The 112397-nt window shown below is 62.2% G+C and carries 108 protein-coding genes (1 of these 108 cut by a window edge); 63 read left to right on the top strand and 45 right to left on the bottom strand.

From position 1 onward, the window contains the following. Positions 1-69: 69 nt before the first annotated feature. Positions 70-2016, top strand: coding sequence for a potassium transporter Kup (locus JO965_RS03275; RefSeq protein ID WP_203442284.1), 1947 nt, complete (start codon positions 70-72; stop codon positions 2014-2016). Positions 2017-2059: 43 nt separating this feature from the next. Beyond that, positions 2060-2605 carry a GNAT family N-acetyltransferase gene (locus tag JO965_RS03270; RefSeq protein ID WP_203442283.1) on the top strand — a complete coding sequence of 182 codons (546 nt, stop codon included), beginning with the start codon at positions 2060-2062 and terminating at the stop codon, positions 2603-2605. 65 nt (positions 2606-2670) lie between these two features. Here the strand turns inward: JO965_RS03270 and JO965_RS03265 are convergent, their stop codons facing one another. Both JO965_RS03265 and JO965_RS03260 read right to left on the bottom strand, forming a co-directional pair. Beyond that, positions 2671-3795 carry a calcium-binding protein gene (locus JO965_RS03265; protein WP_203442282.1) on the bottom strand — a complete coding sequence of 375 codons (1125 nt, stop codon included), beginning with the start codon at positions 3793-3795 and terminating at the stop codon, positions 2671-2673. 626 nt (positions 3796-4421) lie between these two features. Beyond that, positions 4422-5348 (bottom strand): polyprenyl synthetase family protein, encoded by a 927-nt coding sequence (locus tag JO965_RS03260; RefSeq protein WP_203444046.1) that lies wholly within the window; start codon positions 5346-5348, stop codon positions 4422-4424. Between the two features lie 103 nt (positions 5349-5451). Between JO965_RS03260 and mtgA the strand changes: the two genes are divergently transcribed. The 3 genes from mtgA (at position 5452) to JO965_RS03245 (ending at position 8319) form a co-directional block, all read left to right on the top strand. After that, positions 5452-6138, top strand: a complete 687-nt coding sequence (mtgA, locus tag JO965_RS03255) for a monofunctional biosynthetic peptidoglycan transglycosylase (RefSeq protein WP_203442281.1) — start codon at positions 5452-5454, stop codon at positions 6136-6138. Between the two features lie 152 nt (positions 6139-6290). Further along, positions 6291-6476: a 50S ribosomal protein L32 gene (rpmF, locus tag JO965_RS03250; protein ID WP_152712060.1), complete on the top strand. Its 186-nt coding sequence runs from the start codon at positions 6291-6293 to the stop codon at positions 6474-6476. A gap of 211 nt (positions 6477-6687) precedes the next feature. Next, positions 6688-8319, top strand: coding sequence for an EAL domain-containing protein (locus JO965_RS03245; RefSeq protein WP_203442280.1), 1632 nt, complete (start codon positions 6688-6690; stop codon positions 8317-8319). Between the two features lie 9 nt (positions 8320-8328). On the opposite strand, the gene phaR is transcribed toward JO965_RS03245, so the two are convergent. Further along, positions 8329-8904, bottom strand: a complete 576-nt coding sequence (gene phaR, locus JO965_RS03240) for a polyhydroxyalkanoate synthesis repressor PhaR (protein WP_203442279.1) — start codon at positions 8902-8904, stop codon at positions 8329-8331. A gap of 235 nt (positions 8905-9139) precedes the next feature. On the opposite strand from phaR, the gene JO965_RS03235 reads away from it, so the two are divergent. From JO965_RS03235 to JO965_RS03220, 4 genes are all read left to right on the top strand, one after another. After that, a complete protein-coding gene (locus JO965_RS03235) occupies positions 9140-10318 on the top strand; it encodes an acetyl-CoA C-acetyltransferase (protein ID WP_203442278.1) in 1179 nt (392 codons plus the stop codon). A gap of 173 nt (positions 10319-10491) precedes the next feature. Continuing rightward, complete coding sequence (gene phbB / locus JO965_RS03230; RefSeq protein ID WP_203442277.1) at positions 10492-11217, top strand: acetoacetyl-CoA reductase; 726 nt, start codon at positions 10492-10494, stop codon at positions 11215-11217. A gap of 87 nt (positions 11218-11304) precedes the next feature. Continuing rightward, complete coding sequence (locus JO965_RS03225) at positions 11305-12051, top strand: SDR family NAD(P)-dependent oxidoreductase (RefSeq protein WP_203442276.1); 747 nt, start codon at positions 11305-11307, stop codon at positions 12049-12051. 62 nt (positions 12052-12113) lie between these two features. Continuing rightward, positions 12114-12992, top strand: coding sequence for a DMT family transporter (locus JO965_RS03220; protein ID WP_203442275.1), 879 nt, complete (start codon positions 12114-12116; stop codon positions 12990-12992). Between the two features lie 69 nt (positions 12993-13061). On the opposite strand, the gene JO965_RS03215 is transcribed toward JO965_RS03220, so the two are convergent. Both JO965_RS03215 and gloB read right to left on the bottom strand, forming a co-directional pair. Then, a complete protein-coding gene (locus tag JO965_RS03215; RefSeq protein ID WP_203442274.1) occupies positions 13062-13862 on the bottom strand; it encodes a GNAT family N-acetyltransferase in 801 nt (266 codons plus the stop codon). After that, complete coding sequence (gene gloB / locus JO965_RS03210) at positions 13862-14629, bottom strand: hydroxyacylglutathione hydrolase (protein WP_203442273.1); 768 nt, start codon at positions 14627-14629, stop codon at positions 13862-13864. The genes JO965_RS03215 and gloB overlap by 1 nt, the downstream gene beginning before the upstream one ends. A 117-nt stretch (positions 14630-14746) precedes the next feature. Here gloB and JO965_RS03205 point away from each other — a divergent pair, with 117 nt between their 5' ends. The 5 genes from JO965_RS03205 to JO965_RS03185 all read left to right on the top strand — a co-directional run bounded on the left by JO965_RS03205 (position 14747) and on the right by JO965_RS03185 (position 19976). Next, a complete protein-coding gene (locus tag JO965_RS03205; protein ID WP_203442272.1) occupies positions 14747-15523 on the top strand; it encodes a class I SAM-dependent methyltransferase in 777 nt (258 codons plus the stop codon). 213 nt (positions 15524-15736) lie between these two features. Further along, positions 15737-16690, top strand: a complete 954-nt coding sequence (locus JO965_RS03200; RefSeq protein ID WP_203442271.1) for an acetyl-CoA carboxylase carboxyltransferase subunit alpha — start codon at positions 15737-15739, stop codon at positions 16688-16690. 263 nt (positions 16691-16953) lie between these two features. Further along, positions 16954-18234, top strand: a complete 1281-nt coding sequence (locus JO965_RS03195) for a murein L,D-transpeptidase family protein (RefSeq protein ID WP_203442270.1) — start codon at positions 16954-16956, stop codon at positions 18232-18234. Between the two features lie 120 nt (positions 18235-18354). Beyond that, positions 18355-19269 carry an oxygenase MpaB family protein gene (locus JO965_RS03190; RefSeq protein WP_203442269.1) on the top strand — a complete coding sequence of 305 codons (915 nt, stop codon included), beginning with the start codon at positions 18355-18357 and terminating at the stop codon, positions 19267-19269. Positions 19270-19454: 185 nt separating this feature from the next. Further along, a complete protein-coding gene (locus tag JO965_RS03185; protein ID WP_203442268.1) occupies positions 19455-19976 on the top strand; it encodes a hypothetical protein in 522 nt (173 codons plus the stop codon). 60 nt (positions 19977-20036) lie between these two features. On the opposite strand, the gene JO965_RS03180 is transcribed toward JO965_RS03185, so the two are convergent. From JO965_RS03180 to JO965_RS03170, 3 genes are all read right to left on the bottom strand, one after another. Further along, the gene (locus tag JO965_RS03180; RefSeq protein ID WP_203442267.1) at positions 20037-20744 is read right to left on the bottom strand and encodes a protein phosphatase CheZ; all 708 of its coding nucleotides are present in this window, start codon (positions 20742-20744) and stop codon (positions 20037-20039) included. Positions 20745-20749: 5 nt separating this feature from the next. After that, on the bottom strand, positions 20750-21133 hold the full coding sequence (locus JO965_RS03175) for a response regulator (protein ID WP_036355449.1): 384 nt from the start codon (positions 21131-21133) through the stop codon (positions 20750-20752). 436 nt (positions 21134-21569) lie between these two features. Beyond that, a complete protein-coding gene (locus JO965_RS03170; RefSeq protein ID WP_203442266.1) occupies positions 21570-23192 on the bottom strand; it encodes an ABC-F family ATP-binding cassette domain-containing protein in 1623 nt (540 codons plus the stop codon). A 243-nt stretch (positions 23193-23435) separates the two neighbouring features. Here JO965_RS03170 and JO965_RS03165 point away from each other — a divergent pair, with 243 nt between their 5' ends. The 3 genes from JO965_RS03165 to JO965_RS03155 all read left to right on the top strand — a co-directional run bounded on the left by JO965_RS03165 (position 23436) and on the right by JO965_RS03155 (position 26028). Further along, a complete protein-coding gene (locus tag JO965_RS03165; protein WP_203442265.1) occupies positions 23436-24476 on the top strand; it encodes a sodium:calcium antiporter in 1041 nt (346 codons plus the stop codon). 107 nt (positions 24477-24583) lie between these two features. Then, the gene (locus JO965_RS03160; protein ID WP_203442264.1) at positions 24584-25027 is read left to right on the top strand and encodes a cytochrome c; all 444 of its coding nucleotides are present in this window, start codon (positions 24584-24586) and stop codon (positions 25025-25027) included. 158 nt (positions 25028-25185) lie between these two features. After that, positions 25186-26028 carry a DUF1194 domain-containing protein gene (locus tag JO965_RS03155; RefSeq protein ID WP_203442263.1) on the top strand — a complete coding sequence of 281 codons (843 nt, stop codon included), beginning with the start codon at positions 25186-25188 and terminating at the stop codon, positions 26026-26028. A 41-nt stretch (positions 26029-26069) separates the two neighbouring features. On the opposite strand, the gene JO965_RS03150 is transcribed toward JO965_RS03155, so the two are convergent. The 3 genes from JO965_RS03150 to secA all read right to left on the bottom strand — a co-directional run bounded on the left by JO965_RS03150 (position 26070) and on the right by secA (position 30529). Then, complete coding sequence (locus JO965_RS03150) at positions 26070-26939, bottom strand: alpha/beta fold hydrolase (protein ID WP_203442262.1); 870 nt, start codon at positions 26937-26939, stop codon at positions 26070-26072. Positions 26940-27082: 143 nt separating this feature from the next. Beyond that, entirely contained in the window at positions 27083-27505 is a 423-nt protein-coding gene (locus tag JO965_RS03145) for a GFA family protein (protein WP_203442261.1), read from the bottom strand. 210 nt (positions 27506-27715) lie between these two features. Continuing rightward, positions 27716-30529, bottom strand: a complete 2814-nt coding sequence (gene secA / locus JO965_RS03140; RefSeq protein WP_203442260.1) for a preprotein translocase subunit SecA — start codon at positions 30527-30529, stop codon at positions 27716-27718. A 254-nt stretch (positions 30530-30783) separates the two neighbouring features. Between secA and JO965_RS03135 the strand changes: the two genes are divergently transcribed. Beyond that, positions 30784-31677 (top strand): peptidylprolyl isomerase, encoded by an 894-nt coding sequence (locus tag JO965_RS03135; RefSeq protein WP_203442259.1) that lies wholly within the window; start codon positions 30784-30786, stop codon positions 31675-31677. A 203-nt stretch (positions 31678-31880) separates the two neighbouring features. Here JO965_RS03135 and JO965_RS03130 read toward each other — a convergent pair whose 3' ends face one another. Next, positions 31881-32093 carry a hypothetical protein gene (locus tag JO965_RS03130; protein ID WP_203442258.1) on the bottom strand — a complete coding sequence of 71 codons (213 nt, stop codon included), beginning with the start codon at positions 32091-32093 and terminating at the stop codon, positions 31881-31883. A 163-nt stretch (positions 32094-32256) separates the two neighbouring features. On the opposite strand from JO965_RS03130, the gene argJ reads away from it, so the two are divergent. Beyond that, a complete protein-coding gene (gene argJ, locus JO965_RS03125; protein ID WP_203442257.1) occupies positions 32257-33498 on the top strand; it encodes a bifunctional glutamate N-acetyltransferase/amino-acid acetyltransferase ArgJ in 1242 nt (413 codons plus the stop codon). Between the two features lie 12 nt (positions 33499-33510). Here the strand turns inward: argJ and JO965_RS03120 are convergent, their stop codons facing one another. Continuing rightward, positions 33511-33885 carry a hypothetical protein gene (locus tag JO965_RS03120; protein ID WP_203442256.1) on the bottom strand — a complete coding sequence of 125 codons (375 nt, stop codon included), beginning with the start codon at positions 33883-33885 and terminating at the stop codon, positions 33511-33513. Positions 33886-34108: 223 nt separating this feature from the next. Here JO965_RS03120 and mutT point away from each other — a divergent pair, with 223 nt between their 5' ends. Both mutT and JO965_RS03110 read left to right on the top strand, forming a co-directional pair. After that, a complete protein-coding gene (mutT, locus tag JO965_RS03115; protein WP_203442255.1) occupies positions 34109-34522 on the top strand; it encodes an 8-oxo-dGTP diphosphatase MutT in 414 nt (137 codons plus the stop codon). A gap of 9 nt (positions 34523-34531) precedes the next feature. Further along, positions 34532-35458 (top strand): DMT family transporter, encoded by a 927-nt coding sequence (locus JO965_RS03110; RefSeq protein ID WP_203442254.1) that lies wholly within the window; start codon positions 34532-34534, stop codon positions 35456-35458. On the opposite strand, the gene JO965_RS03105 is transcribed toward JO965_RS03110, so the two are convergent. From JO965_RS03105 to JO965_RS03090, 4 genes are all read right to left on the bottom strand, one after another. After that, entirely contained in the window at positions 35442-35876 is a 435-nt protein-coding gene (locus JO965_RS03105; RefSeq protein WP_203442253.1) for a thioesterase family protein, read from the bottom strand. The two genes, JO965_RS03110 and JO965_RS03105, sit on opposite strands and share 17 nt — an antisense overlap. An 8-nt stretch (positions 35877-35884) precedes the next feature. Further along, positions 35885-37033 (bottom strand): iron-containing alcohol dehydrogenase, encoded by a 1149-nt coding sequence (locus tag JO965_RS03100; protein WP_203442252.1) that lies wholly within the window; start codon positions 37031-37033, stop codon positions 35885-35887. An 81-nt stretch (positions 37034-37114) separates the two neighbouring features. Then, entirely contained in the window at positions 37115-37480 is a 366-nt protein-coding gene (locus JO965_RS03095) for a DUF427 domain-containing protein (RefSeq protein ID WP_203442251.1), read from the bottom strand. 76 nt (positions 37481-37556) lie between these two features. Further along, positions 37557-38435 carry a methyltransferase domain-containing protein gene (locus tag JO965_RS03090; RefSeq protein WP_203442250.1) on the bottom strand — a complete coding sequence of 293 codons (879 nt, stop codon included), beginning with the start codon at positions 38433-38435 and terminating at the stop codon, positions 37557-37559. 222 nt (positions 38436-38657) lie between these two features. Between JO965_RS03090 and JO965_RS03085 the strand changes: the two genes are divergently transcribed. From JO965_RS03085 to JO965_RS03070, 4 genes are read left to right on the top strand one after another with little or no spacing between them, the layout of a single operon-like run. Beyond that, a complete protein-coding gene (locus JO965_RS03085) occupies positions 38658-39440 on the top strand; it encodes a ComF family protein (RefSeq protein ID WP_203442249.1) in 783 nt (260 codons plus the stop codon). 51 nt (positions 39441-39491) lie between these two features. Further along, positions 39492-39749, top strand: coding sequence for a glutaredoxin 3 (grxC, locus tag JO965_RS03080; protein WP_203442248.1), 258 nt, complete (start codon positions 39492-39494; stop codon positions 39747-39749). A gap of 15 nt (positions 39750-39764) precedes the next feature. Beyond that, positions 39765-40628 carry a carbon-nitrogen hydrolase family protein gene (locus tag JO965_RS03075; RefSeq protein ID WP_203442247.1) on the top strand — a complete coding sequence of 288 codons (864 nt, stop codon included), beginning with the start codon at positions 39765-39767 and terminating at the stop codon, positions 40626-40628. A 43-nt stretch (positions 40629-40671) separates the two neighbouring features. Next, entirely contained in the window at positions 40672-41118 is a 447-nt protein-coding gene (locus JO965_RS03070) for a DUF1178 family protein (RefSeq protein ID WP_203442246.1), read from the top strand. On the opposite strand, the gene JO965_RS03065 is transcribed toward JO965_RS03070, so the two are convergent. Continuing rightward, positions 41096-41440 carry a helix-turn-helix transcriptional regulator gene (locus JO965_RS03065; protein ID WP_203442245.1) on the bottom strand — a complete coding sequence of 115 codons (345 nt, stop codon included), beginning with the start codon at positions 41438-41440 and terminating at the stop codon, positions 41096-41098. The two genes, JO965_RS03070 and JO965_RS03065, sit on opposite strands and share 23 nt — an antisense overlap. 46 nt (positions 41441-41486) lie before the next feature. Between JO965_RS03065 and JO965_RS03060 the strand changes: the two genes are divergently transcribed. Together JO965_RS03060 and JO965_RS03055 are read left to right on the top strand one after the other, a co-directional pair. Then, a complete protein-coding gene (locus JO965_RS03060) occupies positions 41487-41954 on the top strand; it encodes an SRPBCC domain-containing protein (RefSeq protein ID WP_203442244.1) in 468 nt (155 codons plus the stop codon). 78 nt (positions 41955-42032) lie between these two features. After that, positions 42033-42569, top strand: a complete 537-nt coding sequence (locus JO965_RS03055; RefSeq protein ID WP_203442243.1) for a metallophosphoesterase family protein — start codon at positions 42033-42035, stop codon at positions 42567-42569. Between the two features lie 9 nt (positions 42570-42578). Here the strand turns inward: JO965_RS03055 and JO965_RS03050 are convergent, their stop codons facing one another. Continuing rightward, positions 42579-43769 carry an MFS transporter gene (locus tag JO965_RS03050; protein ID WP_203442242.1) on the bottom strand — a complete coding sequence of 397 codons (1191 nt, stop codon included), beginning with the start codon at positions 43767-43769 and terminating at the stop codon, positions 42579-42581. Positions 43770-43989: 220 nt separating this feature from the next. On the opposite strand from JO965_RS03050, the gene JO965_RS03045 reads away from it, so the two are divergent. Together JO965_RS03045 and nhaA are read left to right on the top strand one after the other, a co-directional pair. Continuing rightward, positions 43990-44895: a LysR family transcriptional regulator gene (locus JO965_RS03045; protein WP_203442241.1), complete on the top strand. Its 906-nt coding sequence runs from the start codon at positions 43990-43992 to the stop codon at positions 44893-44895. Positions 44896-44992: 97 nt separating this feature from the next. Beyond that, on the top strand, positions 44993-46207 hold the full coding sequence (nhaA, locus tag JO965_RS03040) for a Na+/H+ antiporter NhaA (RefSeq protein WP_203442240.1): 1215 nt from the start codon (positions 44993-44995) through the stop codon (positions 46205-46207). On the opposite strand, the gene ubiG is transcribed toward nhaA, so the two are convergent. Continuing rightward, positions 46180-46923 (bottom strand): bifunctional 2-polyprenyl-6-hydroxyphenol methylase/3-demethylubiquinol 3-O-methyltransferase UbiG, encoded by a 744-nt coding sequence (ubiG, locus tag JO965_RS03035; protein ID WP_203442239.1) that lies wholly within the window; start codon positions 46921-46923, stop codon positions 46180-46182. The two genes, nhaA and ubiG, sit on opposite strands and share 28 nt — an antisense overlap. Before the next feature lie 132 nt (positions 46924-47055). Between ubiG and JO965_RS03030 the strand changes: the two genes are divergently transcribed. The 7 genes from JO965_RS03030 (at position 47056) to JO965_RS03000 (ending at position 57346) form a co-directional block, all read left to right on the top strand. Next, a complete protein-coding gene (locus JO965_RS03030; protein WP_203442238.1) occupies positions 47056-48294 on the top strand; it encodes an aspartate kinase in 1239 nt (412 codons plus the stop codon). Positions 48295-48383: 89 nt separating this feature from the next. After that, positions 48384-50651, top strand: coding sequence for a phosphoenolpyruvate--protein phosphotransferase (ptsP, locus tag JO965_RS03025; RefSeq protein ID WP_203442237.1), 2268 nt, complete (start codon positions 48384-48386; stop codon positions 50649-50651). Continuing rightward, the gene (prfA, locus tag JO965_RS03020; protein WP_203442236.1) at positions 50651-51739 is read left to right on the top strand and encodes a peptide chain release factor 1; all 1089 of its coding nucleotides are present in this window, start codon (positions 50651-50653) and stop codon (positions 51737-51739) included. Before ptsP ends, prfA begins: the two co-directional genes overlap by 1 nt. Continuing rightward, entirely contained in the window at positions 51736-52161 is a 426-nt protein-coding gene (gene fosX / locus JO965_RS03015; protein WP_203442235.1) for a FosX/FosE/FosI family fosfomycin resistance hydrolase, read from the top strand. Before prfA ends, fosX begins: the two co-directional genes overlap by 4 nt. Continuing rightward, positions 52158-53006 carry a peptide chain release factor N(5)-glutamine methyltransferase gene (gene prmC, locus JO965_RS03010; RefSeq protein ID WP_203442234.1) on the top strand — a complete coding sequence of 283 codons (849 nt, stop codon included), beginning with the start codon at positions 52158-52160 and terminating at the stop codon, positions 53004-53006. Before fosX ends, prmC begins: the two co-directional genes overlap by 4 nt. Before the next feature lie 360 nt (positions 53007-53366). Beyond that, entirely contained in the window at positions 53367-54410 is a 1044-nt protein-coding gene (locus JO965_RS03005) for a DUF4167 domain-containing protein (RefSeq protein ID WP_246776732.1), read from the top strand. 140 nt (positions 54411-54550) lie between these two features. Next, positions 54551-57346: a calcium-binding protein gene (locus JO965_RS03000; protein ID WP_203442233.1), complete on the top strand. Its 2796-nt coding sequence runs from the start codon at positions 54551-54553 to the stop codon at positions 57344-57346. Positions 57347-57404: 58 nt separating this feature from the next. On the opposite strand, the gene JO965_RS02995 is transcribed toward JO965_RS03000, so the two are convergent. Then, positions 57405-57599 (bottom strand): hypothetical protein, encoded by a 195-nt coding sequence (locus JO965_RS02995; RefSeq protein WP_203442232.1) that lies wholly within the window; start codon positions 57597-57599, stop codon positions 57405-57407. Between the two features lie 111 nt (positions 57600-57710). On the opposite strand from JO965_RS02995, the gene JO965_RS02990 reads away from it, so the two are divergent. From JO965_RS02990 to JO965_RS02960, 7 genes are all read left to right on the top strand, one after another. Beyond that, a complete protein-coding gene (locus JO965_RS02990) occupies positions 57711-58034 on the top strand; it encodes a helix-turn-helix transcriptional regulator (protein ID WP_203442231.1) in 324 nt (107 codons plus the stop codon). Continuing rightward, a complete protein-coding gene (locus JO965_RS02985; protein ID WP_246776731.1) occupies positions 58031-58462 on the top strand; it encodes an SRPBCC domain-containing protein in 432 nt (143 codons plus the stop codon). The genes JO965_RS02990 and JO965_RS02985 overlap by 4 nt, the downstream gene beginning before the upstream one ends. Before the next feature lie 57 nt (positions 58463-58519). Next, positions 58520-58735 (top strand): hypothetical protein, encoded by a 216-nt coding sequence (locus tag JO965_RS02980; RefSeq protein WP_203442230.1) that lies wholly within the window; start codon positions 58520-58522, stop codon positions 58733-58735. 133 nt (positions 58736-58868) lie between these two features. After that, positions 58869-59603: a Crp/Fnr family transcriptional regulator gene (locus JO965_RS02975; protein ID WP_203442229.1), complete on the top strand. Its 735-nt coding sequence runs from the start codon at positions 58869-58871 to the stop codon at positions 59601-59603. Between the two features lie 202 nt (positions 59604-59805). Continuing rightward, entirely contained in the window at positions 59806-61266 is a 1461-nt protein-coding gene (locus JO965_RS02970) for an adenylate/guanylate cyclase domain-containing protein (protein ID WP_203442228.1), read from the top strand. A gap of 125 nt (positions 61267-61391) precedes the next feature. Beyond that, entirely contained in the window at positions 61392-62192 is an 801-nt protein-coding gene (locus tag JO965_RS02965) for a Crp/Fnr family transcriptional regulator (RefSeq protein ID WP_246776730.1), read from the top strand. Between the two features lie 271 nt (positions 62193-62463). Continuing rightward, positions 62464-62775 carry an antibiotic biosynthesis monooxygenase gene (locus JO965_RS02960; protein ID WP_203442226.1) on the top strand — a complete coding sequence of 104 codons (312 nt, stop codon included), beginning with the start codon at positions 62464-62466 and terminating at the stop codon, positions 62773-62775. 193 nt (positions 62776-62968) lie between these two features. Here the strand turns inward: JO965_RS02960 and JO965_RS02955 are convergent, their stop codons facing one another. Then, complete coding sequence (locus JO965_RS02955) at positions 62969-63967, bottom strand: LacI family DNA-binding transcriptional regulator (RefSeq protein ID WP_203442225.1); 999 nt, start codon at positions 63965-63967, stop codon at positions 62969-62971. A gap of 196 nt (positions 63968-64163) precedes the next feature. On the opposite strand from JO965_RS02955, the gene JO965_RS02950 reads away from it, so the two are divergent. The 9 genes from JO965_RS02950 to JO965_RS02910 all read left to right on the top strand — a co-directional run bounded on the left by JO965_RS02950 (position 64164) and on the right by JO965_RS02910 (position 73362). Further along, positions 64164-64958, top strand: a complete 795-nt coding sequence (locus tag JO965_RS02950) for a 6-phosphogluconolactonase (RefSeq protein ID WP_371826827.1) — start codon at positions 64164-64166, stop codon at positions 64956-64958. Further along, positions 64945-65724, top strand: a complete 780-nt coding sequence (locus JO965_RS02945) for a sugar isomerase domain-containing protein (protein ID WP_203442224.1) — start codon at positions 64945-64947, stop codon at positions 65722-65724. The genes JO965_RS02950 and JO965_RS02945 overlap by 14 nt, the downstream gene beginning before the upstream one ends. After that, entirely contained in the window at positions 65721-66872 is a 1152-nt protein-coding gene (locus JO965_RS02940; RefSeq protein ID WP_203442223.1) for an N-acetylglucosamine-6-phosphate deacetylase, read from the top strand. Before JO965_RS02945 ends, JO965_RS02940 begins: the two co-directional genes overlap by 4 nt. Beyond that, on the top strand, positions 66815-68122 hold the full coding sequence (locus JO965_RS02935; protein ID WP_246776729.1) for a neutral/alkaline non-lysosomal ceramidase N-terminal domain-containing protein: 1308 nt from the start codon (positions 66815-66817) through the stop codon (positions 68120-68122). The genes JO965_RS02940 and JO965_RS02935 overlap by 58 nt, the downstream gene beginning before the upstream one ends. A 113-nt stretch (positions 68123-68235) precedes the next feature. Next, on the top strand, positions 68236-69561 hold the full coding sequence (locus JO965_RS02930) for an ABC transporter substrate-binding protein (RefSeq protein WP_203442222.1): 1326 nt from the start codon (positions 68236-68238) through the stop codon (positions 69559-69561). A 70-nt stretch (positions 69562-69631) separates the two neighbouring features. Next, positions 69632-70519 carry a carbohydrate ABC transporter permease gene (locus tag JO965_RS02925; protein WP_203444041.1) on the top strand — a complete coding sequence of 296 codons (888 nt, stop codon included), beginning with the start codon at positions 69632-69634 and terminating at the stop codon, positions 70517-70519. Positions 70520-70575: 56 nt separating this feature from the next. Continuing rightward, complete coding sequence (locus JO965_RS02920; RefSeq protein ID WP_246776728.1) at positions 70576-71388, top strand: carbohydrate ABC transporter permease; 813 nt, start codon at positions 70576-70578, stop codon at positions 71386-71388. Then, positions 71385-72635, top strand: a complete 1251-nt coding sequence (locus JO965_RS02915) for a hypothetical protein (protein ID WP_203442221.1) — start codon at positions 71385-71387, stop codon at positions 72633-72635. The genes JO965_RS02920 and JO965_RS02915 overlap by 4 nt, the downstream gene beginning before the upstream one ends. Before the next feature lie 355 nt (positions 72636-72990). Next, positions 72991-73362: a hypothetical protein gene (locus JO965_RS02910; RefSeq protein ID WP_203442220.1), complete on the top strand. Its 372-nt coding sequence runs from the start codon at positions 72991-72993 to the stop codon at positions 73360-73362. A gap of 77 nt (positions 73363-73439) precedes the next feature. On the opposite strand, the gene groL is transcribed toward JO965_RS02910, so the two are convergent. Together groL and JO965_RS48890 are read right to left on the bottom strand one after the other, a co-directional pair. Next, positions 73440-75083: a chaperonin GroEL gene (gene groL, locus JO965_RS02905; protein WP_203442219.1), complete on the bottom strand. Its 1644-nt coding sequence runs from the start codon at positions 75081-75083 to the stop codon at positions 73440-73442. A gap of 103 nt (positions 75084-75186) precedes the next feature. Next, entirely contained in the window at positions 75187-75321 is a 135-nt protein-coding gene (locus tag JO965_RS48890; RefSeq protein WP_256451906.1) for a hypothetical protein, read from the bottom strand. A 369-nt stretch (positions 75322-75690) separates the two neighbouring features. On the opposite strand from JO965_RS48890, the gene JO965_RS02895 reads away from it, so the two are divergent. After that, complete coding sequence (locus tag JO965_RS02895) at positions 75691-76176, top strand: cupin domain-containing protein (protein ID WP_203442218.1); 486 nt, start codon at positions 75691-75693, stop codon at positions 76174-76176. A 157-nt stretch (positions 76177-76333) separates the two neighbouring features. On the opposite strand, the gene JO965_RS02890 is transcribed toward JO965_RS02895, so the two are convergent. The 7 genes from JO965_RS02890 to JO965_RS02860 all read right to left on the bottom strand — a co-directional run bounded on the left by JO965_RS02890 (position 76334) and on the right by JO965_RS02860 (position 83501). Further along, the gene (locus tag JO965_RS02890; protein WP_203442217.1) at positions 76334-77302 is read right to left on the bottom strand and encodes an ABC transporter ATP-binding protein; all 969 of its coding nucleotides are present in this window, start codon (positions 77300-77302) and stop codon (positions 76334-76336) included. 1 nt (position 77303) lies between these two features. After that, positions 77304-78314 (bottom strand): ABC transporter ATP-binding protein, encoded by a 1011-nt coding sequence (locus JO965_RS02885; RefSeq protein ID WP_203442216.1) that lies wholly within the window; start codon positions 78312-78314, stop codon positions 77304-77306. 4 nt (positions 78315-78318) lie between these two features. Continuing rightward, entirely contained in the window at positions 78319-79236 is a 918-nt protein-coding gene (locus JO965_RS02880) for a dihydrodipicolinate synthase family protein (RefSeq protein WP_203442215.1), read from the bottom strand. Between the two features lie 20 nt (positions 79237-79256). Then, positions 79257-80138 (bottom strand): ABC transporter permease, encoded by an 882-nt coding sequence (locus JO965_RS02875; protein ID WP_203442214.1) that lies wholly within the window; start codon positions 80136-80138, stop codon positions 79257-79259. Between the two features lie 2 nt (positions 80139-80140). After that, the gene (locus tag JO965_RS02870) at positions 80141-81100 is read right to left on the bottom strand and encodes an ABC transporter permease (RefSeq protein ID WP_203442213.1); all 960 of its coding nucleotides are present in this window, start codon (positions 81098-81100) and stop codon (positions 80141-80143) included. An 82-nt stretch (positions 81101-81182) separates the two neighbouring features. Beyond that, positions 81183-82766 carry an ABC transporter substrate-binding protein gene (locus JO965_RS02865; RefSeq protein ID WP_203442212.1) on the bottom strand — a complete coding sequence of 528 codons (1584 nt, stop codon included), beginning with the start codon at positions 82764-82766 and terminating at the stop codon, positions 81183-81185. Positions 82767-82778: 12 nt separating this feature from the next. Beyond that, positions 82779-83501, bottom strand: a complete 723-nt coding sequence (locus JO965_RS02860) for a FadR/GntR family transcriptional regulator (RefSeq protein ID WP_203442211.1) — start codon at positions 83499-83501, stop codon at positions 82779-82781. Between the two features lie 157 nt (positions 83502-83658). Between JO965_RS02860 and JO965_RS02855 the strand changes: the two genes are divergently transcribed. The 3 genes from JO965_RS02855 to JO965_RS02845 are packed head-to-tail and all read left to right on the top strand — an operon-like array spanning position 83659 to position 87244. Then, the gene (locus JO965_RS02855; RefSeq protein ID WP_203442210.1) at positions 83659-84630 is read left to right on the top strand and encodes a Gfo/Idh/MocA family protein; all 972 of its coding nucleotides are present in this window, start codon (positions 83659-83661) and stop codon (positions 84628-84630) included. After that, complete coding sequence (locus JO965_RS02850) at positions 84627-85679, top strand: Gfo/Idh/MocA family protein (RefSeq protein WP_203442209.1); 1053 nt, start codon at positions 84627-84629, stop codon at positions 85677-85679. The genes JO965_RS02855 and JO965_RS02850 overlap by 4 nt, the downstream gene beginning before the upstream one ends. Continuing rightward, the gene (locus JO965_RS02845) at positions 85676-87244 is read left to right on the top strand and encodes a putative N-acetylmannosamine-6-phosphate 2-epimerase (protein WP_203442208.1); all 1569 of its coding nucleotides are present in this window, start codon (positions 85676-85678) and stop codon (positions 87242-87244) included. The genes JO965_RS02850 and JO965_RS02845 overlap by 4 nt, the downstream gene beginning before the upstream one ends. A 317-nt stretch (positions 87245-87561) precedes the next feature. Here JO965_RS02845 and JO965_RS02840 read toward each other — a convergent pair whose 3' ends face one another. Continuing rightward, on the bottom strand, positions 87562-87849 hold the full coding sequence (locus JO965_RS02840) for a CopG family transcriptional regulator (protein WP_203442207.1): 288 nt from the start codon (positions 87847-87849) through the stop codon (positions 87562-87564). A gap of 768 nt (positions 87850-88617) precedes the next feature. On the opposite strand from JO965_RS02840, the gene JO965_RS02835 reads away from it, so the two are divergent. After that, a complete protein-coding gene (locus JO965_RS02835; RefSeq protein WP_203442206.1) occupies positions 88618-89007 on the top strand; it encodes a cupin domain-containing protein in 390 nt (129 codons plus the stop codon). Between the two features lie 275 nt (positions 89008-89282). Here the strand turns inward: JO965_RS02835 and JO965_RS02830 are convergent, their stop codons facing one another. Then, positions 89283-90080: a dienelactone hydrolase family protein gene (locus JO965_RS02830; protein WP_246776727.1), complete on the bottom strand. Its 798-nt coding sequence runs from the start codon at positions 90078-90080 to the stop codon at positions 89283-89285. A gap of 632 nt (positions 90081-90712) precedes the next feature. On the opposite strand from JO965_RS02830, the gene JO965_RS02825 reads away from it, so the two are divergent. Beyond that, complete coding sequence (locus JO965_RS02825; protein WP_203442205.1) at positions 90713-91144, top strand: hypothetical protein; 432 nt, start codon at positions 90713-90715, stop codon at positions 91142-91144. Positions 91145-91330: 186 nt separating this feature from the next. On the opposite strand, the gene JO965_RS02820 is transcribed toward JO965_RS02825, so the two are convergent. The 9 genes from JO965_RS02820 to JO965_RS02780 all read right to left on the bottom strand — a co-directional run bounded on the left by JO965_RS02820 (position 91331) and on the right by JO965_RS02780 (position 103945). Next, positions 91331-91873 (bottom strand): hypothetical protein, encoded by a 543-nt coding sequence (locus tag JO965_RS02820; RefSeq protein ID WP_203442204.1) that lies wholly within the window; start codon positions 91871-91873, stop codon positions 91331-91333. A gap of 33 nt (positions 91874-91906) precedes the next feature. After that, positions 91907-93055 carry a hypothetical protein gene (locus JO965_RS02815; RefSeq protein WP_246776726.1) on the bottom strand — a complete coding sequence of 383 codons (1149 nt, stop codon included), beginning with the start codon at positions 93053-93055 and terminating at the stop codon, positions 91907-91909. A gap of 114 nt (positions 93056-93169) precedes the next feature. Then, positions 93170-93946 (bottom strand): TfuA-like protein, encoded by a 777-nt coding sequence (locus JO965_RS02810; RefSeq protein WP_203442202.1) that lies wholly within the window; start codon positions 93944-93946, stop codon positions 93170-93172. Further along, the gene (locus JO965_RS02805) at positions 93939-95159 is read right to left on the bottom strand and encodes a YcaO-like family protein (RefSeq protein ID WP_203442201.1); all 1221 of its coding nucleotides are present in this window, start codon (positions 95157-95159) and stop codon (positions 93939-93941) included. Before JO965_RS02805 ends, JO965_RS02810 begins: the two co-directional genes overlap by 8 nt. After that, on the bottom strand, positions 95159-98137 hold the full coding sequence (locus JO965_RS02800; protein ID WP_203442200.1) for an adenylate/guanylate cyclase domain-containing protein: 2979 nt from the start codon (positions 98135-98137) through the stop codon (positions 95159-95161). The genes JO965_RS02805 and JO965_RS02800 overlap by 1 nt, the downstream gene beginning before the upstream one ends. Positions 98138-98614: 477 nt before the next feature. After that, the gene (locus JO965_RS02795; protein ID WP_203442199.1) at positions 98615-100768 is read right to left on the bottom strand and encodes a carboxypeptidase-like regulatory domain-containing protein; all 2154 of its coding nucleotides are present in this window, start codon (positions 100766-100768) and stop codon (positions 98615-98617) included. A gap of 246 nt (positions 100769-101014) precedes the next feature. Continuing rightward, positions 101015-101713 (bottom strand): DUF6064 family protein, encoded by a 699-nt coding sequence (locus JO965_RS02790; protein WP_203442198.1) that lies wholly within the window; start codon positions 101711-101713, stop codon positions 101015-101017. Further along, positions 101713-102576 carry an aldo/keto reductase gene (locus JO965_RS02785; protein WP_203444038.1) on the bottom strand — a complete coding sequence of 288 codons (864 nt, stop codon included), beginning with the start codon at positions 102574-102576 and terminating at the stop codon, positions 101713-101715. The genes JO965_RS02790 and JO965_RS02785 overlap by 1 nt, the downstream gene beginning before the upstream one ends. Positions 102577-102718: 142 nt before the next feature. Continuing rightward, positions 102719-103945: a multidrug effflux MFS transporter gene (locus JO965_RS02780; RefSeq protein ID WP_203442197.1), complete on the bottom strand. Its 1227-nt coding sequence runs from the start codon at positions 103943-103945 to the stop codon at positions 102719-102721. 1427 nt (positions 103946-105372) lie between these two features. Here JO965_RS02780 and JO965_RS02775 point away from each other — a divergent pair. Further along, positions 105373-105606 carry a hypothetical protein gene (locus JO965_RS02775; RefSeq protein WP_203442196.1) on the top strand — a complete coding sequence of 78 codons (234 nt, stop codon included), beginning with the start codon at positions 105373-105375 and terminating at the stop codon, positions 105604-105606. A 67-nt stretch (positions 105607-105673) separates the two neighbouring features. Here JO965_RS02775 and JO965_RS02770 read toward each other — a convergent pair whose 3' ends face one another. The 3 genes from JO965_RS02770 to JO965_RS02760 all read right to left on the bottom strand — a co-directional run bounded on the left by JO965_RS02770 (position 105674) and on the right by JO965_RS02760 (position 108223). Continuing rightward, on the bottom strand, positions 105674-105901 hold the full coding sequence (locus JO965_RS02770; RefSeq protein ID WP_203442195.1) for a hypothetical protein: 228 nt from the start codon (positions 105899-105901) through the stop codon (positions 105674-105676). 954 nt (positions 105902-106855) lie between these two features. Next, positions 106856-107059 (bottom strand): CsbD family protein, encoded by a 204-nt coding sequence (locus JO965_RS02765; RefSeq protein ID WP_203442194.1) that lies wholly within the window; start codon positions 107057-107059, stop codon positions 106856-106858. Between the two features lie 498 nt (positions 107060-107557). Beyond that, positions 107558-108223 (bottom strand): ankyrin repeat domain-containing protein, encoded by a 666-nt coding sequence (locus JO965_RS02760; protein WP_203442193.1) that lies wholly within the window; start codon positions 108221-108223, stop codon positions 107558-107560. 588 nt (positions 108224-108811) lie between these two features. Here JO965_RS02760 and JO965_RS02755 point away from each other — a divergent pair. The 4 genes from JO965_RS02755 to JO965_RS02740 all read left to right on the top strand — a co-directional run. Beyond that, on the top strand, positions 108812-109660 hold the full coding sequence (locus tag JO965_RS02755; RefSeq protein ID WP_203442192.1) for a calcium-binding protein: 849 nt from the start codon (positions 108812-108814) through the stop codon (positions 109658-109660). 251 nt (positions 109661-109911) lie between these two features. Then, a complete protein-coding gene (locus JO965_RS49260) occupies positions 109912-110082 on the top strand; it encodes a DDE-type integrase/transposase/recombinase (RefSeq protein WP_203444037.1) in 171 nt (56 codons plus the stop codon). A gap of 448 nt (positions 110083-110530) precedes the next feature. After that, a complete protein-coding gene (locus JO965_RS02745) occupies positions 110531-111607 on the top strand; it encodes an efflux RND transporter periplasmic adaptor subunit (protein ID WP_246776725.1) in 1077 nt (358 codons plus the stop codon). A gap of 16 nt (positions 111608-111623) precedes the next feature. Then, positions 111624-112397: the 5' end (the start) of an efflux RND transporter permease subunit gene (locus tag JO965_RS02740; RefSeq protein ID WP_203442190.1), read on the top strand. 2370 nt of this gene lie beyond the right edge of the window; the window shows 774 of its 3144 coding nt (coding positions 1-774); the start codon lies at positions 111624-111626; the stop codon falls past the right edge of the window.

Raw genomic sequence — 112397 nt, 5'->3', positions numbered from 1 at the left:
CGCCCTTTGTCGTTTATAGAGAGTTTCAACCAGGGCCGTCCGCGGGCACATCCGCAAAGAAAAGCACACATGGCAGAACAGCACGCCGTCGCGCCGGGACATGCAGATTCCGCAGCCCCCGAGGCCACCTTACCGGACAGCCATTTCAAGGCGAGCTTCTGGACTCTCACCCTTGGAGCCATCGGCGTCGTCTACGGCGATATCGGCACCAGCCCGCTTTACGCGATGCGTGAGACGGTCGCCGCCGCCACCGGCGGTCACCACGGAACCCCCGTCCCGCTCACGCGCGAACTGGTGATCAGCATTCTGTCGCTCCTCATCTGGGCGTTGATCCTGACGGTCTCCGTCAAATACGTGGTCCTGCTGCTGCGCGCGGACAATAAGGGCGAAGGCGGCTCGCTGACCCTAGTGGCGCTCGCCCAGCGTGCGCTCGGACGGCGGAGCCTCCCGGTGCTCATGATGGGCATGGCGGGAGCGGCCCTGTTCTATGGCGACGCCGCCATCACGCCCGCCATCTCCGTTCTCTCGGCCCTCGAAGGCCTGAAGCTCGTCGCCCCCTCCTTCGAGGCTTATGTTCTCCCCGGCGCCCTGGCGATCCTGATTGCCCTTTTCGCTGCGCAGAGCCACGGCACAGGCAGGGTCGCGGCCTTTTTCGGACCCCTCACGCTCCTCTGGTTCATCACCATGGCGGGCCTCGGCCTCCTCCATATCGCTGACGATTGGGAGGTTCTGTTCGCGTTCAACCCTTATTATGGCGTGTCCTTCCTGGTCACCCATCCGGGCACGGCCTTTGCAATCCTCGGTAGCGTCTGCCTTGCCGTCACAGGCGCTGAAGCGCTTTACGCGGATCTCGGCCATTTTGGCCGCAAGCCCATCCGCATGGCCTGGGGCACCGTCGTGTTCCCGGCTCTCGCGTTGAACTATCTCGGTCAGGGCGCCCTCGTCCTGTCGAACCCGGATGCCATCGCCAATCCGTTCTTCCTGCTGGCCCCGCCCTGGCTGCTCCTGCCGCTCGTGATCCTCGCCACGCTCGCGACCATCGTGGCGAGCCAGGCCGTCATCACCGGCGCCTATTCCCTCACTCGGCAGGCGGTGCAGCTCGGCCTCCTGCCCCGCCTGGAAGTCCGCTTCACCTCGGAGACGCATCAGGGGCAGATCTATCTGCCGCGCGTGAACTGGCTGCTGCTCGCCGCCGTGGTCGGCCTCGTGCTGCTCTTCGGTTCTTCCAGCAGCTTGGCCAGCGCCTACGGCATCGCCGTCTTCGGCACGATGGTCGTCACCACCCTGCTCGCCTGCTTGGTGATCAGCCGGAGCTGGGGCTGGGGTCCGGTGAAGACCGGTTTGGTCATGGTGCCCCTGCTGCTGATCGATCTCACTTTCCTGTCCTCGAACCTCGTCAAGCTTCTCGACGGCGGCTACGTCCCGCTGGTCATCGCAGGCGTCTTCTTCGTGCTCATGTGGACCTGGGTGAAGGGAACCCGGATCCTGTTCGAGAAGACCCGCAAGATCGACGTGCCCTTCCTCGAACTGGTGCAGATGCTCGAGAAGAGCCCGCCGCACCGGGTCAAGGGCACCGCCGTCTTCCTGACGAGCGATCCGGATACCGCGCCGGCAGCGCTTCTGCACAACCTCAAGCACAACAAGGTGCTGCACGAGAAGAACGTGATTCTCACCGTCAACAGCGCGGATGTTCCCCGCGTAGAGGACGATGACCGCGTCGCCATCGAGCATGTGGGCGATTCGTTCTGGCGCATCCGCCTGAGCTATGGCTACATGGAAACGCCCAACATCCCGCGCGGCCTCGCGATCCTGCGCAAGCAGGGCTTCAAGTTCGACATCATGGCGACGTCGTTCTTCCTCTCCCGCCGCTCGATCCGCCCCGCCAGCCAGTCGGGCATGCCGCTCTGGCAGGACAAACTCTTCATCGGCCTGGCGAAATCGGCGAGCGACGCCACGGACTTCTTCCAGATCCCGACCGGACGTGTGGTCGAGGTGGGCACGCAGGTGACGGTGTAAGCCTGTTGCCCTCCGTTTCACTCGATGTCAGTTTTGGCGGTCCATGACTGACATCACCCTCATCCGCCCGAGCCTCGATTGGCTTCCTTCCTATGCTCATGCCCTCGAGCAGGGCTGGTCCCCCAACACTGACCAGGATGTGAGCCGCGAGCAGCTTCTGCAGTTCCGGCGCAATCCCGAGCGCTTTCTCCATGATCTCTACAACAGCCCGATGGTCCGGCTGCCGGACGGACGCGAGGTGGCGCGCCTGCCCGCTCATGATTTCTGGATTAGCGATGGCGAGTTTTGCGGCCGCATCGGCTTTCGCTTCCAACGGGGAACGGAAGACCTACCCACGGTGATCTACGGCCATATCGGCTACACAATCGTGCCCTGGAAGCAGCGGCGCGGCTACGCCACGCAGGCCCTGCGCCTGATCCTCCCCGTTTGCCGCTCGGAAGGCTTCTCACGAGTCATGATCACCTGCGACGATGACAACGAAGCGTCGCGAAAGGTTATTCTCGCCAATGGCGGCGAGTTCGCAGGCTCCCTCCCACACAACCATCGTCCTGGCCACGTGAAGCTCATGTTCTGGGTACCGACGGATTGACGACCGGTATCAGCAAAGGTTAGCCGCGAGGCCGGTATAGCCCCGCGGCGAAGGCTGGCATCTCTTCAGATGACAAGAAAGTCGAACCTAGTCAGTGTCGGGCTTCCCTGGATCGTGGCGAATTGTATCTGAGCCGACGCGGTGCCATTGCCATCGGCATCGAAAAAGACGGCTCCCGTCGCATCATCATAAATGATGCGGTCGGTAGCATCGATGGCCGTTGTCCCGATCTGGAAAGCATCGGCCGACAAAACTCCCGTTGGGAGTCCCGTGAAGACGGAATTGTCCAGTTGGATCGTATCGGCGGCAGAGTTGTAGCCTCGGACCGTGTCGATGTTGCTGCTGCCCAAGGTGCTGTTGAACGTGAAAGCATCCGCGCCGCTGCCACCGATCAGGATATCATCTCCAAGACCACCGTTCAGAGTATCGCGGCCTGCACCGGCATTCAGCCGATCATCGCCGCTGCGGCCTTGCAGTTGATCGTTGCCGTTGCCGCTGGACAGGTTGTCATCGCCGATCCCGCCATCGAGCCTGTCATTCCCAGCACCACCGATCAAAGTATCGTTACCGCTTTCGCCGAACAGACGGTCGTTGCCCGTTGCCCCGTCCAGCCGATCATCGCCCTGCCTGCCGAAGATACGGTCACTGCCGCCGAGCCCTGGCAGGAAATCGGCACTGGCCGTTCCCCTGACTGTATTGCTGTTATCGTTGGAGATGACGGTCCACTGGCCACGGATTTCGCCTGAGGGAAATTCCGAAGTGTGGGCGTTGAAATAGAAAGGTGCATCCAACCCTGGAGGATGCAAATTGAGGATGCTGCCGAATACCACGATCCAGACGTTGGCCGGATCAGCTGAATCCCATCGTCCACTCAAAGTCCAAGAATCGTCGCTGTTGAGACTGATCTGCAGATCGGGATCCTGGTCCGGGTTGATCTGACCGAAGATGACATCGCCGGTCTCACCCCTTACGCCAAAATGGACGTGAAAGCTGGTGACATCGTCGCCAGTATCCGCCGTCTGTGGCCCAAGGCCCGTGATGGGCCCGAAGTCCAGTCCGGTTATATTGATCGAATAGGGCGCCGTGATTGTATTGCTGTCATAGATCACCGTGCCAACGCCTCTTGCCGCTGAACCCGTCGGCGGCACTTCTTGGTTTCCGGTCATGATTACGCGGAACGCTGTGGCCATCTGTTCCTCCCGTTGATCCATGCCCCCGGGTAAGAAGCCCAGCCCATTGCCCCCGAATACGCGTCTAGTTGGCGTTCGGACGCACCTCACCACCGCGTCTTATGTGTTGGTGCTGAGCCGAAAAGAGTGTGAAACAACTCGTGTGATTTTCACAGAGGAAAGCTTTCGAGTTACGCCTTCGTCGTGAGTGATTGAGTATCGTGATTTCCCTGTATCAAAGAACAAAATGGCGATTACTGTTACTTAATGAAATTATCTTTCCGCAAACAATGGATCGTTGCAGTCAGTGAGAAGAAGTCGCTTATTACACAATGAATCTTTGTGGATCTGATCTTTTCATACACGTGACAACACATCCGAATCGATTGCCGTCACCGTTCCGAAGGGGGTCAAGAAATTGCGGCGATGAAGATCCTTCCGCACACATCTCTCCAACACTTGCTTACGTGATCATCCATAATAGTCCAACTGCCTGGCTTCCCACCAAAAGGACAAATGCGTCATTGCACGCAAATGGTCTTCGGATGAGAGACTGCGAAATCCGAGCCACATCTACTTTCGCTTCTGCATGATCTGGCAAAACGGCGATCCTGCCCGCTGTGAGATGCTGGAAATCAGAGCGTTGCTTAAACCTGCCGTTCCACGACGAAGTGCACGGCCTCGCGCAGGGTCCGCGCCTGCGGCCCGAAATCATCGAGAGCGCTTTCCGCCTTCTCGACGAGTTGCCGGCATTCGCGGCGGGCACCGTCCATGCCGAGCAGTTCCACGAGGGTGGCCTTGCCCTTCTCCTGGTCCTTGCCCGTGCGTTTGCCAAGCGCCTCTGCGGACGCTTCCCGGTCGAGGATGTCGTCGGCGACCTGGAAGGCTGCGCCGAGAGCGCGTCCGTATTGGACCAGTTTCCTGCGCGTCGCCGGATCGGCCTGTCCCAGAATCGCGCCTGCCTCGACCGAGAAGGTGAGGATCGCACCGGTCTTCATCATCTGCAGGAGGCGCACATCGGTCTCGTCCATCTCGGCGGTTCCGTAGCGCCCCTCCGCCGTCAGGTCGAGCAGTTGGCCGCCGACCATGCCGCCGAGGCCGGATGCGCGGGCGAGGCCGAGGACGAGATCGGAGCGGATGGCAGGATCCCCGGTCGTCGCCGGATTGGCGAGAACCTCGAAGGCGAAGGTCTGGAGGGCATCGCCCACGAGGATGGCAGTGGCCTCGTCATAGGCCTTGTGAACGGTGGGCTGCCCCCGGCGCAGATCGTCGTCGTCCATGGATGGCAGGTCGTCATGCACCAGGGAATAGCAATGGAGAAGCTCGACAGCGCAGCCTGCCCGCAGGGGCCCCTGTCCTTCCACCCCGAAGAGGCGCGCCGCCTCAATGGTCAGGAATGGGCGCAGGCGCTTGCCGCCTCCCAGGACCGCATGACGCATGGCCGCCATAAGGCGAGCCGGCCGGGCAAGCTCGCCGGGAGCGGCTTTGTCTGATAGCAAGGCTTCAAGACTTGCTTCGACAATCCTCGCGGCGTCAGAGAGCCGCGTCGTGAAAGTGCTGGTGGATGGCGCCATGACGAGCCTGAATACGGAAGGGGCTACCGCCCCGTCCGAGGGGAATGCCGGTGAACGATGGAAGCCGAAATGGACGCTGCGGTCGGGACGGTCGCGGGAGCCGATGACGGTCACCCGCATTTTCCGCCGCCTCGTTCAGATCGGTCTTGGTCTCATCCTCTTATGGGTCGGCGCGGTCTTTTGGCTAGGCCTTTTGTACTGGGCCGTGCCACCGGTCTCAACCCTGATGCTCGGCCGCTGGCTCACGCTGCAGCCGGTCGAGCGGGATTTCGTCCGCCTCGACGAGATCTCGCCCAGCCTGCCGCTCGCCGTCATGACCGCCGAGGACAGTCGCTTCTGCGACCATAACGGCGTCGACTGGGATGCCCTTTGGGACGTGGTGGAAGCGGCTGATGAGGATGGGCCGTCCCGAGGAGCCTCGACCATCCCCATGCAGGTGGCGAAAAACCTCTTTCTGTGGCCGAGCCGCTCCTATGTCCGCAAGGGCCTTGAGATCCCGGTCGCGCTCTACCTCGATCTGATCTGGTCGAAGCGGAAGATGATGGAGGTGTATCTTAACATCGCCGAATGGGGTGACGGGGTTTTCGGAGCCGAGGCGGCCGCCCAAAAGTATTTCCGCAAGTCGGCCAAGAACCTGACCCGCCAGGAAGCGGCCCTGATGGCGCGGGCTCTGCCCAATCCCCTGGTCCGCAATCCGGCTCGCCCAAGGCCCGGCCATCGAGCCCTGGCGGGGCAGTTGCAGGCGCGCATGGAGAGAGCTGCGCCCTTCAGTGACTGCCTGAAACCTTAAAAGACTCCCTGCGGCAACGAAAAACCTTCGGATTGCTTTGAGGGGCTAGATATTTGCCCAAAGACCTTGTATGAGGCGCAACCTCATCAAGTTTGAGATGTGAGCGTTCCCCGGTTGAGCGGGCGCTCCGCTATTTTAACCGGAGACGAGATATGGCCGTTCCAAAAAGAAAAACGTCGCCTTCGCGGCGCGGAATGCGTCGCTCCGCGGATGCCTTGAAGGCCCCGACCTACATCGAGGACAAGGATTCCGGCGAGCTGCGCCGTCCTCACCATGTTGACCTGAAGACCGGCATGTACCGTGGCCGTCAGGTCCTGAAGGTGAAGACCGACGCGTAATCTGACGCGACGAGCAATGATCCGAACCGGCGCCTTGAGCGCCGGTTTTTTTATGCCCACAATCCCCAAACGCCCTGATTTTCCATCACTTTTTACCCTTCATTAAGCCTGAAGGCCGATCCTGCATCCTTGGGTTCCGGGGGTTTGGTCAGGCCTGCGAAAAGGCGCCTTTAGCCACCCCCGATCCGTGCGTAATTCGAGGGTGAGTGTGATGGCGACGAAGGGGCAGGGGCGGACGGGACTTTTCAAGGGCGTATCCCGATCATCGCGCCAACGCCAAGCCTCACGCACTTCCCGCTCCCCTCTTGCGGGCGTCATCTACGCCTGGGACATGATCTCCGACGCCCTGACCTGGGGCCCCGGTGCCGCCGAGGCGCTCGGCCTGTCGTCGAGAGACCTGCCGAGGACCGGACATGCCTTCTCCCAACTGGTCGAGCCCGGTTGTGGCCTGTCCCGCCAGGATGCCATCGGTGAGGGCGCGGGTGGCGCATATGAGACCCGCTATGCCCTGCGCTTCGAGCCAGACCAGGTGGTGATGGTCGAGGATGCGGGCCGCTGGCAGCCGGATGTCCAGGGCCGCCCGGCCTTCGCCCGCGGCCAGCTGCGTTTCGATCCGGCTTCGGGGGCACGGGATCTGCTGCCTGAGATGCTGAAGCGGCGCTCGAAGCTTCTGTGCAGCATTCAGAACGGCATCAATGAGGCGCTGCGGGCATCCCAGACCTGCACCCTGATCGTCGGCGCGCTCGACGATGACGAGGCCGATTCCATGGCGGTGATCGCCCGGAAGGTGCGCCCAATGATGCGTCGCCACGATCTCTTCACTGTTCTCAGTCCCCACCGCTTTGCCCTGACCCTGACCTGCTGCCCAGCCTCGGATGCGGTGAGTGCCATGAGGCGGCTCTCCAGTCTCGTGAAGGATCACCCGGCCGGTGCCTCGCTCCATCTGGGCGCTGCCTGCGCCCCGGATCACACCTTCAAGGCCACGAAGCTGCTGCGCTTTGCCGAGCAGGCTCTGGCCTCGGGCCTGGAGCGTGGAGAGATCTGTAAACTCTATGATGCGCGTTCGAAAGTGCCCTCACCGGCGGCCGAACAGGCGCCATTCGATTGGGTTGCTGCCCTCAACGGCCGTAGCCTGACCCTCGCCTACCAGCCGATGGTGGAGGCCCGAAGCCGTGCTCCCGCCCTGATGCAGGCCTGCGCCTCGCTCTCAAGCTCCGAAGGCCATACGGTCCCGCTTGGCCCGGCGCCGGGGCTGAAGGAGGCAAACCTCCCCCTCCTCGTCGATGGGCGCACGCTGGAGCTGGCGGCCGATCATCTGAAGGATCACCCGGGCGTGCGTTTGGCGCTGCCGGTCTCGGCCAAAACCCTGCAGGATACCGAATGGCTGCCCATGCTGGCAGCCCATCTCGGCGCTCGCCCCGGCATCGAGTCGCGGCTCGTCATCGAAATCCCAGAGGCTGCCCTGGCCGAGTGCCGGAAGACCCTGGGCCGTCTCCATGCCATGAAGGCGTTGGGCATCGGACTCGCGCTGACCGGGTTTGGCGCAGGTTATGTGACGCCTCCCCAGTTGCAGATGCTGCCCGTCGATCTTCTCAAAATCGACGGCGTCTTCATCCAGCCGCTCAAGCGCTCGACCGATGACCGCCTCCATGTCCGAACTCTCATCGACATGGCTCAGCATCTCGGCATCGCCACCGCGGCGGATTGGGTGGACGACGAGGTGACCGCCCGCCTGCTGACGTCCTGGGGCGTGGATTATTTGCAGGGCGGATTGTTCGGTGAGCCCAAAGCGCTGCTGCAGCCCTCGACGCTGCATCAGATGCTGAAGAAGGCGCGCGGCTAAAAATCAGCGCTACTTGCTCGCCAGCTTGTCGAGCTTGGCCTGCATGTCGGCCATCTGCTGCTTCAGATGATCGAGATCGTTCGTTTCCTCACCCTTCGCAGAGGACTTCGTCTCGGACGCACCCGACGAGGCTTGAGGGAACGGCGAGAACATGCGCATGGCTTCCGTGAAGAAGCCCATATTCTTGCGCACCTGTTCCTCCATGGCCTGGAAGGCTCCCGGGCCGAAGGCCTGGGCCATCTGCTCCCGGAGCTTCTGCTGCTCCTGAGACAGGTTGTTCATGGAGAATTCGAGATAGCTCGGCACCAGCGCCTGCATGCTGTCGCCGTAGAAGCGGATGAGCTGGCGCAACACCGTGACGGGCAAGAGGTTCGGGCCCTCCTTGTTCTCCTGCTCGAAGATGATCTGGGCCAGGACCGAGCGGGTGATCTCCTCGCCCGACTTCGCGTCATAGACCACGAAGTCCTCGCCCTTGCGCACCATGCCGGCCAGATCTTCCAGCGTCACGTAGGTCGAAGTACCCGTGTGATAGAGGCGGCGGTTGGCATATTTCTTGATGACAGTCGGTTGTTTGTCCGTCGCCATGTTGCCCGATACACTCCCGGGAGATTCACCGTGCCCAGCATCCTTCATCCCGATCCGCGGGATGCCAGCGTTCAATGATTATAAGCCTTATGCCGAACGATCAAAGCGCCAAAAGTCTAAGGCACGCGGGGCTGGGCTGCACGAACCGATCCTTGACATCCCACCCTCTGGGGATTTGATCAGGCGAGCCCTACATTCATTCCAACGTCAAATCATCAGCACAGGAGAGAGAGGAATGGCCCGAGACAGCATCGTTATCGTCGGCGCGGCGCGCACCCCCGTCGGCTCGTTCAACGGCGCCTTCGCCAACACGCCGGCCCATGAGCTCGGCGCGGTGGCCATCAGGGCGGCCCTCGAGCGCGCCAAGGTCGAAGGCGGGGACGTGGACGAGGTCATCCTCGGCCAGATCCTCACTGCCGGCCAGGGCCAGAACCCGGCCCGGCAGGCCGCCATGGCCGGTGGCGTGCCGCAGGAAAAGACCGCCTGGGCGCTCAACCAGCTCTGCGGCTCCGGCCTGCGCACGGTCGCCATCGGCATGCAGCAGATCGCCAACGGCGATGCCAGCATCATCGTGGCCGGCGGCCAGGAATCGATGTCGCTGGCGCCGCACGCCGCGCATATGCGCGCCGGCACCAAGATGGGCGACTTCAAGCTCGTCGACACCATGCTGAAAGACGGCCTGATGGACGCCTTCAACGGCTACCACATGGGCAACACCGCCGAGAACGTGGCCCAGCGCTGGCAGCTCACCCGCGAGGAGCAGGATCAGTTTGCCACCGCCTCCCAGAACAAGGCCGAGGCGGCGCAGAAGGAAGGCCGCTTCAAGGACGAGATTACGCCGGTGACGATCGCGACCCGCAAGGGCGACATCGTGGTCGATCAGGACGAGTACATCCGCGCCGGCACCACCGTCGAGTCTCTCGCCAAGCTGCGGCCGGCTTTCTCGAAGGACGGCACGGTCACGGCCGGCAATGCCTCGGGCATCAATGACGGCGCGGCCGCCATCGTGCTGATGACGGAGGCCGAGGCCGAGAAGCGCGGCCTGACCCCGCTTGCCCGCATCGCCTCCTGGGCGACCGCCGGCGTCGATCCGGCGATCATGGGCACCGGCCCGATCCCGTCCTCGCGCAAGGCGCTGGAAAAGGCCGGCTGGAAGGTGTCCGATCTTGAGCTCGTCGAAGCGAACGAGGCCTTCGCGGCCCAGGCGCTCGCGGTCAACAAAGACATGGGCTGGGATCCGTCGATCGTGAACGTGAATGGCGGCGCCATCGCCATCGGCCATCCGATCGGCGCCTCGGGCGCCCGCGTGCTCGTGACCCTGTTGCACGAGATGGGCCGGCGCAACGCCAAGAAGGGCCTGGCCACTCTCTGCATCGGCGGCGGCATGGGCGTCGCCATGTGCCTCGAGCGCTAAAAGCTGCCTCGCGCCAAAAAACTTGACGAGGCTCCGGGAAATTCCGGGGCCTCACCCTTCCCCGTTCTGTCAAATATCCTAAGCTATGTTGTGAGGCGGTTTGAAACCGATCGTCTCACGACGAATGGATCCCTGAGAGATCCGCACGGGAATGGTCTTGGGAAGGAAACAGCATGGCGCGCGTTGCATTGGTCACCGGTGGCACCCGCGGCATCGGTGCCGCGATCTCGAAAGGCTTGAAAGACGCAGGCTACACGGTTGCCGCGAATTACGGCGGCAATGACGAAGCCGCCAACCAGTTCAAAGCTGAGACCGGCATTCCGGTCTTCAAGTTCGACGTCTCCGACGCCGCCTCCTGCGAGAGCGGGATCAAGGCGGTGGCGGCCGAACTCGGACCGGTCGACATCCTGGTCAACAACGCCGGCATCACCCGCGACGGCATGTTCCACAAGATGACCTTCGATCAGTGGTCCGCCGTCATCCGCACCAATCTCGATTCCATGTTCACCTGCACGCGCCCGGTGATCGAGGGCATGCGCGAGCGCGGCTTTGGGCGCATCATCATCATCTCGTCCATCAACGGCCAGAAGGGCCAGATGGGACAGGCGAACTACTCCGCCGCCAAGGCCGGCGTGATCGGCTTCGCCAAGGCACTGGCGCAGGAGAATGCCAACAAGGGCGTCACCGTCAACGTGATCGCGCCGGGCTACATCGCCACCGAGATGGTGAAGGCGGTGCCCGAAGAGGTGCTCAAGTCGAAGATCCTGCCGCTCATTCCCGTCGGCCGCCTCGGCGAGGCGGAGGAGATCGCCCGCAGCGTGCTGTTCCTGGCCTCCGACGAGGCCGGCTTCGTCACCGGCTCGACCCTGTCCATCAATGGCGGACAGTACATGGCCTGACGCGCAGAGTGTCGTCCCGGACGCAGTTCCACACTGCGCTCCGGGTCTGATGCGCTGGATCCTGCCTGCAACACGGAGAACGTGAGGATGAACCGCATCGACATGGCGGGCAAAACCGTCGTGATCACAGGAGGTGCTCGCGGCATAGGCTATGCAATCGGGGAGCGCCTCGTGCAATCGGGCGCCAGAGTCGCCATCTGGGATCTTCGCCTTGAAGAATCCCAAGCCAGTGCCGCCGCACTCTCGAAGGATTGCATCGGGCTGAGCGTCGACGTGTCTGACTGCCTCTCCGTCGAGCACGCCACGCAACAAACCCGCGCTGCTTTCGGACGCATCGACGGCTTGGTGAATGGCGCCGGGATCACGGGACCGGTCAAGCCGCTGGCCGAATATTCCGTCGAGGAGTGGCGCAATGTCGTCGAGGTCAACCTCACCGGCACCTTCAATTGCTGTCGCTCCATCGTGCCGATCATGCAGGAGAACAATTACGGCCGCGTCGTCAACATTTCATCTGTTGCGGGTAAGGAGGGAAATCCGAACCTCGCCGCCTACAGCGCCGCGAAGGCCGGCATCATCGGTCTCACCAAGTCTTTGGGGAAAGAACTGGCCAAGACCGGCATTGCCGTGAACTGCATCACGCCCACCACCGCCAAGACGAAGATCCTCGATTCGCTGACGCCGGAATTCATCGAATACATGCGCGTGCGCATCCCGAGAGACCGTTTCGCCGAACTGCACGAGATCGCCGCGATGGTCGTCTGGATGCTCTCCGAGGAGAACTCCTTCACCACGGCCGCCACCTTCGATCTCAGCGGCGGGCGCACAACTTACTGAAGTCCTGACATTTCGGCTCCTGGAGTTTCGCTACTTCGGGAAAGTCGTGGTAGGTGGCGGCCATGACGACTCGCACCGCCACCACCATCGGCCTCATCGCCATCCTGCTCTGGTCCCTGCTTGCCCTGTTCACGGCGGCGACGGGCACGATTCCCCCCTTCCAACTTGCCGCCATGACCTTCCTTGTCGGCGGGATGGTCGGCGTGGTGAGCTGGATCGCACGGCCTCAGGGCCTCAAGGCCCTGCGGCAGAAGCCGGTGGTCTGGGCCTTGGGCATCGGCGGCCTCTTCGGCTATCACGCGCTCTACTTTGCAGCTCTGCGCTGGGCGCCGCCGGCCGAATCGGGGCTGATCAACTATCTCTGGCCGCTTCTGATCGTGCTGTTCTCCTCGCTGCTGCCGGGCGAGCATCTGCGGCGGGCGCATATCGTGGGAGCACTGCTCGGTTTCGCCGGCGTTGTGGTGCTGATTGCCGGACGTGGTGCCTTCGATGCGCGGGCCGAATACATGCCCGGCTACATCTGTGCCTTCATCGCCGCCTTCGTCTGGGCCGGCTACTCGGTTCTCTCCCGCCGCTTCGGCCAGGTGCCGACCGATGCGGTAGCAGGCTTCTGCCTGATGACCTCGCTCCTGAGTCTCGTCTGCCATCTCGCATTCGAGACAACGGTCTGGCCGGAGACGACGACGCAATGGCTCGCTCTTCTCGCGCTCGGTCTCGGTCCGGTGGGTGCTGCCTTCTATGTCTGGGACATCGGCATGAAGCGCGGCGACATCCGCTTCCTCGGCGTCGCCTCCTACGCGACACCAGTTCTCTCGACCCTGCTCCTGGTGGTGGCCGGCTATGCGGAGCCGACCCTGACACTGGCGCTCGCCTGCGGCCTCATCGTGGCCGGCGCACTGGTCGCGACCTTTGGAGCTCGCTCAGAATCTGTCAGATCTTGAGCGAGCTCCAAAGTTTATCCTGCATGATTTTTGCCGGAAAACCGAACGCCACTTTTCCGAAATCATGCCCTACGCCGAAGAGGAGCGTCCCGGCATGACCCGGTGGGTGTACCGGTAGGCGGTCTCGAAGCCGAGCGCGCCGTAGAGCGAGCGGGCGATCTCGTTTTCTTCGCGCACCTGGAGATAGGCGGTGTGCGCCCCCTGCCCGCAGCCCCAGGCCATGAGACTCGCGACCACGCGGCGGCCGAGGCCGATGCCGCGCAGGTCCGGCGCCACCACGATGTCGTAGAGACCGATATAACCGCGCTCCACCACCCCGAGCCCCCAGGCCACAGGCCTCTCATCCAGGCTGAGGGTCGCGAACGCCGTCTTCTGGCGGATGCGGGAGACGATCCTCATCAGGATCTCGTCATCGGCCTTGTCGCCGCCATAGGATTCCGCCGCCGCTCGCACCCAGCGTTTGGAGACCTGCGGCGCGAGTTCCACCTCGGGATCGATCTCGCAATCGCCGTTCTTGATCGGAGCCGTGAGAACATGCGTCGGCTCGATGTCCTTGAAGCCGCGCTGCTTCAGCAACTCGTCGACACCCGGCGCCTCGACCCCGTTGAGGCGAAAGGTCGGACGCACATTGGCCTCGACGAAGCGGGCGATCATGTAATCGATCAGCTCATCGTCGAGACCGACACCCGGCCGAAAAGGCGTCGCGGAATTGGCGCGCTTCGAATATCCGTTCGCAAGGCGGAGAACCCAGCCGTCATAGATCTGATAATCGAACGAGGGCCAGGCATTCACGAGACGGCTCTCGAGTCCGATGATGAGGCTGTGGTCGTTCATGAAAGTTGTCCGCTCCTGCACGATGGTGCTTCTCATCAGAACCTGTTCTTCCATTCGCGCAAGGCCTGAAACACCTCCACAGGCTTTGCTCCTTCCTTATGAACGGATTTCGCGAGCGCAGGCTCTCCGGCCCGCAGGAAGGGATTGGTCGCCTTTTCCTGGCCGATGGTCGAGGGCACCAGGAAACGACCTTCCGCTTTTGCTTTTTCCGCTTCCGCCGCCCGTGCCTTCAGCGCCTCGTTGTCCGGATCGGCGGCGAGCGCGAAGCGTGCGTTCGAGAGTGTATAATCGTGCCCGCAATAGACCCGTGCCTCGTCCGGGAGCGCTGCGAGGCGCTGCAGCGAGGCCCAGAATTCCGGATAAGTCCCTTCGAACATCCGCCCGCAGCCGAGGGTGAAGAGCGTATCGCCGGCAAACAGAGCGCGATCCGCCGCGAACCAGTAGGACACATGATCCACGCAATGGCCCGGTGTTTCCCACACATGCGCCTGGAGGCCGCCCACGATTACCGTATCGCCCTCGCGCACATAGGCATCGGCATGCGGCACCGCCTCGCGCGCCTTGATCGGCGCCACCACCCGACAGCCGGTGCGGCGCTTCAAGGGCTCGATGGCCTGCACGTGATCGGTATGGCGATGCGTGATGAGGATGTCGGTGAGCTGCCAGCCAGTCTTGGCGAGAGCCGCCATGATCGGCCCCTCCTCCGGCGCATCAATGGCCGCACAGGCTCCCGTGTTGGGATCGTGGACCAGAACACCGATATTGTCCTGAAGGCAGAGAAAGGCGTGGATCTGGGCTGACATCGAGGCACCCTGTCTTGATGTGCTCTGAGCTATCATGGAACAGTCGGCGCGTGAAACCAGACCCGGACCCTCGCAATGCGGTTGCGGGACCGGATCGAGAGGCATTCTGTTGAGGCCATGAGCATCGACATCACCGATCTGCGCGGCTTCTACGCCAGCCCGTTGGGGGCCGTGACGCGCCGCTTCGTCGGACGGGCCATCGACCGGTTCTGGGGACCGCTCACAGGCCTGCGCGTGCTCGGTCTCGGCTATGCGCCGCCTTATCTCTCGTCCGTGAAGGATGAAAGCGAGCGGACGCTGGCCTTCATGCCTGCGAGCCAGGGCGTGGTGAACTGGCCCAGGAGCGGAGCCTCGGCCTCGGCCCTCGTCGATCCGCTGATGATGCCCCTGCCCGATGCCTCCATCGACCGGGTTCTCGTGGTCCATGCCCTGGAGACGGTGGAGAGCCCGAGCGAACTCCTGCACGAGATCTGGCGTATTCTCACCCCTGGCGGGCGGATCATCCTCGTCGCGCCCAACCGGCGCGGCCTGTGGGCCCGCATGGACACGACGCCCTTCGGCTACGGGCAACCCTACAGCCGCTCGCAGCTCAAAAGCCTCATGCGCCAGACCTGGTTCTCACCGGAAGGCTGGGCCGAAACCCTCTACATGCCTCCCTTGCGCAGCCGCCTCCTACTCCAGAGCGCCCAGGCCTGGGAGCAGGTCGGCGCAGGCTTCTCCCTGCCCTTCGCGGGCCTTCACATCGTCGAGGCGACGAAGCAGCTCTACCGGCCGGGAGCCGTCCGTGCGGTGCGCCGCTCCAGGCGCCTCGCCCCGGTTTTCGTTCCGGCCCCGGCGGCTCCTGCCTCGCGGCTGACACCGTCCTCCTTGATTCCGCTGGTTTTACGAGAGTAAGGCAGGGCTCAACTTGACTTGGACCCGCCAAAACGCCAGTGTCCGCCCCGCTTCGGCAGGGCTATCCGGTCACGCCGGCCTTCATTTTCGTTAGAGCATCGTGCGGAAAAGTGGATCCGGTTTTCTGCCTGAACGATGCTCTCATAAAGGAGAAAGCATCGGGTTAGTCCCAAAAGTGCAAATCCACTTTTGGGCCCGATGCTGTAGAGTCTGATGCGCAGTTATCTCGATTTCGAAAAGCCCGTCGCCGAGCTGGAAGCCAAGGTCGAGGAGCTTCGGGCGCTCGGGGAGAACCGGGACGCCGTCTCCATCACGGACGACATCTCCCGCCTGGAGGTCAAGGCCGCCGACGCCCTGAAGGATCTCTATGCCAAGCTCACGCCCTGGCAGAAGACTCTGGTCGCGCGCCATCCTCAGCGGCCGCATTTCGTCGATTACTGCTCCGGCCTGATCACCGAGTTCACGCCGCTCGCCGGCGACCGCAAGTTCTCCGAGGACGAGGCGATCGTCGGCGGCTTCGGACGCTTCCGCGGCCAGCCCGTCTGCGTCATGGGCCAAGAGAAGGGCCACAATACCGAGACCCGCATCCGACACAATTTCGGCATGGCCCGCCCCGAGGGCTACCGCAAGGCCGTGCGCCTGATGGAAATGGCCGACCGCTTCGGCCTGCCGGTGATCTCCTTCGTGGACACCGCTGGCGCCTATCCGGGCATCGAGGCGGAGGAGCGCGGACAGGCCGAGGCCATTGCCCGCTCGACCGAGATGCAGCTGTCGCTCGGCGTGCCCAACGTCTCCGTGGTGATCGGCGAGGGTGGCTCGGGCGGCGCCATCGCGATCGCCACCGCCAACAAGGTGCTGATGCTGGAACACGCCATCTACAGCGTGATCTCGCCGGAAGGCGCGGCCTCGATCCTCTGGCGCGATGCGGCCCGCGCCCAGGATGCTGCCACCAACATGAAGATCACCGCCCAGGACCTCCTGCGGCTCGGCATCATCGACGGCATCGTGACGGAGCCCGTGGGCGGCGCCCACCGGGAGCCGCAGGCGGCCATCCAGGCCACCGGCAACGCCATCGAGGAGGCCCTGCACGACCTCGGCAATATGGGACCGGCCGAGATTCGCGATCACCGCGCCGACAAGTTCCTCAATATCGGTCGCAAGCTCTAGTATCCCGTCTCTCGAATTCAGGGACTCGCCCGACTCAGGGGCGGTTCCGTTGGCTGCATGAGCGCTGCTTACCTCGGAAGAGATGGGCTTTCCTCCGATGAGCGGTGTCGAAACCCTTCGCGGGCGGATTTTTTACCTTCCCTTAATCATGACTCCATCACTGCTCCGCTTGCAGTAATGACCAGTTAAGGCTAACGATTTAGGAGTTAAAGGGGAACTGACCGGCACAAACGTCGGGCAGATCAAGAATTGCGGGGTCCCCCATGATGAAGCGTTTTGCATTGGCCGCGAGCCTGGTGCTCGCGCTTGCTGCCTGCCAGGACGACCAGCTTTCCCGTGGCTCCACCCGACACCTCGTGCCGATTCCGCCAGCCACGATGGCGTTGATGTCGACCAAGGGCATGTCCAAGTCAGACCCTATCCTGGTCCGGGCCTACAAGAAGGAATCGGAGCTGGAGATCTGGAAGCGCGGCTCCAACGGGAAATACGCGCTCCTCAAGACCTACCCCATCTGCCGCTGGTCGGGTCAGCTCGGCCCGAAAACCCGCGAAGGCGACCGTCAGGTGCCGGAGGGCTTCTATACGGTCACCCCGGCGCAGATGAACCCGAACTCGGCCTATTATCTGTCGTTCGATACCGGCTATCCGAACGCCTATGACCGGTCCTTCGGCCGCAACGGCGGCGACATCATGGTGCATGGCGCGTGCTCCTCGCGCGGCTGCTTTGCCATGACGGACCAGAACATTTCCGAGATCTATGCCATCGCCCGCGAGGCCCTCGGCGCCGGTCAGCGCGGCTTCCAGTTCCAGTCCTATCCGTTCCGGATGACGGCCGAGAATCTGGCCAAGCACCGCCTCGACCCGAACATGGCCTTCTGGAAAAACCTGAAGGAAGGCTCCGACACCTTCGATGTCACGAAGGAAGAGCTGCGTGTGGCAGTGGCCAACAAGCGCTACCTGTTCAATGCCGAAGAAAGCACTGTTGCTGCCGTGGCACACAAGCAGCGTCAGGACGAGCAGGACGTGGCCGATTTGGTTTCGAAGGGCGAAAAGCCGATCAAGCTCGTCTACAACGACGGTGACACGCACGAATCCTTCCGCGAGGCGCTCGCCAACGTGACAGGCGTGTCCGACAGCAAACTCGGTTTCGTGAGCCGCACCGAGGGCATCTCCTCGGGCCCGCGGCAAGTCGCGCTCGACGACAGCGGCCGCGAGAAGATCGAGGCGCCGACGACAGCCCTCGCCTTCGCTTCCATGAAGGAGGTCCCCGCCTCGCAGCCTGAGCCCCGTCAGGCCGAGACCCGTGTGGCGGTGACCCAGCAGACCGCGCCGGTGGCGGCCGCCGCAGCGGCTTCCAGCTCCGAGACTCCATTCTACAGGAAGATGTTCAGCAGCGTGACCGACCTGTTCAGCACTTCGGCCTCGCAGCCGGTGGCCGAGACGGTCCAGGTCGCTCCGACACCTGCCAGGGCAACACCTGTGAAGGCGGTGCCCGAGAAGCGGGCACAGGCTCCCGCCAAGGTCAACGTGGCGGCCGCGAACTGAGCGTCGCAACCATAGCGCATCGAAAAGCCCGCCTCTTCGGCGGGCTTTTTCATGGACGGGATTGGACCGCCGCAGGAAACTTTTCCAGCCTGAAAGGGGTTGAGGAGAGGAGGCAATGCCATGCTCCTGACTTCTCATGCCGTTGTTTTACCTGGTCTTTTACAGGATCGCATCGACGACTTGGCCCAGGCATTTCTCCAGCCCGCCCAAAAAATCGACTTCTCGATTCCGCCAGGAGAGCCGGCGCTGGTTGCGGCGGATTCCGTGTCCTGGCGCATCTTCAAGAATCCCATCTCCCTGTTCATCGGCGGGATCACGGCTGTTCTGCTCGAATTCGGTGAGCCCCGTGTTCGCGACGGAGTCTGGCAGCACAGCAGCTTCCGCACGGATCCGCTGAAGCGCCTTCAGCGAACCGGACTTGCCGCCATGGTGACGGTCTACGGGCCGCGCAGCAGGGCGGAGGCCATGATCGCCAGCGTCGTGAGACGGCATGACCGGGTGGCGGGCAAGACCAGGGAGGGCGAGGCCTACCATGCCAATGATCCTGTCCTGCTCGACTGGGTGCAGGCGACGGCAGATTTCGGTTTCACGGAAGCCTATCACGCCTATGTCAGACCTCTCGCCTCGACTGAGCGGGCCTCGCTCTTCGTCGAGGCCTTCCCCGCCGCAAGGCTTTACGGTGCAGCCGGGGCGCCTGCATCCCAGGAGCAGTTCGATGCATTGTTCGAGAGAATGAAATCTCGGCTCGTCGCCTCGCCGGTGATCTTCGAATTCCTGGAAATCATGACGCGGGCCCCAATCCTCCCGACACCGGCGCGACCATTGCAGCGGGTGCTCGTCAAGGCTGCGGTGGAACTCCTGCCGGGCTGGATGCGCGCGCGTCTCGAACTCGGCTCCCCCTGGTCCCTTAACACGGTCGAGCGCGCCCTCGTTCGAACCATGGCAATAGCGAGCGATCGGCTGATCCTGCCGTCCTTTCCGGCGGTCCAGGCCTGCCGGCGTCTTGGTCTGCCTGACATGTATCTCTACAAATGACCCCAGAGTTGCCTTTGGGGTCAGATGACGATTCGGGCGTAGCCTCAGCGATTCAGCAGCGTTGCCGCGCCTCGATCATGGAAAGGCCTGCAATATCGGTTTAGGGAGACCGCGCTAAGCCCGGTCGCGGCCCTAAGTACCGATGATCAAGGGCTCGGTCTGCCCGATATCCGAGGGAGGCATCCGTGCATTGCCTTTCGCAGCGGTTGTCCTGTGGTGTCTTCGTCTTGGCCTGTGCCGCAACCGGCAGCGTGGGCGCTGCGCCGGCTGTCTTCGACCTTTACGCCGGATCCTTCTTAGGAACGGGAACCATCCTGGAGGGGCCGGATGCCAGCTCCCATCGGGTCAGCTGCCGCTTCACGATCCTGCAGCAGGGAACAACGGGCCTTTCGCTCCAGGGTACATGCCGCGCCTATCTGCTCATCGCGCGAACGGTGAGCGCCCGCCTGTCCTGGGATCCCGGTTCAGGACAGGTCACCGGCACGTATACGGGTTCGCGGGTCGGGACAGCCCAACTCCGAGGTCGGCAGGTGGGGACGGATTTCGATCTGGTGATCGCTTGGCCGAGGCCCCTTTACGGCGACACAACGGCCCAGATGCGCGTTGCCAGCGTCGATCAGAACCGCTTTCGGATCGTCGTCACGGATCGGATCGGGGCGAACGGGCCTGTCAAGGCTACAACCGATCTCACGCTGCTTCGGCAGTGACGGACAACAAAAAGCCCGACACGATGGCCGGGCTTTTATCTTTTCATGATGCAGTTCAGATCAACCGAACAGGGCGTCGATGGCGTCCTGGGAGGTACGCGTCGGGTCACTGTCGAGGGCCGGCCCGTTCAGGAGGGCTTCGTCCCCTTCCCGCTCCGGCGTTGTGAAAGCCTCCACGTCGTTGAAGCTCTCCAGACCGCCCCAGATATGCGCCATCTGGGTCACGCGCTCCTCGATGAACTTCATCGAGTTGACGACCTTGCTGATGCGCTGGCCGGTAATGTCCTGGAAGTTGCACGCCTCGAAGATCGTGATCACCCGGTCGGAGATCCGCTGGGCCATCTCGGCATCCTCGCCGGACAGACGCGCAGAGAAATTTCCGGCAATCTCGTCGATTTCCTCGGCTGCGGCCAGGATGCTGTTGGTGGCGGCTTCCGTGCCGGAGACGACAGCTCCCAATTCATCGGTCACGCTGTTGACCTGACCGCCCGGGGTGCGGGAATGCAGGGTTGCGATTTCCCGCTTCGTGCGCTGGATCGATTCGGTGATGGCGTCGAGCTCTTCCTTGAGTCGCAGTGCTTCGCGCAGGTCGGTCCGGATCTGATCCATCAGAGCCTTTGAAGCCCCGCTGTTCGGCTCGAGCGCCGCATGAATGGCCGCCATGCCCCGCATGAGTTCCGCATGCCGCCGGGCAGCGATGCTCTCGCGGGATTGAGCCAGGAGATCCAGGCTCAAAGGGTCAAAAGAGACGGGTGGCGGAAGACGCATTGCGACTACTCACCCAGAACGGCGGCGATCTTCGAGCGCAGGGTTTCCGCGTTGAAGGGCTTCACGATGTAGTTGTTGACGCCAGCCTGCTTGGCGGCCACGACGTTCTCGGTCTTGGCCTCGGCGGTGATCATGATGAAGGGAAGCGCATTCAGCTCCGCATCGGCGCGGACCTTCTGGAGCAGCTCGAAGCCGGTCATCGGCGCCATGTTCCAGTCGGAGATCACGAGCCCGTATTTCTTCTCCTTGAGCTTGCCCAGGGCTTCCGAGCCGTCCTTGGCTTCGTCGACATCGTTGAAGCCGATCTGCTTCAGAAGGTTACGGATGATGCGCAGCATCGTTTGATAATCGTCGACGATGAGCACCGGGAGAGACGTATTCAATGCCATGATGTTTCGGCCTGGAAATTTAAAGGTTGCGAAGCTGGGCCTTTGACGGGGCTTCTTCAAAAAGGTTGTTGTGGTCCCTGCCTTATCGACGACGATGCTTGCCTCAAGCTGACGTCGCGATGACAACCGTCGGGGCCGCGTTCTTTTGCAGCAGAAAGCCCGGCGCGACGGCCGGGCTTGACGAGCGCTTCCCTCCTCCCTTGCGGGGAGGGATGAAGGGTGGGGGTCGTAAAGTCAGAGCGCTGTGTTGGATGATCCTAGCGACACAGTTGCCACCACGTCATCACCGGCCTTGAGCCGGTGATCCCGATTGATTGAAGCGCTGTACTTCACAGCATCGGGATGGCCGGCACAGGCCCGGCCATGACGGGGAGGTATCACCCGGTCGCACCACCCCCACCCCTGCCCCTCCCCGCAAGGGGGAGGGGAAAAGGGCTCAGTGCCGGAGGCCCGGAGCCTCCTGGCCCGTGCGCGCCACGTATTCCGTATAGCCGCCGCCGTATTGGTGGATGCCGTCGGGCGTGAGTTCGAGGACGCGATTGGACAACGCGGCCAGGAAGTGGCGGTCGTGGGAGACGAAGAGCATGGTGCCCTCGTATTTCGACAGCGCCTCGATCAGCATCTCTTTTGTGACCATGTCGAGATGGTTCGTCGGCTCGTCGAGCACGAGGAGGTTCGGCGGGTCGTAGAGCATCTTCGCCATTACCAATCGCGCCTTCTCACCGCCCGAGAGCACGCGGCACTTCTTATCCGCATCATCGCCGGAAAATCCGAAGCAGCCGGCGAGCGTGCGCAGCGAGCCCTGCCCGGCCTGCGGGAACGAATCCTCCAGGAACTCGAACACCGTACGATCGCCTTCCAGAACCTCCATGGCGTGCTGGGCGAAATAGCCCATCTTTACGCTCGCTCCGATTGTGACCGTCCCGTCATCGGGCGCTGCCGAGCCCGCGACGAGCTTCAGCAGCGTCGACTTGCCGGCGCCGTTGACGCCCATGACACACCAGCGCTCCTTGCGGCGCACGGCGAAATCAAATCCCTCATAGATGCTGCGGCCGCCATAGCGCTTGTGCACGCCCTTCAGGCTGACCACGTCGTCGCCGGAGCGCGGCGCGGGCAGGAAATCGAAGGCCACCGACTGACGGCGCTTCGGCGGCTCCACCCGGTCGATCTTCTCCAGCTTCTTGACCCGGCTCTGCACCTGGGCGGCGTGGGAGGCACGCGCCTTGAAGCGCTCGATGAACTTAATCTCCTTGGCCAGCATGGCCTGCTGGCGCTCGAACTGCGCCTGCTGCTGCTTCTCGTTCAATGCACGCTGCTGCTCATAGAACTCGTAATCGCCCGAATAGGTCGTGAGCGAACCGCCGTCGATCTCCATGATCTTGTTGACGATGCGGTTCATGAAGGCGCGGTCGTGCGAGGTCATGAGCAGCGCGCCCTCGTAACCTTGCAGAAACTCCTCCAGCCAGATGATGCTCTCGAGATCCAGATGGTTGCTCGGCTCGTCGAGGAGCATGACGTCCGGGCGCATCAGGAGGATGCGTCCGAGCGCGACGCGCATCTTCCAGCCGCCGGAGAGGGCCCCCACGTCGCCATCCATCATCTCCTGGCTGAAGCCGAGACCGGCCAAAACCTCGCGCGCCCGGCCCTCGAGGGAATAGCCGTCCAGTTCCTCGTAGCGCGCCTGCACCTCGCCATAGCGCTCGATGATTTTGTCCAGATCGTCCGCCTTGTCCGGGTCCACCATGGCGGCTTCGAGTTCCCGCAGCTCGGCCGCGACCGTGCTCACGGGACCTGCACCCTCCATCACCTCGGCCACGGCACTGCAGCCGGCCATCTCGCCGACATCCTGGCTGAAATAGCCGATGGTCACACCGCGATCGACCGCCACCTGACCCTCGTCGGGCAGCTCCTCCTTGTTGATCATCCGGAAGAGCGTCGTCTTGCCCGCACCATTGGGACCCACGAGGCCGACCTTCTCGCCCTTCTGGAGACTTCCGGAGGCTTCGATGAAGAGGATCCTGTGGCTGTTCTGCTTGCTGATGTTCTCGACGCGAATCATGAAACTCAAGGCCTAGAGGGGTTGCGGCGGCCTTATGGCATGACTCGTGCCCGACGGCGAGTATTTAGGACAAGGGCATAATGTCTGGGGCAGAGACAGGCATCGTCGAGATCAAACCAGCCATACCTGCAGTGATATCCTGAAGAGCCTACGATTCAACTTTCCGAGGGCATTCGGAACTACTGCCGACAGGGACGATTAGTCAGGTGCCACCCACCGCAACATCAACCGAGATCCTGTCCTTTGTTTCTTTCTAACGCGCAAGACTATCCCCTCTGGATCAATGCCGGAATTTTTCTCGTTGCAGCCGTGCTTGTCTGGATTGCCGGCACGCGCCTGACCTATGCGCTGGACGGGATTTCCCGCAAGACGGGCTGGGGACAGGCCTTCGTGGGCATGCTGCTTCTCGGCGGCATTACTTCCCTGCCCGAGGTCGCCAATGCGATCACGTCGTCCTGGATCGGCAATCCGGCCTTGGCGATCAACAATCTCCTTGGCAGCGCGGCGATCAATGTCCTCTTGCTCGCCGTGGCGGACACCTTCATCGGCCGGGATGCCGTAACCTCGGCCGTTGCGCGCCCCGCCACGCTGATGATGGCGACCCTATGCATTCTCCTTCTCATCGCCGTCGCCGTGGCGATTACAGTAACGGATGTCCTCGTGTTGGGAATCGGCACCTGGTCCGTGGCGATATGCGTGATCAGCGTCGGCGCCTTCTGGCTCTCCGTCGGATACAATGAGCGGGCTGCGTGGACGGTGAAGGACGCCGATGCGCGTGCTGAGGATAAGGATGACGCCGGTGACGATGGCGTCTCCCTGCGATCCCTGGTGATCGCGAGCATCGTGACGGGTGCGATCATCTTCGTCGCGGGCTATGCCCTGTCGCAGACGGGCGATGCTCTGGCCACGCAAACGGGGATTGGCACCGGCATGGTGGGATTTGCCCTCATCGGGCTTTCGACATCCATGCCGGAGCTGAGTTCGATCATCGCCGCGCTTCGGCTCAAACGCTACGAGATGGCGTTCGGCCAAGTTCTGGGCACGAACTTCGTCAATCTGTCGCTCATCCTCCTGGCCGATGCCTTCTTCGCCGGCGGCCCCGTGATCAACGAGTTGGCCCGGTTCGAAACCATCTCCGCCCTGCTGGGAGCCACCTTGACCGGCGTCTTCCTGATCGGGCTCCTGGAACGTCGCAACCCGACGGTGATGAAGATGGGCTGGGACTCGCTGGCGGTGATGGTGCTTTTCACCGGCGGGCTCGTGCTGCTCTATGCCGTGGAATAAATGACCGGGCTGGAGTGTCTACGGAATAACCCGTTCTAACTCCGATTTTCTATAGCCCTGTCAGGGGCGAGAAGACATCTTGTGACGGGGGAGAAAGGATGGTCGCCATGAGAAGGACCGTCGTTACTGCATTCTTCGGTCTATCGATCCTCAGCGGACTTGGAGTGCTGGCCCAGACAAGCGATCCGATCACCCAGCGCCAGAATCTCATGAAGAACAATCAGGAGCAGATGCGCACGCTCACCGGCATGGCCCGAGGGCAGGCTCCGTTCAACGCCGCGACCGCACAGGCCGCGTTCCAGCGGGTCGCGCAGAATGCACAGCAGATCCCCGCTTTGTTCCCGGCAGGATCGACCCAGGGCAAGACCGCTGCGCTTCCGACCATCTGGGAACGCAAGGCGGATTTCGACGCTCACGCGACCAAGCTCGAACAGGATGCCAAGGCCGCCCAGGGCGCGATCACGGATCAGGCGAGCCTGCAGGCGGCGATCCAGCGGGTCGGCCAGAACTGCGGTGGCTGTCACGAGACCTACCGCCGCAAGGAAAGCTGACGCAGTATTCGAGGGTCCGAGGAAGTCGAAGTTCTTCGACTAGTGCATCGTGCGGAAAGGTGGATCCGGCTTTCCGCGCTACCCGATGCGCCGCTTGAGGGGTCGATCCCCAAGGTGCAAAATCCACTTTTGGGTCCGAGGCTCTAAGGGAGATCGCAATGCGGTATCCCAAGGCTCCATGGCTTCTTCCCGCTCTCGTGGCGGGGCTTCTGGCCGTCGCTCCGGCCTGGCAACAGGCGCCTGACGAGGTCGATCTCGCCCTCGTGCTCGCCGTTGATATCTCCACCTCCATGGACCCGGCCGAGCAGAGCCTGCAACGGCAAGGCTATGTGGAAGCCTTCCGCTCGCCATCCGTGCATCAGGCCATTCACAGCGGTACGCTGGGGCGCATCGCGGTGATTTATGTGGAATGGGCCGGGGCGCACCCGCACATCCAGAATGTGGTCGTGCCCTGGACCGTCCTGGAAAGTCCGCAGGACAGCCATTCTTTCGCCGACCGGCTGACCCGTGCTCCGATCCGCCGCGGGGCCGGTACGTCCATCTCGGAGGCCATCGACTTCAGCCTCGCCCTCTTCTCCTTCGGCCCCTTCCTGCCCGCGCGGCGCGTGATCGACATTTCGGGCGATGGCTCGAACAATCAGGGGCCTCTGGTGACAGAATCCCGCGACAGGGCGGTTGCGCGCGGGGTCACGATCAACGGCCTTCCCATCATGCTCAGCCGGCCCGAGCGACGGGAGGACGCGACCTTGGATGCCTATTACCGCGACTGCGTGATTGGGGGATCGAATGCGTTCATGATCCCGGTGCGCGAACCCAAGCAGTTTCTGACCGAGACGAGAACCAAGATCGTCAACGAGATCGCAGGGATGCCCGCGACCGCAGGACTGGTCCAACCCGCGGGAGTTTCACCGCAAACGGATTGCGACACCAGCGAAAGCCTGTGGGACGATATTATCCCGGCACCACATGCACCGAGCAGCACCGTCGGCCACGAGCTATAGATCATCGGGCTGACGAGCGCGGCATCGGTCCGACTGGTGCCTCATGTCCGGATGCGCAGGAGGAAATCTCGCACCCGCGCAACCACCTCAGTAAGGTTTGTCTCCAACAGCCAATGTCCGCCGTCAAGCAGGTGCAATTCAGCATCCGGGAGATTGCGCAGATAGGCACGGGCCGAACCCTCGGGCATGTATCCGTCCTGTGGTCCCCAGACGATCAAAGTCGGCGGTTGATGCTTTCGTAGATGGGCCTGATATCGCGGGAACCAGGCGAGGTTGTCCTTCAGCCCTGCAATCACATCGACGGCGATCTCGCGGCGCCGCTTCGTCATCAATGACCAATGCAGCTTCCAAAGGTCGGGCGAAATCCGCTCGGCAAGTCCGGGACGAACGTCGTTCAGGAATTCGTCCCGAAATCCCTCCTCAGTGACTGCTTCACCCAGCTTGGCCCGCATCTCGGGCGTAGGATTGCGGAAATACTCCTGAAGCGGAGCGTATTTCGGGCCGAGTTGATCTTCATAGATATCGCCATTCTGGATGATCAGGGCGGTCATCCGATCCGGCCGCATGATCGCCAGCCGCAGTCCGATCTGCGATCCGAAATCATGCAGATAGAGCGCGAAGCGGTCGATCCCGAGATGGTTCATGAACCGGTCGAGGAAGGTGGCATAGCCGTCGAAATCATAAGGAAAGCCTTCGGGAGTGTCGCTATATCCGCACCCCGGAAAATCCGGCGCAAGGAGCCGCCAGCGGTCTGCAAGGAGCGGCATGAAATTGCGGAACTCGTAGGACGAGCACGGATAACCGTGAGGCAGCAGGATCGCCGGCGCGTCGGTTGGTCCGGCCTCGCGGTAAAAGGTGCCGATGCCATCCACGTTGATCCAACGGTGTTTCACAATGCTCGTATCGTCCATGTCGATGCTTCCTCGTGCGCAGCCGACCAGGAGCTTGAACGCAGGCACGCAGCCATTGGTTCATGCGTCAGAACCTCAGCTGCCCAAGGGCATCGTGCAGAACGTGGATCCGCTTTTTCCGTATCGAGGGATTCGTCGGGCCGTCACTCGGCCATCATCTCACCGGTTCCCCCGGCCTCGACCGGGAAGTCCTTCAGTTTGGGCAGACCGTCCCGCATGGGCAGGACCGTCTCCGCATAGTTGAAGTGAACGGCGGGAATGAAGTTGAGGGTGGGAATGGTCGCCGCGAACACATCGACGAGGCCGAGCGTCGGATGATTGTTCATGAGGTGCCCGCCGCATTTCGAGCAATATTGCCGCTGGCTGAATTTCGTCTTCTGAAAGGTCGCGAGATGCTCAGCACCCGCTGTCACCCTCACCGCCTCAGGCTTCCAGAGGCTGAAGGCATTCACCGGACCGCCGGACCATGAGCGGCAGGACTGGCAGTGACAATAGCCCATGGCCTCCGGCGATCCGCTGACCTCGATCTCGACGCTACCGCAGAAACAGCTTCCGATGTGGGACATGGCTCTCTCCTTCGGTTTGCTCCAGGCAGCACCCGCCAAGCCTGACCGGACGCTGCCTGGAGCGGCAGAATTCTTGGTTGAGCCTATCTTACCCCTGCTGCCTAGGAGATCGTCTGGCGCAACAGAGGTAGAAATCCCCAAGAAGCGTCACACCAGCAAAAAGCCCGGCGCGACGGCCGGGCTTTTCATGGTTGTCATGTCTTCGGCTTTTTAAGCCACATACTGCCCGTGGCAGTGCTTGAACTTCTTGCCCGAGCCGCAGGGACAGGGCTCGTTGCGGCTCACCCGGCCCCAGGTCGACGGATCGTTCGGGTCGCGGGACGAAACCGGCTCGGTCCCGGCGGCAGCGGCGGCAAAGCCGAGAGCCGGACCGGCTCCGAAGGCGTTGCTCTGCGCCAGGTCGAAGTCGTTCTCGCCGGTGGCGGGATCGAGATGCTGGGCGAACATGGGCGGCAGGCTCTGCGGCTCCGGCTGCTGGAACACCACCTGGATGCGCATGAGCTGGCCCGTCACCTGCTCGCGCAGATGGCCGATCAGCCCGTTGAACAGCTCGAAGGCCTCGGACTTGTACTCGTTCAGCGGATCGCGCTGGGCGAGGCCGCGCCAGCCGATGACCTGACGCAGGTGGTCGAGGGTCACGAGGTGCTCGCGCCAGAGATGATCCAGGCTCTGCAGCAGAACCTGCTTCTCCACGTAGTTCATGACCTCGGACGTATTGGCCTCGACGCGCTGGGCGTAAGCCTCGTCGGCCGCCTTGGTGATGCGCTCGCGGATCTCATCGTCGGCGATGCCCTCCTCCTTCGCCCATTCCTCGACCGGCAGGTCGAGGTTGAGGAAGTTGGCGACGTTTTCCTTCAGGCCGGCGACGTCCCATTGCTCGGCATAGGCGTTCTCGGGAATGGCGCGGGAGACGATGTCCTCGATGACGCCGTGGCGCATGTCGTCGATGGTCTCGCGCACGCTTTCTTCCGCCATGAACTCCTTGCGCTGCTCGAAGACGACCTTGCGCTGGTCGTTCATGACGTTGTCGTATTTCAGGATGTTCTTGCGGATGTCGAAGTTGCGTGCCTCGACCTTGGCCTGAGCCCGCTCGATGGCCTTGTTGATCCACGGATGGATGATGGCCTCGCCTTCCTTGAGACCGAGCTTCTGCAGCATGCCGTCCATGCGGTCAGAGCCGAAGATGCGCATCAGGTCGTCCTGGAGCGACAGGTAGAATTTGGAGCGGCCCGGATCGCCCTGACGGCCGGAGCGGCCGCGCAGTTGGTTATCGATGCGGCGGGATTCATGGCGCTCGGTGCCGAGCACGTAGAGGCCGCCGGCGGCGAGCGCCTTCTCCTTGAAGGATGCGACCTCGTCGAGGATCTCCTTCTCTTTGGCGGTACGTTCCTCGCCCTCGATGCCGGCGAGCTCGCGCTCGATGCGCATCTTGGCGTTACCGCCGAGCTGGATGTCGGTGCCACGGCCGGCCATGTTGGTGGCAATCGTGATCGCCCCCGGGACGCCGGCCTGGGCGACGATGAAGGCCTCCTGCTCGTGGAAGCGCGCGTTGAGCACGGCGAAATGCTTGGTGCCCCGGCCTGCTCGCGCATCGCGGTAGAGGGGCTCGAGCGCCTGCGGGTTCTCGAAGTCGATCAGGGTGTAGCCGTCCTTGATCAGGAGCTCAGCGAGATGCTCGGACTTCTCGATCGAGGTGGTGCCGACCAGAATCGGCTGACCCTTGGCAGACGATTCCTCGATATCCCGAATGACCGCCTGGTAGCGCTCCTCCATGGTCCGGTAGACCTCGTCGTCATCGTCGACGCGGGCGACGGGACGGTTGGTCGGGATCTCGACCACTTCGAGGTTGTAGATCTCCAGGAATTCGTCGGCCTCGGTCGCGGCGGTGCCGGTCATGCCGCCGAGCTTGTCGTAGAGGCGGAAGTAGTTCTGGAAGGTGATGGAGGCAAGGGTCTGGTTCTCGGGCTGAACCTGGACCTTCTCCTTGGCCTCGAGCGCCTGGTGCAGGCCTTCCGAATAGCGCCGGCCCTGCATCATGCGGCCGGTGAACTCGTCGATGATGACCACTTCGCCGTTACGGACGATGTAGTCCTTGTCGCGCTGGAACAGGGTGTGGGCCCTGAGCGCCTGGTTCATGTGATGGACGAGGGTGGCGTTCTGGGCGTCGTAGAGATCGCCCTCCTTGAGCAGGCCGATCTCCCGCAGCAGCGCCTCGATCTTCTCGGTACCCTCTTCGGTGAGTGCTACGGAACGCTGCTTCTCGTCGAGCTCGTAATCGCTCTTGTTGAGGCGCGGGATCACCACGTCGATGGCGTTGTAGAGCTCGGACCGGTCGTCGAGGGGACCGGAGATGATGAGCGGTGTGCGCGCCTCGTCGACCAGGATCGAGTCCACCTCGTCCACGATGGCGAAGTTATGGCCTCTTTGGACCATCTGCGCCATCTCGTACTTCATGTTGTCGCGAAGATAGTCGAAGCCGTATTCGTTATTGGTGCCGTAGGTAATGTCGGCCGCGTAAGCCGCCGCGCGCTCGGCATCGTCGAGGCCATGGACGATCACGCCGACGTCAAGGCTCAGGAAGCGGTAGATCTGGCCCATCCATTCGGCGTCGCGGCGGGCGAGGTAGTCGTTCACCGTGACCACGTGGACACCCTTGCCGGCGAGGGCATTGAGATAGACAGGGAGGGTCGCCACCAGGGTCTTGCCTTCGCCGGTGCGCATCTCGGAGATGGACCCCTCATGGAGGACCATGCCGCCGATGAGCTGCACGTCGAAATGGCGTTGGCCCAGGGTGCGCTTGGCCGCCTCGCGGACGGTGGCGAAGGCCGGGACGAGGATGTCGTCCAGGGTCTTGCCGGCGGCGAGCTGGGCCTTGAAGTCCTCCGTGCGGGCGCGGAGCTGCTCGTCGGACAGGGCCTCCAGCTCGGCCTCCATCGCGTTGATGGCCGCTACCTTCGGCCGATAGGACTTCAGCCGACGATCATTGACCGAGCCGAAGATTTTCTTCGCGAGAGAACCGAACATCGAGAAGCCTTCAGAATTCCAGAATGCAGGAGAAAGGGGCGTTTGCGCCGCCTTATAGACCTAATTATGCCAGAGTGCATCTTAAAGGCTGTGCCGGAGTGGCGCAGCCTCAAGCGTCCGCAAGCTGAGCCCCGTTCAAGACCCTGCGAGCGGCGATGCTGTGACATAAATATGCCATCACTTGCAAACGTAAACGCATTCGGCCATCTGATCGTCGCTGTCCGTGGGCGATCACGCTCACCAGAGGAAACCCTATGTCTCGCTCACTTAACGTTCGGAAGAGCCTTCTGACCCTTAGCGTCGCCCTGCCGTTCCTGGCCGGGGCTGCCCTCGCCCAGACCCCTCCCGCGCCTGCGACCTCCCCTGCGGCCGTGCCCGCCGTCGATCCCGCGAAGGTGATCGCCCGCGTCAACGGCGTCGACATCACGGAAGGGGATCTCGCCCTCGCCGCCGAGGACCCGGCTCTGCAGATGCCGAATGTTCCGGAAGCCCAGAAGCGCGACCTGTTGACCGGCTACATGATCGACCTGAAGCTCGGCGCCAAGGCGGCCGAGGCAGCCAAGGTCGGCAGCGGCGCCGAATTTGCCCGCAAGCTCGCCTATAACCGGGACAAGACCCTGCTCGATGAGTACCTCGACCAGGAAGCCAAGAAGGCCGTGACGCTGGAAGCTGCCCGCAAGCTCTATGACGAGACGGTCAAGAGCGTGCCCGCCGAGCAGGAAGTCCGCGCCCGCCATATCCTGGTGGAAAACGAGGACGAGGCCAAGAAGGCCGCCACCCGCGTGAAGGGCGGCGAGGACTTCGCCAAAGTGGCCGGGGAACTCTCCAAGGATCCGGGCTCCAAGACCGACGGCGGTGACCTCGGTTTCTTCACCAAGGACCGCATGGTCGAGCCTTTCGCCGAGGCAGCCTTCAAGCTCGAGCCCGGCCAGATCTCCGATCCGGTGAAGAGCCAGTTCGGCTGGCACGTGATCAGGGTCGAGGAAAAGCGCACCAAGCCGGCCCCGACCTTCGAGGAGACCAAGGATCAGGTTGAGACCTACCTTGCCCGCAAGGCGCAGCAGGACCTGATCATGGGCCTGCGCAAGAGCGCCAAGATCGAGCGCCTGGACGACAAGGGCAACCTCGTCGAGCAGAAGCAGCAGTAAGCTCTTTCAGATTTCGCGACGTTCAAGGGCGACCTTCGGGCCGCCCTTTTTGTTTCCTCACACTCTCCTGTCATCCCCGCGAAGGCGGGGATCCATAAACACGACGGTTCGAAGAGGAGTAGTGGTACGCCTCTTTCTGTGCCGTCAGCGGTTATGGATTCCGGGCTCCGCTCCGCAGCCCCGGAATGACAGTGCGGAGAAAATCACTTGTTCCTTCGCCCCATCCGGTTCGGATCGACGCCGCCTTCACGGTTGGTCTGGTTCTCGACATCGCCCTGGAAGGTCGAGCCGCCGTCGAGATCGCGCGGATCCTCGCCGGTCATATAAGAGCCTTTCGAGCGCCCGATGCCTGGGTCGACATTGAGGTCGCTGCGGGGACGTTCTTGCGGTCTGGTCTTGGGGTGCTTGCCTGTCACGGAAGGCCTCCATCGTTCGCGGATTGTGTCAACGATGGCACCGAATGGTCGTTCCGGCGTTTTCGATTCCGGCGCGGTGAAGCTTTGACTTGACAAAAAGCCTTAAAAAACCACAGGTCGCGGCTCGCAACGTCGTATCCCACGCCTCTCTTCGAGTTCTTCCATGTCCAAAACCGTGTCTCCGCTTGCGCCCAAGTCGTTCCCGACACTTTCCGCCATCGACGGCGTCAGGATCGCGACGGCGGAAGCCGGCATCCGATACAAGAACCGAACCGACGTTCTCTACGTGACCCTGCCCAAGGACACGACCGTGGCGGGTGTGTTCACCCGCTCCAAGTGCCCCTCGGCCCCGGTCGACTGGTGCCGCAAGAATCTAGGCAAGGGCACCGCCCGGGCTCTGGTCGTGAATTCGGGCAATGCCAATGCCTTCACGGGCAAGAAGGGCGCGGAAGCGGTCAAGCTCACCGCCGATATCGCCGCCGAGGCGGCAGGCTGCCGGGCCTCGCAGGTCTTCATCGCCTCCACGGGCGTCATCGGCGAGCCTCTCGACGCGACGAAGTTCGAGAATGTGCTCGCGGCTTGCGAGAAGAAGGCGAAGCCCACCGCTTGGCTTGACGCCGCCAAGGCGATCATGACCACCGACACCTTCCCGAAGGTAGCGACCCGCACGGCCATCATCGGCGGCGTCCCGGTCACCATCAACGGCATCGCCAAGGGCGCCGGCATGATCGCCCCCGACATGGCGACCATGCTGTCCTTCATCTTCACGGACGCGCCCATCGCCGCCCCGGTGCTGCAGGCGCTTCTGAAGAAGGGTGCCGACAAGAGCTTCAACTGCGTGACGGTGGATAGCGACACCTCCACGTCGGACACGCTGCTCTTCTTCGCGACGGGTGCGGCCGCTGCCAAGGGTGCTCCCGCTATTTCCCTGCCGAGCGACCGACGCCTGAAGGAGTTCCGCGGTGCGCTGGAAGGCCTCTTGTGCGATCTCGCCCAGCAGGTCGCCCGCGATGGCGAGGGCGCGCGCAAATTCGTGACCGTGAAGGTGACCGGTGCCACCGGCGCGACTTCGGCCAAGCGCATCGCCATGGCGATTGCCAATTCCCCACTGGTAAAGACGGCGGTCGCCGGCGAGGATGCCAATTGGGGCCGCGTGGTCATGGCCGTCGGCAAGGCCGGCGAGCCGGCCGAGCGCGACAAGCTCGCGATCTGGTTCGGAGATATCCGCGTCGCGGTCAAAGGCGCCCGTGACCCGGAATACAGCGAGGCGAAGACCTCCGCCTACATGAAGGGCGACGAGATCACGATCCGGGTCGATCTCGGCCTCGGTCGGGGCGAGGCCACCGCGTGGACCTGCGACCTGACCAAAGCCTATGTGGAGATCAACGGAGACTACCGGAGCTGATCGAAAGGTCAGCTATGGTACGACGGTGACCTTCATCTTCGTGGTGACCCGCATCGGGGCGCCATACTGGTCCGTTCCAATGATGGCGTAGGAGAACTCGTCGGGGCCTCGATAGCCCGGCTTGGCGACATAGAACGGCATGATGCCGCGAACACCCGCCATCCCGGCCTTCGGCTTCTGAACAATGGCCGCTTCGCTAATCGCGCCCTGGATACCGTTGAGGCCGAAGCCGCAGCCCTTGCCGGCCTTGACGGTCATTTCCCCTTGCAGATCCGCGACATGCGAGTTGAAGATCATAGGTGTGACGGTGCAGTCCTGGGCTTGCGCGTCGGCCCCAAGGGACGTGCAGGTAAGGCCGAGAATGGCCAGGACGACATGCTTTCTCATAGGTTTCTCTCCGCAGTTTTAGCAACGAAATTTCATTGCATATTTTTACCTATCGCGGAAGTTGTACCTAGCAAGACCGCCGCCTGATCGATCGAAGCGGCCTGTGCCAAAGCACACACGAAGCCATTGGAAGGCTCATGAAATTCGGTTCGCTCCAGCTCGAAAGCAGGCTAAGAGACGGAAAAACAGTTACCCGACGCCACGCTTTCACGCGGATCCCAACGTGCCCCCTCTCAAGCTCACTCTCGTCGTTGCCGTCGCCCTGATCGATACGGACAATCGCATCCTCCTGGCGCAGCGACCGGAAGGAAAGCAGCTCGCCGGATTATGGGAATTTCCCGGCGGCAAGGTGGAACCGGGCGAGCGGCCGGAGGAGACGCTGATCCGCGAGCTGCGCGAGGAACTGGGCATCAGTGTGAAGGAGCCCTGCCTCGCGCCCCTGACCTTCGCGAGCTATCCGTACGAGACCTTCCACCTGCTCATGCCGCTCTATATCTGCCGTCGCTGGGAAGGCTTCGTGCAGCCGCTCGAAGGCCAGGCCCTGAAATGGGTCAAGGCCCAGGAGCTGCGCAGCTATCCGATGCCGCCCGCCGATGAGCCCCTGATCCCGTTCCTTGTCGATCTGCTCGGACCCTGAAGAACGCTCATGTCCTCCCAGGATATCGGGGCGGTCGCATCGCCGCCTGCGCCTACCGCCGCCTTCGTCATCTCCAATCTGCTGATTTGCTCGTTTCTGTGGGGCAGCTCGTTCCTGCTCGTGAAGCTGAGTGGCAACCTGAACCCCTTCGTGCTTGCCGCCATGCGTGGGCTGATCGGGGCCGCATCCCTTGCCTTGTGGTTCATCCTCCAGGGCAAGAGCATTCTGCCCCAGCGCCACGAATGGCGCATCTGGGCCGTTCTGGGAACGCTCAACGGCTGGCTGCCGAACGTGCTCCTGGCCTATGCCCTGACGCAGCTTCCCACCGCACCTGCCGGCATGATCCAGGCCTCGTCCCCGCTGATCGTCGCCGTGCTGTCGCATTTTCTGTTTGCTGATGAGCGGCTGACGCCGCAGCGCTTCGTCGGAGTGCTCATCGGCTTCCTCGGCATGGGCATCCTGATCGGCCCCGCCGCCCTGCCGGACAGCGGCATCAATGCCACCGGCGCATTTGTCATGGTCACCGTCGCCTGCAGCTATGCGACGGCGAACATCTATGTGCGCACCGTCAGGCAGGCGGAACCGGCGCGCATGGCACTCGGCCAGCAGATCTGCTCCGGCTTTGCCGCAACGGTTCTGGCGCTGACCTTCGTGGGACCCTCGGCCTTCGCGTCCGTGCCGTCGCATCTGGCCCCGCTGCTTGCGCTCGGTGCCCTGTCCACGGCCCTGCCGATCCTGCTCTTCATGCACCTGATCCGCCGCACCGGCCCGACCCGCGCCTCGATGGTGGGCTATCTCGCGCCGATCTGGACGACGATCATGGCGGTGCTGTTCCTCGATGAGAGCATTGGCCTGCGCGAACTCACCGGAGGCGCCGTAGTGCTAGCAGGTGTGGCGCTGGTCTCCTTGAGCGGAAGGCTCAGGCCAATTCGCTGAGCGTTGCGCGCGTCTCGGGCGGGATCTCCACCGGCCGCTGGGTGGAGCGGTCCACATAGACATGGACGAAATGACCCTGGGCGACGGCCTGCTCGGCACGGGCCTTGAAGATCCCGATCCGGTAGCGCACCGAGGAGCGTCCGAGATGGGCGACCGCGATGCCGGCCTCCAGCGCATCGGGAAACGCGACGCTCTCGAAATAGGTGCAGCCCGATTCCACCACGAGGCCGATAATCGGGCTCTCGGCGATGGCAAGCAGGCCCTTCTCGACGAGCCAACCATTCACGGCGCTATCGAAATACGAGTAGTAATGCACGTTGTTCACGTGCCCGTAGGCATCGTTGTCCATCCAGCGGGTCGCGATGGGACGAAAGAGCCTGAAGGTGGAGCGGTCGGGACGTGCGGGACGATCTGACATGACGTCCGTCACCACGCCGCTTCATAGATCGCGCGTGCATCCTCAAGGGTAAGCGGACGCGGGTTGTTCACGAGAAGCCGTGTCTGTTTCATCGCATCCTCGGCCATCATCGGCACGGCCTCCTGCGGAATGCCCACATCCCGCAAGCGCGGCTGCAGCCCGACTTTCGTGCACAAGGCGGAGAGCGCCTCGACAAAAGCTGAGCCGGTCGCACGACCTTCGAGCTCCGGAAAGGCGTGAGGCGCAAGCTCCGCATAAGCGGCCTCGCAGGCGCTGGTATTGAAGCGCAGTACATGCGGCAGCACGAGGGCGTTGGAGAGCCCATGCGGAATACCGAAATGTCCGCCGATGGGATAAGCCAGTGCGTGAACGGCGGCGACCGGCGAATTGGCGAAGGCCTGGCCCGCGAGCATGGAGCCGAGCAGCATGGCCGAACGGGCTTCGAGATCGCTTCCCTGATGCACCGCGCGCTCGATGTTACGTCCGAGCAGCGCTAAGGCTTCCTTCGCCAGGGCCTTTGAGACCGGATTGTTGTTGGGGCTCGTCGAGGTAAAGGCCTCGATGGCGTGCACCATCGCATCGATGCCGGTCGCCGCCGTCACATGCGGCGGCAGATTCATGGTGAGATCCGGATCGAGCAGCGCGATGTCGGGAATGATGAGCGGCGAGACGACCCCCTTCTTCTCGTGCGCCCCAGTGGTGACGATGGAGATCGGCGTGACCTCCGATCCAGTGCCGGCCGTTGTGGGAATGGCGAGCAAAGGCAGCCGGGGGCCCTTCGCGATGCCGACGCCATAAATCTCGGAAAGACTCTCGCCGCTTGCCGCAAGCAGCGCCACAAGCTTCGCCACATCGATCGAGGAACCGCCGCCGAAACCGATGACGGCCCGCGCTTCGAAATTCCTCGCCTTCGCCACCGCGGCCATCACCACGTCCTCAGGCGGATCGGCCACCACCGCGTCGAAGACGTCGACCGCGACGCCCGCCTCCTCCAGCACATGGAGAGCCGGTGCGATCAACCCGGCCTTCACGAGGCCCGCATCGGTGACCACGAGCACGCGCGGCCCGAGCCGTTGGGCCGCGATGTCCCCCAAGCGCGCGATGCTGCCGGAGCCGAAAATGAGGGAGGGAGCAGTGTTGAAGATGAACGGCGACATGAGTGTGTCCTCTGTCGTCCGAGATTGCCTTGGGCGTGACATGCCAGCAACCCGCGCCGCTTCAGCCATTAGCAGCAGGCGCTAATCCTGAAACTCCTCGATGGCATCGACCTTCTCCGGATAGAAGGCCAGGTGGTCCTTGATGGCGGTAACGGAGGGGGCAGGCTCCTCATAGGTCCAGGCCGCGTTCTCTCGCACGAGCCCGCCGCCATTGACGGTGAAATACGAGGCATCGCCCTTGTAGGGGCAATGGGTTCTGTGATCGCTGGAATCGAGCAGATCCATGTGCACGTCCTCGCGGGGGATGTAATGCACGACCGGGAGAGTTGCCTCGCGCAGGGTCAGGGCCTGTGTCGTCTCGGCAATGATGAAGCCGCCGAGCATGACCCGGATGCGATGCGGGTTCTTGGTGATGGTGATCGGATGATCCGGGCCGGGCTCTTTCATGGGTCATGGCTTTCCAGAGGAGTCTCTGGAAAATGAAGATAGGGCAACTCGGTTGCAGCCCAAGACAGGGCACGAATCACTTCTTGTCGAGCCGAGGCGCCCCTTCCTTCACGCCGAGCGCATCGGCCAGCCGCGCCTTGGCGGAGCCTGGACGCAAGGGTTTCTGCTGGCTTTCATGCGGCGTCCAGCCGGAGAGCCAAACGATCTCGAAGGTCGCCGGAATGCGCCCATCCGCATCGCCAAAGCGCTCCGCATAGATCTCGGCCGTCCGCAGCAGGGTCGCGCGTCTCAGCGGGACTTTGCGCCGGTCGTGCAGGGCATTGGTCAGCCCCATTCGGCGCAGATCCTGCATGAGGGAGAAGACATTGGCGTAGCGTACCCGGACGATATCCGTATCCGTCACCGGCAAGGCAAAGCCCGCCCGCTGCAGCAGGCCGCCGATATCGCGCAGGTCCGCAAACGGCGCGACGCGAGGGCTGACGCCGCCCTCGACCTCGGCTTCGGCCTGCGTCAGAGACTGACGCAGCTCGGTCAGAGTCGAGCCGCCCAGGAGCGCCCCAATGAACAGGCCATCGGCTTTTAGCGCCCGGCGGATCTGGATGAGAGCGCCCGGCAGGTCGTTGACGGCGTGCAGGGCCAGAAGGGACACCGCGAGGTCGAAGCGCTCGCCCGAGAACGGCAGGTGCTCCTCGTCTCCGAGGATGCTGCCCGCCTCCGGCACCGGCGACAGGCGGATCACCCTCTCGGCGCGCCCGCTCCGGCGCAACATGTCGGCGACAATGGACGTCGGCGTGCCCACATCGAGCGCCAGTGAAAAGGTCCGCAGCACTGCGGAAAGCCGCTCCTCCAGATCCTCGACGGCGCGAACCAGGAGAAAATCGGCATAGCCCTGGTTCAGCGCACGGGCCAGCCGGCGGCGGACAAGGGAGCGGTCGAAGACGAGAGGCGTGTTCATGAGGCGCTCGATATGGCGTGTGCCGGGCGAAGAACCAAGGATTTTTTCAGGAGCGAGCGTGTCATCCCCGACGAGCGCAGCAAGGGAAGGGGATCCATAGCGTTGAGTCTGATCGTGGATCCCCTTCCCCTCCGCTGCACTCCGGCCGGGAATGACACTGGGGCTACAACTCTGAACCTCTGCTCCTCGCCCTCCGAGCCGGCTTCGGCTAAGCTTCCCTTCATGAGCGAACCCCTCGACGTCCAGTCCGTTCCTCTAAGCGCCCGCCTCCGCTTAGGCGCAACGGAGGCTTGGCGCTCGGCTCTCGGCCTGCTCTATCCGCCGACCTGCATCGCCTGCCAGTCCGCCATCGGAGAGCCCCATGCCCTGTGCGCCGCCTGCTGGTCCCACGTTCGCTTCATCGAGCGTCCCTTCTGCGAGAGGCTGGGAACGCCCTTTGCGGTGGATCTCGGCCAGCCGCTGCTCTCGCCCGCCGCCATCGCGGACCCGCCGGTCTTCGGACGCGCCCGGGCCGTAGCCGAATATGACGGCACCGCGAGCCTGCTGGTGCACCGGCTCAAATACAACGACCGCCTGGAGCTCGCCAGAGCCTTGGGCGGGATGATGGCCCGTGCCGGCGCTGAGCTTTTGGGCGATGCTGACGTGATCGTCCCCGTGCCTCTCCACCGCTGGCGGCTGTGGTGGCGCCGCTTCAACCAGGCGATGGCCCTGGCCAAGGCGGTCTCGTCCGAGAGCGGCGTGCCCTGCGATCCATTCCTGCTTGCCCGCGTCAAGCGCACCCGTCGCCAGGTCGGGCTCACCAAGGCGCAGCGGCAGGAGAACCTCCAGGGCGCCTTTCGCGTCCCCGTCGAGGCGAAGGCGCGGCTCAAGGGAAAACGGGTGCTCCTGATCGACGATGTGCTGACCACCGGCTCGACGGCCAACGCGGCCTCGCGGGCGCTCCTGCGCGGCGGTGCCACCTCGGTGGATATTCTGGCCTTTGCCCGAGTTGTCCAGGAGTTGTGATGGGAGCCTAAAGCTTCCTATATCCTCGCCATCAAAGGAGAACCCTCTGTCATGCCGTCCATCACGATCTACACCAAAGGCTGGTGCCCCTATTGCTCGGCCGCCAAGAAACTTCTCGACGACAAAGGCGCCGCCTTCACGGAGATCGACATCGAAAAGAAGCCGGAAGCCCGCGCCGAGATGATCCAGAAGGCCAAGGGCCGAACCACCGTGCCGCAGATCTTCATCGGCGAAAAGCATGTCGGCGGCTGCGATGACCTGTATGCTCTTGATGACAGGGGCCAGCTTGAGCCTTTATTGCAGGCCTGACGGAGACCAGATTCCATGACCTCGACCCGCTTCACCGCCGCCTGCATCCAGATGCGCTCCGGGCGCGATGTACTCAAGAACCGCGACGATGCGGTAGCCCTCGTGCGCGAGGCTGCCTCTCAGGGCGCACATTTCGCCCAGACGCCGGAGATGACCTCCTTCGTCTGCCGGGATCGGGACGAGCTGTTCAGCAAGGTCGGTGCGGAGGCGCAGGACCCGGTGCTCGCGGCCCTGCGCGAAGTCGCGCGAGAGCGGAACATCGTGGTCCAGATCGGCTCCATCGCGGTCAAGGAAGGCGACAAGGTCGCCAACCGCGCCTTTCTCATCGGCCAGGATGGCGAGGTCATCGCCTCCTACGACAAGATCCATCTCTACGACGTCGACCTGCCGAACGGCGAGAGCTGGCGCGAATCGGCCACCTATACCGGCGGCGCCTGGGCCGTCGCCGCCGAGACGCCGTGGGGCTATCTCGGCATGACCATCTGCTACGACGTGCGCTTTGCCGCTCTCTACAAGGCGCTGGCCGAAAACGGCGCTTCGTTCCTCTCGGCACCCGCCGCCTTCACCAAGCAGACCGGCGAGGCCCATTGGCATGCGCTGCACCGGGCACGCGCCATCGAAACCGGTTCCTTTATGATCTCCGCTGCTCAGGGCGGCCTGCATGAGGACGGGCGCGAGACTTTTGGCCATTCCGTCATCATCGACCCCTGGGGCCGGGTGCTGGCGGAAGGTGGCACAGAGCCCGGCGTGTTCCTGGCTGAGATCGACACCGCCCTCGTCGCGGAGGTGCGCGGCCGCATTCCGACCCTCAAGAATGCCCGCCCCTTCAAGGTCGAGGTCGTTCCCACCATCGAGACGGATCGGGCGGCGAGCGCCTGATCCCTTCCCTTTCCTAAGCTGAATCCTTAAGTCTCACCAGGACATGATCAAGTATGCCTTGGCCTGCGAGCAGGCCCATGAGTTCGAGAGCTGGTTTCCCTCAAGTGAGGCGTTCGAGACGCAGCGCAAGCGCGGTTTCGTGACCTGCCCGTTCTGCAACTCGGCGAAGGTCGAGAAGCAGATCATGGCACCGTCCGTCGCACGCACGGACAAGGCGCCGAAAGCGCCGGCACCAGAGACGCAGCCTGTCGCAGTTCTCTCCGAAAAGGAACGCGAGCTGCGCGCGGCTTTGCGGGCTCTGCGCGAACACGTGATGAAGAACGCCGAGGATGTTGGCAAAGGCTTCGTCGAAGAAGCGCGCAAGATGCATTACGGCGAGGCGGAAGAGCGCTCGATCTATGGCGAGGCGGACCTCGCCGAGGCGCGGGCGTTACTCGATGAGGGCATCGACGTATTGCCCCTGCCTGTCATTCCGGACGACCGAAACTAGGTTCCTCCAGGTCCGTCTTCAGCCGGTCGAGCATCTCCACCGCACGACCGGCATAAGCCCCAATCCAGCGGTCGTAGATATGCTTGATCGGGAGAGGATTGAGATGGTTCCAGCGCTCGCGCCCCTCGCGCTTGACGATCACGAGGTCCGCGCCTTCCAGAACCTTCAGATGCTGCATCACCGTGCAGCGGTCGAGCGCCGGGAATCGGGCGCATAATTCGCCCGTAGTCTGGGGCTTATCCTTCAACGCATCGAGAATGTCGCGGCGGGTCGCGGCCGATAAGGCCTTGAAGACTCGGTCACTTTTATCGCCGCTTGACATGTTATGTTTTTATAACATGATGGCGCGACACGCAAGGAGATCGGTCATGGAACTAACGTTCAAAGTGTCTGCCAGGATTGCGAAGCCGGTGGCCGAAGTGTTCGAGGCAGTCGCCAATCCCGCCGAACTGTCGCGCTACTTCACGACCGGCGGCGCCAAGGGCCGGCTGGAGACCGGTGCAACCGTCACCTGGGATTTTCACGACTTTCCGGGAGCCTTTCCGGTTCGGGTCGTCGAGGTGGTGCCGGAGAAGCGAATTGTCCTGCAATGGGAAGCCGGCGATAACGATGGACCGGATGCCTCGGGCAGCTACAACACGACCGTGACGATGACCTTCGAGCCGCTCGAAGATGGCAAACGGACCTTGGTCTCGATCTCGGAGGAAGGCTGGCGCGAAACGGAGGCCGGTCTCAAATCGTCCTATAACAATTGCCAGGGCTGGATGCAGATGCTCTGCGCGCTCAAGGCCTACAAGGAATACGGCATCAACCTGCGGGACGGCATGTTCAAGTAGGCGTATGCAATGATCGGAACGAGCCCTGGCCGTTCCGGCTTATGCCTCATCTGAGACGATGATCGGGACGGGCCTCTCTTGACGGTTTTCTTCACCAGCGACACGCATTTCGGCGATCCGCGGGTGCTGCGCATCGACAAGCGTCCGTTCAAGTCGATTCCCGAACACGATGCCGCGCTCATCGCCAATTGGAACGAGGTGGTCTCATCCGAGGACGAGGTCTGGCATCTGGGCGATTTCGCCCTGCATGTGCGCCCGGAACGGATCGACGAATTGCTCGGGCTGCTCAACGGCCGCAAGCACCTGATCATCGGTAACAACGACGGTCCGGGAACGCTGGCGGCGAAGGGCTGGGCGAGTGTGCAGGCCTATGCGGAACTCATGCTCGACGGCCATGCGCTGGTGATGTGCCACTACGCCTTCCGCACTTGGAAGAACATGGGCCGCGGCTGGATCGATCTGCACGGACATTCGCACGCCAAGCTGAAGCCGCAGACACGCCAGTTCGATGTGGGAGTGGACGCGTTCGACTACCGCCCCATTACGCTCGAGACAATTTTGGCCTCCCGGACGAGACGCCGGAAGGCCAATGCGGACGAAATGGTATCTGATTGAAAGAAGCTGTCAGAGCGCAGCTTTCACAGGCTTCAATATCGGCGATGCTTCGGCACGATCGAGCCTGCGGCTCCACAGCGCCAGGAGAAGGCCGGAGGCCGGCAACAGAGCTGCCACCCATGTGACCGAGCCAAGACCCAATCCGTGATCGATCACGAAGCCACCGAGCCAGGCGCCGAGGGCATTGCCGAGATTGAAGGCGGCGATGTTGAGGCTCGACGCCAGGCTCTGGCCGGCACCGTCGGCCTTTTCCAGAACCCACATCTGCAGCGGCGGCACGGTCGCGAAGGCGGCCGCGCCGAGCAGGCCGACGAAGGCGATGGCGGTGACCTTGTTGTGGATGCCGAGAGTCATCGCAGCGAGGACCACGGCAAGCAGACCGAGGGATCCAAGCAAGGTCGCCATCAGGCGCCGGTCGGCGAGCTTGCCACCCAAAAGATTGCCCAGCACCAAACCGCCGCCGAAGACGAGCAGGATCGGCGAGACGGCAGCCTCCGAGAACCCTGTGATCTCGGTCAGGATCGGCGCGATATAGGTGAAGACTGCGAAGACGCCGGCATAGCCGAGCACCGTGGTGAGGAGCCCGAGCAACACAGAGCGGCGCGCCAGCACCTTGAGTTCATCGCGAAAGCTCCCGCCCTCCGCGCTTTCCTGGCGATCCTTCGGCACGAAGAACGCGATGACGGCCAGCGCCACAACGCCGACGAAGGTCACAGCCCAGAAGGTTGCACGCCAACCATAGGCCTGGCCGAGCCAAGTGCCGAAGGGAACGCCAAGGATGTTGGCGACGGTGAGGCCCGTGAACATGATGGCGATGGCTGACGCCTTCTTGTCGGCGGGCACGAGGTTCGTGGCCACGACCGAGCCGACGCCGAAGAAGGTGCCGTGGGCAAACGCCGTCAGCACGCGGGCGGCCATGAGCGTCGCGTAATCCGGCGCGACGGCACAGGCGAGGTTGCCGAGGGTGAACACGATCATGAGGGCGAGCAGCACCGTCTTGCGCGACCAGCGCCCCGTGAGCGTGGTGAGCAGCGGCGCACCGATTACGACGCCGAGCGCATAGCCGGAAATGAGCAGGCCAGCCGCCGAGATCGAGACGCCGAGATCGGCGCTCACCTGCAGCAGCAGCCCCATGATGACGAATTCCGTGACGCCGATGCCGAAGGCGCCGGCCGTCAGGGCATAAAGAGCAAGAGGCATGGGAGACGTCCTTGAAAGCGGCATGGGCCGCCTCGAGCATCGGATTAATCCGATGCTTCGTTTCGCTAAGCGGCGCATCGTTCGGAGCGGAAAACCGGGTCCACTTTTCGCTGACGCGGCCCTCCGGGTCCGCACGATGCGCCGGTTGCCGCAAGATGGACGTCGCCTCGCTTATGAACTAGCCTGCCGCTAGGAATAGAATTTATGAATTGAAGTCACAATGGCGCGGATGGACATCAACCGGTCCGGCGAGATGGAGGTCTTCATCCGGGCCGTCGATCTCGGCGGCTTTTCTGCGGCCGCGCGCGCCTTGCGCATGACACCCTCGGCGGTGAGCAAGCTGATCGCACGGCTGGAGGGCCGCCTCGGTGCTCGCCTTGTCAACCGCTCGACGCGCAAGCTCCAGCTGACGCCGGAGGGCTCGGCCTTCTACGACCGCGCCCTGAGCATCCTGGCCGATCTCGACGAGGCCGAACGCAGCGCTGCGTCGGGGGCGGCCCTGCGGGGCCGCCTGCGTGTGAATACGAACGTTCCGTTCGGCACGCATTACCTCCTTCCCCTCCTGCCGGATTTTCTGGAGCAGCATCCCGAGATCACGGTGGAGATCACGCTGACGGATACCGTCGTCGACCTGCTCGAGGACCGCGCCGACATCGCCATCCGCGTCGGCCCGCTGAAGTCGTCGCAGCTTGTGGCGCGCAAGCTCGGTGAGAGCCGGATGATGCTGGTGGCGGCGCCCTCCTATCTGGACCGGCACGGCATGCCGCAAAACCCGGAGGATCTTGTTCGTCACAACCTTCTCGGTTTCAGCTTCGCCCGTCAGAGCAACGGCTGGCCGTTCAAGGACCGGAAGGGCCATGTCAGCGCCGTCGTGCCGACCGGCAATGCGCAGATCAGCGATGGCGAATCGATGCGGCTGCTCGTGCTCACCGGCCTCGGCATCAGCCGCCTGTCGCAGTTTCACATCGGACCCGACGTCGAAGCCAGACGGCTCGTGCCGGTGCTCGAGGCCTACAATCCCGGCGATACGGAAAGCATTCACGCAGTCTATGTCGGCGGGGGCCATCTCCCCGCGCGGGTTCGGGCCTTTCTCGACTATCTCGTCGAAACGGTGCGTCTGGATTGAGTGGAAACGCGTCTGGTTTTGTGATGGGTAAGGGCGCTGAAGGCTTGTCCTTCGAGCACCTCACGTGTGACCGGCGCTGCCCGAGTAGGAGACAGGAATGGATCGGCCGAAAAGCGATCTGAAGCCCGCCCATCGCATCACGCTGATGCGCCGATTCTTCGACAGTGAGGCCTCCGGCGGCATCATTCTCATGGGTGTGACGGTCATCGCTCTCGCCGTCGCCAACTCACCTCTGGCAAGCATCTATTTCAGCGCTCTGAAGACCTATGTGCTGGGCCTGAGCGTCCTGCACTGGATCAACGATGCGCTCATGGCTGTGTTCTTCCTGCTGGTGGGGCTCGAGATCAAGCGCGAGATGCTGGACGGACAGCTCTCCACCTGGCCGCGCCGGATCCTGCCCGGCATCGCAGCCCTTGGCGGCATGGTGGTTCCCGCCCTCATCTATCTCGCCATCACCTGGAACCAGCCGGAGCTGCGCAACGGCTGGGCGATCCCGACCGCCACCGACATCGCCTTTGCCCTCGGCGTTCTTGCGATCCTCGGCTCGCGGGTGCCGACAACGCTCAAGATCTTTCTGACCGCCCTTGCCATCCTCGACGACCTCGGCGCGATCATCATCATCGCGGTCTTCTACACCAGCGACCTTTCGCTTCCGATGCTCGGCATGGCTGCTCTCTGCCTTGCCGCGCTCATTGCGTTCAACCGCTTCAATCTGACAGCACTCCTCCCCTATCTCGCCGTCGGCGCGATCCTATGGTTCTTTGTGCTGAAATCCGGCATCCATGCAACGCTTGCGGGCGTCGCACTCGCCCTCACGATCCCGCTGCAGGCCCAACCGAAGAAGACCAGGGCCGAGGATTCGCCCCTGCACCAGCTGGAACACGCCCTGCAGCCTTGGGTCGCCTATGCGGTCATCCCGATCTTCGGCTTCGCCAATGCGGGCCTGCCGCTTTCAGAGCTGTCGTTCGGCTACCTCCTAGACCCCTTGCCGCTGGGCATCGCCATGGGCCTTTTCATCGGCAAGCAGCTCGGCGTCTTCGCATTCTCGGAAATCGCCATCAGGCTCGGTCTTGCCGACATGCCTGCGGGCGCGAGCCGCGCGCAATGCTACGGCGTCGCGCTGCTCTGCGGCATCGGCTTTACCATGAGCCTTTTCATCGGTGCGCTCGCCTTCCCGGATCAGGAGGCGCTGTTGAACGCCACCAAGATCGGCGTGCTTCTAGGCTCGGCCCTCTCGGCGCTCGCCGGCTACCTCGTGCTCAGCATCGCACCGCGGGAGAAGCCTCACGCCCGCGCGGCAAGCAGCATGTAATTGACGCCCGTATCGGACGAGAGCGACCACGTATCCCGCAGCGGATTATAGGCCACACCCTTGAGATCGTGGACGGCGAAGCCCGCTGTCCGAATGGCATCGGTGAGTTCGTCAGGAGTGACGAACTTGTCCCATTCGTGCGTGCCCTTAGGCAGCCAGCGGAGGATGTATTCGGCCCCCACGATGGCGGACGCGAAGGAGCGCAGGGTCCGATTGATCGTCGCCATGGCGAGACAGCCCTCCGGCTTCACCGCCTGGACGCAGGCATTCACGAAGGCCTGCCGGTCGGCCACGTGCTCCACCACCTCCATGGCGAGCACCATGTCGAAAGTTTCTCCGCGCGCGACCACGGCCTCTACGGTCTCGTTGCGATAATCGACCGAGACCCCCGCCCGCTCCGCGTGGAGCCGGGCGACCGAGATATTGGTGGGGGCCGGATCGAGCCCGGTGACCTTGGCGCCGAGCCGTGCCAGCGGCTCCGAGAGCACGCCGCCGCCGCAGCCAACATCGAGGATCGTGATCCCCTCGAGCGAGCGGGCCGAGCGCGGATCGCGCCCGAAGCGGCGGCAGGCCTCGTCCCGGATATAGGCCAGCCGCACCGGGTTGAACTTGTGCAGGACCTTCATGGGTCCCTTCGGATCCCACCAGGTCTCGGCGATTGTCTCGAAACGGGCGACCTCGGCCGGGTCGATGGTCGTGGATGCGCCGTGGGTCATCGGATCCTGTTTCCTGAGGCAAAGAAATCGTTTCCGCGCGTTGACAGGGCGCGGCCCTACCGTCATGTATACGCGCCTTTTCGCGGCGCGAAGGGGCAAAATTTCAATTTCACATCACGGCCTTCCTCGCCCATGCCCCGTCTTGTCATGAAGTTCGGCGGAACATCCGTCGCCACCGTAGAGCGCATCCGCAACGTGGCGCGGCATGTCAAACGCGAGGTCGAGGCCGGTTACGACGTCGCCGTCGTCGTCTCCGCCATGTCGGGCAAGACCAACGAGCTCGTCGGCTGGGTGAAAGAGGCCAATGCCCTCTACGATTCCAAGGAATACGACGTGGTCGTCGCCTCTGGCGAGCAGGTGACCTCAGGGCTTCTCGCCATCGCCCTGCAGGAAATGGGCCTCAAGTCGCGTTCCTGGCAGGGCTGGCAGATCCCGATCATGACCTCGGAAGCCCATGGCTCGGCCCGAATAGCCGCCATCGACGGCACGGGCATCGCCAAGGGCTTTACCGACAACAAGGAAGTCGCCGTCGTCTCGGGTTTCCAGGGCGTGCACCAGCCCTCTGGCCGCATCACGACCCTCGGCCGCGGCGGCTCGGACACCAGCGCGGTGGCGCTCGCCGCCGCCATCCACGCCGAGCGTTGCGACATCTATACGGACGTGGACGGCGTCTACACTACCGATCCGCGCATCGTGCCCAAGGCGCGGCGCCTGGATAAGGTTTCCTATGAGGAAATGCTGGAAATGGCCTCGCTGGGGGCCAAGGTGCTTCAGGTGCGCTCGGTCGAGCTCGCCATGATGCACCGCGTTCCGACCTATGTGCGCTCCAGCTTCGACGATCCCGCCGATCCCAAGCTCGGCACCCTCATCTGCGACGAGGAAGACATCATGGAACAGCAGGTAGTCACGGGCATCGCCTATTCGCGCGACGAAGCCCAGATCACGCTGCGGGACATTGCGGACAAGCCGGGCATCGCCGCTTCGATCTTCGTGCCCCTGGCAGACGCCAACATCAACGTGGACATGATCATCCAGGTCGTGTCCGACAATGCCGCCACCACGGACCTGACCTTCACGGTGCCGACCGCCGATTACGAGCGTGCCTGCGCGATCCTGAACACCCACCGGGACGAGATCGCCTTCAAGGAGCTCCAGGGCGCGACCGACGTGGTGAAGGTCTCGGCCATCGGCGTCGGCATGCGCAGTCATGCAGGCGTTGCGGCCCGCGCCTTCAAGGCCTTGGCCGAAAAGGGCATCAACATCCGGGCGATCACGACCTCTGAGATTAAATTCTCCGTCCTGATCGAATCGGCCTATACGGAGCTTGCGGTGCGCACGCTCCACTCGCTATACGGCCTTGACCAAGCCTGATTGACGAGGGAACTGTCGGGCTGCGACATTTATAATAGATAGCCGCCGGTTCGCCCTGCCGGCTCTTGAAGGACGGGAACTGTAAGCTCATGCCAAGTGCTCCCGGCGGTCCGCGCCTTCTGCTGCGCCGCCTCCGCGAGATCATGGCGGAGCCGGTGGGAGCGCAGGACCGTCTCGACAGGATCGTCACGCAGATCGCCGCCAACATGGTGGCGGAGGTGTGCTCCGTCTATGTGATGCGCGGCGACGGCGTGCTCGAACTGTTCGCCACCGAAGGCCTGAACCGGGAAGCCGTCCACCTCACCATCATGCGCTCCGGCGAAGGACTCGTTGGTCTCATCGCCTCGACGGCCGAGCCCCTGGCGCTTTCCGATGCGCAAAGCCACCCGGCCTTCTCCTACAAGCCGGAGACGGGCGAAGAGATCTATCACGCCTTCCTGGGCGTGCCGCTGCTGCGCGCCGGCAATACGCTCGGCGTTCTCGTCGTCCAGAACCGCACCTATCGCGTCTATACCGAGGAGGAGGTCGAGGCGCTTCAGACCACCGCCATGGTGGTGGCCGAAATGCTCGCGACCGGCGAACTCCAGGCCTTGGCACCTGTGGACACGGGCATCGCGCTGCGCCGCGCCGTCTACCAGAAGGGCGTCGCCCTCGCCGATGGCGTAGGCCTGGGCTATGTGGTGCTCCATGAGCCGCGTGTGGTCGTCAAGAATCTCATCGCCGAGAACATCGAAGCGGAGCTCAACCACCTGGATTCGGCCATCGCCGAGGTGCGGCTGTCCATCGACGAGCTGATCGAGCGCGGAGACGTGGCCCATCACGGGGAGCACCGGGAGGTTCTCGAGACCTTCCGCATGTTCGCCCACGATCAGGGCTGGCTCCGGCGCATGCGCGAGGCGGTCACCTCGGGCCTGACCGCTGAAGCGGCCGTCGAGCGGGTGCAGTCCGACAACCGCGCCCGCATGCTGCGCCAGACCGATCCTTACCTGCGCGAGCGCCTGCACGATCTCGACGACCTCGCCAACCGCCTGCTGCACCGTCTCGTCGGACGCGATCTGGTGGCCGAGCGGGAGCAATTGCCGGAGAACGCCATTCTGGTGGCCCGCTCCATGGGCCCGGCGGCGCTCCTCGACTACGATCGCTCGCGCCTGCGTGGTGTCGTGCTCGAAGAGGGCGGACCGACGAGCCATATCGCCATCGTGGCCCGTGCGCTCGGCATTCCCGCCGTGGGCGAGATCTCGAACGCCACCTCTCTGACCGAGCCCGGAGACGCCATCATCGTCGACGGTGCGGCTGGCGAGGTGCAGATCAGGCCCAATCCGGACGTGGAAGCAGCCTATGCCGAAAAGGCGCGTCTTCGCGCTCGTCGGCAGGAGCAGTATCTCAAGCTGCGCGACGTGCCCTCCATCACCAAGGACGGAGTCGAGGTCACCCTCCAGCTCAATGCTGGCCTCGTGGTCGACCTGCCGCATCTGGCCGAGACCGGGGCTGCAGGCGTCGGCCTGTTCCGCACCGAGCTGCAGTTCATGATCGCCGAGCGGATGCCCTCGGCCTCGGAGCAGCAGGCGCTCTACAGCACCGTCTTCGCGGAGGCCGGGGGCCGGCCGGTCACCTTCCGTACCCTCGACATCGGCGGTGACAAGATCCTGCCCTACATGCAATCCGTCGAGGAGGAGAACCCGGCGCTGGGCTGGCGCGCCATCCGCATCGGGCTCGACCGCCCGGGCCTCCTGCGCGCTCAGATCCGCGCCCTTCTCAAGGCGGCCGCCGGACGGCCGCTGAAGATCATGTTCCCGATGGTGGCGACCTGCGACGAGTTCAAGCGCGCCAAGCAGATCGTGGAACGGGAAGAGACCCATCTCGCCAACCACGGGCATCCGCTGCCGTCGGACCTGAAGCTCGGTGTGATGCTCGAGGTGCCCTCGCTACTGTTCCAGCTCAAGGAAATCTGCGAGAGCGCCGACTTCATCTCGCTCGGCACGAACGACCTGATGCAGTTCTTCTTCGCCATCGACCGCGAGAACCGGCGCGTGGCGGATCGCTTCGATCCCTTGAGCGCGCCTATGCTGCGCGCTCTGAGCATGGTTGCCGAGTATGCGCAGGCGGCCGGCTGCCAGGCCACGATCTGCGGCGAGATCGGCGGGCGTCCCCTCGAGGCCATGGCCCTGATCGGTCTCGGCTTCCGATCGCTCTCCATGTCCCCGGCGGCCATCGGCCCGGTGAAGGCCATGCTTCTGGAAATGAACGTTGTGGAGCTCAGCACCCTGATCCGCGAGGAACTGAAACATGCCGGGGGCGGCGAAACGCTGCGCCCGAAGCTCGCCCATTTTGCGGAAACCCATGGTATTCCGGTCTGATGTCGATTGCGCCTCCCTCTGATCGCCTGAACGCCATTCTCGCCCGCCATGACATCATCATGGCGACGCTCAATGCAGGCCCCGATCCCGAAACCTTCGTCGCCCTCTCGCGCGAGCTGTCCGAGCTCGACGGCGTGGTGGACGCCATCCGCGCCTATCGTGCGATGGAGGACAACCTGAACGGCCTTGAGGCCCTCATCGACGACGCCTCGACCGATGCCGAGATGCGCTCGCTCGCCGAGGACGAGCTGCCGCAGGCGCGGGAGGATCTGGAAAAAGCCGCCCAGGACCTGCGCATCATGCTCCTGCCCCGCGACGAGGCGGACGAGAAGAGCGCCATCCTCGAAATCCGCGCCGGCACCGGTGGCGACGAGGCTGCCCTCTTCGCGGGCGATCTCCTGCGCATGTATACCCGCTATGCGGACCTGAAGGGCTGGAAGGTCGAGATTGTGTCCGAGAGCGAGGGCACGGCGGGCGGCTACAAGGAAGTGGTGGCCGAGATCAAGGGACGTGGCGTGTTCGCGCGGCTCAAGTTCGAGAGCGGCGTGCACCGGGTCCAGCGCGTACCGGACACGGAAACGCAAGGGCGCATCCACACTTCTGCCGCCACCGTCGCCGTGCTGCCAGAGGCCGAGGACGTGGACATCGTCCTCAACGATGTCGATTTGAAGATCGACACCATGCGGGCTCAAGGAGCCGGCGGTCAGCACGTGAACAAGACCGAATCGGCAATCCGCATCACCCACATCCCGACCGGCATGGTGGTGTTCGTCCAGGACGAGCGCTCCCAGCACAAGAACCGCGCCCGCGCCATGGCGCTCCTGCGCGCCCGGCTCTACGACGCCGAGCGCACCGCCAAGGACGCCGCCCGCGCCGCCGACCGCAAGGCGCAGGTCGGCTCCGGCGACCGCTCCGAGCGCATCCGCACCTACAATTTCCCGCAAGGCCGCGTGACCGACCACCGGATCAACCTGACCCTCTACAAGCTGGAAGAGGTGATCAGCGGCAACGCCCTGGACGAACTGATCGACGCTCTGGTCACCGAGCATCAGGCGGCCCAGCTCGCCGCTCAGGACCAGGCGGCATGATCGAGGGCAAAGTCGAAGGACTAAGCCACATCACCCTCATCACCCGCGATCTCGCCCGCATGACCGCCATCGTTGAAGGGGCGCTGGGCGGCCGGGAGATTTACTCTTCGGGCAACGACACCTTCTCCGTTTCGCGGGAAAAATTCTTCGATGTGGGCGGGCTCTGGATCGCCGTGATGGAGGGCGAGAGCCTTCCCACCCGCACCTACAACCACATCGCCTTCAAGATCCCGGCTTCCGCCATCGACGAATATCGGGCACGGATCGAGGCGCTGGGCCTGGAGCTCCGCGAATCGCGCCCGCGGGTCGAGGGTGAGGGTCACTCGCTGTACTTCTACGATGACGACAACCACCTGTTCGAGCTCCATACCGGCACGCTTGAAGAGCGGCTCGAACGCTATCGGCAGGGCTCAAAGTCTTGAAAACCCGCTCCGAGGCCCTGAGGGAGTTGCGCCGGACCCTCTCCGAGGCCGGATTCGACACCGCAGCGCTGGATGCGCGGCTTCTCCTTTTGACGGCCCTTGGCATTTCGGCAACGGATCTTGTCATCCAGCCCGAGACCCTCCTGACGCCGGATCAGGTCGAGACCCTCGCCTCCTTCACCCGACGGCGCCTCGACCATGAGCCGGTCGCCCGGATCGTCGGAACCAGAGAGTTCTGGGGACTGCCCTTCCGCCTCTCGCCCGAGACCCTGGTGCCCCGGCCTGATACCGAAACCGTCGTCGAGACCGCGCTCGGCCTGATCCCGGACCGGCGGGCGCCCCTCAGCATTGTCGATTTCGGCACCGGGTCGGGCTGCATTCTGGTTGCGCTCCTCCATGAGCTGCCCCAGGCGACGGGCCTGGGGGTCGATCTGTCCTTTGGTGCCCTGGTCACCGCACGCCACAACGCGCATGCCAATGGCGTTGGCATGCGCTGTCACTTCGCCCTCGCCCGTTGGGCGGATGCAGTTTCGGGCCCCTTCGACCTGATCGTCTCGAACCCTCCCTACATCGCTTCCGGCATCATCCCGACACTGGATGAGGAAGTGCGGGAGCATGATCCGCGGCTTGCCCTCGACGGCGGACCGGACGGCCTCGAGCCTTACCGTATCCTCTTGGGCGAGGCGGAACGGCTTCTGGCGCCCGGCGGCCTGCTCGTGGTTGAGATCGGCTACGATCAGGCGGACGATTTAAGAAGCTTGGCTGGGGCCCGTGGCCTTGAAGTTCTGCGAATCGCCCACGATCTATCGGACAACCCCCGCTGCATCGCCATGAAGCGATCGTGATGAACGGGATGCGGCTTTTGTGTCCCAGGGTGGGATAAAGTCTGAATTAGCCCTTGTTGGACCGAGAGGAACCCGCTAGATTCGGGTCTAGAGATCGTCCTCGGTCTAAACAAATCGGCAGTCCTTAAGGGACATGCCGGAAGACCAAACGATATCAATCGCGCAGGCAGGGGCTCTTGAAACGGAACAGCCTGGCGCGATCACCTGAACCCGACACTGAAGGATGGCTTGAGCCTTTGAGGGGCCATGGCCGAATGTCAGACGGTTGCCACGCGAACGGTGGGCGTTGAGCCCGTTCGGTGAATATTGGCTTGCATATCGCGTGGGCATGAAGAACCAGCGAGGCTCGTAGAGCGAACGATGAGACCAGGACAAAACAGGCGTATGCGCGGTCGTAACAACAACAACCGCAACAACAACAAGGGGCCCAATCCCCTGACGAAGAGCTATGAGTCGAACGGCCCGGACGTGAAGATCCGCGGTACGGCTCAGCATATTGCCGAGAAATACAGCCAGCTCGCCCGCGATGCGCAGTCGAGCGGCGACCCGGTGGCGGCCGAGAACTACTTCCAGCACGCCGAGCATTATTACCGCATCATCGCCGCCGCCCAGGAGCAGCTGCGCGAGCAGTATGGTTACCAGCAGCAGCGTTCCTTCGACGAGGAAGGCGGCGAGGAAGAGGGCTTCGCCCAGGGAGAGCGCCCGAACTTCGAGCGCGCCGGTGGCGGCGCCCAGGATTTCGGCAATGGCGAGGAGCAGGATTTCGGCTCCCAGCCGCAGCCTTACGACAACCGCGCCGAGCGCCAGCCGCGCTTTGATCGCCAAGACCGTCAGGACCGCGGTGACCGGCAGGAGCGGAACGACCGCCAAGACCGGGGCGACCGTCGCGAGCGCTTCCAGCGCGATCGCGGCCCGCGTCAGGACTTCCAGCGCCAGGATTTGCAGCGCCAGGATTCCCAGCGCCAAGACTCGCAGCGTGACGAGCAGCCCTATGAGGCCCGTTCCGAGGGTGGCGAGCGCAACGAGCGTCCGTCCCGCTTCGACCGCCAGGATCGCGGGGATCGTCCGGAGCGCGGCGACCGCCAGGAGCGGAACGACCGCTTCGAGCGTGGTGACCGCCCCGAGCGCCGCGAGCGCTTCCAGCGCGACCGTCGCCGCGACGAAGCCGAGGCGCCTGAGCAGGGCACCCTGCCGGCCTTCCTGACGAACCCGGTCCGTTCGCCGACTCCGGTTGCCGTCGAGGAGACCCCGCCTGCCGCTCCGGTGGTGCAGGAAGCGGCCAATGACGAGGAAGCCCCTCGTCCGCGCCGCCGCCGCCGCACCCGCCAGGAGATGATCGACGCGGCCAACGCCGAGAATAACGGCTTCACGCCGGATCCGGTCGAGACCCCGGCGGCTGAATAAGCTTCATCGCCAAGCGATACGAGAAGGGAGAGCTGAGTTCTCCCTTTTTTGTTGTCTGACCCAGGGTCCGGAAGGAATTGATCCTTAATAACGTTTAATTTAAGTTAACGGCCAAGCTTTCTCCTTGAATGGAATCCGCCATGGCCAAGTCGCGCTGGATCACCCTCCCCTCAGCTCTGGACCGGAAGACGGCATCGTTCCTCGACCCGAAGATCGTGGACGACGGCCGCTTCCTCGATGCGGCGGCAGCCCTGGCCGCCGCTCCAAGCGCCCGCACCGTCCCCGGCACGCCGAAGGCCGATAGGCTGATCGGCACCTCGGGCAACGATGTGCTCTCGGGGCTCGGCGGCAACGACACGCTCGACGGCCGCAAGGGCCGCGACCGGATGACCGGCGGCACAGGCAACGACACCTACATCGTCGACAATAGCCGCGATCAGGTGATCGAGCGCGCCAGGGGCGGCACCGATCTGGTCAAGGCCTCGGTCCACTGGATTCTGGGCTCACAGGTCGAGAACCTGACCCTGACCGGTCGCGTGGCGCTTAAGGGCACCGGCAACGCTCTTGCCAACACCATCACCGGCAATGACGGCCACAACATTCTCGACGGCAAGGCCGGGGCCGACAGGCTCGCGGGGGCTAAGGGCAACGACACCTATATCGTCGACCATGCGGGCGACCGGGTCACCGAGAAGGCGAACCAGGGCCTCGACACCGTCCAGGCTTCAGTAAGCTATACGCTCGGCGCGCATGTGGAGAACCTGCTTCTCACCGGCAGCGCCCTGTTCGGCACCGGCAACGAGCTCGCCAACGCCATCACGGGCAATGCGCTGGCCAACCAGCTCAATGGCGACGCCGGCAACGACACCCTCGATGGCGGCGCGGGCGACGATGTGCTCCTCGGCGGCACCGGAACGGACCTGCTGCTTGGCGGCGACGGGAATGACGCGCTCGATGGCGGATCTGAAAACGATTCCCTCGAGGGCGGCCTCGGCAACGATCGGCTCGACGGCGAGGCCGCTGCGGACGCCATGGCCGGCGGTCAAGGCGACGACGTGTACTTCGTCGATCATGCCGGTGACGTGGTGAGCGAAGGGGCAGGCTCCGGCACAGATACGGTGTGGAGTAGCGTCGACTACGCCCTTGGCGCGGATGTCGAGCGGCTCATGCTGACGGGCGCCGCGCTTTCCGGCACCGGCAACGCTCTCGCCAACACGATCACCGGCACAGCCAGAAACAACATTCTCGACGGCGGCGCAGGCGCCGATACGCTCGACGGCGGCACGGGCGACGACACCTACGTTGTCGATGAGGCCGGCGACGTGATTGTGGAAGCGGTGGGCGGCGGGACCGATACGGTGCGGGCTGCCTTCGACTACACGCTCGGCAATACGCTCGAGCATCTGGTCCTGATCGGAACTGCTGTCGCAGGCACTGGCAACGGCCTCGACAATGCGATCACCGGCAATGCGCTCGACAATACCCTCGACGGCGGTGATGGTGCCGACACCCTCGATGGCGGTGGCGGTGCAGATACTCTCATCGGCGGCGCGGGCAACGACGTCTACATCGTCGACCATGCCGACGACGTCATCGATGAGCAGGGCGGGGAAACAGATTTCGATACAGTCCGCACGACGCTCCAGACCTATTTCATGCGCGCTGGAATCGAGACCCTCGTCATGCTCGATGACAACGGCACGAATGCGAACGGCAATACACTCAACAACAACATCACCACCGGCAGCGGCGACGACTTTCTCGACGGAGGCACGGGAGCGGATACGCTGCGCGGAGGATCGGGCAACGACACCTATACCATCGATCAGGCCGGAGATACCGTCGTCGAGAATGCAGATGAGGGCATCGACACGGTTCGCTCACCGATGATGTCGTACACGCTGGGCGACCATGTCGAGAATCTCACGTTGATCGGCGGTGCCATGATCGGGATTGGCAACGACCTCGATAACTTCATCACCGGCAATTCCTTCAGTAACCAACTGGAAGGACGGGACGGAAACGACACGCTTGTCGGCGGTGGAACAGACGCCCTCATCGGCGGAACCGGCGACGATCTCTATATCGTCAAGACCGACGACTGGGTGATCGAGGCAACGAGCGAGGGGACCGACACGGTCGAGGCCGCCGTCAGCTTTGTCTTATCCGAGAATGTCGAAATTCTCGTGCTCACCGGCACCGACAACATCAACGGGACGGGCAACGGCGCGGACAACCGCATCGTCGGCAACAGCGGCAACAACATTCTCGATGGCGGTGGCGGAACGGACACCCTCGAGGGTGGTGAGGGCAATGACATCTATGTCATCGATTCGCCGAACGATACGATTATCGATACGTCAGGTACTAGCACGGTGCGGGCGGCTTACGAATTCGGGACATGCACACGCCTCGACAACCCGCTCTTTACTGCGTTTACGATAAACAGCGGAGCTCTTCTAACCTTCAATCCGGAGCGCCTTGAATTGGCGGGCAATGTCGTCCTTGGCATCGGCACTGCTGGAAGCCAGCATATCCTCGGCAACAATCAGAGGAACGTGCTCTTCGGGAATGGCGGACTCGACACGCTCAACGGCGGTGAGGGCAATGACGTTCTCTTCGCCTCAACCGGACCAGCAAGGACCAAGACCGTTTTCGAGTTCAGCGGCAAGCTCGGCCACGACACGCTCAGAGGCTTCAATGTCTTTGCTGGGGACATCATCGATCTGCGACCATTCAATAAGGTCAGCGGGAGCGCTGGAAACTACTCGGTTCAAGTTATAACCAATCCGGAGAACACGAATCACAAGTACTATCGGGTCAATGTTTTTGCGAACTCTCCTACCGAAACATGGACCGGCTCGATCGATGTACCCGACATGACAACCAATATCATAACGGAAGCTCAATTGAGGGCAAATATTCTTCTCTTCTAATCTCCCTACTTTCCGATGCTAAAGGATCGCTTTACGGTCCCAGCCGCGACGGCTTGGATCACTCGAGCGCCAGCGTCGCCTGCTCCTGATCGAGATTGTCGCCGGTCTCGATTGATCCGCCGTCGAGCACCTCGGCATAGATGCCGTAATCGAGATGGCCAGGCTTGTCCCGGCTGTGTCGATTGGAAGAAGCGCTAAGCCTCAATTGATCGGGATCCCGGCACAAGGCCGCCGGCGACAGCGGACCCCACATGGTCAGTCGTTTCCTGTGACGAGATCATGATGTTGCTGCCCATTCTCGATTGACTCATTCATAACTCATCGGTTATCGGTCAAATCAATAACCAGAGAGTTATTGATCTCAATGACGGATACCCATGACGCACTTTTCAGAACCCTCGCCGATCCGACCCGGCGGGCCATTTTCGAACGGCTGTGCCGCAACGGAGAGCAGACGGTCGGGGCTCTGACCGCTCAGGCCGGGATCTCGCAGCCGGCCGTCTCGAAGCATCTCGGGATCCTGAAACAGGCCGGGCTGGTACGCGACCGCCACGAAGGCCGCCAGACGCACTACAGCGCACAACCCAGAGCCTTGGCTCCGCTGATCGACTGGACAAGCCAAATGGCCGGCTTCTGGCAAAGCCGGTTCGATGACCTCGAAGATTTGCTCAAAAGGATGGACCAATGAACGAAATGCTGACCGAAACGCGCTCCGTCGTCGTCGAACGGGAGATCCCTCATCGACCGGAAAAGATCTGGCGCGCGCTCACGCAGCCACATCTGATTGCGGAGTGGCTGATGAAGAATGACTTCGCGCCTGTCGTGGGCCACCGGTTCAATCTTCGCGGGGACTGGGGCGGCGTATTGGATTGCGAGGTTCTCGCCATCGAGCCGAACGACACGCTGTCCTATACCTGGAATTTCACGCACGACGATGCGGCCTACGATCTGAAAAGTGTAGTGACCTTTACTCTTATCCCGACAAGCACGGGCACCCTCCTGCGGATGGAGCAGGTCGGCTTCCGGCCGGATCAGAAGCAGGCCTACGGCGGCGCCAAGGCAGGATGGCAGGGATTCTTCGCGAACCTGGAGCAGGTTTTGGCGCGGATCGATTGAGGCCACCGTAGAGCGGATCACCCGGTCCGCTTCGACTTATCTTCAGAGGACATCACAATGAACTGGAACAAATGGATTCGGCAGGGTCACCGCTGGCTGTCGATCATCTTTACAGTGACCGTCATCGCCAACTTCGTCGCCATGGGGCTGGGGGAACCTCCTGCCTTAGTGGTCTATTCGCCATTGCTCCCGCTCTTCCTGCTGCTGTTCACCGGCCTATACATGTTCGTGTTGCCATACGCCACCAAGCGGCACATCGACGGAAAGGCGTGAGAACAAGGGCCGGGAAGTCACGAAGAGGTCCGCTCCGAACGATGCTCCACTCAATTGCCCGGAGGCCTCAGAGGCGCTACGCTTACCCGATTGGCACCGATCCCCACTATCTGGGTAAACTGGCGGCGTCGCGATGATGAGGGCCGGCAAAGCGGTTGACTGCACGAACCAGCTTCTCGCCGCTGTGGCGCCGGAGGACTTCGTGCTCCTCAAGCCTCACCTCGAGCTCGTCGAACTCAGGCGCGAGCAGGTGCTTTACGAGGCCGGCGAGATCGTTCGCGATGTCTACTTCCCTCACGAGGCGGTGATCTCACTCGTCAATATCCTGGAAGACGGCGGCACCGCCGAGGTGGCGGTGTTCGGGCGCGGGAGCGCAATGGGGCTTCTGAGCGGGATCGTCACGCGGGAAGCCTTCGGCCGTTATGTGGTGCAGATCGCCGGGACCGCCTCGCGGATCTCCATCGAGCGCCTGGACGAGGCAAGGAGCGCCCGCCCCAAGCTGCAGCGTTTGATGATGGGCTATACCGAGGTCCTGCTCGCGCACACGTTCCAACTTCTCACCTGCAATGCCGTGCACCCTGTGGAGGCGCGCTGCTGCCGCTGGCTCCTCATGTTGCGTCAGCAGCTGCAGCAGGACACCCTGCCGCTCACCCACGAGTTCCTGGCCGAGATGCTGGGAGTTCAGCGTTCGACGGTGAGTGTGGTGATCAGAACTCTCCAGACAGCGGGGCTGATCCGGCAGAACCGCGGGAGCATCACGGTGACGGACTGGGAGGGTCTCGAGGAAACCGCCTGCGAGTGCTACGGCCGGGTCATGGACCTCTACCGGCGCCTGCTGCGGCCCACTTCCGACGGGCCACGGCATTAGTCTCGATGGCTATCGCCGTTCCACGCTCCGGCGACGCGAGAGCCCTGCCTCCGCAGCCGGTATTTATCAGCGCCGGACAAGGTCTCCAGCCTGAGCCCGCACTCGCTTCAGTCATCGCCACCTGATATTATCACGGGAATTCTCGGCCCCTCGCGCAGCGGCAGAGACTGCCGCTGCCATTTCAGGCCAGGTCAGGGCTCCGATGGAAGCGGTGGTCTACGAACAGATCCTGGACGAGCGCCTCGCTGCCTTGGAAGCGGCCCGCGCCTGGAGCCCACGCGTGATCTCCAAGCTGGAGAGCCATATCCGCTCGGCCGATGACGTCGCCCTGTTCCGCATCAATCCGATCCGGTTCGCCGCCGAGAAGAACATCGCCGAGGCAGAGGCCATCGATCTGTTCTTGCACGGAGCCTTCCTGGGCTTGTTCGAAATGGATTGGCTGCTGCTCTGCTCGGCCTGTTCCTGCGTGGTCGAGAGCTTTGGCAGCCTCAAGGGCGTGCGCAATCAGTTCCACTGCGCCATGTGCCGGGCCGATCTGGAGGCCGCGCTCGATGACTGCATCGCCGTCACCTTCACGGTCTCGCCGCAGATCCGGCCGATCGCATTCCACCGGCCCGAGAATCTCGCGGCCGGGGATTTTGCCTTCGCCTACAAGCTGACGGACGAGGGATTGCTGCCCGATGGGACACCCTTCGTTCAGGTGCTGAAGGCCTGGACCGCCGCCATCAGCCATCTGCCGCCAGGCACCACCCGGCTCGAGGTCAACGCTCAAAAGGGGCTGCTGCATGCCTGGGCACCTGACAGCGATGCCGGTTTCGACTTCCGGGTTGACGGTGAGCCGAGTGCGTCGCCCCAGACAATCCGCATCCGTTATCTGGGCAACCGGTGCGAACCGGCCGAGGGAATGGTGGCGCCAGGCCGGATTGTGTTCGAGATCGAGAACGCGACTGGCCAGCAAGGTTTTCTCGGTGTCTCCGCCATCCCTGCCGAGGCCCTGCCCATCCTGGAGATCCCGCGGCTCGACTTCGTCCCGCACCTGTCCGGCAGCCGCCTGCTGGCGACCCAGACCTTCCGCGACCTGTTCCGCTCGGAAGCGATCCGGGCGGTCGAAGGCATCAGCGTGCGGGACATCACGCTGCTCTTTACCGACCTGAAGGGCTCGACCGACCTCTATGACCGGATCGGCGATCTCAACGCCCTGTCGCTGGTCCAGCAGCACTTCGAGCGGCTGCGGGAGGTCACGGTCCGGCATGGTGGTGCGATCATCAAGACCATCGGCGACGCGGTCATGGCAGCTTTCGTCGAGCCGGCGGATGCGGTCCGGGCAGCCCTCGCCATGCTGCAGGACATGGAAGCGTTCAATCGCCAGCTGCCCAGTCGGGAGGTCATTCTCAAGATCGGCATCCACCGAGGGGCGGCGATCGCCGTCACGCTGAACGAACACCTCGACTATTTCGGTCAAACGGTCAACATCGCGGCCCGCGTTCAGAGCCTGTCGGAAGCAAGGGAAATCTGTCTGACGAACGAGGTTCTGACTGCGCCGGGGGTCCAGGACATCCTGGCACCCTTCGCTCCAAAGCCGACGCTGGCCCAGCTGAAGGGAGTACATCAGCAGATGCCGGTCTTTCGGGTCAATGCCGGAAACACTTCCGCTCTCCGATGACGATCTAGCCCTTAGTAGTCCCCGCCCGTCCAAACAATCCTGCTGTCAGCGCGTTATGCATGCCGGATAGGGATTGCTCCTGTGGTAAGCGGATCATGCCGTCAGAAGGACACCATAACACTTCTTTGGCCCCGGGATCTCTCCCAGATCGCCGGACCAACCGGTTCCTCGCTGCGCTGGACATCGAGGACTTCGCCTTTCTGGAACAATCTCTTGAGAGCATGATCCTGCCGCGCGGCACCGTGCTGTACGAGGTGGGCGATCCGATCCGCCACACCTACTTCCCGCACGATGCCATCATCTCCCTTGTCGATGTGATGGAAGATGGGCGGCTGGCCGAGGTGGCCATGTTCGGCCGTGAAGGGCTGTTCGGCCTGCTGAGCGCCGTTGTCAGCCGGGAAGCATTCGGACGCTACGTCGTGCAGATCCCCGGCACCGCCTCCCGGGTTCCTCTTGACCACATGCACGCGGCCATCCGGACATGCCCTAATCTTCGACGGTTGCTGCTTGCCTACAACGAGGCTCTTCTGGCGCAGGCGTATCACACGGTCGCGTGCAATGCAGTGCATTCCGTCGAGGCCCGGTGCTGTCGCTGGATCCTGAGCACGCACGACCGCCGGGACGAGGATGTTCTGCCCCTCACCCATGAGTTCCTGGCTGAAATGCTCGGTGTGCAGCGCTCCACCGTCAGCACGGTCCTGCGCAACCTCCAGACCTCGGGCCTGATCGAGCAGTACCGCGGCGGCATCACGGTGATCGACCGCGCCGGTCTTGAGCAGGGAGCCTGCGAGTGCTACCGCAAGATCCGCTCCCGCTTCGAGAAACTTCTGCCTGGCACCTATGCCCGCCCTGCTGCCCTGGACGGGGAGAGCCCACCGTCACGATCTGTCCTGCCGGCCGCTCCAACGACCAAACTGTCCCGTTGAGACGCATCGGGAAGCTCGGGGCCAATGTGCCATCGGGACAGCTTTCACGATATGGACGAACCTCAACTCTGTGGTGCCCGTTAGCGCATCGGACTGGAAATCGGACTCCTGGGCTCTGGGGCTAGGCTGATGGTCGCGAGGCCATTGCCAGCGCTCGGCATGGGCCGCTTTCCATTGTCCACGCGGGCCAGAAGGGCTTAGACTCGTCGCGTCGCGTTCAGTGCAGCGCTGGCCTGATGCCAGTCACATCAACCTCCCTAAGGAGGTCCCCATGTACGCACGACTGACGACGTTTCGCGTCAAGCCCGACAAGATAGGTGACATGCTCCGCTGGCGTCAGGAGAACGAGGCCGCGATCTATGCGCAACCCGGCCTCCGGGAGTGGCTTGGGCTCTTGGACGAGGAGGGCGAAGTCTTCGTTGTTTCCCTCTTCGACAATGAGCAGGCGGCGCGTGACTCCATGCCCCAAGTTTGGGCTCTCTGGGAGCAGATGGCGCCCATGCTCCAAGGTAAGCCAGCGGCAAGATTTCTCGACGTGATGGCCGCACAAAGCTTCGCTCCGCAGGGAGCGGCCTCGGCCTGACCCTTCCGGGGCCCTCTGGGCGGGGTGAGCAGGCAGAATGTCTTCAGAGCCTGTATAAATACAATCCCGCTTGACCGTTCTGCACCCGGATGTGTGGTGTCCAGGGACGCCGCACATTTACTTTCGTCCTCATGCCTAGCGCATCGTGCGGACCCGCAGGGCCGCGCCCAACGATGCGCCAGAACGGCAACGGCTACACGCTTGCTGTCAGAATGGTTGTGTTGCGAACGACCAGGTGGGTGTCCAGCACATAGCGTATGTCACGCACGGGTTGGCTTTGCAGCAATTCGAGAAGCAGCGACAGCGCGGCCTTGCCGGCCTCCACGGACCGGTTCGAGACGGTGGTAAGGGACGGATATGTAGCAGCGCCCAGCACGTCGTCACATCCAACGATACTGAACTGGTCAGGGACCCTGATCTTGCGATCTGACAATCCGCCGAGAATTCCCTGCGCCATCAGATCGTCGAACGCGATCGCAGCCGTGGCCCCTGTCGCCAGGATCGCGGCCACGACCTCCCGCCCTGCATCGTAGCTCGCCACGGCGGCGGCCACGACGTCTACTTTCAAACCCGAGCGCTCGGCAGCCTTACGCACTGCGAGGCGACGTTGCTTGTTCGACCACGATGTCGCCGGTCCGGCGACATAGACGATGTGCCGATGTCCAAGTCCCGCCAGATGTGCGACCGCCTCCCGCACTCCTGAGCCGCTGTCGATCAAAACGCGGGGGATGCCCTCGACGTCGCGATTGATCAGAACCAGGGGCCTTTGGGCGGCATGGGCTCGGATGCGTTCGTCCGACAGGCGCGACGAGGCAAGGATCAGCCCCTCGACCTGGCCTGAGAAGCGGCCCACGAGTTTGTCCTCTTGCTTTGGGTCCTCATCCGAATTGCCCAGAAACACGCAGAAATCGGACCGGTCGGCTTCCATCTGTGCAGCCCGGATCAAGGGCGGGAAGAATGGATTGGCGATATCAGGGACGATGAGCGCGACATTCCCATGGCGCCCCGTACTCAGGGCGCGTGCCGTCTGGTTCGGGACATAGCCGAGCTTCTCGGCTGCCTCCAAGACGCGCCTGACCGTCTCGGGGCTCAGCATCTCCGGGCGGCTGAATGCACGAGAGACGCTGGAGCGGGCCACGCCCGCTGCCTCCGCCACCTGCTTGATGGTCAGTTTCTCTTTCCGCCCGCTCACCGTTGTTCCTCTATTACCAATCGCCAGTAGTACCGTTCGTCTTCGTTGAGCACAATGCTCGCGCGTTTCTCAGGACAGCGTCAGCACGCCGGGCCGTTGACATGCAACCGGTTGCAGGCTTTAGTTCATGCCATCGCCGGAGTCGGAGCACAAGAGCCCGTGTTTCGGCTGGCTGGGCGACATTCAAGAGGTTACCGTGACGGATACTCATGCTCAGCCCCCTGCCCCAGCGAGCGACCGCAGGGTCGACCGGCTGCGTGTCGAGAGTTACCGCACGCGGGCTGAGATGGGCGCGGCCAGCGCCGCCGCGATCGCAACGGAGCTCCGTGAACGGCTGAGCCGCCAGCCACAGGTGCGGATGATTTTTGCCGCTGCCCCCAGCCAGGCGGAAACCCTCCGCGGTCTTCGGGATCAGAAGGGAATCGATTGGAAGCGTGTGACCACCTTTCACATGGACGAATATATCGGGCTTCCCGGCGAAGCTCCGCAGCGATTTGCGCGTTGGCTCGACGATACCCTGTTCGCGCATCTGCCCTTTGGAGCCGTGCATCACATCGTGCCCGAACCGGATCCCGCGGCGGCGGCGGCGGCCTATAGCGAGAAACTTGCCGAGGCTTCCATCGATATCGTCTGCCTCGGAATCGGCGTGAACAGCCATATTGCCTTCAATGACCCTCCGGTGGCGGATTTCCATGATCCGCTCGATGTCAAGATCGTGACCCTCGACGAGGCCTGCCGCCAGCAACAGGTCGATGATCAATGCTTCGCGCGCTACGACGATGTTCCCGAGCAAGCATTGACGCTGACGATCCCACGCCTCCTGCGCGCGGATCGCCTGTTCTGCGTCGTCCCAGGCTCTGCCAAGCGGGATGCCGTCCGTCGAGCCCTCTATGGACCGGTGGCGACCGCCTGCCCGGCCAGCATCCTGCGCCAGCAGGCCCACTGCACCCTTTATCTCGATGCGGAGTCCGACCCTGATGCCGACCGGTAAGCCCATTGATGCCGATGCGCTCTGCGCCGGCTATCTCGCATCCGCAACGGGCCTGATGCAGCGCATCCTGACGGAGGAACGCGCCGCCACGGAGGATGCCGCCCGTCGTCTCGCGGATCAGATTGCTGCCGATCGACTGATTCATATCTTCGGTCCGGGCGGCCATTCCAATCTCGCCGCGCAGGAGGTGTTCTTCCGCGCAGGAGGCCTGATGCATGTCAGCGCCATTCTTGACGAAGGAACGCTGCTCTCCAACGGGGCGCTCCGCTCGATGGCAATCGAGCGCACTCCTGGCTACGGCAAGGTGGTGATCGCCAACCAGCGGCTCGGTTCAGGCGATCTTCTCATTCTTGTCAACGCCTATGGCATCAATGCCGCGCTGATCGATGCCGCCCTCGAAGCCAAGTCTCGGGGAGTTTTCCTGATCGGTGTCAGCTCGCGCGAGCACGCCAGCAATACCTCGCCCGATCATCCGGCCCGGCATCCCACTCGCCGGAATCTGCATGACCTGGTCGATATCGCAATCGACACCAAGGTTCCGATCGGCGACGCCGTCGTGCGCGTTCCCGGCATGAGCCAGGACATCGCGGCGATCTCGACCTTCGCCAATGCTTTCGCACTCAACTGCTTGGTCATCCGCACCGTGGCGGCGCTCGTTGAGCGCGGTATCGAGCCGCCCGTATGGCGGAGCGGGAATGCGCCGGGCGGCGACGAAGCCAATGCCCGCTTCGTCGCGAATTTCCACAACCGGGTCAAAGCCCTGTGAACTCGCCGGGCGTCATTCTCGGCCGCGATCCCGCGACGGGTCAGGGCATCGCCGTTGTGGTGGAGAATGGTGTCATCGCGGCGATCCAGGCGGTGGATGGGACCGGCCATGAGTTCATCGCTTCCGGCCTCATCGACCTGCAGGTGAACGGCTTTGCCGGCGTCGATCTGAATGACCGCCACCTCACGCCCGAGCGGGTGAAGATGCTGGCGGAACATATGCTGTCGGTTGGTGTCACGACCTTCCTGCCGACGCTGATTACCGCGCCCGAGGCCGACATCGTTCGCGCGCTGTCGGCCATCGCTGAGGCTCGCCGCCGCTTCCCGTCCGTGGCCGACATGGTCCCCTTCGTTCACGTGGAGGGGCCCTCCATTTCACCGCTGGACGGACCGCGGGGCGCTCATCCGGCCGCCGATGTGAGGGCACCGTCCCTCGACGAATTCGAGCGCTGGCAGGTGGCAAGCTCCGACTGCGTCGGCCTTGTCACGCTGGCCCCCGAGCACCCCGGGGCGATCGATTACATATCGGCGCTTGCGCAGCGGGGCATTCACGTCGCGCTTGGCCACACGGCCGCCACGCCCGACGAGATCCACGAAGCGGCCGCGGCCGGAGCGAGTCTGTCCACACATCTGGGCAACGGCGCCGCAGCCACCCTGCCCCGACATCCCAACGTCTTGTGGAGCCAACTCGCGGATGACCGGCTGACCGCGACCTTCATCGCTGACGGCCATCATCTTCCGGCCGACACATTCAAGGCGATGATCCGGGCGAAGGGGCTGGAGAGGGCGATCCTGGTTTCGGACGCGGTTGCACTCGCCGGCATGCCGCCGGGCCTTTACGAACAGCCTGTCGGCGGCCATGTCGAGGTCACAGCCGATGGACGTGTCGGAATTGCCGGCACACCCTATCTCGCCGGCGCCGGGCTGCCGCTTTGCGCCAATGTCGCGATTGCCATCCAGATGGCTGGACTGACGCTCGGCGAGGGCCTCAGGCTTGCAACGGAGAACCCTGGCCGCATCGTCGGCGGCCGGAGCCGTCTCGCCGTCGGTGCCCCGGCCGATCTGATACAGTTCGCTTGGCATGAGGGACAGTGCCGGCTCGACCTGTCGGCCGTCTGGCTGCGAGGCGAAAAGGTGTTCTCCCGGTGATCCGCGCCGGCACGGCTCTGGTGGACATCACGCCTCCGGCGGGGCTCGCCCTCTCCGGATTCGCGGCACGCAGTGAGCCTGCGCTCGGTGCGCATGATCCTTTGACAGTGCGCGCCGTCGTCGTGGAGAACACCGCTCTTCTGGTCGCGGACGTGATCGGCCTTCATGGTGACATGGCACGGCGCATCCGCGAGCGGTGCGCATTACCGGCCAACAATGTGGTCGTCGCGGCGCTGCACACGCATGGCGGTCCCGTCTCCATGATGGGCCGGCTGAGCCAGCAGGCCGACAAAGCCTATCTCGAGCGGCTGGAAACGGCATGTGTGCACGCGATCGACAAGGCAGTGGCCACCGCGCGGCCGGCACGCCTGACCGGCGGCTGGGGCGCGGATCCTGGAGTGGCGCGAAACCGCCGGCATGCGGATGGTCCGGTCGATTCTGCCCTACCGGTTCTGCGCATTCATGATACCGCCGGCGATCCGATGGCAGTGATCACGGCCTATGCCTGCCACCCGGTGGTGCTGGGCGCCGACAACCGGCTTTGGACGGCGGATTACCCGCACTATGTGCGCGAGCGCCTTGAAGCGGCCAATCCCGGCGCTATGGCGCTGTTTCTCACCGGTTGCGCGGCAGACGCCAATACGGGTCATTCGGCGCACGCCTCGATCAGCCTCGCGTCCAGCCCCTATCGCAGCTTCGAGTCGGCGCAATCTTACGGCGAGAGGATTGCCGATGCCGCACGGCAGGCCAATGAGACTCCATTGGGAGAGCATATCTCGGTAGAGAACCAAATCCTCCGTCTCGGTTTCGATCGGCGCGAAGAGGAGCCTCCGGGGGTCCTGGCGGAGCGCTGGCGTTGCGAACGGGAGACGGCGGATCCCGCGCGCGCCGCTTTGCTCACGCACTGGATTGCCTGGGCGACGGACATTGCGGGCCGCACTCCGGCGCCGGTCGAGGCGCGCGTCTCTTTGCTGAATTGGGGAGGAATGCCGATCGTGGCTCTGCCTGGAGAGATCTTCGCCGAGACCGCGCTGCAAATCCGCCAGGCTGTGTCAGGCCGCCCAGCTTTCGTCATCGGATTTGCCGAAGACAATCCCGGCTACATTCCGCCGGCGCGGGAATACAGGTTTGGCGGATATGAGGTCGACGAAGCGCATCGCTACTACGGGCAACCGGCCACCTTCGCGTCCGGATCGGCCGAGGCCCTCGCGGCGGCGGCCATTGTCCTCCTTTCCGGAAGAACCGACTGACCGCAGCAGGCTAACCGCTCAGCCGGCCCGGCAGCCGGCGGCTTGACCCGCAACCGGTTGCATGAGAACCTTCCGATTGCCAGCATCGACACCATCAAAAACAGGGGAACGGGATGATCGGCGCGCTGAATTCTGCCACCACGACTTCACTGAAGCGGCGTCCTGCCCGCGCCGCCCTACTCGGCTCGGCCTTGGGGGCATCCATGCTCGCCGGGCTATCCGCCGCATCGGCCCAGACCGTCACGGTCTGGAGCGGCTATCCGGAAATGGCCCCGTTCTACGAACACGTGGCTCAGGGCCTGAAAGCAAAGCATCCGAATCTCAACGTCAAGGTGGAGGCTATCGCACTTCGCGAGCATGAGAAGCGCATCGCGCTGGGCCTGACCTCGGGCGTTGCCGGCGCAACCGTGATCGAGCTCCAGGGCTCCACCGTTCGCCGCTATCTTGAGAACGACCTGCTGCCGAAGGCTCCCGATGCCGTGGCCAACTTCGTCAAGGACAAGGCCAATTTCGGTGAGTTCTTCACGTCGAATGCAAGTTATGAGGGCGCGGTTTACGGCGTGCCCCTGTTCCGCGGCCAGGGTGCGCTGTACTACAACACCGACATGTTCAAGGCGGCCGGGCTGAACGCGCCGCCCAAGACAATGGAGGAGTATACGCAATACGCCGAGAAGCTGACGAAGCGCGGCCCTGACGGCAATCCCACCATTTCCGGCTGGAGCCTGCGCCTCACCGGCGGCGGGCAGGGCATCGCCGAGAAGTTCTGGATCAATCTGTTCCAATATGGCGGCTCGGTGCTGGAGCCCACGGCCGATGGCAAGTGGCGGGCCAATTACGCCAACGAGGCCGGTCGCGCGACGCTCAAGCAGTACCTGCAGAACGTGCATGTCCTCAAAACCGTCACGCCCGAAATGCCAGCCGACGCGGAGGCTTTCGAACGCGGCCAGACCGCCATGTTCATCCGGGAATCCTGGGTGATCGGGGACATCGCCTCCAAGGCGCCCAATCTCAACTATGCCACCGCCCCGCTGCCGCGCGGCTCCATCGCGCTGCCAACCAATCTCTATGTGAAGGCGGATGGCGCCGACGCGAAGGCGGCCTGGGATTTCGTGATGGCGACGAACGAGCCCGAGAACCTGACATGGCTTCTCAAGAATGTAGGCTGGCTGCCGAACCGTTCGGGTGTCGACTATTCCGTCGTGACCAATGCGACACCGGCATTCAACGCCTTTGTCAACTACCCGAAGGACTATAAGTTCTTCACCCTGCCCTCGATCGGACCGATCGAGGAGGTGCTGACGCGCTTGGCCGCCCAGCTCACGAATGCTTTCCGCAATGCGTCTCTGGCCAAGGACGATGCGGCAGTCGATGCCTTCCTCAAGTCGGCAGCGGACGAGACCAACCAGATCCTCCGCCGCGAAGGTCTTCTCGGGAAGTAGCTTCCCACTCTGCTCGGTCTTGCGTCGTCCGGTGCGCTCCCGCGCACCGGACGGAGTTTGAAGAGGTCTCCTGGTGCAGCGCAAGAGATGGATGTTCGCGTTCCTCGCGATCCTGCCGACATTGGTGATCTTCGCCTATGTCCGGATCTATCCCATTGGCGACACGTTGCGCCTGAGCCTGCACAAATGGGACATCCTGTCGAAGAACAAGCCGTTCATCGGCCTTGCGAACTTTGAGGAACTCTCCGGCGATCCTCTGTTCCGGGAGGCGCTCCTCAACACCACGATCATCGCCTTTGGCGTCCTGCTCATCACCATTCCCCTGGCGCTGATCCTCGCAGCGCTCATCTATCACCGCACCCGCTCGCGTTTCGCCGGGTTCTACGAGACGGCGATCTTCATTCCCCACGTCGTGTCGCTCGTGCCTGCGGCCATGGCATGGAAGTGGGTTTTCGATGCCCGGCTCGGTCCCCTGAACGCTTTTCTCGCGACATTCGGTTTCTCGCCGAAGTCTTGGCTCTTCGATCCCGTGCTCTCGGTCGTGTGCATCATCGTGCTGTGCTCGTGGCAGGCGCTTGGCTATGCGGTGTTGATCTACCTTGTCGGCTTCAAGAGCCTGCCGACCTCGCTCTATGAGGCCGCCGAGCTCGACGGGGCGTCGGCTCCCCAGCGCTTCTGGTATCTGTCGGTCCCTCTGCTCAAGCCGATCACCCTGTATGTTTCGGTCGTCACCCTCGTCTCCGGCTTCAATGTTTATGCCCAAGCCTTCGTCCTGGCCTCTGACGCTCAGGGCGCGCCGGGCCGGCAGGTGCGTGTCCTCGTGCTCGACATGCTGGAGAACAGCTTTCGCAACTACCGCGTCGGCTATGCTGCCTCCGAGGCGGTCGTTCTGCTGGCAATCGTTCTAGCGTTGACCCTGATACAGTTCAGGCTGCTGCGGGAGAAAGGCCGCTCATGAGAGCCCATCCTGAACAGACGTTCCGCCGAGGCATGTCCAGGCAGATGAAAGACCGAATGGTCAATATCACGATTGACGTGGTGCTCACCCTGGTCTGCCTGCTGATGATCCTGCCGCTGGTCTTTCTCGTCTCCAACGCGTTCAAGACGCCACAGGAGATGCTGGCCTGGCCGCCGACGGTCATTCCGGACGATCCGACAGTCGCGAACTTCAGAGCGGTTCTGGGCGACACCCCGCTGCTGCGCTGGATCGGGAACAGCATCCTGTTCTCGATCCTGTCCACCCTCTGCATTCTGGCGACCTCGTCCATCTCGGGCTACATCCTGGGCAAGTTCCGCTACCGCGCGTTCACCGTGTTCTTCGCCATCATCCTCGCGACGGCCATCGTGCCGTTCGAGGTTTATATGATTCCGCTTTACTTTCAGGCGAAGGCTCTCGGCATCCTCAACACCACCTGGGGATTGCTGCTGGGCTATCTCGTGATGAGCTTCGGCATCTTCCTCATTCGTCAGAACGTGATTCAGTCCATCCCGGACGAACTGCTCGAGGCTGCCCGAATTGACGGTGCGGGCGAGTTCTGGATCTTCTGGCGTATCGTACTTCCGCTCCTGCGCGGTGCCCTGGGAGCTCTGGGAGTGCTGGCTTTCTTCCAGGCCTGGACCGCGTTCGCCTGGCCTCTGATCGTCGCAACGACGCGGGACAGCTACACGATTGAAGTGGGGCTTGCCTTGTTTCAGACAGGCTTCACGGTCGATCTAGGACGGCTGAGCGCGGCCTCCGCGCTGGTCCTCATTCCGAGCATCACGCTGTTCGTCCTGCTGCGACGGAATTTTGTGCAGGGCGTCGCGAGCACGGGATTAAAGGAATGACTGGATCAGGCTTCTCTCTCGCCGGCGCGCGCATGCGGTATAGGGAGGCCAATGCGGCGACCCTGCGCTGGATGCTGGCGCGTCCGCGTCTTGGCGGCGACTTTCTCAACACCAAGGCCAACAGCCTGAGTCTTGGCGATTATGGCGACGCGGATGGGTTACGTGGCCCGGCCTGTCTCTATGGCTGGATCCAGGGGCGCGGGCTCGAAGCGGTTGCGATGCATGCGGAGTTCTTCAAGGCAGAGGATCCCGCCCTGGCCTCAGAACTCGACGAGACGGGGCGTGCTCTTTATGAGGCGCTTTGCCGACTTAAGCGTCGCGATGGACACGGCTATTTCTGCTATGATCATGATCTGGAGCCCGTCTATGCCGATTCCGACGGCGCGCTGCACCGGCAGGCTCCCGCAGACGACGTGTTTACCTATTCCGATGCCTTCTTCGCCAAGGGGCTCATCGCTGGAGCTGCACGCTATGCCCGGGCGGACCTTCCTGAGCATCTCACCTACCTGGCCGAAGTCATCGACGCGATCGAGCAGCAGCGCTTTCAAATGGACGAGCGTCGTCAGCTCTCGCCCCGTGCGGCTGCGGACGAGCCTGACGATTTCGGTCCACGGATGATCCTCCTCGGTGCGGCGGGTCTCCTCCACCGCGTTGGGCTTGGCGAGCATTCAGCTTTCGCAGACCGCTTCATCGCCCATGTTCTCGAACGTCATTTCGACCCAGAGAGTGGCCTGTTGCGCAACGTCCCGGGAGCGGATGTCTGCAATGTCGGGCATGCCATCGAGTTCGTGGGCTTCGCACTGGACCATTTCCAGGGTGATGCCGAACCCGCCTTGGTGCAACAGCTTCAGTCCGTGCTCGGCTCCTCGTTCGCGCGCGGCTTCGTTGGTCCCGGCCTCTGCCTGTCAGTTTCGGCCGCAACCGGCAATCCCTTGAGTCCTTACTTTCCCTGGTGGTCTCTGCCCGAGACCATTCGGTCTGCTGCCCTGTGCTTCACTGCAACAGGCGATGGCGAGGCGCTCCGCATCTGGGAGCAAGCCGACCATGCGTTCTTTACGCGTTACTGGCGGGGTTCCCTCGCCTATCAGACCCTGACGAGAAACGGGCCGGTTGATTTCGTTCCGGCAACGCCCGATCTCGATCCCGGCTATCACACGGGACTGAGTCTCCTGGCCGCCATTCATGCGGCCGACCGGATCTCGATCCGTCCTCTTCGCAAGGTGTCGGAACGAGAACGCCCCAACTGAAGCCTCTTGCAAACTCCAGCCAGGGCGCGTGCGATGCCGGTTGCAACACCGCACCACCATTCTACTCTGCCTCCGATAAGCGTCAACGGCGGTCAAACAAGAGCGCCCCGGCTGAAGGCTGAGCACCAAACCTTCTGCCAGAACACATGCAATAGGTTCCGATATCGCCTGCGGAATACGATCGCGGATCGCGATCACGGGAGAGCGCGTGAGCAGATCACCATAGAATGGTGATGTGCGGTTGTTGGATCGTGTTCCTCGGTCGTTTGAAACCGTTAGTTAACCATGAAGGCCCATGCTCTCCCTTGTGCCTCAAGGGCTGGGCGGGCTTCCTCTTACCTGGAGACGGTTGATCATGGCGGAGAAAGGTTTCACCGACACGATCGAAGAGAAGTTGGCACTGATCTCTCCGACGTTGAAGGCCATCGAGTTCGGAGGAGATCTGCCCTATCTCCACGAACTGCAGACGCTTCTCAGGCAGCACCTGGCAAGCCTTGTCGTCCAGTTCGAGCGAGATCCCGGTCTGGATGCCGCAACGACCGATTTGTACGCGGCAGCTGCCGCTGTCGTGAACGACACCACAACGGCCTCGCAACCACTCGCTCGAAAACGCCGTCTGCTCAAAGAGGCTCAAGCTCGCTTCCACGAGCGCATTGCGACGGCACGGCCGAGCGAAAGAAGAGCCTGCGCTTCCTGGCGACAGAACGAACTCTTCCTTGCAGCCTGATCCAAACCCAGGTTCCGCGTCAGCGAACAGTGGACCCTGTTATTGGCTGACGCGGCCCTCCGGGTCCGCACGATGCGTTAGAAGTCCATGCCGCCCATGCCACCCATGCCGCCCGGCATCGCCGGAGCGCTTTCACGCTTCGGAGCCTCGGCCACCATGGCCTCGGTGGTAACGAGCAGGCCGGCGACGGAAGAAGCATCCTGGAGGGCCGTGCGAACGACCTTTGCCGGATCGACAATGCCGGCTTGGACCAGATCGACGAATTCCTCGGTCTGGGCATCGAAGCCGAAGGTCTCGGACTGTGGGTTGTCGGTGATTCTGCCGACCACGATCGAGCCCTCGACGCCGGCGTTCTCGGCGATCTGACGGATCGGAGCCTCGAGAGCGCGCAGCACGATATTGATGCCAGCTTGAATATCGGGGTTGTCGCTGGAGAGCTTGGCAACCGCACCCTTGGCGCGCAGCAGAGCCGTGCCGCCGCCGGGAACGATGCCCTCTTCCACCGCAGCCTTCGTGGCGTGCAGAGCGTCGTCGACGCGGTCCTTTTTCTCCTTCACCTCGATCTCGGTGCTCCCGCCGACATGAATCACCGCGACGCCGCCTGCGAGCTTGGCGAGACGCTCCTGGAGCTTCTCACGGTCGTAGTCCGAGGTGGTCTCCTCGATCTGCGCCTTGATCTGCTGAATGCGCGCCTCAATGTCTTGTCGAGAGCCAGCTCCGCTGACAATGGTAGTGTTTTCCTTCTCCACACGCACGGTCTTGGCCCGCCCGAGCATGTCCAGCGTGACATTCTCGAGCTTGATGCCGAGGTCTTCGGAGATTGTCTGGCCGGCGGTGAGGACCGCGATGTCCTCGAGCATGGCCTTGCGGCGGTCGCCGAAGCCCGGAGCCTTCACAGCCGCGATCTTGAGGCCGCCCCGCAGCTTGTTCACCACAAGCGTCGCGAGCGCTTCACCCTCGATATCTTCCGCAATGATCAACAGCGGTTTGCCGGTCTGAACGACAGCCTCGAGGATCGGCAGCAGAGCTTGGAGCGAGGAGAGCTTCTTCTCGTGGATGAGGATGTAGGGATCCTCGAGCTCGGCCACCATCTTCTCGGCGTTGGTGATAAAGTACGGCGAGAGATAGCCGCGGTCGAACTGCATGCCCTCGACCACGTCGAGTTCTGTCGCAGCCGTCTTGGCTTCCTCGACGGTGATAACACCCTCGTTACCGACCTTCTGCATAGCCTCCGCCAGCATGCGGCCGACCTCGGCATCGCCATTGGCCGAGATGGTGCCGATCTGAGCGATCTCTTCGGACGAGCCAACCTTCTTGGCGCGGGACTGGATGTCCTTCACGGCCTCGGCGGTGGCGAGATCGATGCCGCGCTTGAGGTCCATTGGGTTCATGCCGGCGGCCACCGCCTTGGCGCCCTCGCGGACGATGGCCTGGGCCAGAACCGTCGCGGTGGTGGTGCCGTCACCGGCCACCGTGCTGGTCTTGCTCGCCACTTCGCGCACCATCTGGGCGCCCATGTTCTCGAACTTGTCGGCCAGCTCGATTTCCTTGGCGACGGTGACGCCGTCCTTGGTAACCCGTGGCGCCCCGAAACTCTTCTCGATCACCACGTTGCGGCCCTTGGGGCCCAGGGTGATCTTCACGGCATCGGCAAGGATGTCGACGCCACGGAGCATCTTCTCACGGGCGCTCGTAGAGAATTTGACTTCTTTGGCTGCCATAGCTTCCTCCAATTCTGATCGTTCTCGAGTGACACCGTCTAAGCGGCTTTCTGGGCGTTAGCAGTCCGTTCGATGACGCCCATGATGCCGGATTCCGTCGGGATCAGGAGCTTTGACCGTCCATACAAACCTCGGTGCCGGACCACTTGCCGAAGAGCACGCCGTCGCAGAGGCCGATGGCGACTTCAGCCTCGATGCGACGGACGACAACAGGGTCGTACAAGGGAAGAAATGTCATAGGGCTCCTCCTTGTTCTGTTCGTCAATGAGGGGGCTCGTATGCGCCGGGCAGTTACTTTAGCACTCGACACGCCGGAGTGCTAAGAAGAGATAATCATGCCGCCGGGAGGGCTGCAAGCCTATCCTTCTTGAGGAGAGGAACTTGAGGGAGAACCGGACCCTCAGGAGCAGCGTTAAACCGCCATACACTGCTTGGCCGTACCGAGTTCCATTAAAGCGCGTAGAGGGTCGTTGAGGCTATCCGTGAGCGGAGACAGACAACCCTTACCAAACGATGATACACCGGAGGCCTGAGCTGGCCTTCCTCACCCTCGTCCTCCGTGCATGTTCAGGAAGGCGCGGCAAGCCAAATCGCCTCGGAGAATGTCATGACGGACCACAGCCACGATCAGCACGAGCATTGGAAGCAGCACGGTGTTCAGGTGATCAAAGGCGATCGCCTCGATCCGAACACAGCGCAGACTCCGGGCATGTTTCGCCAGGCCGCCATCAATCATGCCCGGGTCGGCGCACAGAAAATCTGGGCGGGTACGGTCTCGATCCAGCCGAATGCCAAGACTGGGGTGCATCACCATGGCGAATTGGAGAGTGTCATTTATGTGGTGCGGGGCAAGGCTCGCATGCGCTGGGGCGAGCGGCTGGAGTTCGTCGCGGAGGCCGGGCCGGGGGATTTCATCTATGTGCCGCCCTTCGTGCCCCATCAGGAGATCAACGCCAGTCCAGACGAGTCCCTCGAATGCGTCCTGGTGCGCAGCGACAACGAAGCCGTCGTGGTGAACATCACCGATGTGGACCCGGTCGAACAACCGGAGGAGGTCTACTGGATCGATCCGATTCACAAGCAGCCGGAATAGGCGCAGGATAGCGCCCCGGAGACGAGCCCAAACGCAGCCGATACTTGAATCGGGCCGACGTAGAATTCACTCCGCCGGCACGCTAGCGCATCGTGCGGAAAAGTGGACTCGGTTTTCCGCACCGAACGATGCGCTCTTCAAAGAGTGGAGCATCGGATCAACCGCTAATGTCGCGTCGGATACAGGCCTTCAAATGTCCGGGCGAAACCTCTTCGAGCGGAGGCACCACGGCCGCACATCGTTCCTCCGCATGAGGGCAACGCGTGCGAAAGACACAGCCTGAAGACGGATTGGCCGGGCTCGGAATGTCATCTTTCAGGATCTCGCGCACGTGGGCCTTGGCCGGATCCGGAGACGGAATTGCCGAGAGTAGTGCCCGCGTATAGGGGTGACGTGGATCGCGATACAATTGCTCGCTCGGGGCGATTTCCATGATGCGACCAAGATAGAGCACGATGACTGTATCGCAGATGTATTCGACGACGGCCAAATCGTGCGAAATGAACAGCATGGACAGACCAAGGCGGATCTGCAGGTCACGCAGAAGATTGACGATCTGAGCCTGAATCGAGACGTCGAGCGCGGAGACAGGTTCGTCGGCCACGATCAGCAGCGGCTCGAGCGTCAACGCCCGCGCAATGCCGATGCGCTGGCGTTGGCCGCCGGAAAACTCATGAGCATAGCGATCGAAAGCGTCGGCCGGAAGGTCAACTGCCGCAAGCGCCGCTTTGGCACGTTGGACCCGCTCCTCACGCGTGCCGATCCGTTGAATCTCAAGGCCCTCGGTCAGAATCTGCCCGACGGTCATTCGCGGTGACAGGCTGGCGAAGGGATCCTGAAAGATGTACTGCATGTACTTGCGCTGACGGCGCATCTCGGCGGAAGAGAGTTTGGTGAGGTCGACGCCGTTGAAGCGCACCTCGCCCGAAGTCGGTTCGATGAGGCGCAGCACGGAGCGCCCGATGGTCGTCTTCCCGCTGCCCGACTCCCCGACAAGGCCGACGACCTTCCCGCGCGGCACATCAAAGGAGATATCGTCAAGCGCGCGCACTACGGAGCCGCGGGAAAGGCCGGTCGGCTTGAAATGCTTGGTCAACCCTCTGACCGAGAGCAGCAGTTCCTCCATCTTAAACCTCCTGCCATCTGATGCAGCGGCTCTTCCGTCCATTGCCGCTTTGGTACAAGGACGGCATGTCGACCCGACATGCGTCGACGGCATAGGAGCAACGGGGAGCAAAGGAGCAGCCTTTCGGGAGCTGAGCTAGGCTCGGCACGGAGCCCGCGATGGTCGGCAGCGGGATGCCCCTTCGCCTCAACTCGGTCGCCTCCCCCAGCTTGGGGACCGAGCGCATCAACCCGACTGTATAGGGATGCCGTGGATGTGCGAACACATCGGCGACTGAGCCGGTCTCGACGATGCGGCCGGCATACATCACAGCCACTCGGTCGGCGATCTCCGCCACGACTCCCAGGTTATGCGTGACGAACAGGATGCCCATGCCCCGTTCGGTCTGCAGCTTCTGCAGGAGATCGAGGATCTGGGCCTGGATTGTCACGTCGAGCGCGGTGGTCGGCTCGTCAGCGATCAGCAGGACCGGATCGCAGGCAAGCGCCATGGCGATCGTGGCACGCTGACGCATGCCACCGGAGAGCTCGTGCGGGTATTGCCTGGCACGCCGTTCGGGATCGGGGATGCCGACCGCGGTCAGGAGGCCGACCGCTGCGGCTGCTGCATCCTTGTGGCTGCGCCCGAGATGGATGCGCATCGGCTCGGCGATCTGCTCGCCGATGGTATAGACGGGATTGAGGCTCGTCATGGGTTCCTGGAACACCATGGCGATGTCGTTGCCCCGAATTTGCCGCATGCTCTCAGGGTCAAGTTGGGCAAGGTTCTGCGTCTGGCCCGACTTTCCTCGAAACAGAATGCTGCCGCCGGCTATCTGGCCTACCCGTTTTGGAAGAAGCCCCATGATCGAGAGGCTGGTGACGGATTTGCCTGAGCCGGATTCGCCGACCAGCGCCAGGGTCTCGCCCGGCGCAATGGTCAGATCCAGATCCTGTACGGCTGCGACTTCGCGCTCGCCGATCCGGAAGACCGTCTTAAGACCCGAAATGTCCAGGATCGGGGCCGCATGCATGGCTTCAACTCACGAGCCCGGCGGCTCGAACGATCTCGTCGACCTTCGAAGCCTCGTCGGCATTGAGCGAGCGCTGCGGCTGGGCCATCGTGTTGGTGGCAATGACACCGAGTGAACGCATGGCCGTCTTGAAAGCGCCGACGCCCGCTGAGCCGGCGCTGGTGCGGGGCAGGGAAACCCAGACCATTTCGAACAGCCGGCACAACCGCTCCTGCTCTTTGCGCGCGGCCTCCCAATCTCCAGCCTGAGCGTAGTCCCATAGCCGGACATAGCCGTGCGGATCAACGTTGGCGAGACCCGGGACGACGCCATGCGCTCCCATCTGGAGGGCGTTGTCGACGACGATCTCAGAGCCCGTCATAAGGAAGACGTCAGACTTGTCGGCGAGATCCAGCAGACAGAACCGGAAGTTCCCGTCATCGCCGCTCGAGTCCTTGAGCCCGGCGATGGTGCCCTCGCGAGCCAGCGTCACGGTTGTGCTCCGTTCCAGCTTGGTGTGGACGCAGACCGGAATGTCGTATGCGATCACCGGAAGGTCGAGCGCCTCGCGCAGGTAGCGGAAATGGTCGATCACCTCCGGCTGGCTCGTCCGGGTATAGAAGGGAGCCGTTGCGACGACAGCATCGACACCGATCGACTGCGCCACTTTCGCATGGTCGATAACCCGGTGGGTGGTCGGATCGATCACGCCGGCCAGGATCGGCAGGCGCCCGTTCACCACCTTCACGGTGTGTTCGAGGATCCGACGTCGGGTGGCCTCGCCGTGAAAGATCACCTCGCTCGTAGAGCCAAGCACGAAGAGACCGTGCACGCCGCCAGCGATGAGATGTTCCAGCACCCTGGTATAGGACGGATAGTCAACCTCATAGTTCTCGGTCAGAGGAGTAACGACGGGAGGCACGACGCCGCGAAACTTAGTCATGGTAAGCCTTTACTGCTTGGTCATTGAAGATCGGAACGGGGATCGAAGGCGTCGCGCAGACCGTCGCCGACGAAGTTGATCGCCAGAACGGTGATGACGAGCGCCACGCCCGGGAACATCCACTGCCAGACATACTGCTCGAGCACGCTGGTCGAGCGCGCCGCGTTCAGCATATTGCCCCAGCTGGCCTCGGGAGGAGCGATGCCGAGCCCAAGGAAGGACAGACCCGCCTCAAGCAGAATGGCATTGGCGATCTGCAAGGTCGCGTAGACCACCAGGATGTCGACGCAGTTCGGCAAGCCATGTCGGAGCAGAAGATGTCCCATGCCGGCTCCCATGCCGCGTGAAGCGACCACAAAGTCGCGTTCGCGCAGCTCAAGGAGCCGGGCCCGGATCATGCGCGAAAGCACGGGCCAGGACAGCAGCGAGATCACGGCGATTGTGGGCGCGATACCCGTGCCGACGATCGAGGCGAGGACGAGCAGCAGGATCACGGGCGGCAGCGTCATGGCAAGGTCGACGAGGCGCATGATGGCGCCGTCGACCACGCGGCCGCTGAAGGACGACACGGCGCCGACGAGAAAACCGATGACGATTGAGACCGCCACCGATGTCACGGCGACGAGAAGCGAGATGCGACCGCCCTGCATCAGACGCGCAAGGACGTCGCGGCCAACGCCGTCCGTCCCGAACCAGTGGCTGGCACTCGGTCCCTTGTTGAGGGCGCGCAGGTCGATCTGGTTGGGCGAGTAAGCCCACCAGATGGGATAGGTCAGGATCGCCAGGACGATGACGGCGAGGACCGCGAGCCCCAGCAGAGCGACGGGATTGGTGGCAAACCGGTCGAGTGCCCTGGCGATCGGCCCTCGGCGGGAAGCGGACACTGCGGTAGCGGCACTCATCGTCAGGCGACCTGGATGCGAGGATCGATGGCGGCATAGGCGATGTCGGTCAGGAGATTGACCATGATGACGCAGGCTCCGATGATCAGCGTCGCCCCCATGATGACCGGGTAGTCTCGGGTATCGACGGCATTGATCAGCAGCAGGCCCATGCCCGGCCAATTGAAGACGCTCTCGATGAAGATCGCGCCGCCCACCGCGATGCCGATGGTGGACCCGATGAGTGTGACGACCGGCAGCAGCGCGTTGCGCACCGCATGCTTCATGATGACCCAGAACTCCTTGACGCCCTTCGCGCGGGCGGTGCGGACATATTCCTGATTCAGAACCTCGAGAAGTGACGCGCGCATGTAGCGCATGATCAGCGCAGCGTGGCCAATGGACAGAAGGCAGGCCGGCAGAACGAGATGAGCCAGGAGATCGCCGGTCGAGAATGGCGCACCGGGTGTCAACATGCCGCCCGATGGCGCCCATCTGAGAACCACGGAGAATAGGTAAAGCCCGAGGAGCGCCGTCAGGAAGGCCGGGCTTGAAATGCCAAAGAAGGCGATGATGGAAAAGCCGATATCGGTTGGAGAATTCCGCCGGACCGCACTGAGGATTCCTGCCGCAATGCCAAGTACGATCGCAATCGCAAGTCCGGCCGCCATCAGCAGGACGGTCGGTCCGATGCGTTCGAGCACGAGGGGCAGAACTTTCACCCCATTGCGCTGGATCGAGTAGCCGAGATCGCCGGTGGCGGCGGCCCGCAGCCATGCCAGGTACTGGACAGGCAAGGGCTGATCGAGCCCAAGGCGCGCACGCAGCGCATCCATTTCAGCCTGAGACATGGCGACGTTTGGGTTCACGTAGGCGTCGATGGGGTCGCCAGGCGCCAGACGGAGGAGGATAAAGACGAGTATGCTCAAAGCGACGAGCATCAGCAGACCGGTGGCGAGGCGCCTCAAGATGTATGGCAGCATGAGTGTGCTCTCGTGATTTCAAGTGAGGAGATGGCCGGACTAACGCCGCGCCACCTCCCCCTGAGTCGTCGGACGGCTTTGTCTATTTCTCGATCGACCACTTCTCGGGGTGAGCATTGTAAGGTCCGCCGGCCGGAGCAGGCACCCAGACGAAGTCCTTCAGCTTGGTCGAGGCGACTCCGTAACGGTTGGCGACCCACATCGTGGCCCAGGGAAGATTGGCGTTCATCACCTTGCAAACATCCTGATAGCGGGCATTCAGCTGCTGCGGGTTGGTTTCTGCAAGCGCGGCGTCCAGCGCCTTGGTCAGGTCCGGCATCTCGATGCGCAGAAAGTTTGCTCCGGCAGGGGGCTTCTGCGCCGCGTTCAAGCCGATATTGATGCCCGATGGATCAGGTCCGTTCTGAAGTCCGGCGTAAACGAGCGGGAACTGGCTGAAGTCAGGATTTGCCGCGTAGATGATGCCGTTGTAGGTCGGGGTATCGACCACGCGCGGAACCACATTGATGCCCACCTGCGCGAGCATCGCCTGCACGGCGGCCATGACGTTGGCAGCCTGGGGCGTGTTGTAATAGGTCAGCCAAGTAACCGGCTTGCTTCCATTGATCTTGTCCCAGCCGGCCTCCGCCAACAGAGCCTTGGCCTTGGCTGGGTCATACTTGTACGGGTTCAACCCTTCGGGAACGAGTTGCTTGGCGACGTAGCCGCAATTGGCAACGGTCGCGGCTCCGCCATAGAGGCTGTCGATGATGGCCTGACGGTCGATGGCGTGCATGATCGCTTGGCGGACACGAACGTCCTTCCAGAGCGGAACCTGTTGATTGAAACCCACATAGTTGGCAACGAAGGACTGTCCCTCGATGACGCGGAAGCTCTTGGTGTCCTTAAGAGCCGGGACATCGTCAGGCTCGACGTAGGTAAACTGGATTTCTCCCGCGCGCAGAGCCGCCACGGCTGCAGCCGTGTTCTTGAAATAGCGATTGATCACCCGGTCCACCTTGGGACGGCCAAGGCGATAATCCTCGTCAGCAGTCAGTTCGACATACTGGTCGGTCACATATTGCTTGAACTTGAACGGGCCGGTTCCAATCGGCTTGGTTGCCCACCATGTGCTGGTCGCCAATTCCTTCGGTGTCATGCCGGAGAGCGCGTGTTCAGGCAGGATCATGAGCTTTGTCAGCGTCGCGAGGAGGCCCGCATCTGGACGCGAGAGTTTGATGACTGCCGTACGTTCGTCAGGCGTCTCGACGGAGGAAATCGCGTTCAGGCGGGCGGAGAAGACCGTTCCGGTTTCACCGTTCTTGGCGAGGTCGACCGTAAACTTCACGTCCTTGGAGGTGAAGGGCTTGCCATCGTGCCAGGTCTCTCTGGCGAGCTTGAAGGTGTATTCCGTCTTGTCGGCGTTGACGCTGTATTCGGTGGCGAGCGTCCCTTCGATGGCCGTCAGGTCGGCATTGTAGTTGATCAACGGCTCGAAATAGACGTTGAGCCAAGTGAAGCCGCCGGTCGCCGCGAGCGGATTGAAGTTGCCCTGGAAGCCGCCCGGACCAACATCGAAGCCGCCGGTGATCGTCTTCTGCTCTTGCGCTGCCAATGGCGATATCAGGGCCGTTGCCCCAAGAAGAGCTGCGATGGGGACAGCTCGCACGATGTTTTTGAGCGACATTAATTCCTCCCGTTAACCGTTGGTGGATCTTCTGTTATTCGCGATAACCTCGGAGATACCTTCGTAGTGTTTGTCGAGCCTTTCTCGGGCTCGTTCGACATCGCGCGCCGCAATCGCCTCAATGATCTCATGATGATCACGCCACGTGGAGAGCGGGTCGGCATTGGCGAGGTTGGCGAAGTTGGAAGCCTTGTAGAAGGCCCGCCAGAAAACCTCGATCAGGCCGGTGAGCATTCGGTTGTTCTGGCAGCGGAACAGCAGCCTGTGAAACTGCTCGTCCTCTTCGGCGAAGCTTTCGTTGCGCTCGGCGCGCTGGCGCATCCGTTCCGTCACTTGGCGCAACGCGGCAAGATCGTCCTCGCCGATCATCTCGATCGTTTTGTGAATAAGACCAACCTCGAGGACGCGGCGCAGCTCGCGAAGTTCCTCGACATCCCGCAAGGCGTCACCGAGACCATAGGCGAGATTGTCCAGGAGCGGCTGGAACGAGAATTCCTTCACGAACACGCCGATGCCGCGACGGGTTTCCAGGATTCCGAGGGATTCGAGCGCTTTGATCGCCTCTCGCACGGAGTTGCGGCTGATCCCGAGCTGCTGAGCAAGAAAAGTTTCGGGCGGCAGGGCATCGCCGGCCTTCAGCTGATTGTCCTCAATGTAGCTGCGCAAACTTTCCTGCACGGTGACATGCAGAGACGGAGGCTTGGTCAAAGGCTTTATGTCTTTCAAGCCGGACATGCTTACTCCTGCTCGCCGTCGGCATCGCGCCAGTGCATCGAACGTGAAAAGTGGTCCTTCGGATCGCACGCGGCGCTTAGCGAGAACCACTATTCATCTTGATGCATAGCAGGTTGTAGGATATCCAGCAAGTGGACTACTGGACAGGCATAGGGACATGCGGGTTTGTCTTTTGGGTGTCAGTCACTGGCACGCCGCGATGCATCTGGATGCGGTCAGGGCTTCCGGCGGCGCTGTCATTGCGGTTTGGGACCAGGACGCGAGAGCAGGAGCTGACTTTGCCGGCGCTCACGGACTTGCCGCCTGCCAAAGCGTAGGACAGGCGCTCGCCAACAGGCCCGACCTGGTGGTGCTCATGGGCTCCCCCCGGGAGGTTCCGGATATCGCCTTGGGGGTTGTTGCCGCAGATATCCCGATGGTTCTTGAGAAGCCGGCGGCCAGCACGACAGGAGAGTTGCTGCGGATCGTCAAGGCTGCCCGGAGCCAAGGCCGCTTCGTCGGTGTGCCTCTCCCGAACCGCTTCGGGCCCGTCTTTCAAGCAATGGCAGAGCTTGAGGCGGAAGGCCGCCTCGGCAAACTCGCCCATGCCCATTTCCGGATCGTCAATGGTCCGCCACAACGTTATCGAGACGACGGCGTCGGCTGGATGCTCGATCCGGCAGTCGGGGGCGGCGGAGCGTTGCGCAATCTCGGCATCCATGGCGTCGATGCCGCCCTCTCCGTCGCGCAGGGAACATTGCGGGTTATCTCAGCCTCGATCGGCAATCGTATCCACGGCGAGCGGGTCGAGGACCATGCCCTTCTAATCCTGCACGACGAAGCCGGAACGCTTTTTACTGTCGAGGCCGGGTACACCTATGCCTCGATGGCTCCTGGCGGCGATTTCGAATGGCGGATCGCCACCGGCAATGCCTACCTGATCGATCGGGGCGAGGCGGCGCAATGCGCGACGCTGGACGATGGACACACCCGCGCGCTTGCTCCCGAGCATCCCAGTACGCGCTACCGCCTGTTCATGGCCGACACATTCGCCAGGCTGCGCTCGGGTGAGGCGCCAGCGGTAGACATCGAGGATTACCTGGCAGCGATGCAGATCATCGACGCCGCATACGAGAGGGCAAACGCATGATCGGAGTTGGGATTATCGGGGCCGGCCATTTCGGCGCAGTTCACGCCCGCGCCATGACGGGCGTCGACGAGGTCAGGCTCGTCGCATCCTGCCGGGAGAATGCGGATGCCGCAGCGGCCTTCGCGGCCGAGCATGGTGGCAAGAGTTACCGTGACTGGCGCGCCCTGCTCGACGATCCGGCCGTCGATGCCGTGCTGATTGCCACGCCGCACCACCTGCATGAAGAAATCGCCGTGGGGGCCGCGCGGGCCGGCAAGCATATCCTGCTTGAAAAACCAATGGCGCCGAGCGTCGATGCTTGCGATGTCGTACTCGCGGCAGCCAACGAGAACCGCATCAAGCTGATGATCGGGCATGTGATGCATTTCGCCCTGCCCTGCCTCAAAGCCAAGGAAATTATCGATTCAGGTATCCTCGGCCGACCAGTGTTCGGCACGAGCTGGATGATCAAGCTCTGGATGGAAAGCAACCGCCGTCCCTGGCACCTCGATCACGCCTCGGGCGGTGGTATGCTGATGACGGCAGGAATCCACGCGCTCGACCGATTGATCTGGCTCATGGGACAGCCAGTCACCCGGGTGACCGCAATGACCGGCACCTATTTCCACGAGCAGCAGGCCGACGATTCCGCGCTGATCGGATTACGCTTTGCGAACGGACAGATCGGCCAGGTCACCAGCGTCGGTTACCGCAATGGAGCGGTGACGTTCGCCATGGACCTCGTATGCGAGAAAGGTATGATCCGGATTGATTTCGACCACGGCGTCTCCACCGGTCAGGATGGGGCCTGGACGCCGGTCAGCGGGTCCATTGAGCCGAATTGGATGGACGTGGCCGTGGCGCGCGAGTGGCGGGCATTCGCCTCAAGCATCACGAACGATACGCCGTCGCCGGTCACGGGAGCCCATGGGCGCCATATCGTCGCCTGCATCGAGGCGGCCTACCGGGCAAGCGCCAGCGGGTGCGAAGTGCCGGTCGCTGATGCAGCGACAATGCAACCCGCACCCAACGCTCAACAGGACGCTCAACAGGTTCGGAGTTCTTCGTGACCTCGTTGCTTGCGGACGCCGCACTCACAGACAGCCTGCGAGGCGGCTTGATCGTCTCGTGCCAGCCCGTTCCCGGCGGGCCATTCGATGATCCCGCGTCGGTCGTCCGCTTCGCGCTTGCTGCCCAGAACGCCGGTGCCAGAGCCCTGCGAATCGAGGGCATCGCCAATGTCGCGGCGGTCGCCGCCGCCTGCTCGCTCCCGATCATCGGTCTGGTGAAGCGCTATTTGACGAACACATCCGTCCGCATCACCCCCTGGGTCGAGGATATTGCCGCGCTGTCCGAGGCCGGTGCGGCGATCATCGCCTTTGACGCCACCGACCGGCCGAGACCCGTACCGATCAAAACGCTGATCGAGGCGGTGCACGCCCGGGGCCGCCTCGCGATGGCCGACATTGCGACGATCATCGAGGCCAGGAGCGCGGACGCACTCGGAGCAGACATCATCGCCACCACGATGTCCGGCTACACGGAGGAAAAACCACCTCCGCAGGGGCCCGATATCGACCTGGTGCGGGAGGCAGGCAGGCTCGGCAGGCCTGTCTTCGCCGAAGGCCGCTACAACGAGCCGCGCCTTGCGGCCGCAGCCATGCGGGCCGGAGCCACCGCGATCGTTGTCGGCTCCGCCATCACCCGCCCAGAGCACATCACGCAATGGTTCAGCAACGCGATCGCGGCTGCGGTACTGCCGGAGAGACCTGTTCTCGCAATCGATATCGGCGGCAGCAAGACAGCCGTTGCACTGGTCCTGGGAAACCGCATCATCGAGCGGCGGCAGATTTCAACGAGACCCGCCGATGGCGCGGAGGAATGGCTAAGACTCACCGTCGACGTAACACGCGATTGGCGCGGACAGTATAGTGGGGTGGTGGCTGCGGTAACCGGTCTGGTGCGCAATGGACGCTGGACGGCGGTCAATCCGGCGACCCTGCCGGTCCCAGCCGACTTTCCTCTGATACCACGGCTGGAAGAGCTCTTTTCCTGGCCGGCCTTCGCACTCAACGACGCTCAAGCCGCAGCCTGGGGCGAGTTTCGCTTTGGCGCCGGCCGGGGTCGCGATCTTCTCTTCCTGACGGTGTCGAGCGGGATCGGAGGAGGTGCCGTCATCGGCGGACAGCTCTTGGATGGCGCGAGTGGCCTCGCGGGGCACGTCGGCCAGATACCGGTGCCAGCATCTGATAACCGCTATCACCGCTTGGAGGATCTGGCGTCCGGGTTTGCCATAGCGGCTGCGGCGCGCACAGCCGGACATGATGCGAATGCCAGAGCGGTTTTCGCCGCCATGGCAGCGGGCGAGACGTGGGCCGAGCGCATCGTCGACGAGGCCGTCGACCATCTCGCTCTAGCTCTGCCGGGATTACAGGCTGTTCTCGATCCGCAAGTGATGGTGATCGGTGGTGGTGTGGGTCTCGCACCTGGCTTTCTTGCCCGTCTCGAGAACGCTCTGTCCCGTTTTCCCACGGCTCTCAGACCCTCTCTCTCGCTTGCTTCACTTGGAGCCGATGCTGGTCTACTTGGCGCAGCGGACCTTTTGGACAGGCGGCGTCCTGTCGCGTTCGTCTAGCCACCGGGTGTCCTTCGTCTCCGGTCAGGTCTGGCACCCGAGATAGTTCTTCCGGCCGGCGAGCAGATCGAAGACGGCACGATACCGCGTGGTCGACCAAATCCGTTGCACCTCTTGACATAGGTAGTGCCAAAGCCGCCAAGCGTCTGGTGCGGAATCTGCTCACGAAGCAAGGCATCTCAAAGAAGGTAGTCATGCCGAGCATTGTGTCCCGCCGGCATGAAGGCCTGAACAACCGTCCCGTCGACGCGACTGGTTCGGCTCCCAACGGCACGATCAATGTGACGATGTCGTTCCATTTCGAACCCGATAGGAGGTCACGGATTCGCCAGTTGGCTTTTGATCGCGCGTTCGATCCACTCATCACGCGTCATTCCAGCCCGACCCGCCGCTTCGTCGATCTGGTTGAGCAGATCCGGTTTTAGGGCCGTCTGAACGAGAACATCTGTCTCATCGGGATTCGCCGGCACATAGGCTAATCCCGTCACCAACCGCGCAAACCGACGAACTCGGTCGGCTTTCTGCTGATCGGAAAGGGAGCCGTCGGCGGCGACGAGCGGACAATAGGCGCCAATCAGGTGGTCCACGATGAGCGCAGGCTTCATCCCGCTTCTGCGAAGATTGGTCATGAGCTCCCCAAGCCGGTTGCCTGCGGTGACGTCATTGGCCCCTGAATACAGATCCTTGAGTGTGGGAGCAGTTCCCGTTGCGCTTGTGGCGGTCGTCTCCGGGCAAGTGAAGGCTGCGGCACCGGCTGGTGCGAGGGCTATGCCTCCGATTCCCACGATAGACACCAGAGCAATGAACAACGCGTGTCTAACGGTCATCATGCCCTCCATTTGCATCTTACAGGGCTCGAGATCTTAACGCTTTGCACATGCCAGCGGTAGATCGCCGAAGTAGAGAATAGCGCCAGACGGTGAGTTAACATCTCTGTCTGGAAGGTTGTACAGGGCCGATCCGCTTAAGAAATCGGGGCGCGGATAACCGTGATGGCCAGGAGTTCTACTCCGCACGGATTGGCTACATGGGCGCAAGACCAACTTCGCCATCTCGAAACCCTCTTGCGACGCACGGCCGGTCCATACATTGGGGTCAGGCGGTAAAGTTCGCTGACTTTTCGAAATGTCCGACGCTCCCCGCGTGCGCGGATATTCGGCGTACTTCAGGGATGTGCCGATTTCGTTCTCTCATGGGTCAAGGGGTGGCTCTAGAACAAAAGATGCGGGTCGGACTATGGAAGCGCCTGCCAAGCGTGACAGGAGGCGCAGGAGAACGCAGTCGATCCGGTTCTTGGACTTGCTCCGGGAGCACCAGTGCGGCGCCTCGCAGGGTAGTGTAACCTTCCTCCACTGGCTTTAGGAGCATGCTCGATGTCCTTTGAAACCAAGCGGCTCGGCACGTCGCCTGACGCGACCGCCCCTGACGGATCCGAGGTGCGCATCCTGTGCAGCGCGAGTCGGGGCAGCCTGGCCCATTTCACATTGCCGCCGCATGCAGTTTCGAGAGCAATGGCGCATCATACCGTTGACGAGGTCTGGTACTTTGTCTCGGGCTGCGGGCAGATGTGGCGCCGCTCGCATGACTTGGAAGAGATTGTGGACGTGGAGCCCGGCGTCGCCATCACGATCCCGGTCGGAACCCACTTCCAGTTTCGCTCCGTCTCGCCCGAGCCGCTGACAGCGGTTGGGACAACCATGCCACCCTGGCCGGGCGAAGGCGAGGCATTTGCCGTCGACGGAATCTGGGAACCAACCGTTTAGCGGCGTCCCAGCAATCCCACGTCAAGGAATCGGCATAGGGCATCAAGGCCTGCGAGAACGTCGCGCAGGTCAAATCCACAAGGGGATCATGCCGGAAAGCAGATCAATCGGCTGGAGTTGCTTCATCCTGGTCGATTGGAACATCTGCACGGCATCAAAGGCGGCGCCTGAGAGCAGCCCGGAAACGATCTGCCCAACTGCCGAATGCGGCATTCAGATCGTTTGAGGCCTCGCGCCATCGCTTTAAATGGCATCGCGGCGCGAGACGATCAGCGCTACTTCTGGAGGTTGGTACTGAAGAATTTCAGCGCTTCCGCCTTCGCCTCGCGATCCACTTGTGCGTCGTAGCGGAGTGGCAGATTGAACTTCTGACCGATCTCCGTTGCCTCAGGGTTGGTGAAAGCGTGCACCGCGCCCGGGTATTCGATGATCCGGTACTCTGCCTTGGCCGCGTCGAGATCCTTCTTGAGCGCCTCATATTCCTCGCGCTTGACGAAGGGATCGTCCGCGCCGTTCAGAATCAGGACCTTCGCCTTCACCACCCCTGGCCCCGGCGCCGGCGTGTTGAGTCCGAGCGAGGCGTGGAAGCCCGCAACCGCATCGAGGTCGGCACCGGTGCGGGCCATATTCAGCACAACGGCGCCGCCGAAGCAGTAGCCGACAGCGCCGATGCGCGTTGAATCGACTGAGGCATGCCCGGCGAGTTGGCTCCGGGCAGCGTTGAACCGTGCCTCCATCACCTTCGGATCCTTCATCACCGAGGTCGCAAGCGCGTCGGCATCCTTTGGGTTGTCGGCGGTCTGACCGTCTCCGTACATGTCTGCGACGAATGCGGTGTAGCCCTGCTGCGCGAACTTCCGCGCCTCGTCGCGAACGTGGCTCGTAATTCCCCACCATTCGGGCACCATGACGATCCCGGGGCGCTTGCCTTGAGCCGCGTCGTCGTAGACGATGAAGCCCTTCATCGTGCTGCCGCCGTCCTGATAGGTAACCGGCTCCTCTTTGATCGCCGCGTGTGCGTTCACGGTCATCGTCAGGGCACAGAGTGCCGCCGCCATCATCGTCATTCGCATGAGGATCTCCCAGAGCATTCGGGAGATGGAGCCGAACCCGACCTCTCTCAGGTGGACGGGCCCTGGCCTCCATCCTCGAGAGATTGTGCTCCTTTCCGAAGCTTGTGGCTATCCTCTGGTTGCTTGTATTCGCGTTGAGATAAAGCAGCTCGATCCAACGGGGAATTTGCCTTCGCCTGTGACCTCAAAGATGCTGATGCATGAAGGCCCCAGACTTCGCGAGGGCCTGACGCCCTGGTCCCAGATGTGCGTTCCACAACGGCCAAGCATGGATCCGGCCAGCCTCGGTGACCAAGCGGCGATCTCGCTCTTGTTCATAGGCTTTAACTCCGTTGGCCCGGCGGATTTCCTTTACCGCCGTCTCGGCCGGCTCCTTGGCCGGTCCTCGTTCTGTTTCATCGTCTCTTCCTCAAGGGTTACGATGAACCAGAAACTCTTCCTTCTTCAACTTGTCTGACAGTATCTCGGCGGCACCGATAAGGTCGCCGCTTGGTCGGGTCGCACCTCTTCTGGATGAGTCGACCTCGATACTCCGTTATGCCACGCTGCTCTGCAGATCTGTGAAGTTCAGGACGTTGTCCTGATTTATCCCGGCTGTCGTCCCCGATGAAAGCCAACCATTGGAGGATCTCATGGTCCACCTCGTCATCAGAGTCATTGGATCAGCCAAGTGGGTGACGGTCGAGGACCTGAGCGGTCCGGTGATCAAGTTCAATGACCGCGTCGAGGCCCAGCCCAAACCCGGTGACTACAGCAAAGATGTCGTGGTCGACATCCACTCCACCCCGACGAGGCCCGGACGTGCGGTCGTCTACGCCGGGCGTCGCGAGAGCGACAGGTCAGTCAAGTTTTATTGCGAGAATCTCACGAGGTCATGCGTCCTTAAGATATCTGACGATGACCTTCGGCCCAGAAGTGAGGACAGCGCGGGTTTTGCCGATTGCGAATGCAGAAAAATCGCGCTGCCTAGAGAGAAAGAGTCACCGCCTGAACAGACAGAGGCTGAGCAATCAGCAGGTGATCGCGCAAGAGCGGATGCCGAAGCGGACGCGACCAGTAACTAATGCACTTTGCGGAGAAGCGGACCTGCTTTTTCGCCGCCGCGGACCTACGGTTCACACCGGATAATCGCTCATTCCAGAGGTGGAATCCACTCCGGGCACGATGCTTTAAACGAAGCAATTCGTTGCAGGCGGGAAGAGACCGGCGAACTGCCCAAGTGCGGCTGCATGCTCGCCTCGTCGCAGCAATCATGAATTGGTCAGGCGGCCGCCCCTATGGGACATCTGCATGCGGCTGTCATAGGTGTTGGGCGCACGTTTTCCGGGGAGATTGGCATCGAGAATGAGGGTTTCGGCCGTATCGACCGCTGCGCTGATTTCCATCAAAGGGGTGCGCATCTTCAGACGCCACATGCGATAACTGTTCGAGGCGAGCGGTCCGGTTTCGTCAAACCCACACCCGACCGCGGGCAGGTCTGGTCCATCGTAGTAAAAGGCGTAGATCCGGGTCTTGTCGGGCCTGAAGCAATGTCCTTCGAACGCATAACCGTAAATGGCCGCGATAACGACCGTATTATTTTGAAGGACGTTGAAGCCGCCCGCGCCCATCCGGTAGCGAAGATCCAACTGCAGCACGACCGTCTCCTGCGCGGGGCGGAAATTGACATGCTCCGTCAGGTCGAGGCGGGCATAGTTCTGGACGGCGTTCAGTTTGACGCCGTAAAGGATGATCTCATCCGTTGCGAATTGATCGGTACTGCCAGGGGCCGGAACTTCGGAAGCATAAGGCATTCGCTCTCTCCAAAGCGCTGAAGGTGTGTTGCGTCAAAGAATGTCCCGCCAGACGAAATTGTCATGGATCCTGTCGGCGAACCGATGCCCCCGCCCCTGTTCCATCCGGCGCACGATGGCGCTTGCCGCATTCCGGAATGAGAGAGTGTCGGGGGTCAGGAGCTCCCAGGAGCGAAGCAACGCGTCACCGACGATATCGCGCGCCTCTTGCAGGGCTGACTTCACGGCAAAGTGCCGGATCTGGTAATCCTGTTTCGATACTGCGAGCTCCCGGTCGATGTCGGTTTGCGTCAGACTTTCGCGAACGGACTTGATCCTTCGCGTGTCCAGAGAAGCAAGGCCGCGTTCCAGGAGAATGAGCTGAAAGATCTCAAGGAGTGCGTCGAACATCGCGCCTGTGAACGGCCTCGACAGGTCATGCACCTCGCTTCCCACATCGGACAGCTTGAGGGAGTTGCTTGCCTTTCGGATCTGACGCTCGTCGAACAGCTCAGCCACGCGGTCGAGCTCGTTCGAGACGAACAGGTTGCCGTTGGTCCGCCGCAGCATTCTGTCCAGAGCCGTGTCGAAATGCAGGAGTCCGATCAGTGAAATGAAATCCGCCGCGAACTCGTGATAGGCGAGATACTCGACCCCGGGACCGGACCGCTCCGGCACCCCCAAAGTGCCGAACAGAACCAGATGCCCGGTCTCGTGCGCGATCACGTCGAAGTTGAGAGCATACGGAACGGGCTCGTCCCGGCTATCGTCCTCCCCGAGTTCCAGGAAGCCGTATCCGGACTGAGCATTGGTCCAGGGGAGGTGTGGAATGATCTCCAGGCGTTCGTAGGTTGGCAGGAAGAACCACGGAATCTCGCAGCCTACATAGCTTTCACAAATATCCAGGACTCTCCTCACGCATGCGAAGGCGTGCGCGGCCATGAACTGACGTGTGTGGACGGGAATGTAATCGAAATGTCCGTCCGGCCCCGGCTCCGCCGGAGGATACGATTCTCCCGTGTAGGGAGGAAAGTAAGGCCTTTGATAGGGTGCTTTGGCGATCAAAGGATCGGTCACATACATCCGGTGATCTTCGGGACCTGTTCCCACGCCACCCGGCGGCGTCGATATCCAGATGATCTCCGGCTCTTCATAGCCTGGAATGAAAGGGGCTTGCGGATGGACGCGGAAGCGGGTTCCCAATAACGGGGCTCCCGATGAAGCAGTGTGCCATCCGGTAGGTGAGACGTCCATAAGCAGGCTCGATATCCAGCGCCGGTTCGAGCTTGGCACATCTCCACCGGCGGGTCACGGCTACTACCACCTTTGCGCACCAAGCCGGCCTATGTCGAATCCGGCGTCTTCAAGATCCCGAACGAAGGCTTCCGTCAGCTGAAATCGAGGGGCGCGGACGGCTTCCGTCATACGCGTCCCTGCTCGCATTGCCAGCTGGCGCAGCAGGCCGATAGCGTCGATCCGTTTCTGACTGATGGTGTGATCGCGTAGCCAAGCCTGCAGGTTACGCAGGGATGAGGCGTATTGTGCCGGGATCTCGGCTTCTGCCCTCGTCAGGACATGAGAGTAGCTGCGCTCGAGAAAGTGGGTGGAGCGGGCGATTCCGACCAGATGCTCGCGAAGGTTCGGCGGAACGATTCCAGCGCGCACCGCGCGGTTGAACGTGATCCTCATGTCGATGAGTGCATCGCCCAACGCTCCTGCGCCGAGTTCGGGAGGAGCCATGGCGACCGCAACCTCATCGTCCTCGGCGAAGGGAACTGACCGATACCAGCGGTAGATAAGGCCATAGCCCCTCATGCCATAGCCCGCGAGTTCCGCCGCGCGGAGCGCGCCGAGGCTCGACGCCCCGAAGATTTCGACGCCCTGAGCGAGAGCCCACAGGATCTCCTTATGACGCACCGTCGGGACCGAGCCGAAAGCGCCATCGATGAGAACGATGATTCGCGGCCGCAGCAATTGCACGGCCTCGACGATATCGCCCTGATCGGCTGGAGCGGCATAGTGAGCCTGAAGCAGGTTTCGCGCTTGCTCCTGTGGCAGACTTGGTCCCAGGAAGACGACGATCCGGTTATCCATGCCGGCCTCCAGGCCATAGACGCAGGGGCGGAGCGACGACGCGGACCACATAAACTCCCAGCGTTAGGGAAGTGAACAGAGGGACTACCAAGATCGCGCGCGCTCCGGCCTGTTTCAGCGCCTCGACGAGCATGGGCAGCCCCGTGGCATCCCCTTCAGGAGCATGCCGATCCGGCTCATGCGACACCGAACCTTTCGAGCGAAGCTGATCGCGCCATTCCGCCAGATGCTTCCGTTCGTGCGAGGACGGGTACATTCGCCGCGTCAGGTCCTCCCGTGCTCCCGCAATAGTGGCTGCTCTTGCCTGACACGCCTCCAGGAGCGCGCTGACGAGAGCGCCGTCGCTGGTGAAGCGGCAGGCCGATCCTTCGGCGGGCATCGGGGCCAGCTCTAACGGCCATTCGCCTTCCATCACATGGCAGCGATAGACCGGCAGGGGATGCGCTTCCTGCGCCCGCCAGGCCGCAACGACGAAGCCCGCGTCCTGCACTCTGCGCAGCAGCGACACGGCGTCTCCTTCGCGGACCGTCGTCAGATCGATCTGGAACCGTTCATAGAAGTATGGTGTGCGACGCGTTCCGACCAATGCGTGCCGCTCCAGGATCTCGAGGCCCGCTTGAATGATCGCGGCCATCAGGCTCCTTCCGGCACCCAGCCCCGTCGTCACGCGCGGAAAGACCGCCGGATGCGGATCGGGACAGGTGTAAACCGTATCGACGAGAGCAAGCGGTACAGCGCCGGGAGCGGAAGACATAAGATCCCAGCTGTCGATCAACGGAACCTCGCGCGACGCCCAGTTCGCCTGCATGGTAGGATCAACCCATCGGGCGTACAACTCCATCCAGTCCATGCCCAGGGCCGATGGCGCTGCCATGCGTACGGCCGTATCCGGAATGCGCTCCGCTGCCCATGTTTCAAGAGACTCCATAAGGCCGGACGCGGCCGCCGTCAGGATGTCCATACCTTTTCCCTGGGAGACGGCATTGGAGAGCGCAAGCGGCCTCGTGACCTGCACGACGGACAAGCCAATGCGGTCGAGCCGGGTCAAACTGCCGACGCGCGTAATGCCGAAGTGCTGGCGGTTGCGTAAGAGACGGCGCAACCATGTACTCAACTCCTCTGCATCGATATAAGCGGCAGGTGCATCTTCTTCAGCTATGAGAAGATCGGGAACATGACGAGCGTGGGGCGCGAGGATTCCAGTTATCGGCATCAGCCTTGGTCCAAGCGTTGGAGATCATCGCGAACGCGTTGAGCAATTGTCTCGGCCCCTTGCGCTACAGCCAGCGAGAGTGCGCGCTCCAGATCGAGTCGCACGAGCACTGCGGAGCGCCCGCATTGCTCGCCAAGTGCCGCACGCCGCCGATAGAGTTCCGGCAGCCAGAACACATCGCTCGTCCGCTTCGCATACTCGAGCGCCTCCTCTATGGCCCGAAGAGCGAGATCGTCGCGACCCTCGCATTCGAGCGTCGCGGCTCTCATATCCATGTAAAGGGGAAGATCTTCTTCCGTGCCAATTTTCAGTTGATGCTTCAGGCCCCGCTCAAACTTGCCGCGGCCCTCAGTGACATGACCTTGCAGGGCAAGGGCCCAACCGGAAAAGATATCAGCTTTCGCTTCGCAATTGGGAAGGTCATACTGTACGGCGAGCTCCCGCATCCTGGCGGAGAGCCGCAGCACCTCGGGACCATTCTTCTCGAAATGGTTGAAGATGAGCGCTACATCCAGGGCATGACAGATGCTGCCGAGATGATTGATCTCCTCCGCCCAGTGCAGTGCAGCTTCGACGCTTTTGGCAGCGGCCGCACGATCACCACGGAACCAGAGCGACTGTCCCCGCTCCGCTAGGCCGCAGACCTTGGCGTCATGCCCTCCATACTTTGTCCGATTGAGGACGGCCCGTTCCCGATCGTAAAGCCGCAGACCCTGATCGATGCATCGGAGACAGTCCAAATGGTTGCCGGCATGGAAATGGGTCGCCCAGGAACAGTGCAGCGCTTGAAGCCTGATCTCCGGATCAGACGTCTTCTCCAGATCGGAGACGATGACCTGCGAGCGCGCAACCGCTTCGGAATTCGGCGAAGTGATCCACCAGCCCCAATAGAGCGGAAACCACTGCTCCCGATCCGTCGGGCCTTTGCCCCTGCAGATGGCGATGGCCTCCTCGTAGGTGCGACGGGCCTCGCGTGATCCGCTCCCGTACAGAGCCATTTCGACCGGTCCTCTTGTCGCCAGCAGGCGCAGCATGAGGTCGTCCGTCGAGGAAGATTGCGTAACCCGAGACAGACAGGTTTCGGCCGACGCCAGAAGCTGATAGGCCTCATGCATAGCGGAGCGGATAGCGCAGCCTTCGGCGGCCCTGATAGCATATTGCGTAGCCTCCTGGAACAGGCCAGCCCTTTCGCAATGCCAGGCCAAGACATCATCGGACAGCTGTGGCGAACCACTGCCTTTCGAAGCGGCGACGATCCGGCGATGAAGTTCGCGCTGCTCCGATTTCAGCAAGCTGTCGTATGCTGCTTCCTGAAACAGCACATGCCGGAATCGGAAGGATCTCTCTCCTTCCCCACCTGCAGGATGAACAACATTGTTCGCGACAAGGCTTTCAAGGTGGCTCGCTATCGTGTCATGCGGCATCCCGCCTGCAATCGCCACCAGATGCGGGAAAAGGAATTCCCGCCCGATGACGCTTGCAATCTGGGCGATCCGCCGTGCGCCGTTCATGCCGGCGATACGCGCCAAGAGGAGATCCTTGAGTGTCGAAACCCCTTCTTGGACCAGCATGGTCTCCCAGGAGACTTTAGTGCTATGCGCTGAGCCGAACCTATCCTTGAGGAGGTATGCCAACTCCTCCACGAAGAGCGGAACGCCTTCGCTCCGCGCCTCAATGAAGTGTGAGAGACCTTGAGGGACTGGGTGCGGCTTCCAGATCTCCTCCACCAGTTGAGCGACATTGCCTGACGACAATCGCGCAAGGTCCTGTACGACGACCCCCGGACAGCTGGTCAGATCAGGGCCCACAGGCTCTCTGGACGAGACGACGAGCAGCGCCCGAATACCGCCGATCCCACGCGCCAATTCCGCAACCAACGATTTCGTCAGCGCGTCCGCCCACTGATAATCCTCAAGAATGATGAATTGCGGTTTACGTGCAGACCAAGCAGACAGGACGTCGATCATGGCTCCGATCGCTGCTCGGCTAAATTGCTGACCTGGAACATCGATCGGGCTCATATCGCCCCCAAGCCTTCCAGGGCTCACTTCCGCAAGAAGGCACAAACTGTCGATGCTCTCCTGACGGACATCGGGAACGAGCTTCGCGAGATAAGCACGGACAGCGGCGTTATCGACTTCCTCCGACCCTGTGAAGTGCCGGATCTCGCGAATGAAGCGGTCGATGAGTGCATGAAATGGACGCCGGTTGCCGCGAGGCTGGCACTGGAACAGCCGTCTGTCGCAGCTCGAGCGATCAACGTGCCGGGAAAGCTCGGATACAAGCCTCGACTTTCCAATACCGGCCTCACCTGTCAGGAAGAGAATGCGTCCTGTTCCTTTCTCAACTTCACTCCAGCAGCGCAGCCCAACTTCAATCTCCTGCACCCGCGCCACGAGAGGCGTATCCGCGCGGCGTCGCGTTTCAAACCTTGAATCCAGCTCCCGCTTCTCGAGCGGCTGCCAGACAGGCTGCGGCTCGCTGAAGCCCTTCACGGTGATATTGTCGACGAACCGATAGTGGAATGCGCTATGGGTGAGCCGGTGCGTCGTCTCCGATACGAGGACCGAGTCTGGGGCTGTCAGTGTCTGAAGACGGGCGGCGAGGTTGACCGCCAGCCCAATGATCTCGACCCCTCCGGGAAGCCCCACTCTCGAAGAGGAATTGACCACGACGGTGCCGGTGGCGAGGCCGATTCTCATCGGCACTGCGGAAATTTTGTCGCTCGCCTGCTCCAGGTTCCTACAACGTTGAATGATCTCAAGGGCAGCGTTGACCGCCGCCTCCGCTGCATCTTCCGTTGCAACGGGATAGCCGAAGAAAGCACAACCGCCATCACCCGCAATCTGGTCAAGATATCCATCGTAACGCTGGATAATGGATGCAACGGTCGTATGGATGGCTCTTTGCGCATCCGCGAATTCCTCAGGGTCGAGCATGCTGAGAAGTGAGGTCGAGTCGACGATGTCGTAAAACATCGCCGTCACCTGTCGACGCTCTCCGATAGGACTCGCAAGCTTGGGATCCGCAGAACCGATAGTGACCGGATTGCCTGTCATAGTTTTCCCAAAGATGTTGGAAAACTATATCGCAGGGTCAGACCCCCAACAATGGACTTGCAAGGCCGGCAGCGCGAGCGTGCCCGTTAGGTTATATCTTTTGATTAACTGCCCTGCTCATAATAGGATCAGAACATGATGATTAAGACAGATGCGGGCTCAGGGCGGCCTGACCCATTGCAGCAAGCTGGGTGGGGTTCATCGCTAGCGCATCGTGCGGGCCCAAAGGGCCGCGCCGAACGATGCGCCGCTTAAGGGATTGAGCATCGGATCAAGCCCAAAATGCAAATCCACTTTTGGGTCCGATGCTCTAATGTTCAGTCTGAGCTGCACTCATGGCTCGAATAGTACACTGCTCTTTCCTCGCAGTGGCTCAGAGAATGCTGCGCGTCCAGATTACTTGGCCAGGGGATCGGGGCGGAGCTGGAAGTGCACAACGACCGGCTTGCTGCCCTTGCCGCCCTCCCGGAGCCACGGCGCCCGGTCACCACTCGTGGTCCACAGACCTCGACCCTTCCATCCGGTATTGGGATCATCAATGCGCCCATCAAATCCCTTGGCATAGAAGCCCAGTGGATATGGCACCCGCAATGAGACCATCCGATCGCCCTTGAGCGCAACTAGGCCGTCCGTCAGGTTCGCGGTAGACATCGGCACATCCTCGCCCAGTCCGAACGTGTTGTGCTGATCAACCCAGGTGTAGTAGCTCGACTCGGCGCTGTTCTCCCCGATCCCTTGAAAGCCAGGACCAGGGTACTGATGGAAGGACCAACCCTCCGGGCAGTGATCACCGGTGGCCTGTGGTCCTTTGAGCGGCCGCTTGCATTTTCGCCGGTCGAAGCTCGCCAGATGGCCGCTCGACAGTGAGGCCCAGACCACCCCTTGCCGGTCAATGTCGGCACCGCGGATGCCGAAGCCGGGCCGCGGCACGTGGTAGATTTCTGCCAGCGCAGTCTGAGGCGGATTTGGCCCGGGATCCAGACGGACCACCGCCGGTGTCCCGCTGAACACGCCCACCGAGCCCCAGATGGAGCTATCCACCGGGCTCGGGCTCACCGCATAGAAGCCTCCGGCAATGCGCTTGTCCTTCATCGGATCGAGCGGCTGATTAGGCTCGACATATTCATCCCGTTGGCCGTTGCCATTCGTGTCGAGCACTAGCGCCGTCCAGCCCTGCGCCTTGGCCGCATCGCCCGTCTCGTCGAATAGCTTGGTATTGATCCAGCCGACCACCGGGCCGCCGCCGCTTGTCCACAAGGTGTCGTTCGCGTCATAGCCAAACTGCAGGTGATGGGTCCCGAAGCAGGTATCCACAAACGTGTACTGCATCGTCTCAGGATCGAGCCTCGTGATAGAGCGGGTCGTCCGCTCCAGCGGGAACAGCTTCGCCGAGGGGTGGTCGGAGCCCTTCTTGCAGAAATCCGGATTGTTGGAGCCGCGCACGGTTGCGGCAAACCACACCCGTCCTTGGCGGTCGAACATGCCGTTGTGATTGTTGGCCTTGGTAGTCCAGATCTTTTCCTCACCCCAGTAGGGCGATGGCGCCAGCACTTTGTCGCTTGCGGCATGTCCGGGTCCGAGCGCCTCTGGCGTATTGGGATCGCGCACTGGTGCCACGAATTCGGTGACAGTATGCGTCTTCGGATCGAGGATCGGGATTACATCGGTGGAGTACTCTGCCGAGCCGAACAACGGGCCATAGGCATTGACGGTTGGATGGCGCCGGTCCGACGAGATCAGATCGTGCAAGTATTTCTTCTCGTTGAGCCACTCCCACGTGGTCACCACGATGTTACGCTCAATACCTTCCGGCCGTTTGGGCTTGGCATGCGGCAGCTCGCCTTTGGCGATGCGGTCCATCCAGTCAGCGTAGTATCGGAATGGCACTCCGCCGAAGCGCCCAGCGAGCTGGTTCACCATGGTCTCGCCCGACTGGCCTGAGGACACGCGGCGGATCCAGGCCTCCTCCGACGAGCTGAACTCGCCCAATTGCTTCGGGATCGTGCGGGTGGAGTGCTGGCCGAGCTGATGGCAGCCGATGCAGCCGATGTTCTTGACCTGCTTGAGCCAATCGACTTGCGTGATGGTGTCGGGGATGTCGCTCGTGCCGCCGAACTGGCTCGCCTCCGGGATCTTGAGCATGGAATACCAGTAGATGGCCGGGTAGTACTGTGCCGCTTCCTTTTGGCTTGATGTCGGCACCGCCTGGAGATCGAGCAGCCTGCCGGGAGCGCTGGTCCTCTTGGGCGAGTCGACGAGGCCATAGCCACGTACCCAGACCGTGTAAGTGGCCTTCGGCAGATCGGGTACGACATAGCGGCCCCGATCATCCGTGACGACCATTCTGGCGAACCTGGTCGGCAGGTCGGTGGTCTCGGCAATGACCCAGACCCCGTCTTCGGGCCCATTCGGTCCGGTTACCACGCCGCCGATGTCATCGGGGTCGATGGCAATCATATCCTGAGCACACAACCGGGTCGGAACGACTGCCACGCACCCGACCGCGCCGATCGCAGCAATGATTGAATGAAGCCTCTGCCGACGTGCCATTGCTGTTCTCCCGGGCACCGTCTCCTCATCGACGCAAAGATAGCATGGATTGCTCCGAAGCCCGAGCGTCGAGGTTTCCCGTCCTGCTGTGGAGTTGCGGAACAGACGGCGCATCGTTCGTGAGAGAATGTCCTGCAGACATCGTTCGTTACCGGTTCCGAATGCCTCCGGATCCGCAGCCTTGCACGATCACCCAGATCGTGAGCAGCGGCTCGGCCGCAGTACGGCGCTTAGGCGTAGGAAGTTTCACCTCGCTTCAGTTTGCCTGTCCTGCCCTCGCGCGGATGACACCCGATAGATTGCCAAGCCAAGAACACCAAGGGCTGCCATCGGTACGACCCAGGCATCTGGCGAGCCCATCGTCCAAAGAGTTGCCCCACTGAGTGCGCACCATATCAGCGGAATGATCATGAGCCCCCACGGGGGCCGCTTGTCCACGGTCAGGAGGACACCGAGCGTGGCAAGCACGGTGGGATCAGGCGCGACACCAAAGATCTCGGCCTGCCACCAATCACGCCCCACAAGCGGGCCAATCAATGGCTGCACCGCAAGCGCGAACAGAACCAACCCCATTCCGGTTCGGCTGATCCAATCTCCATATGGCAGAAACAAGATCCGGTTGCGAACGAGGCCTGTCCAGATCAGCAGCAGCGCCTCGACCACAAAGGCGGTCGCCAAATACCGCGCCGCCCAGTTGATCGTGTCGTAATACTCAAGAAGGTAAGCCCAAGCCGTCCAAAGCCAGCCGGCAGCAAGGATCACCATCACGACCGAACCTTGCTGAGGGCCGGTGCGTTGCAGGCGCCACAGGAGGATGAGCCCGAGCAGCAGCGCCAGAAGCTGTGCCGGCCAGATCGCCCGGTTGTAGAGCTCGAACAGACGATAATAGGTGCGGGCCGAAAACAGCAGGAAATCCGATAGCGTGTAGGACAACCAGTCCGCCATCAGAGGCGCTCGACATAGGCGATCATGCGGGCCCGCATCGCCGCATCCGGCAGGGGGCCCGTGGCCGCCGTCATATTCTCGCGCACGTGATCTACCCGGGTTGTCGCCGGGATGGCGCAAATTACAGCCGGGTGTGACAGGATGAACTTCAGGATGAACTGGGCCCAGCTTCGTGCATCGATCTCGGCCGCCCAAGTCGGGAGCGGATGGGACTCCAGGCGATCGATTAAGGCGCCTTGCCGGAACGGGCGATTAACGATGACCCCGATGCCGCACTCAGCGGCCAAGGGCAGAATGCGATCCTCGATTTCACGATCGAGGATGTTGTAGGTGACTTGGATGAAGTCGAGCGGATGCTCACGCATCACGCGCTCGAACTCGCGATGTCGGCGTCCTTCCGAAGTCGTGATCCCAACATAGCGCACCTCGCCGGCCGCCTTCATGGCGAGCAGAGTCCTGAGATGCGCCTCCCAGATCAGAAGATTGTGCACCTGCAGCAGGTCGAAGCGAGGGATCCCCCAGTGGCGACGGGACTCCTCAATCTGGCTTCGTCCGGCGGAAGCGGACGAGGTCCAAACCTTGTCGGCCGCGAACAGGCGGGATGGATGACCGAGCTTCTGCAAGCCATAGCCGACTACCTCCTGCGACGAACCGTACATGGGGGAGGAATCGATCAGACTTCCACCGGCCTCAAAGAACGCGCGCATGACCTCGGCACAACTATCCCGTGCTTCGATGTCGCGGCCGACATTGAATGTGATCCAGGTGCCGAGCCCTACAAGGGGCAATGGCTCGCCAGTCGAGGGTATGGGTCTGGTGAGAACGGGACTTGGTTTTGCAGTTCCTGTCAATGGCCACAGCATCGCAGTGGCGCTGGTCGCCGCCAAGGAGCAGAGAAGACTGCGGCGGCTAAGGGGTTGTGATTGCTGCATCGAAAGATCTCCCGATCTATCGCCTCCTGCCGCATCAAACCCTACGTGCCTCGAACAGTTCTGCCAAACCCTTTCACAGTCTGCTCGCTGGGCCTGACCTACTCCGGTCGGCCACCAGTCCAAACGAGGCGAGCGCGAACAGCGAACAGACGGCCATGATGAGGATCAGCGGCCAGACGGTGACGCTGAGCGTAGCACCAACAACCGGAGCGACAAGCGCACCGAACCCAATTTGAAGGCTGCCCGACAGACCAGCCGCCGCGCCTGCAACTTCCGGCTTCACGCTGACCGCGCCAGCAATGCCGCTCGGCAAAACCAGTCCATTGCCCAGACCGATGAAGAACGTGGGACCGAACAGAGCCGCCGGGTGCAAGATGCCAATGGCAAAGGTCAGGGCCATGCCGGCGACACTGGCCAGGGTCACGCAGGTGCCGGCTAGGATCATCCGGTTCGGCCCAACCCTGGCCGCGAGCCGGCCGGAGGCAAAGTTGCCCAGAATGTAGCCGCTCGGCACGATCGCGAAATAAAAGCCGTATTCTGCCGGGCTGCGGCCCATCAGCTCGATCATCACGTAGGGCGCGCCCGCCACAAAGGCGAAGAACACGGCAGAGACAAAGCTGGCGGCCAGTGTGTAGCCCCAGAACAGTCGAGAGCGGAACAGACTCAGGTAGCTGTGCATGAGGTGCCGGATGGAGCCTGCAGCATCGCGATTGTGGTTGGTCTCGTGCAGTTGCCAGTAGGCGACGAGCAGGACCAAGCCGCCAAACAGCGTCAGGAACACGAAGGAGGCGCGCCATCCATAAAGCGTCTCGAGCACGCCGCCGATCGTGGGTGCAATCATGGGGGCCACCGCCATGCCCATGGTGACATAGCCGATCATGCTGGCCACCTGATTGCCTCCATACAGGTCCCGTACGATGGCGCGACTCAGGGTAATTCCTGCACAGCCGCCGACCGCCTGCACGACACGACCGACGATCAGGAGCCCGACATTCTGGGCTGTGAGGCAGACAAGCGAGCCGAGCACGAAGCCTAGAAGCCCGATCAGGAGCATGGGCCGACGGCCGAAGCGATCGGAGAGTGCGCCAATGATCAACTGCCCGCAGGCCATAGCGGCGAGATAGAGCGACAGGGTCAGCTGAATCGTGGCGAAATCGACCCCGAAGGCCCGCGCCATGCCCGGCATGGAGGGCAGGTACATGTTGATGCCGAGCGGGCTCACGGCCGAGGCGGCGATGAGCAAGGCGATGAAGGAGTGCTTGGCGGCAGGCTGCGGCGCGACAGCGCTGGTACGGGTCATGATGTCCTAATTGTCTGAGGCGACGGCCGTGAACGACCTTGAACGCAGAGCCGACTTGAGATCTCTCTTTGTAGCACAAGCTCGCATCCGACCGACACATTCGGAGTGCGAGTTGGAACAGCACCTGCAAAATTCTCCCTATTCTGGCTGTAATGATCTGAGGGGCGAGGTGCAGTCGAGATCGTCTGAGGCCGGCTCTGCGCCCGTGATCTGCCCTACCCTGCCCAATTGCCGAATGGCAGCAATCTGCCCAAGGGCCAACGTGGGCTCTGCGGAGCGCATGAGGTTTGTGGGCAGATTGGTAACGGGTCGGCTATGCTAGGTTTTCAGCCAGACGAAGCAAGACCGCGAGGCACCTTCATTTGTTAAAGCGCATCCCATCCAAACCCGAACTGCTGATCCATCTCAAGTTCCGGAGTTCCTGCAGATCAAGATCTGTCTGCTCGGCTCAGCCCCCATGATCTGGCGGCGGGTTCAGATGACAGCCAGCCCAACGCTGCGGGAGCCGCGCGGTATCTTTCAGGGGCGTTGTCATGTCTGGATGGCGCCCGTTTGGCAATGTGCTTGGGGATGACAGTGGGGCTCGATGCTTCAACCTCAAGGTTCTACCAAAAATGCGTTCGTAGCAGTGATCCTCGCTATTGAGCTAGGCATTAACCCACAGGAACCCCAATCCTTGCATCCTCGTTGGCCTGACACGCGCCGTCAGCTAAGAGGTCGAGCCAATGATTTGGCCGCTCTGCAAGCAAGAGGTCCATGACCCCAGCCGGAATACCGTTGAGATGCAGTGGCGGGCCAGCGATCACATCGAGCGATGCGATAGGGCTCTGAAGAACCTGAAAGGGATTGTGTTCGGCTAACCATGCCGGCCGGCGTAGCGCCGCTTTTTGGCAAGGTTCTTCTGTCCTTCGAGCGTCTTAGCTGGGGCAATCACGTCCCTGTAGCGGCGGGTGTGCTTCTTGAATGACGGTCGCATACGCGCTTTCCCGGCCATAGTTCTGTCCTTTCCGTATATGAAGCATGGAACCACAATGGGTTGAGTATACAACCCGAGAAACTGGTTGGTCGCTTACCTAATCCTTGGGTGGCTCGCGTCGCGCGAGCCGCTCTACAAGCTCTGTCAACCGAGCCGGGAGTGTGTCCTCGACCGGACCGTAGGCGACCTGCAGCCGCTCTCCGAGCCTTTGAAGGTCACAGGAGTTCAGTGACTGATTCACCGGAAGGTGAGACGGGAGAGACAACGTAACTGTTGGGGTATCATTCGGGAGCAGGACCTGCATTAGAACACTCTCTCTGACGGCATGATTGGCCGCTGAATGCCCCTATTTCCTTGCCCTGTTCAGGATCGTTTATGTGCAAAGAGCGGGGCTTTGTGGCAAATGTACGGACGAGGTGTTGGCTATCGGCCCAACGCAGGATTCACCACGATGTTGCTCGAACTGAACAAAGAACACTTGGGCGCCCTCAGGCGCGCCCTTGAAGCGAGAGCCCGTGACATGCATCTGCGTCTGGGGAGCGACCCTGGTGACGATGGCTTCCGGCGCGAAGCGGCACTCGCGACCCAGCTTCTGCGGCAGGTGGAGGCTCTGGAGCGACGTGCCGGTCACCGTGCTTGGGGCATAGGCGATATCGAGTCTCTGCCCGAAGAGGATGATAATTGAGTGGAAACAAGCCTTGGGGGCTGACCTCCTGTCGTTGGCCGCTTAAGCCGATCTGCTCGCTAAAGAGTCACGCGTGGGCAGGGTTCTCCTCGACAAGAGTTCCGATCAACCGGAGCAGTTCATGCTGTTCCGGACCTCCGCCGCGACTCAGGAAGGTCGCGATCTCCTCATGTTCCACTTGCCCTCCAGAAGCCACATTGGCCTCGTGACGGATAAACACAGAACCTGAAGGGTCTGCAATCAAGTACCAGCGGTCACCGCTGGAGCTTTCGTAGAGCTTGCGCACCTTTTTCATACGAATTCCTGTCAGATGGATATATCGCGCTTATTGCACCTATTGGACAGAAGGCAGAAAGTGCTCGCCGCGTGGCCGTTTCCTTATGAGAACTTGGTTTGCATCTCCAGGGTACGACACTGCTCACATTCGGCTTCGGGGAATCGTTATTCTAGGAAGCCGTTCTGCCTCAACAACCCTCGTCGCTTGGGGCAACCTCCGTTCAGAATAACCTCGTATCGGTCTTGCTGTTTCGCGAAGACGAAGACTGAGTTGCTCGACCTCGGACGCTGTCATGGACGTTCCGTGCGTGATGATCATTTCTGCGAGATCTTCCGGGAGTGCATCGACGTGCTCTTGGAGGAGAAGAAGAGCGGCACTGATGGTACTCAACTCTCGTTCGTCAACGACAAGGATGAGTTTCTTCATTGGGAAGCGTCGGCCTCTAAATTTGTCCGTTCAGGCTAACAGTCGATACGGCGGAAACAAGGCAGACATTGACGAGGAAAATCATCTTACGAGGGTCTGAGAGACGACAGCCTGAACAAATCGCGCTGACTTGAGGCATACCGGACACCGCGCCAGCCCAGCGGCACACTTTGCCCTGGAACGGCAACGAGGGTCCGATGGGGCCGCAATCACGTAAAGTCGAGCGACTGATGCAGTAGGCGCGTCGGGGCTGATGGAGGCGGACGAGGCATGAACCTTTCTGCCATTCAAAACAATTCTGCCCGAAATCGTTCAACCATGGCGTTGCCATGTTAATGGACAAGAGGCGCACTGAGACAAACTCAGGCGCTTGGCGGTTTCAGGCGGCAGTGCCGGCTGCAGACTTCCGCTCCGCCCGGCACCGAGTTACCGACGAGGGACACATGCCTGGCTTCAAGCGACGGGTCGAGGGGCGCTGGGACCGCTGATCCGGGCCTCTGCCTCAACAACAAAAAGGCCCGGTCGGGGCCTTTTCCTGTTCTCGGCTTACCAAGTCTGGCGGTTATACCAGTCGTCCACATCCCGGCGGACGCGGTCCTTTTCGAGGCCGTAGCGCTCTTGGATCTTGCCCTCGAGCTGCTCGCGCTGGCCATTAATGATATCGAGGTCATCGTCGGTCAGCTGGCCCCACTGCTCCTTGACCTTGCCCTTGACCTGCTTCCAGTTGCCTTCAACCCGGTTCCAATCCACTTTGTGACTCCCTCACCGTTCTGACACTGAGACCGTAACGCCGGGGAGCGGACATGGTTTCCTGGTAGGCCAAGGGCTGACTTGGCTCAAAGTGGCGTGTCGGCGCGATTAGAGAAGTCACAAATTTTCATGAGGTGGAGGCCTGCTGCCGAGACTGCCAAGATGATCGAGTTCCTTTGGTGCCTGCTAGAGCCTATGGAGGGCGTTAAGCTAGAGGACGTGCCGATGGAGCGGGAGCATGCCATGAGTGGGGAAGCGTGGTAAGCTATTGAAAGATCGCCCACATGACGATGGCAAGGGGAGCCACTGTGCCGAGTACGAAGGAAAGTGCGTTCTGAGTCATGACCATCGTCCTTGGATGATCCTCTATCGCACACCTCAGCATGGCTGGTCTGTGAGAGTACGCACAGTCTTTCTTGCATACTTACGGTCGGGCTTAATGACGTCTTCTAGGCAAAAGCGTTGAAGGCTACCTGCTCCGGGCGTCCTGCAACCGCGCTATGGTTGCATCGATCTCCAGAACGGGCAGAAATGTCCGATCGCCGTTTGTTGAACCGGCCTTTGTCGAGACAATTTCCATTTTTTGATCCTCGGAAACAGCAAGATGAAACCAGGCTCATAGCATGGATCGATCTGGCATTCGGCAGTTAAAGCCACCAACTCAATCCTGCTCCTTGATGGTCCCCGGCCCACTTCTGGATTTTGAGATGACCTCGCCTCTATTGGGTTGCGCCAAGACGGCGAATGGGTTGCGCCAAGACGGCGAAGCAGGTCAGCCGCCTCCTGGTGGCCGTTCCGTTCAGCTTCCGATAAAGGAGTCGTACCATCCCACCTCCGCGCGCCTTGAAGCTTGGCTCTCTTGGCGGCAAAGAGTTCGATCATGCCAGTCACCCCATACGAAGCGGCGAAGTACATCGGTGTGCCGCCGTTGGAGCTCTCCGCCTCGATGTCCGCATGGTAGTCGAGGAGCATCCTGGCCATCTCGGTTTTGTTGTTGAGGATCGCGTGGTGGAGAGGTGTCATCTTGTTGGTGGCCCGAGCATTCACGTCGGTTCCATTGGTCAGCGGAAGTCTTGCCGTGCCGACATGACCCTGTCTCGCAGCAATGTGCAGGGGTGTTCTGTCGTAAGCATCCCGGGCATCAATGATCGCGCCGCTGGTCATCACCTCACGTGAGAACGGGGAAATACATCCTTTCACCAGTCATTTATCTGCTACCTGGTGATATTTGCTGCCTAGTGCCGGATCGAACGCGCGAAGGGGCTGTGATCTGCTATGCTCGATCATTTCGACGAAGAGGATTGGCCTGATATCAACCAGGAGCCTCCGAAAACTCAACGCCTGGCGAGGTCGAAGATCGAGAATGCCATGCGGTAACCAAGTTGAACTGTCCATGGACCGGCTGAGCCGGAGCCTAAGGGCGGGCCGACGGGAGTATCGGAGATCAACGTCAGGGTATCCCTATTCTTAGAATATTGAGGCAGTATACCAACCTATGTAAATAGGTGCTGAACCAATAAATTAACCTATGTAAATTTTTCTGATGGAATCGTCAGTGCCAAAGTTATTAGTCCATACCTCCTATCGAGGTAGCGAATATGCCCTATTGAGGGTTATCTTTTCATTTTCAAATAGGTCATTACAATTTCTTTTGCTTGCATTTCAGAAAAACCAGGAGTCCACCCTCAGGTTAATTCTTAAGCTTTTTAAGTTGTCGAGCGCACTGGCTCGGCGGTTAGCGAGGCGTGTACCATGCAGTATCTCAATTGGAACGGGACCTTCATGTTCGACTCATGGGGGGATCATGGCAGCCCGGGTGACCCACCAACCAATAAAATAGGGGGGGCAGCACAGGGCATCACCAATTTTGATACCTGGGGCGATGGCCTCGATGTTTATACGATCTACGGCACATCAGAAACCGATCTCATCTTTCTGGACAGGGTAGTCGGCTTTGATACCCCGCGCCTGACCAACGTCACACAGATCAGCGGTGGAGTTGGAAACGATGTGCTCGACCTGACCTCTACACGCTTCACGTATGGAGCAGTAACGCTCGACGGTGGGGCTGGAAATGACTCTCTTCTGGGAAACACAGGAGCCGACCGCCTTTTCGGACAATCCGGCCATGATCGGCTCAAAGGTTATGGTGGTAACGATTACCTGAGTGGTGGCCTCAACAATGACCATCTGTATGGCGGCCGAGGGAATGACAAGCTGATCGGAGGATCGGGCCACGACTATCTCTATGGGCAGTTCGGCAAAGATGCTCTTTCGGGCGGAAGCGGCAACGACAGATTCGTTTTTGACGTCTCGCCCACCAAAGCGAACCTGGACACGATCACCGACTTCTCGGTGAAGTACGACAGCATCCATCTCGCTCGATCCGTCTTCACCAAGGCGGGATCGACCGGCGGCCTGAAGGCCAGCGCCTTCTGGAGCGGATCGAAAGCACATGATACGAATGATCGGGTCATCTACAACGATAAGACCGGCTATCTCTATTACGATTCCGATGGCACAGGCGATGCTCCCATGAGGGCGATTGCGAAGCTGTCCAAGAACTTGGATATCACCCACAAGGACTTCTTTATCGTCTAAAAGGGAACTTTGCTTACGACACTTATGGACCGATAGGCACTCACTGACCTGCAGAACCGCCGCAGCGGTGCTCGGATTTAGACGGTCGCTCTCGTGTTGAGTCAGGATATCTTCCCGAGTGAGTTCTCACGCGCCCATCAGCACCATGCTCATCAAGTCTGCTGTCCCTCGCATGAGAACGGGGGCAGGACGCCGACATAGGGCTCGTTAGTGCCTCAAGTGGCGATCGGACATCAAAATGACTCAGCAACATTATTGAGACGAATCACGGTGCTCTTAAACGCCTGACCCGACCGACACGCGGGTTTCAGAAGATGAGAACGGCGCCTGTCACTCTGAAGGGATTTGAGGTCATGCGAATGATCCGTCAGCATCACTGCATCCTAAGGCATCAGGGTGTGGCGGGCGAAATCCGTCTGTGAACGAGCTGTTTGGTCTTGCTGCATGAGGAGGCCACTCCGGTAGGTGTGCAATGACCAACCTCAGTTACTGCAGCAGAGCCCGATCCATTTACCCGCCCTATCCGAGTTAGTGACAGCTCCCTGGAGGAGGCTGCCAGCTCGTTCGTCATATATTCGACGGAAAGGATGATCCCTCCTCTCCGGCCGCTGTATATGGGAGCGCTAAGCGACTCCCGCGATAACAACACGCAGATGCGGCAGCACTGCAGACTGTGTCGGGGACTCCCTCGCGTGCGGTGGCGCACAGATCACCCGCCCTCATGACGAGTATAAAGTGACGAAAGTCGACATTCGTCAGGTCTCAGGTTTCGCCTGAGCCATTTGAAGAGGGAACTCCGGCTGTGCGCTGGCTCGGATCCGCCCACAGGCAAGCGCCTAGCCGGGAGAAGGCGTACCGGAGATGAATGCCATGCACGCATCCCTGCCCATCCTCACATTTGGTCTTGCCGCGACGCTTGCTGCCTGCCAAGCAAAGCCCCAGGAAGCGGTAAAATCTGATCGCCCGGTCTTGGTGCAGGCGGTGGCTTTTGAGCCTCAGGCTCCGGAACGGACCTTTGTCGCGACCATCCGGCCCCGTGTCGAAAGCGATCTCGGCTTCCGCGTTGCCGGGAAGGTGGCCAGGCGTCTTGTCTCCGTTGGCGACACGGTCAAGGCAGGTCAGGCGCTGGCCGCCCTCGACGCGACCGATCTGCGCCTTCAGCGGGAGCAGGCGGAAGCTGAGATGAGAGCTGCGACCGCGGCGCTCCTGCAGGCTGAGTCCGAACTCCGGCGCATCCTCACCCTGAGGGGACAGGGCTGGTCCACGACGGCAACCTACGACCGCCAGCAAGCCATTACCGAGGAGGCGCGAGGCCGCCTGGCCCGCGCCGAGCGCGCCCTATTGCTAGCCGAGAATGCTTTCTCGTATGCAACCCTGACCGCCGATTTGGACGGTGTTGTTACTGCCACTCAGATCGAGCCGGGGCAGGTGGTCGACACCGACAAGGTCGCCATCCGCATCGCCCGCTTGTCGGAGAAGGAAGCTGCGATCGCGATTCCGGAAGCTCAGATCGCTGCGGTCCGAACCGGCACCGCCTCCATTACTCTCTGGTCAAATCCGGACAAGCGCTATCAGGCGACTCTGCGCGAGCTTTCGCCCTCGGCCGACCCGGCTACCCGCACGTATCAGGCCCGATTCTCGATCCTGAGCGCAGAGGAAACGGTTCAGTTCGGCATGACGGCGACGGTTACGATCGGTGAGGCAGGAACTACGGAAGTTGCGCGCCTGCCTCTCTCGTCACTCCACAACCAGGGCGGAGGCCCGGCCGTTTGGGTGGTCGGCACGGATGGACGACCGGCTCTGCGGCCAGTCACGGTCGCGGCCTACCAGTCCCACGATGTGCTCGTCACTAAAGGAGTGAGCGACGGCGATCGTGTGATCATCCTAGGGGTCCAGAAGCTCGATCCAGGCCAGCGGGTCCGAATCGTCGAGACGCTGCAGTTCTAAACCTTCGGAGCCAGCCATGAAGCAGTTCAACCTGTCTCAATGGGCCGTGCACCATCCGGCGCTCATCCTGTTCCTCATCGTCGCGATCAGCCTCGGCGGGCTACTCTCTTTCCGCTCACTCGGGCGCGCGGAAGATCCGAACTTCACCATCAAGAACGTGATCGTGACGGCGATATGGCCGGGCGCAACGGCGCAGGAGATACAGGACCAGGTTGCAGATACCATCGAGAAGAAGCTGCAGGAGCTGCCGTGGCTTGACAAGGTTGTCACCTACAGCAAGCCAGCCTTTGTGGCGATGAATATCGGCCTTCGCGACAACACTCCAGCTCGGGACGTGCCGCAGCTCTTCTATCAATTGCGTAAGAAGCTTGACGACATCCGAGGCCAACTGCCTAGCGATCTGATCGGCCCCAATGTGAATGACGAGTATGGAGATGTCGATTCGCTCCTCTACATGCTGACCGGCGACGGCGCTGACTTCGCACAACTCAAGAAGGTCGCCGAGGGGCTGCGTCAGCAACTCCTGAAAGTCCCTGGGGTCACGAAGGTCAACCTTTATGGCGTGCAGGATGAGCGCATCTATGTTGAGTTCAGCCACGCCAAGCTGGCCACCTTGGGCATACCGCCACAGGCTCTGTTCGAGTCGCTGCAGAGGCAGAATGCCGTTGTTCCCGCTGGCATAGTCGAGACAAGAGCCCAGCGGATCCCCGTGCGTGTGACGGGCGCGCTTGACGGGGCGAAGGCCGTAGCCGAAACCCCAGTCGAGGCGGATGGGCGCGTGTTCCGTCTC

The organism is Microvirga sp. VF16, from assembly GCF_016864375.1.
GTDB lineage: Bacteria > Pseudomonadota > Alphaproteobacteria > Rhizobiales > Beijerinckiaceae > Microvirga.
This window is presented reverse-complemented; position numbering and strand designations above follow the sequence as displayed.

What these genes read in the sequence shown, in the direction of transcription:
- JO965_RS02775 (WP_203442196.1), top strand. Translation starts at nt 105,373, where the DNA reads ATGTTGCTCGAACTGAACAAAGAACACTTGGGCGCCCTCAGGCGCGCC.
- JO965_RS02880 (WP_203442215.1), bottom strand. Translation starts at nt 79,236, where the DNA reads ATGACTAAGTTTCGCGGCGTCGTGCCTCCCGTCGTTACTCCTCTGACC.
- JO965_RS03160 (WP_203442264.1), top strand. Translation starts at nt 24,584, where the DNA reads ATGAGAAGGACCGTCGTTACTGCATTCTTCGGTCTATCGATCCTCAGC.
- JO965_RS03180 (WP_203442267.1), bottom strand. Translation starts at nt 20,744, where the DNA reads ATGCGTCTTCCGCCACCCGTCTCTTTTGACCCTTTGAGCCTGGATCTC.
- gloB (WP_203442273.1), bottom strand. Translation starts at nt 14,629, where the DNA reads ATGTCAGCCCAGATCCACGCCTTTCTCTGCCTTCAGGACAATATCGGT.
- JO965_RS03000 (WP_203442233.1), top strand. Translation starts at nt 54,551, where the DNA reads ATGGCCAAGTCGCGCTGGATCACCCTCCCCTCAGCTCTGGACCGGAAG.
- phaR (WP_203442279.1), bottom strand. Translation starts at nt 8,904, where the DNA reads ATGGCGACGGACAAACAACCGACTGTCATCAAGAAATATGCCAACCGC.
- ubiG (WP_203442239.1), bottom strand. Translation starts at nt 46,923, where the DNA reads ATGACCCACGGCGCATCCACGACCATCGACCCGGCCGAGGTCGCCCGT.
- prfA (WP_203442236.1), top strand. Translation starts at nt 50,651, where the DNA reads ATGTCGATTGCGCCTCCCTCTGATCGCCTGAACGCCATTCTCGCCCGC.
- JO965_RS02810 (WP_203442202.1), bottom strand. Translation starts at nt 93,946, where the DNA reads ATGGATAACCGGATCGTCGTCTTCCTGGGACCAAGTCTGCCACAGGAG.
- JO965_RS03220 (WP_203442275.1), top strand. Translation starts at nt 12,114, where the DNA reads ATGACGACTCGCACCGCCACCACCATCGGCCTCATCGCCATCCTGCTC.
- JO965_RS03065 (WP_203442245.1), bottom strand. Translation starts at nt 41,440, where the DNA reads ATGTCAAGCGGCGATAAAAGTGACCGAGTCTTCAAGGCCTTATCGGCC.
- JO965_RS02930 (WP_203442222.1), top strand. Translation starts at nt 68,236, where the DNA reads ATGATCGGCGCGCTGAATTCTGCCACCACGACTTCACTGAAGCGGCGT.
- JO965_RS02800 (WP_203442200.1), bottom strand. Translation starts at nt 98,137, where the DNA reads ATGTTTTACGACATCGTCGACTCGACCTCACTTCTCAGCATGCTCGAC.
- JO965_RS02805 (WP_203442201.1), bottom strand. Translation starts at nt 95,159, where the DNA reads ATGCCGATAACTGGAATCCTCGCGCCCCACGCTCGTCATGTTCCCGAT.
- JO965_RS02760 (WP_203442193.1), bottom strand. Translation starts at nt 108,223, where the DNA reads ATGACCAGCGGCGCGATCATTGATGCCCGGGATGCTTACGACAGAACA.
- JO965_RS03235 (WP_203442278.1), top strand. Translation starts at nt 9,140, where the DNA reads ATGGCCCGAGACAGCATCGTTATCGTCGGCGCGGCGCGCACCCCCGTC.
- JO965_RS48890 (WP_256451906.1), bottom strand. Translation starts at nt 75,321, where the DNA reads ATGACATTTCTTCCCTTGTACGACCCTGTTGTCGTCCGTCGCATCGAG.
- JO965_RS02820 (WP_203442204.1), bottom strand. Translation starts at nt 91,873, where the DNA reads ATGCCTTATGCTTCCGAAGTTCCGGCCCCTGGCAGTACCGATCAATTC.
- JO965_RS03095 (WP_203442251.1), bottom strand. Translation starts at nt 37,480, where the DNA reads ATGAAAGAGCCCGGCCCGGATCATCCGATCACCATCACCAAGAACCCG.
- JO965_RS03105 (WP_203442253.1), bottom strand. Translation starts at nt 35,876, where the DNA reads ATGTCAGATCGTCCCGCACGTCCCGACCGCTCCACCTTCAGGCTCTTT.
- rpmF (WP_152712060.1), top strand. Translation starts at nt 6,291, where the DNA reads ATGGCCGTTCCAAAAAGAAAAACGTCGCCTTCGCGGCGCGGAATGCGT.
- JO965_RS03050 (WP_203442242.1), bottom strand. Translation starts at nt 43,769, where the DNA reads ATGCCTCTTGCTCTTTATGCCCTGACGGCCGGCGCCTTCGGCATCGGC.
- JO965_RS03110 (WP_203442254.1), top strand. Translation starts at nt 34,532, where the DNA reads ATGTCCTCCCAGGATATCGGGGCGGTCGCATCGCCGCCTGCGCCTACC.
- JO965_RS02915 (WP_203442221.1), top strand. Translation starts at nt 71,385, where the DNA reads ATGACTGGATCAGGCTTCTCTCTCGCCGGCGCGCGCATGCGGTATAGG.
- JO965_RS03090 (WP_203442250.1), bottom strand. Translation starts at nt 38,435, where the DNA reads ATGAACACGCCTCTCGTCTTCGACCGCTCCCTTGTCCGCCGCCGGCTG.
- JO965_RS02850 (WP_203442209.1), top strand. Translation starts at nt 84,627, where the DNA reads ATGATCGGAGTTGGGATTATCGGGGCCGGCCATTTCGGCGCAGTTCAC.
- JO965_RS03045 (WP_203442241.1), top strand. Translation starts at nt 43,990, where the DNA reads ATGGCGCGGATGGACATCAACCGGTCCGGCGAGATGGAGGTCTTCATC.
- JO965_RS03225 (WP_203442276.1), top strand. Translation starts at nt 11,305, where the DNA reads ATGAACCGCATCGACATGGCGGGCAAAACCGTCGTGATCACAGGAGGT.
- JO965_RS02825 (WP_203442205.1), top strand. Translation starts at nt 90,713, where the DNA reads ATGGTCCACCTCGTCATCAGAGTCATTGGATCAGCCAAGTGGGTGACG.
- JO965_RS02790 (WP_203442198.1), bottom strand. Translation starts at nt 101,713, where the DNA reads ATGGCGGACTGGTTGTCCTACACGCTATCGGATTTCCTGCTGTTTTCG.
- JO965_RS02980 (WP_203442230.1), top strand. Translation starts at nt 58,520, where the DNA reads ATGAACTGGAACAAATGGATTCGGCAGGGTCACCGCTGGCTGTCGATC.
- JO965_RS02890 (WP_203442217.1), bottom strand. Translation starts at nt 77,302, where the DNA reads ATGGAGGAACTGCTGCTCTCGGTCAGAGGGTTGACCAAGCATTTCAAG.
- JO965_RS03075 (WP_203442247.1), top strand. Translation starts at nt 39,765, where the DNA reads ATGACCTCGACCCGCTTCACCGCCGCCTGCATCCAGATGCGCTCCGGG.
- JO965_RS03265 (WP_203442282.1), bottom strand. Translation starts at nt 3,795, where the DNA reads ATGGCCACAGCGTTCCGCGTAATCATGACCGGAAACCAAGAAGTGCCG.
- JO965_RS03120 (WP_203442256.1), bottom strand. Translation starts at nt 33,885, where the DNA reads ATGAGAAAGCATGTCGTCCTGGCCATTCTCGGCCTTACCTGCACGTCC.
- fosX (WP_203442235.1), top strand. Translation starts at nt 51,736, where the DNA reads ATGATCGAGGGCAAAGTCGAAGGACTAAGCCACATCACCCTCATCACC.
- JO965_RS03145 (WP_203442261.1), bottom strand. Translation starts at nt 27,505, where the DNA reads ATGTCCCACATCGGAAGCTGTTTCTGCGGTAGCGTCGAGATCGAGGTC.
- JO965_RS03085 (WP_203442249.1), top strand. Translation starts at nt 38,658, where the DNA reads ATGAGCGAACCCCTCGACGTCCAGTCCGTTCCTCTAAGCGCCCGCCTC.
- JO965_RS02920 (WP_246776728.1), top strand. Translation starts at nt 70,576, where the DNA reads ATGGTCAATATCACGATTGACGTGGTGCTCACCCTGGTCTGCCTGCTG.
- JO965_RS02875 (WP_203442214.1), bottom strand. Translation starts at nt 80,138, where the DNA reads ATGAGTGCCGCTACCGCAGTGTCCGCTTCCCGCCGAGGGCCGATCGCC.
- JO965_RS03190 (WP_203442269.1), top strand. Translation starts at nt 18,355, where the DNA reads ATGCTCCTGACTTCTCATGCCGTTGTTTTACCTGGTCTTTTACAGGAT.
- JO965_RS02985 (WP_246776731.1), top strand. Translation starts at nt 58,031, where the DNA reads ATGAACGAAATGCTGACCGAAACGCGCTCCGTCGTCGTCGAACGGGAG.
- JO965_RS03030 (WP_203442238.1), top strand. Translation starts at nt 47,056, where the DNA reads ATGCCCCGTCTTGTCATGAAGTTCGGCGGAACATCCGTCGCCACCGTA.
- secA (WP_203442260.1), bottom strand. Translation starts at nt 30,529, where the DNA reads ATGTTCGGTTCTCTCGCGAAGAAAATCTTCGGCTCGGTCAATGATCGT.
- JO965_RS03060 (WP_203442244.1), top strand. Translation starts at nt 41,487, where the DNA reads ATGGAACTAACGTTCAAAGTGTCTGCCAGGATTGCGAAGCCGGTGGCC.
- JO965_RS02745 (WP_246776725.1), top strand. Translation starts at nt 110,531, where the DNA reads ATGCACGCATCCCTGCCCATCCTCACATTTGGTCTTGCCGCGACGCTT.
- JO965_RS03215 (WP_203442274.1), bottom strand. Translation starts at nt 13,862, where the DNA reads ATGAGAAGCACCATCGTGCAGGAGCGGACAACTTTCATGAACGACCAC.
- JO965_RS03005 (WP_246776732.1), top strand. Translation starts at nt 53,367, where the DNA reads ATGAGACCAGGACAAAACAGGCGTATGCGCGGTCGTAACAACAACAAC.
- JO965_RS03205 (WP_203442272.1), top strand. Translation starts at nt 14,747, where the DNA reads ATGAGCATCGACATCACCGATCTGCGCGGCTTCTACGCCAGCCCGTTG.
- JO965_RS03100 (WP_203442252.1), bottom strand. Translation starts at nt 37,033, where the DNA reads ATGTCGCCGTTCATCTTCAACACTGCTCCCTCCCTCATTTTCGGCTCC.
- mtgA (WP_203442281.1), top strand. Translation starts at nt 5,452, where the DNA reads ATGACGGTCACCCGCATTTTCCGCCGCCTCGTTCAGATCGGTCTTGGT.
- JO965_RS03195 (WP_203442270.1), top strand. Translation starts at nt 16,954, where the DNA reads ATGATGAAGCGTTTTGCATTGGCCGCGAGCCTGGTGCTCGCGCTTGCT.
- groL (WP_203442219.1), bottom strand. Translation starts at nt 75,083, where the DNA reads ATGGCAGCCAAAGAAGTCAAATTCTCTACGAGCGCCCGTGAGAAGATG.
- JO965_RS03245 (WP_203442280.1), top strand. Translation starts at nt 6,688, where the DNA reads ATGGCGACGAAGGGGCAGGGGCGGACGGGACTTTTCAAGGGCGTATCC.
- ptsP (WP_203442237.1), top strand. Translation starts at nt 48,384, where the DNA reads ATGCCAAGTGCTCCCGGCGGTCCGCGCCTTCTGCTGCGCCGCCTCCGC.
- JO965_RS02995 (WP_203442232.1), bottom strand. Translation starts at nt 57,599, where the DNA reads ATGTGGGGTCCGCTGTCGCCGGCGGCCTTGTGCCGGGATCCCGATCAA.
- nhaA (WP_203442240.1), top strand. Translation starts at nt 44,993, where the DNA reads ATGGATCGGCCGAAAAGCGATCTGAAGCCCGCCCATCGCATCACGCTG.
- JO965_RS02795 (WP_203442199.1), bottom strand. Translation starts at nt 100,768, where the DNA reads ATGGCACGTCGGCAGAGGCTTCATTCAATCATTGCTGCGATCGGCGCG.
- JO965_RS03170 (WP_203442266.1), bottom strand. Translation starts at nt 23,192, where the DNA reads ATGATTCGCGTCGAGAACATCAGCAAGCAGAACAGCCACAGGATCCTC.
- JO965_RS02975 (WP_203442229.1), top strand. Translation starts at nt 58,869, where the DNA reads ATGATGAGGGCCGGCAAAGCGGTTGACTGCACGAACCAGCTTCTCGCC.
- JO965_RS02990 (WP_203442231.1), top strand. Translation starts at nt 57,711, where the DNA reads ATGACGGATACCCATGACGCACTTTTCAGAACCCTCGCCGATCCGACC.
- grxC (WP_203442248.1), top strand. Translation starts at nt 39,492, where the DNA reads ATGCCGTCCATCACGATCTACACCAAAGGCTGGTGCCCCTATTGCTCG.
- JO965_RS02770 (WP_203442195.1), bottom strand. Translation starts at nt 105,901, where the DNA reads ATGAAAAAGGTGCGCAAGCTCTACGAAAGCTCCAGCGGTGACCGCTGG.
- JO965_RS02780 (WP_203442197.1), bottom strand. Translation starts at nt 103,945, where the DNA reads ATGACCCGTACCAGCGCTGTCGCGCCGCAGCCTGCCGCCAAGCACTCC.
- JO965_RS03200 (WP_203442271.1), top strand. Translation starts at nt 15,737, where the DNA reads ATGCGCAGTTATCTCGATTTCGAAAAGCCCGTCGCCGAGCTGGAAGCC.
- JO965_RS03275 (WP_203442284.1), top strand. Translation starts at nt 70, where the DNA reads ATGGCAGAACAGCACGCCGTCGCGCCGGGACATGCAGATTCCGCAGCC.
- JO965_RS02835 (WP_203442206.1), top strand. Translation starts at nt 88,618, where the DNA reads ATGTCCTTTGAAACCAAGCGGCTCGGCACGTCGCCTGACGCGACCGCC.
- JO965_RS03175 (WP_036355449.1), bottom strand. Translation starts at nt 21,133, where the DNA reads ATGGCATTGAATACGTCTCTCCCGGTGCTCATCGTCGACGATTATCAA.
- JO965_RS02970 (WP_203442228.1), top strand. Translation starts at nt 59,806, where the DNA reads ATGGAAGCGGTGGTCTACGAACAGATCCTGGACGAGCGCCTCGCTGCC.
- JO965_RS03155 (WP_203442263.1), top strand. Translation starts at nt 25,186, where the DNA reads ATGCGGTATCCCAAGGCTCCATGGCTTCTTCCCGCTCTCGTGGCGGGG.
- JO965_RS02945 (WP_203442224.1), top strand. Translation starts at nt 64,945, where the DNA reads ATGCCGACCGGTAAGCCCATTGATGCCGATGCGCTCTGCGCCGGCTAT.
- JO965_RS02960 (WP_203442226.1), top strand. Translation starts at nt 62,464, where the DNA reads ATGTACGCACGACTGACGACGTTTCGCGTCAAGCCCGACAAGATAGGT.
- JO965_RS03150 (WP_203442262.1), bottom strand. Translation starts at nt 26,939, where the DNA reads ATGGACGATACGAGCATTGTGAAACACCGTTGGATCAACGTGGATGGC.
- phbB (WP_203442277.1), top strand. Translation starts at nt 10,492, where the DNA reads ATGGCGCGCGTTGCATTGGTCACCGGTGGCACCCGCGGCATCGGTGCC.
- JO965_RS02860 (WP_203442211.1), bottom strand. Translation starts at nt 83,501, where the DNA reads ATGTCCGGCTTGAAAGACATAAAGCCTTTGACCAAGCCTCCGTCTCTG.
- JO965_RS03070 (WP_203442246.1), top strand. Translation starts at nt 40,672, where the DNA reads ATGATCAAGTATGCCTTGGCCTGCGAGCAGGCCCATGAGTTCGAGAGC.
- JO965_RS03270 (WP_203442283.1), top strand. Translation starts at nt 2,060, where the DNA reads ATGACTGACATCACCCTCATCCGCCCGAGCCTCGATTGGCTTCCTTCC.
- JO965_RS02755 (WP_203442192.1), top strand. Translation starts at nt 108,812, where the DNA reads ATGCAGTATCTCAATTGGAACGGGACCTTCATGTTCGACTCATGGGGG.
- JO965_RS02865 (WP_203442212.1), bottom strand. Translation starts at nt 82,766, where the DNA reads ATGTCGCTCAAAAACATCGTGCGAGCTGTCCCCATCGCAGCTCTTCTT.
- argJ (WP_203442257.1), top strand. Translation starts at nt 32,257, where the DNA reads ATGTCCAAAACCGTGTCTCCGCTTGCGCCCAAGTCGTTCCCGACACTT.
- JO965_RS02870 (WP_203442213.1), bottom strand. Translation starts at nt 81,100, where the DNA reads ATGCTGCCATACATCTTGAGGCGCCTCGCCACCGGTCTGCTGATGCTC.
- JO965_RS02785 (WP_203444038.1), bottom strand. Translation starts at nt 102,576, where the DNA reads ATGCTGTGGCCATTGACAGGAACTGCAAAACCAAGTCCCGTTCTCACC.
- JO965_RS02830 (WP_246776727.1), bottom strand. Translation starts at nt 90,080, where the DNA reads ATGCGAATGACGATGATGGCGGCGGCACTCTGTGCCCTGACGATGACC.
- JO965_RS02855 (WP_203442210.1), top strand. Translation starts at nt 83,659, where the DNA reads ATGCGGGTTTGTCTTTTGGGTGTCAGTCACTGGCACGCCGCGATGCAT.
- JO965_RS03135 (WP_203442259.1), top strand. Translation starts at nt 30,784, where the DNA reads ATGTCTCGCTCACTTAACGTTCGGAAGAGCCTTCTGACCCTTAGCGTC.
- JO965_RS03260 (WP_203444046.1), bottom strand. Translation starts at nt 5,348, where the DNA reads ATGGCGCCATCCACCAGCACTTTCACGACGCGGCTCTCTGACGCCGCG.
- JO965_RS02910 (WP_203442220.1), top strand. Translation starts at nt 72,991, where the DNA reads ATGGCGGAGAAAGGTTTCACCGACACGATCGAAGAGAAGTTGGCACTG.
- JO965_RS02885 (WP_203442216.1), bottom strand. Translation starts at nt 78,314, where the DNA reads ATGCATGCGGCCCCGATCCTGGACATTTCGGGTCTTAAGACGGTCTTC.
- JO965_RS02895 (WP_203442218.1), top strand. Translation starts at nt 75,691, where the DNA reads ATGACGGACCACAGCCACGATCAGCACGAGCATTGGAAGCAGCACGGT.
- JO965_RS02840 (WP_203442207.1), bottom strand. Translation starts at nt 87,849, where the DNA reads ATGAAGCCTGCGCTCATCGTGGACCACCTGATTGGCGCCTATTGTCCG.